Here is a 109,829-nt window from a genome sequence, read left to right on the forward strand (position 1 = left end):
GACTGCCGGTGCGACTCGTGTCATCGCGCTTGATCTGCATGCACCGCAAATTCAAGGATTCTTTGATATACCGATTGACCACTTAATGGGTGTTCCGATTTTAGGAGAATATTTTGAAGGCAAAAACCTTGAAGATATCGTCATTGTTTCACCAGACCACGGCGGTGTGACACGCGCCCGCAAGCTGGCTGACAGACTAAAAGCGCCGATTGCGATCATTGATAAGCGCCGTCCGAGACCGAATGTGGCAGAAGTCATGAATATTGTCGGTAATATCGAAGGGAAGATCGCTATTCTTATCGATGATATCATTGATACAGCCGGCACCATTACACTTGCAGCTAATGCGCTTGTTGAAAATGGAGCAAAAGAAGTATATGCATGCTGTACACATCCGGTACTATCAGGACCTGCTGTAGAACGAATTAATAACTCAACAATTAAAGAGCTTGTTGTGACAAACAGCATCAAGCTCCCTGAAGAAAAGAAAATTGAACGGTTTAAGCAGCTTTCAGTCGGACCGCTTCTGGCTGAAGCGATTATTCGCGTTCATGAGCAGCAATCTGTCAGCTACCTGTTCAGCTAAACCGATGTTTTAAAAGGTTTAAACCTTTATCGTTTTGGGTATTGTTTCTAATAAGACAATAAAACGATAATAGGATGGTGCTGAATATGGCAACGTTAACGGCAAAAGAAAGAACAGGTTTCACCCGTTCGTCTCTTCGGGATATCCGTACTTCAGGACATGTTCCAGGTATCATATATGGAAAAGACACGGAAAACAAACCGGTATCCTTAGACAGTGTGGAACTTATTAAAACACTGAGGGACGAAGGCAAGAATACAGTCCTTACTCTTGACGTCAACGGAAAGAAGCACGCTGTCATGGTAACAGAGCTGCAAACGGACCCGCTGAAAAATGAGGTCACTCATGCTGACTTCCAAGTCGTTAATATGAGTGAGGAAATTGAAGTGGAAGTGCCGATTCATCTGACTGGAGAAGCAATTGGAGTGAAAAATGGAGGCGTATTGCAGCAGCCGCTTTACGCTCTTACTGTGAAGGCTAAGCCAAAAGCAATTCCGCAATCAATCGAGGCAGACATTTCTGGTCTTGATGTAAATGATGTACTCACGATTGAGGACTTGCCTGCTGGCGGTGACTACTCCTTTAATCACGAATCAGATGAGGTTGTGGCTTCCATTCTTCCTCCGCAGCAGCAGGATGCTGCAGAAACAGACGCTGAGGGAACTGCCGATGCTCAGCCTGAAGGTGAAAACAAAGATCAATAATAGCTTAAGGCGTAACCCTCCCGCGGTTACGTCTTTTGTGCTAGAATGAGAAGAATTATAGCCCGTATTAGAGCGGGAGCTTATGTGACTAAGGGAGGATTTTCCATGCTTGTAATTGCCGGCCTCGGAAACCCGGGAAAGAACTATGAAAATACACGGCATAATGTCGGATTTATGGCAATAGACCAGCTTTCGAAGGAATGGAATATTGAGCTGAACCAGAGCAAATTTAACGGATTATATGGAACCGGATTTGTTTCCGGCAAAAAGGTTCTACTTGTTAAACCGCTTACATATATGAATTTATCAGGAGAATGTTTGCGGCCTTTAATGGATTATTATGATGTAGACAACGAAGATTTAAAAGTTATTTACGATGACCTTGATCTGCCGACTGGCAAGATCCGTCTAAGAACGAAAGGCAGTGCGGGTGGGCATAATGGCATCAAATCACTGATCCAGCATCTCGGAACGCCTGAGTTTGATCGCATCCGTATCGGAATCGGGCGGCCTGTGAACGGGATGAAGGTGGTTGATTATGTTTTAGGCACTTTTTCAAAGGATGAAACACCAGCAATTGAAGAAGCGATTGAAAGGTCCGTTAAGGCTTGTGAGGCTTCTCTCAGCAAACCGTTTTTAGAGGTTATGAACGAATTCAACGCGAAGGTATAAAATACATAATCAGAGTCCATACTACACCAAAATGACTTATTCATCAGGAGGGTCCCTTGTATGGCTTTGCATTATTATTGTCGTCATTGCGGAGTAAAAGTTGGAAGTCTGGAATCTTCCATGGTATCGACAAATTCACTTGGGTTTCACCACTTAACAAACGAGGAAAGAAACGATATGATTTCATATAAAGACAATGGAGATGTCCATGTTCATACAATATGTGAAGATTGCCAAGAGGCACTTGAACGAAATCCGCATTACCACGAACATCACACATTTATTCAATAAAAAGCTTTGGTGTAGACACTAGACCAAAGCGTTTTTCTGTTCTTACAGAAAACAGAGAGGAGGGGCCATATGGACAACATTCAAACCTTTATTAAAGAAAGCGATGACTTCAAATCCATCGTCAACGGTTTAAACGAGGGGCTGAAGGAGCAGCTGCTCGCGGGTCTTTCAGGTTCCGCGCGTTCTGTTTTTACTTCTGCTCTGGCTAATGAAACGAATAAGCCTATCTTTCTAATCACCCATAATTTATACCAAGCTCAAAAAGTAACGGATGATCTGACTTCACTTCTTGAGGATCGGTCTGTCCTTCTGTACCCCGTCAATGAACTCATATCATCAGAAATCGCGGTGGCTAGCCCTGAACTGCGGGCGCAGCGCTTAGATGTCATTAATAGATTAACAAACGGAGAAACGCCTATAGTTGTTGCTCCGGTGGCGGCTGTCAGAAGAATGCTGCCGCCGGTAGAGGTGTGGAAAAACAGCCAAATGCTCATTCAGGTGGGTCATGATATCGAACCGGATCAGCTGGCATCCCGACTGGTAGAGGTGGGATACGAGCGGTCTGATATGGTTTCTGCACCCGGTGAATTCAGTATTCGCGGCGGAATTATCGACATTTATCCGCTGACCTCTGAGCATCCGGTCAGAATCGAATTATTCGACACCGAGGTTGATTCCATCCGCAGCTTTAACTCCGATGATCAGCGGTCAATTGAGACCTTGACCTCTATCCGTATCGGTCCGGCAAAGGAACTGATTATCAGAGCTGAAGAAAAAGCACGTGCAATAGAGAAGATGGATAAAGGTCTTGCCGATAGCTTGAAAAAATTAAAGCTCGACAAGCAAAAAGAAATCCTGCATATGAATATTTCTCATGATAAAGAGCGTTTATCTGAAGGCCAGACAGATCAAGAACTGGTGAAGTATCTCTCATATTTCTATGAAAAGCCCGCTAGTTTACTAGATTATACACCTGATAACACACTTCTGATTTTGGATGAGGTCAGCCGGATTCATGAGATGGAAGATCAGTTGCAGAAAGAAGAAGCGGAGTTCATAACAAACCTTCTCGAGGAAGGGAAGATTTTGCATGACCTCAGTTTGTCATTTAGCTTCCAAAAAATAGTGGCTGAGCAAAAACGGCCTCTGCTGTACTATTCTTTGTTTTTGCGGCATGTACAGCATACGAGTCCGCAAAATATCGTCAATGTGTCAAGCAGACAAATGCAGAGTTTTCATGGCCAAATGAACGTACTCTCGGGTGAAATGGAGCGCTTTAAAAAATCAAATTTCACCGTTGTATTCTTAGGAGCAAACAAGGAACGTACACAAAAATTATCATCTGTTCTGGCTGATTATGAAATCGAAGCTGCCGTGACGGACAGCAAAAAAGCGCTTGTTCAGGGACAGGTTTATATCATGGAGGGCGAGCTTCAATCAGGATTTGAGCTGCCGTTAATGAAGCTTGCTGTCATTACTGAAGAGGAATTATTTAAAAACCGCGTGAAAAAGAAGCCTCGAAAACAGAAGCTTACGAATGCAGAGCGCATCAAAAGCTATTCTGAGCTTCAAATCGGTGATTATGTCGTTCATATTAATCACGGGATCGGAAAGTATTTAGGGATTGAAACCCTTGAGATCAATGGAATTCACAAAGACTATTTAAACATTCACTATCAGGGAAGCGACAAGCTTTATGTGCCGGTTGAACAAATTGACCAGGTACAGAAGTATGTCGGCTCTGAAGGAAAAGAACCGAAGCTGTATAAATTGGGCGGCAGCGAATGGAAGCGGGTTAAGAAAAAAGTAGAAACATCGGTTCAAGACATCGCTGATGATTTAATTAAATTGTATGCCGAAAGGGAAGCGAGCAAGGGCTACGCGTTTTCTCCTGATCATGAAATGCAGCGTGAATTTGAATCGGCGTTTCCTTATCAAGAGACGGAAGATCAGCTCCGCTCTATTCACGAAATCAAAAAAGACATGGAAAGAGAGCGGCCGATGGATCGCCTGCTTTGCGGAGACGTAGGTTACGGTAAAACAGAGGTTGCCATCCGTGCGGCGTTTAAGGCGATTGCTGATGGAAAACAGGTCGCACTGCTTGTCCCGACAACCATTTTGGCTCAGCAGCACTATGAGACCATTACAGAGCGCTTTCAGGACTACCCGATGAATATCGGCCTGCTTAGCCGATTCAGAACAAGAAAAGAAGCAAATGAAACGATTAAAGGATTGAAAAACGGAACAGTTGATATCGTCATTGGGACGCACCGATTGTTATCAAAAGATGTTGTTTATAAAGACTTAGGGCTGCTCATCATTGATGAGGAGCAGCGTTTTGGGGTCACCCATAAAGAAAAGATCAAACAGATTAAAGCCAATGTGGATGTATTAACATTAACAGCGACGCCGATTCCCCGTACGCTGCATATGTCTATGCTTGGCGTAAGGGATCTCTCGGTGATCGAGACTCCGCCGGAAAACCGCTTCCCTGTACAGACGTATGTTGTGGAATACAATGGTGCCCTTGTCAGAGAGGCAATTGAGCGCGAGCTTGCGCGCGGAGGCCAAGTCTATTTCTTATACAACAGGGTAGAGGATATCGAACGGAAAGCCGATGAGATTTCAATGCTTGTCCCTGACGCAAAGGTTGCGTATGCACACGGAAAAATGACAGAAAATGAATTAGAAGCTGTCATGCTGAGTTTCCTGGAAGGGGAATCAGACGTTCTCGTCAGCACAACAATTATTGAAACGGGTGTAGATATTCCAAACGTGAATACGCTGATCGTGTTTGACGCCGACAAGATGGGTCTTTCTCAGCTTTATCAGCTGCGGGGACGTGTCGGCCGTTCTAACCGTGTAGCGTATGCGTATTTCACGTATCGCAGGGATAAAGTGCTTACTGAAGTAGCTGAAAAAAGGCTGCAGGCGATTAAAGAATTTACGGAACTGGGATCTGGTTTTAAAATCGCCATGCGCGACTTAACGATTCGCGGAGCCGGAAACCTTCTTGGCGCTCAGCAGCACGGCTTTATCGATTCGGTCGGATTTGACCTCTACTCGCAAATGCTGAAGGAGGCCATTGAAGAGCGGAAAGGCGATACAGCGAAAACGGAGCAATTTGAAACAGAAATTGATCTTGAGCTTGATGCGTACATTCCGGAAACCTACATTCAAGACGGCAAACAGAAAATTGATATGTATAAACGCTTCAGATCTGTGGCTGCAATTGACGAAAAAAATGAACTCCAAGATGAGATGATTGACAGATTTGGGAATTATCCAAAAGAAGTTGAATACTTGTTTACCGTAGCAGAAATGAAGGTCTATGCGAGAAATGAACGGGTCGAATTGATTAAGCAAGATAAAGATGCAGTCAGGATGACCATTTCTGAAGAGGCTAGTGCTGATATTGACGGCCAGAAACTGTTTGAGCTTGGCAACAAATACGGCAGACAAATCGGACTGGGAATGGAAGGGAAAAAGCTCAAAATTTCCGTTCAAACGAAAGGCAAGAGTACGGATGAGTGGCTCGAAACCGTGCTGGGCATGCTGAAGGGCCTTAAAGATGTGAAAAAACAAACCATTTCATCAACGTAAATTTTGTTACTCTCTGGTGTATATTACATTTGATGTGACGGATACTAATTTCAAGCGAGGCGGAAGGTACATAAAGTAACTGCTTTAGGTCTTTCCCACATTGTATATACCATCAAATGAAAGAGAGGCACCAGAGATGAAAGCAACCGGTATCGTACGTCGTATTGATGACTTAGGACGGGTCGTGATTCCTAAAGAAATTCGCAGAACGCTGAGGATCAGGGAAGGGGATCCGCTTGAGATTTTTGTAGATCGTGACGGAGAAGTCATTTTGAAAAAATACTCTCCGATAAGTGAGCTTGGAGACTTTGCAAAGGAGTATGCAGACGCGCTTTATGACAGTCTTGGCCATTCAGTGCTTATCTGTGACCGAGATGTCTACATTGCCGTCTCCGGAAGTTCCAAAAAAGACTACTTAAACAAGCCGATCAGCGAAATGCTGGAAAGAACAATGGATCAGAGAAGTTCTGTGCTTGAGAGTGATACAAAATCCGTGCAGCTTGTAAATGGCATAGATGAAGATATGAGTTCGTATACTGTCGGCCCGATTGTCGCGAATGGCGACCCGATAGGTGCTGTCGTGATTTTTTCAAAGGATCAGACGATGGGCGAAGTTGAGCATAAAGCCGTTGAAACAGCAGCTGGGTTTTTGGCTCGTCAAATGGAACAGTAGGTCTTATTACAATTATCAAAATAGGTATAGGAAGAACAGCTCTCCTTGGGATGCTGTTCTTTTTTGTGCAGGCCGAAAAAGGATTCCAAGGGTTGGGATATGGTATAATAACCACGTTTTTATGTGTACCAAGGCCATTGCAAACTTTGCATTGCCCCTGACGTTGGGAAGGAGCTTTTGGATGGATGATTCAATACGCGTCAAACGGCATTGGATGTGGCAGGGGGCTTTTGTTTTAATTCTGGCAGGCGTTATTTCAAAAATATTGAGCGCCGTTTACAGAGTCCCTTTTCAAAACATTGTCGGCGATGTTGGATTTTATATATATCAGCAGGTATACCCTTTTCTTGGTATTGCCGTCATGCTTTCAACATCAGGATTTCCGGTGATTATTTCTAAACTGATGAATGATTATAGTGAAAAAAGCCATAACACCATAATGAAAATCTCATCGCTGGTTTTATCGGTAATAGGCGGTCTTTTATTTCTGTGTTTATATATGGGGGCTGTTCCGATTGCCCTGTTTATGGGTGATTCTCATCTCGCCCAGTTAATTCAAGTAACTGCATATGCGTTTCTTCTGTTTCCATTTGTCGCGTTGCTCAGAGGCGTTTTTCAAGGGAGGCACGACATGCTCCCATCCGCTTTATCGCAAATTATGGAACAGTTTCTGCGGGTGGCGGTGCTCTTAGGGTTATCTTTTTGGCTCATTAAAAAAGGTGCCTCGCTTTATACTGCGGGAGCGGCAGCTGCTTCTGGTTCTCTTGCCGGGAGTTTGATTGCACTTATCATCCTCGTCTTTTTTTGGTTCAAAACGAAAAAGCCTGAAAAAGCGGAAATAGAAAAAGAAAATTACATTACAACAAATCAATTAATGAAGAAACTGCTTTTATATTCAGTAACGATCTGTGTAAGCAGCCTGCTGCTTTTGTTTATCCAGCTTGTCGATGCACTGAATTTATATTCTTTGCTGTCTGGCGGTGAGGTGAGTGAAGAGGCAAAGCGGCTGAAAGGAATTTATGACCGGGGGCAGCCTCTGTTGCAGCTCGGTTCTGTTTTCGCAATGAGCATCGGGACCTCACTCGTACCGTTGATTTCAAAGGCGGTAAAGGAGAATCAGGTGCAGGTGATGAAACAAAAAGTGACGTCTTCCTTAAAGCTGTGTCTTGCGATTGGCGTTGCGGCGTCTGCTGGCCTCATCTGCATCCTCAAGCCGGTCAACATTATGCTGTTTCAAAATGGCGAAGGAACAGCTGCGTTGCAGATATTTAGCTGCTCCATTTTGTTTGCGTCTTTGGCGGTCACGGCTGCAGCTGTCTTACAGGGAGCGGGAAACACGGTGTTCCCTGCAATAGCAGTAGGCGCAGGTGTGGCTGTGAAATGGGTGTTAAATACCTTTTTGGTTCCGCACTATGGAATTGAAGGGGCGGCATTTGCAACAGCGGCTTCTTTTGCAACTGTCGCAGGCCTCAATCTCTATCGCTTGCGGCAAAAAGAATGGATGGACAAGCTAAAGAGCACTATGCTTCCAATTATTGGATCCGCTATATTAATGTCGGCTGTCTTGCTTGCTTATTTACGCCTTTGGTCTTTTCTGTTTGATGCAGAAGGAAGAGGATATGCGGCAGTTGAAAGTGTTTCGGCTGTTGCCATTGGAGGCGCGGTGTTTATTTATTGTATGATAAAGTTGGGAATATTTACGAATGAAGAGCTTAACAGTGTGCCTTTTGGCAGCAAGTTAAGCAAACTCACCAGAAGGAGAGAACAAAATGGCAGGTAATATTACAGTCGTCGGGCTTGGCGCCGGAGACATGGACCAGTTGACAATTGGCATACATAAGCTGCTGACAAAGGCGGACACTCTGTTTGTCAGAACCAAAGACCATCCTTTAATTCAAGAGCTAGAAAGCGAAACGCAGAACATTCGTTATTTTGATGATATATATGAGAAACACGACCAGTTTGATGCGGTATACGAGGAAATTACTGATATTCTCTTTGAAGAAGCGAAGCATCAGGACGTTGTTTATGCTGTTCCGGGGCATCCATTTGTAGCAGAAAAAACAGTACAGCTGCTGACGGAGCGGCAGGAAGAAAAAAACATTCAGGTGAAAGTCGCGGGAGGACAAAGCTTTCTTGATGCCACTTTTAATGCCTTGCAAATTGATCCCATTGAAGGCTTTCAATTTGTGGATGCCGGGACATTAAGCGCGGATGAGCTTGAGCTCAGACACCACCTGATCATTTGTCAGGTATACGACCAAATGACTGCATCCGAAGTGAAGCTGACATTAATGGAGAAGCTGCCGGATGATTATGAAGTTGTGATTGTAACAGCAGCCGGAAGCCGTGATGAGGATATTCGGAGAGTGCCCTTATTTGAACTGGACCGCAATGTCGCCATGAATAACTTAACAAGTGTGTATATTCCGCCGATTAAAGAAGAGAAGCTGCTGTACCAGGAGTTCTCCGCGTTTCGGCGCATTATTAGAGAGCTTCGCGGGCCCAACGGCTGTCCGTGGGATAAAAAGCAGACTCATCAGTCATTAAAACAATACATGATTGAAGAGTGTTATGAACTTCTCGAAGCAATTGACGAAGAAGACACAGACCATATGATCGAAGAGCTTGGCGATGTTTTGCTTCAGGTCCTGCTTCACGCGCAAATTGGTGAAGATGATGGTTATTTCACAATAGATGATGTAATTAAAGGGATTAGTGAAAAAATGGTCCGAAGACATCCCCATGTGTTTAAAGATGTTAAGGTTCAGGATGAAAACGATGTTTTAGCAAATTGGGAAGATATTAAAAAAGCCGAAAAACATACATCTGATGCATCCTTGTTAGACACCGTCCCGAAAACCCTTCCTGCGCTTTCTAAAGCCGCTAAATTGCAGAAAAAAGCGGCAAAAGTCGGTTTTGACTGGGAAGATGTGAGTGATATGTGGGAAAAGGTGAATGAGGAGATAAAGGAATTTTCTTCAGAGGCTACTGAAGACCCTCATGAACACAATCTCAAGGCTGAATTTGGCGATGTTCTCTTCGCCTTGGTGAATGTAGCCCGCTTCTACAAGATAGAACCGGAGGAAGCATTGGCGATGACGAACGATAAATTCAGGAGACGTTTCTCTTATATTGAGCAAACAGCGAAGGAAAAGGGAATCGAGTTGGCTAATATGTCTCTTGAGGACATGGACAACCTGTGGAATGAAGCAAAAGAAACTGAGAGGGGATCATAAAATGAGATTAGATAAATTTTTAAAAGTATCACGGCTGATTAAACGACGTACACTAGCGAAGGAAGTAGCTGATCAAGGCAGAATCTCCATTAACGGAAATCAGGCTAAAGCAAGTTCAGACGTAAAACCTGGAGATGAATTAACGGTCCGCTTCGGCCAAAAGCTTGTAACGGTTCAAATAAATGAGCTTAAAGACACAACGAAAAAAGAAGAAGCCGCAAACATGTATACAGTGCTAAAGGAAGAAAAACTCGGCGAATAGGCTTGTTCTAAAAGAATCCCCCGCCTCATACAATGCAGTAATAATGCTAAAAGTATCGAGGATATGGGGGCTGAATAGATGAATTCATATTATGAGCAAAAAGGTTCTTCGTCTGTTCCGGAACAGCATGATGTGACAATGAAAGGCCGGAAACATTTAGATATATCTGGGGTTAAGCATGTTGAAAGCTTTGATAACGAAGAATTCCTGCTGGAAACAGTGATGGGAATGCTCTCAGTCAGAGGCGAAAACCTTCAAATGAAAAATCTAGATGTGGAAAAAGGGATTGTTTCGATCAAAGGCAGGGTATTTGATTTAGTGTATTTAGACGAGCAACAAGGGGATAAAGCTAAAGGGTTTTTTAGCAAGTTGTTTAAATGACGCTGACGACACAATTCTATACAATGCTGGCGATGTCCGGTATGGGCCTCTGGCTTGGCGCGTCGCTTGATACGTACAGGCTCTTTGTCATTCGTGCCAGAACAGCCAGATGGCTTTTATTTATTCATGATATTCTTTTCTGGATTGTGCAAGGGCTGCTCTTCTTTTATGTCTTGCTTCATGTAAATGAGGGAGAATTCAGGCTGTACATTTTTTTGGCGGTTCTGCTGGGCGTTGCGACGTATCAAAGCCTTTGCAAACGAATCTATATAAAAATACTGAAATTCGTCATTTATCTTGTTGTTTCTGTTTATCAATTCTTTAAAAAGCTCATTCAGCACGTGTTATTTCGTCCTATTGTGTGGACATGCGGAGTCATCATCTGGCTGGTCACGTTTCTCTTTCAGAGAACATACCGCCTGATCGTGTTTCTCTTGTTATGTCTTTATAAAATAGTCATGGTTCTGTGTTTTCCGATCCGCTTTATCGTTAAACAATGTATGAAACTTCTTCCTGAAAAACTGCGTCTAACTTTCAGACGATATTTTCAAAAAGGTGCAGGATTTCTAAAAAAGAAGAAGAAACTATTGGTAACCATAAGAACGACCATTACACGTTTTTTGAAGAGATGAAAGGAGGACCGTCTGATTTGAATTTTTCCAGGGAACGAACGATAACTGAAATACAAAACGACTATAAAGAAAAAGTAGAGCGGCAAAATCAGCTGAAGAAAAGAAGAAGAAAAGGGCTGTACAGACGGTTGACTGTATTCGGCGCCCTCGTATTTCTGACGGCAATTGTACTGGCAAGCTCAGTATGGAGCCAAACATCTTCCCTTAGCGCAAAAGAAGAAAAGAAAGAACAGCTTGAAAAAGAACTGAAGAATTTAAAGACAAAGCAAACAGATTTAAAAGAAGAAATATCCAAATTAAAAGATGAAGATTACGTCACAGAGCTTGCCAGAAGGGACTTATTCATGTCTGGAGACGGTGAAATAATCTTTAATGTGGAGAAGAAGAACAAGTAGCCTTGTTGACACTTAAATTTTTATTTAGGTATAATTAAGCAAACGATCTTTTTATAAGCCTAAGGAGGAGCACTTTTTTTATGTCGATTGAAGTGGGCAGCAAGTTGCAAGGGAAAATTACAGGTATTACAAATTTTGGAGCATTTGTTGAATTGCCTGGAGGCTCAACCGGTCTCGTTCATATCAGTGAGGTAGCCGATAATTATGTTAAAGACATTAATGATCACTTAAAAGTCGGCGACCAAGTTGAAGTGAAAGTCATCAACGTTGAAAAAGACGGGAAAATTGGTTTATCTATTAAAAAAGCTAAAGACCGTCCGCAAGCCAGACCTAGAAATGATTTCCGTCCGAAAGAATCTTTTGAACAGAAAATGAACAAGTTTTTAAAAGATAGCGAAGATCGCTTGTCATCTTTAAAACGCAATACGGAATCAAAACGTGGAGGGCGCGGAGCAAGAAGAGGATAACTTGCTGCTTTCTATAAATAAATGAAGCATCCGTTCTTCCCAACGGGTGCTTTTTTTATATGCTCTTTCAAGGTAAGAGTCAGAAAATTATAACATTAAAGTTTCTGTTGACGAAAAGGACAAACCTTTGTATTATATAACTTGTGCTTAGAAGCACCAAACATTATGGCGGTGTAGCTCAGCTGGCTAGAGCGTACGGTTCATACCCGTGAGGTCGGGGGTTCGATCCCCTCCGCCGCTACCATATTTGTTAGGCCCGTTGGTCAAGCGGTTAAGACACCGCCCTTTCACGGCGGTAACACGGGTTCGAATCCCGTACGGGTCATACTGAAAATCGGTTTCTGTTACAGAAGCCGATTTTTTTCATTTTTAGACATCTTTCTGGAAATTCTCCGCATAAACGAATTTCAGGGCAGAAACCGTCGAAGACTTCTTTGGTATACTTACCTTCTTTTGACAAAATCCTATCTGTGCTTTCGCTATAATGACAGGCAACGAATATAACAGGTGGGAGATGAGAGAAATGGAAAAAGCAGAAAGAAGAGTGAACGGGCCAATGGCGGGACAAGCTTTTGAAAAACTCCAATCGTTTTTTAACAGGGGAGCGAAGCTGGTGACTCATCATTTGCATTCACTGTTTTTCTATAAAGGATTCATTTATGTCGTCATCGGATTTTTGCTTGGACGAGCTTTCATATTATCCGAGGTCCTTCCTTTCGCCCTTCCTTTCTTTGGGGCAATGCTTCTAATCAGAAGAGACAAGGCGCTGTATGCAGTGCTGGCTGTGCTTGCAGGTGCAATGACAATTTCTCCGAAGCACTCATTACTGATATTAGCGGCGTTGCTTGCATTCTTCGTGTTTTCTAAAGTAGCATCCTTTATCACAGATGATCGTGTGAAAGCACTTCCGATTGTCGTGTTCTTCTCCATGGCGGCGACAAGATTCGGGTTTGTTTACGCCCAGAATGGCGCGTTTACAACCTATGATTATGTGATGGCTGTTGTAGAAGCGGGGCTTTCCTTTATTTTAACGCTGATTTTCCTCCAGAGCCTTCCGATTTTTACAGTGAAGAAAGTAAAACAATCCTTAAAAATAGAAGAAATCATTTGCTTTATGATTTTGATTGCTTCGGTGCTGACTGGACTAGCAGGCTTGTCCTATCAAGGAATGCAGGCAGAACATATACTGGCCCGTTATGTTGTATTAAGCTTTTCCTTCATCGGCGGTGCAAGCATCGGCTGTACAGTGGGTGTCGTGACGGGCCTGATTCTCGGCTTGGCCAATATCGGAAATCTCTATCAAATGAGTCTGCTCGCTTTTTCGGGCTTATTAGGCGGTTTGCTGAAAGAAGGAAAAAAAGCAGGTGCGGCAATCGGGCTGATTATCGGATCGCTTCTTATTTCTCTATATGGAGAAGGCTCTGCCGGTCTGATGACAACGCTCTATGAGTCATTAATAGCGGTCGGCCTGTTCCTGCTTACGCCTCAGTCCATTACAAGAAAAGTGGCGAGATATATTCCGGGCACTGTGGAACATCTTCAGGAGCAGCAGCAATACGCGAGAAAAATCAGAGATGTCACTGCTCAAAAGGTGGACCAGTTCTCCAATGTATTTCATGCATTGTCAGAAAGCTTTGCAACCTTTTATCAAGCGTCTGACGAACAAACAGATGACAGCGAGGTCGATCTGTTTTTAAGCAAAATTACAGAGCATTCCTGTCAAACGTGCTACAAGAAAAACAGGTGCTGGGTTCAGAACTTTGATAAAACATATGATTTAATGAAACAAGTTATGCTTGAAACAGAGGAAAAACAGTATGCTTCAAACCGAAGGCTGAAAAAAGAGTTTCACCAGTATTGTTCTAAATCGCGTCAGGTTGAAGAGCTGATAGAGGATGAACTTGCCTATCATCATGCGCATTTAACCCTTAAGAAGAAAGTGCAGGACAGCAGGCGGCTTGTGGCTGAACAGCTTTTAGGTGTTTCAGAGGTCATGGCAGACTTTTCTCGGGAAATAAAAAGGGAGAGGGAGCAGCACTTTATCCAAGAAGAACAAATTATTGATGCGCTTCAGCATTTTGGAATAGAGATTCAGCAGGTGGAGATTTACAGCCTTGAACAGGGGAACATTGATATCGAAATGACAATCCCATTCAGCGGACATGGAGAAAGTGAAAAAATCATAGCGCCTATGCTTTCTGACATTTTGGAAGAGCAGGTTCTCGTGAAAGCCGAGCAGCATTCTCCTCATCCAAATGGATACAGCCATGTCGCGTTTGGCTCAACCAAATCGTACAGAGTGTCTACCGGTGCGGCTCATGCAGCGAAGGGCGGCGGCCTTGTCTCCGGCGACAGCTACAGCATGATGGAGCTGGGCGCAAGAAAATATGCAGCTGCTATCAGTGACGGGATGGGCAATGGCGCGAGGGCTCACTTTGAAAGCAATGAAACGATTAAACTTCTTGAAAAGATCCTTGAATCAGGAATAGATGAAAAAATAGCAATCAAAACAATCAACAGCATACTGTCTCTGCGGACAACGGATGAGATATATTCCACGCTCGATCTTTCTATTATCGATCTGCAGGATGCGAGCTGTAAGTTTTTAAAGGTTGGATCAACACCGAGCTTTATCAAACGGGGTGAGCAGGTGATGAAAGTCCAAGCGAGCAATCTGCCAATCGGCATTATTAACGAGTTCGATGTTGAGGTTGTGAGTGAACAGCTGAAGGCGGGAGACCTCCTGATCATGATGAGTGACGGTATTTTCGAAGGCCCTAAACATGTGGAAAATCATGATTTATGGATGAAGCGCAAAATGAAAGGGTTAAAAACGGATGATCCGCAGGAAATTGCTGACTTACTTATGGAGGAAGTGATTCGCACAAGGTCAGGCCAAATTGATGATGATATGACAGTTGTTGTCGTCCGAATTGATCATAATACACCAAAGTGGGCTTCTATTCCAGTTCCGGCCATCTTTCAAAGCAAACAAGAAATTTCATAACGCTTCCGTATAAATCAATTTTCTTCTGGCGATGATGGAACTATATGAATCTGAGAATCATCGTATTCTCCAGGAGGAATGAATGTGAACAACGGACGTTTGAATCAAATTCTGCTGATAACGGATGGCTGCTCAAATCACGGTGAAGACCCGCTTGCTATGGCTGCTTTTGCTAAAGAGCAAGGGATTACAGTAAATGTCATAGGTATAATGGAAGAAAACAAAATTGACCAAGAGGCTATGAAAGAAGTCGAAGGGATTGCGCTTGCTGGAGGCGGCGTGCATCAGGTCGTCTACGCATCACAGCTTTCGCAAACGGTTCAGATGGTAACAAAAAAAGCAATGACGCAAACCCTGCAAGGGGTGGTGAATCAAGAACTGAAGCAAATCCTAGGAAAGAATGTGGAAATGGAGGAGCTTTCTCCGGAAAAACGCGGCGAAGTCATGGAAGTGGTAGATGAACTGGGAGAAACGGTGCATCTTCAGGTTTTGGTTCTCGTTGATACAAGCGCTAGTATGGCGCCAAAGCTCCCTACAGTGAAAGAAGCACTGATTGACTTGTCCGTGAGTCTTAACTCCCGAATAGGGAATAACGAATTTGCGATGTGTATATTTCCCGGGAAAAAACAAGAGGTCGAGCTTGTGCTAAATTGGACACCGAAGCTGCAATCTCTTTCCACACTCTTTGCGAAGCTATCGACAGGCGGCATCACGCCGACAGGTCCAGCGATTCGTGAAGCAACACAGCAATTCGAAAAAATCCGCTCAAGAAGGAGCATGCTGGCAGATGATGAACGACACTTTGACGAGTTTGGCATGTAGCCTCAAGCCGGGAACGAGAGTGAAAGGCAAGTGGAATGGAAATACTTACACATTGCGTAAACAGCTTGGAAAAGGGGCCAATGGAATTGTGTATTTGGCAGAAGCATCAGATGGACATGTTGCCTTAAAGGTAAGTGATGACAGCCTGTCTATTACTTCTGAAGTGAATGTCTTAAAATCTTTTTCAAAGGCCCAGTCCGTAACGATGGGGCCTTCTTTTTTTGACACTGATGATGCCTTTATTCCCAGCGCTAATACAAAGGTATCGTTTTATGCAATGGAATACATAAAAGGCCCATTGCTTTTACAATTTGTCAGTGACAAAGGAGCAGAATGGATTCCGGTTTTGATGATTCAGCTGTTAACCAGCTTATCCGTGCTTCATCAGCAAGGATGGATATTCGGCGACCTTAAGCCGGATAATCTGATTGTCACTGGCCCGCCGGCAAGAATCCGCTGCATAGATGTAGGCGGAACAACCAAGGAGGGCCGGGCAATAAAAGAGTATACCGAGTTTTACGACAGAGGATATTGGGGGTATGGGACAAGAAAAGCAGAGCCTTCTTACGACTTGTTTGCGGTTGCTATGATTATGATCAACTGCGTACATAAAAAGGAATTCAAAAAAACAAGCCAGCCAAAGGAACAGCTGCAAACTTTAATCGAAGGCAGTCCGGTGCTGCGAAAGTATAAAAAAGTGCTTGTTGCTGCTCTGAATGGCAATTATGATTCCGCTGACGAGATGAAAAGAGAGATGCTCGCAGCAGGGCAAAAGGCAGTGCAAAGAAAACAAGCTGGAAAAAACCCAACTCCGACGCAATCTATCTCAAGACAAAGACAGCAAAATATGCGCCAGGGAAAAGTTACACAGACGAGATATGCACCTAAAAAGAAAGGCTCGAAGTCCGGAGGGTTATTCGAAACGGCTCTTATCGTAATCAGTGTTTTGGCGCTTTATTTCGCTTACATTATCTTTTTCCTTATTTGATAGCCGCAATCTGCAATACCCATGCTTCTTCTTTGCTTGGAAGGATTGAAAGTGATAGGATATGAATATCTTTAAAATACCTGCTCATTGTGAGGAGGACATTGTGAACAGTGTCAAAGATTTTTTTATCAAACACAATCTTACGTTAAAAGGGGCGACAATTATTGTAGGCGTTTCCGGCGGTCCGGATTCGATGGCTCTCCTTCACGTGCTTCATACGTTATACGGCCGTTCAGCCAATGTGATTGCAGCTCACGTTGACCACCGGTTCAGAGGGGCGCAATCTGAGGAAGACATGCGTTTTGTCCAAGCGTATTGTGAGGCTGAACAGATCAAATGTGAAACGGCTCAAATCAATGTAACTGCGTATGCTGAGAAAAACGGTCTCAATAAGCAGGCAGCTGCCCGTGATTGCCGATATCAGTTTTTAAAGGAAGTGATGTCCAAGCATCAAGCGGATTATCTTGCACTTGCTCATCATGGAGATGATCAGGTTGAAACAATGCTTATGAGACTGGCCAAAGGCACACTCGGAGCTGGACTAGCCGGCATGCAGCCGGTAAGGCGGTTTGAAACGGGACGGATTATCAGACCATTTCTAGCTATTACAAAAGAAGAGATCCTTCATTATTGCCATGAAAACGCTTTGAGCTACCGGACGGACGAAAGCAACGCCAAAGATGATTACACTAGAAACAGATTCAGAAAAGCAGTGCTCCCTTTTTTGAAACAAGAATCACCGGATGTGCATAAAAGGTTTCAGAAAGTAAGCGAAGCACTGACTGAAGATGAGCAATTCTTACAGTCATTAACGAAAGAAGAAATGAATAAAGTAATCACAAGCCAGTCTAAAATATCAGTTGAAATCAATTCCTCTCAATTGCTTGCCCTCCCGATGCCTTTACAAAGAAGAGGAGTTCAACTAATATTAAACTATCTTTATGAAAACGTTCCATCATCCTTTTCAGCTCATCATATTCAGCAGTTCTTGAATTGGGCGGATAAGGGCGGTCCTTCAGGAGTACTGGACTTTCCGAAAGGACTGAAGGTGGTCAAATCATATCAGACATGTTTGTTTACATTTGAACAATGGCAGTGCAAAAATGTTCCCTTTGAATATCAAATAAGCGGAGCTGCCGATGAGACGGCATTGCTTCCAAACGGATTTCTGATAGAGGCAAAGCGTAACGCGGAATCTCTTGAAGGACAAGGGAATTCAGTTTTTATTACAAGTCAAGATAAGGTGAGATTTCCCTTAACGATCCGGACAAGAAAAGCCGGCGATCGGATAAAACTAAAAGGGATGAACGGCTCGAAAAAGGTAAAGGATATATTTATTGATAAAAAATTGCCTCTGCAAGAAAGAGACAACTGGCCGGTTGTGACGGATGCAAGCGGTGAAATTATCTGGATACCGGGCTTGAAAAAATCCATTTTTGAAGATCTTGTGATTCCAAACAGTGACCGCATTGTATTACAATATAGACAGCATGAAAAGTGTAGGGGGCAAGCATAATCATGATGAAACATGATATTGAAACAGTTCTGATCTCAGAGGAAGAGATACAAGAGAAAGTAAAAGAGTTAGGTGCAGACTTAACAAGCGAGTATCAAGATAAATTTCCGTTGGCAATTGGTGTATTAAAAGGAGCTCTTCCTTTTATGGCGGATCTTCTGAAACACATTGATACATATTTGGAAATGGATTTCATGGATGTATCAAGCTACGGAAATTCCACGGTTTCATCTGGAGAAGTAAAAATCATTAAAGATTTGGATACATCTGTAGAGGGCCGGGACATCTTAATTATTGAAGATATTATCGACAGTGGGTTAACCTTAAGTTATCTAGTAGAGCTCTTCCGATACCGTAAAGCAAAATCAATTAAGATTGTTACCCTTTTGGATAAACCAAGCGGAAGAAAAGCGGACATTAAAGCAGACTTCGTCGGCTTTAAAGTTCCAGACGCGTTTGTAGTGGGTTACGGACTTGATTATGCTGAGCGCTATCGCAATCTGCCTTATATCGGAGTGTTAAAACCGGCAGTTTATGAAAGCTGATCGGCAGCCTGCTTCCGAGATGGTTATTGGTTGTATTGGAATGATTTTCTATGGTACTATTGAACATAGTTGTGCTTACTGTGGGAGGAGGTAAGGAATGAATCGGGTCTTCCGTAATACCATTTTTTATTTACTTATTTTATTAGTAGTAATCGGGGTTGTGAGCTACTTCCAGACCTCAAATCCGAAAACAGAAAATATGTCGTACAGCACGTTCATCAAAAACCTGGATGACGGGAAAGTTGATAGCGTGTCGGTTCAGCCTGTCAGAGGTGTTTATGAGGTAAAAGGACAGCTGAAAAATTACGACAAGGATCAATACTTTTTGACTCATGTTCCTGAAGGAAAGGGAGCAGACCAGATCTTTAATGCTTTAAAAAAGACAGATGTAAAGGTTGATCCCGCTCAAGAAACAAGCGGATGGGTAACGTTCCTGACGACCATCATTCCATTTGTCATTATCTTTATTCTGTTCTTCTTCCTGCTCAATCAAGCTCAAGGCGGCGGTAGCCGTGTCATGAACTTTGGTAAGAGTAAGGCGAAGCTATATACAGAGGAAAAGAAACGCGTCAAATTTAAAGACGTTGCAGGGGCAGACGAGGAGAAACAAGAACTCGTGGAAGTTGTTGAATTTCTGAAAGATCCCCGCAAGTTTGCCGAGCTTGGCGCAAGAATTCCTAAAGGTGTGCTTTTAGTCGGACCTCCGGGTACCGGTAAAACACTTCTTGCAAGAGCATCAGCCGGTGAAGCCGGTGTGCCATTCTTCAGCATCAGCGGATCTGATTTCGTTGAAATGTTTGTAGGTGTCGGTGCTTCCCGTGTGCGTGACTTGTTCGAAAACGCGAAAAAGAATGCGCCTTGTTTGATCTTCATTGATGAGATTGACGCAGTCGGACGCCAGCGTGGAGCGGGTCTCGGCGGCGGACACGATGAACGTGAACAGACGCTCAACCAATTGCTTGTTGAAATGGACGGATTCAGTGCCAATGAAGGAATTATCATCATTGCCGCAACGAACCGTGCGGACATCTTGGACCCAGCCTTACTCCGTCCGGGACGTTTTGACCGTCAAATCACAGTGGACCGCCCAGATGTAATCGGACGTGAAGCTGTATTGAAAGTCCATGCGCGAAACAAACCGCTGGATGAAACGGTAAACCTGAAATCGATTGCCATGAGAACACCTGGTTTCTCAGGCGCTGACTTAGAAAACCTATTGAATGAAGCTGCTCTTGTGGCGGCTCGTCAAAATAAGAAAAAAATCGATGCTCGCGACATTGATGAAGCTACGGACCGAGTTATTGCCGGACCAGCTAAGAAAAGCCGCGTCATTTCGAAGAAAGAACGCAATATCGTGGCATATCATGAAGGCGGACACACCGTTATCGGACTCGTTTTAGATGAGGCTGATATGGTTCATAAAGTAACGATTGTTCCTCGGGGTCAGGCTGGCGGTTATGCCGTTATGCTTCCAAGAGAAGACCGTTACTTCCAGACAAAGCCGGAGCTGCTTGATAAAATTGTCGGTCTCTTGGGCGGACGTGTTGCTGAAGAAATTATCTTTGGTGAAGTCAGCACAGGAGCACACAATGACTTCCAGCGTGCGACGAATATTGCAAGACGAATGGTTACAGAATTCGGTATGTCAGAGAAACTGGGGCCGCTGCAATTTGGACAGTCTCAGGGTGGCCAGGTATTCCTAGGCCGTGATTTCAACAACGAACAAAACTACAGTGATCAAATTGCCTACGAAATTGATCAGGAAATTCAGCGCATTATCAAAGAGTGTTACGAGCGTGCGAAAACAATCCTGACAGAAAATCGTGACAAGCTTGAATTGATTGCTCAGACGCTTCTGGAAGTTGAAACACTGGATGCCGAACAAATCAAACACCTTGTCGATCACGGAACATTGCCTGAGCGTAAGTTCTCAGATGATGAGAAGAACGATGATGTGAAAGTAAACATTCTGTCAAAAACAGAAGAAAAGAAAGACGATACAAAAGAGTAACGCTTTCTGATAAAAACTGCCGGCTGACGCTGGCAGTTTTTTTATGTGAATCAGCCTCTGCTGCCGTCTTTTCAATCAGCCAATCATGGTATCGATTTGTTTACAAATGAGCCGCCGATCGTGTATGGTATTGTAGAATGTTTGTAAAAGTACTGATAGAGAAACTATTCAAAAGTGGTGATAGAGGTTGTTACTTGTTATTGATGTGGGGAACACCAATACTGTACTTGGTGTATATCATGATGGTGAATTAGAATATCACTGGCGTATAGAAACAAGCAGGCATAAAACAGAAGATGAGTTTGGGATGGTTCTGCGCTCTTTATTTGATCACTCCGGTCTCATGTTTGAACAAATAGAAGGCATTATCATTTCTTCAGTTGTGCCGCCAATCATGTTTTCGTTAGAGAGAATGTGCACAAAATACTTTCATATCGAACCGCAAATTGTCGGTCCTGGTATGAAAACCGGTTTAAATATAAAGTACGACAATCCGAAAGAAGTCGGAGCTGACAGAATCGTTAATGCTGTTGCGGCAATCCACTTATACGGCAATCCTTTGATTGTTGTTGATTTTGGTACAGCCACAACGTACTGTTATATCGATGAAAACAAACAATATATGGGCGGAGCGATTGCGCCAGGAATTACAATTTCGACAGAGGCGCTGTACTCGCGTGCGGCAAAGCTTCCGCGTATTGAAATCGCCCGTCCTGACAATATTATCGGAAAAAGCACTGTAAGCGCGATGCAATCAGGAATTTTATTTGGCTATGTCGGTCAAGTGGAAGGAATCGTAAAACGAATGAAATGGCAGGCAAAACAAGAACCGAAAGTCATTGCGACAGGCGGCCTTGCGCCATTAATCGCAAACGAATCAGATTGTATAGACATCGTTGACCCATTCTTAACCCTAAAAGGGCTGGAATTGATTTATGAACGAAACCGCGTGGGAAGTGTATAGGAGGTTTTGTAATGGATTATTTAGTAAAAGCACTGGCATATGACGGAAAAGTTCGCGCATATGCTGCAAGGACAACTGATATGGTGAATGAAGGGCAGAGACGGCATGACACATGGCCGACAGCATCCGCTGCACTGGGCCGTACAATGACAGCTTCACTCATGCTTGGTTCTATGCTGAAAGGTGATGATAAGCTGACAGTGAAAGTGGAAGGCGGCGGGCCAATCGGCGCGATTGTTGCTGATGCGAATGCTAAAGGGGAAGTCAGGGCATATGTCTCAAACCCGCATGTTCATTTTGACTTGAATGAACACGGCAAGCTGGATGTCAGACGCGCTGTCGGAACAGAAGGAACATTAAGTGTTGTAAAAGATTTAGGCCTGCGCGAATTCTTCACAGGACAAGTAGAAATTGTTTCCGGAGAACTGGGAGAAGATTTCACGTACTATCTTGTATCATCGGAGCAGGTTCCTTCATCTGTAGGTGTCGGCGTGCTTGTTAACCCAGACAATACCATTTTGGCGGCAGGAGGTTTTATTCTTCAGCTTCTTCCGGGAACAGATGATGAAACCATCACAAAAATTGAACAGCGTCTATCTGTAGTAGAACCTATTTCTAAACTGATTCAAAAAGGGCTTACACCGGAAGAGATTCTGGAAGAAGTCTTAGGAGAAAAGCCTGAGATTCTGGAGAACATGCCTGTTAAATTCCATTGCCCTTGTTCAAAAGAGCGTTTTGAAACAGCCGTTTTAGGACTAGGCAAAAAAGAAATTCAAGATATGATAGAAGAAGATGGACAAGCCGAAGCAGTATGCCATTTTTGTAATGAAAAGTACTTATTTACAAAAGAAGAGCTGGAAGAGCTTCGAGACCAAACGACCCGCTAAGCTCTTTAGCGGGTTTTTTGAATTTAAGAAAAGGGGCTGACAGTAAATTTGAAATCAAGAACAATCTGGACAATCATTTGGGGCGCGCTGCTGGTATGCTGTATCGCGGTAGCATATACACTGACGAAATCTCAAGCCAGCGCTTCCCCGTCCAACGAGTCCATTGCTACGATTGGAGGCAAAAGCGTCACAAGAGAAGAATGGCTGAAGGAAATGGAAGATGAATACGGAAAATCAACACTCGAAGATATGATCAATGTCCGCGTGGTTGAGCAGCTTGCCAAAAAGAACGATCTCAAAGTATCTAAGAACGAAATTGATCGGGAATTTCTGCTGATTAAGGCGGTAAACAATTCATTTTACGAAGACGAGCATACAACTGAAAAAGAGTGGAAAGACCAAATTCGCTATAATATTCTTCTTGAAGAATTATTAACAAGGGATATTGATATTTCAAAGACAGAAATGAAATCATTTTATAATCAAAATAAAGAACTGTATCAGTTTAATGATTCGTATCGTATTCGGCATATTGTTGTAAAGGATGAAGAAGAAGCCAGACAAGTTTTAAAAGAGCTTGAAGGCGGCTCAAGCTTTGAAGCTGTTGCGGCGGAACGATCCACGGACAGATATACGTCACCATACGGCGGAGATTTAGGGTTTGTCACTGAAGCATCAGACAACATTCCGTCATCATACATTGAAGAAGCAAAGACACTAAAACAAGATGAATGGTCAGACGAACCGATCAAGGTAAACAACGGCTATGCGATTATTCAACTGAAAGAAAAGTTAAATGCGAGAACGTTCTCATACGAAGAAGTGAAGAATCAGATTAAACGGCAGATCGCCATGGATCAGTTAGGTGATAAAGCCACTGTAAAATCGCTTTGGAAAGAAGCTGACGTGTCTTGGTTCTATGGGGAAAAAAGAACTAAATGATTGACAAAAAATTTTGAAATTGATAGATTATATACATAATACCAATACAAATAGTCGGAAATTGAGGTGTCAAGAATGGTACGTGTAGCAAACTCCATTACTGAATTAATTGGGAATACGCCAATCGTTAAATTAAATCGCCTTGTTGATGAAAACAGTGCGGATGTATATTTGAAGCTTGAATACATGAACCCTGGAAGCAGTGTAAAAGACCGTATCGGTTTAGCGATGATTGAAGCCGCTGAAAAAGAAGGGAAATTAAAAGCTGGCGATACAATCATTGAACCGACAAGCGGAAATACAGGAATCGGGCTGGCAATGGTTGCTGCAGCTAAAGGTTTAAAAGCGATTTTGGTTATGCCTGACACAATGAGCATGGAGCGCCGCAACCTTCTTCGCGCGTATGGTGCTGAGCTTGTGCTGACGCCGGGTGCGGAAGGCATGAAAGGTGCCATTAAGAAAGCGGAAGAGCTTGCAGAAAAACACGGATACTTCGTGCCGCAGCAGTTTAACAATCCATCGAACCCTGAAATCCATCGCCAAACAACAGGTAAAGAAATTGTTGAGCAATTCGGTGATGACCAGCTTGATGCATTTGTAGCCGGAATCGGAACAGGCGGAACGATTACTGGAGCGGGTGAAGTCCTGAAGGAAGCATATCCTTCCGTCAAAATCTACGCTGTTGAACCGTCAGATTCCCCAGTGCTTTCAGGAGGAAAACCAGGCCCCCACAAAATTCAGGGAATCGGAGCTGGCTTTGTGCCTGACATCTTAAACACTGAAGTATACGATGAAATCTTCCCTGTGAAGAATGAAGAAGCATTTGAATATGCGCGCAGAGCTGCACGTGAAGAAGGAATTCTCGGAGGCATCTCATCAGGTGCGGCCATCTATGCAGCTATTCAAGTAGCGAAAAAACTCGGAAAGGGCAAAAAAGTATTAGCTATCATTCCGAGTAACGGCGAACGTTATTTGAGTACGCCGCTGTATCAATTCGATTAAAAAATCCGAAAAACTCCCGGTGCCCGGGAGTTTTTTTATTTGTGCATCAAATATGCCGTGTCCGCGACGAATCTTATTCTTGGAAGAGAAATTCACTTTTTTCACTCATGATATTGCTTTACAATAAAAAAAGCAGAAAAAGAAAACAGAGGAATGATATAAATGGCACAACGCAGACCGGCAGGCAGAAAAGTACCTTTTCAAAAAGATTCATTCTTGCAACAATATGAGAAACTTTCACAATCCAGAAAACAGCACGTGCTTCTTGAAAGTGCAAGAGGCGGCAGATACAGTATAGCCGGTCTCGATCCAATTGCGACTGTAAAAGGAAAAGACGGAATTACAACCATTAAGCATGGGGATGAGATGCTGTTTGAAGAAGGTGATCCACTACGTGCCTTCCACAGCTGGTTTAAAACGCTGGAAACAGAAACAGATCACGAGCTCCCAGATTTTCAAGGCGGGGCAATCGGGTTTCTCAGCTATGATTACGCCCGCTACATTGAAAACTTCAAAATGCTCTCATTAGATGACCTGGAGACACCTGATATCTATTTTCTTGTCTTTGATGATATAGCCGTCTATGACCATGAAGAACAATCTCTTTGGCTGGTCACCCATGTGAATGACGAGAACGAATCAGCGGACGAAAAGCTGTCCCAGCTCGAACATATGTGGCTGACTGAGCTTCCCGGTGAGCCGTTACAAGAGATGACATATACAGCTGACGGTTCCTTTGCAGCGCCATTTACTGAAGAAAGCTTTTCTCAGGCTGTAGAGAAAATCAAGCAATACATTGCAAGCGGAGATGTTTTTCAAGTTAACCTATCGATCAGGCAGTCGCAGTCACTGTCTGCTCACCCGTATGAAATCTACAAAAAGCTGAGAGAAGTGAATCCTTCTCCGTATATGGCATATTTAGAAACACCGGATTTCCAAATTATTTGCGGATCTCCTGAACTTCTTGTCAGTAAAAAGGGCAAACTGTTAGAGACAAGACCGATCGCAGGCACTCGTTCCAGAGGGAAAACGGATGAGGAAGATGAAGCACTCGCAAACGAATTAATCCATAATGAAAAGGAACGCGCTGAGCACGTCATGCTGGTTGATCTAGAACGAAATGATGTGGGCAGAGTTTCCCGTTACGGATCAGTGCGGGTCAATGAATTCATGGCAATTGAAAAATACTCCCACGTCATGCACATTGTGTCTAATGTCCAAGGTGAACTTCAGGGTGGATACGACGCTGTCGATATTATTCATGCTGTATTTCCTGGAGGGACGATTACGGGTGCTCCTAAAGTAAGGACAATGGAAATTATAGAAGAACTTGAGCCGACACGCCGTGGGCTTTATACTGGTTCTATAGGGTGGTTTGGGTATAATCAGGATCTTCAGTTTAATATCGTGATCCGAACCATTTATGCAACCGGAGGGCAAGCGTTTATGCAATCCGGAGCAGGAGTTGTGATTGATTCTGTCCCTAAGCATGAATACAGAGAATCATTCAAAAAAGCTTTTGCGATGCAAAAGGCGTTAGAGCTGAGCGAAGTAGAGACAAAAATTAGATGAGGTGAGCAGAGAAATGATTTTAATGATTGATAACTATGATTCTTTCACGTACAACTTAGTGCAGTACTTGGGCGAGCTTGGAGAAGAACTGATTGTAAAACGCAATGACGATATCACAATAGAGCAAATTGAAGAGCTGTCACCGGATTTCTTAATGATTTCACCCGGACCGTGCAGTCCTGATGAAGCTGGGATCAGCCTTGAAGCAATTAAACACTTCGCAGGCAAAATCCCCGTTTTTGGGGTATGTCTCGGACATCAGTCTATCGCACAGGTGTTTGGCGGAGACGTGGTCAGAGCAGAGCGGCTGATGCACGGGAAAACCTCAGAAATCGAGCATGATGGCAAGACGATCTTTAAAGGTTTGCAAAACCCGCTTGTGGCGACACGATACCACTCACTGATCGTAAAGTCTGAAACGCTGCCAAGCTGTTTCACAGTAACGGCACAAACGAAAGAGGGAGAAATCATGGCTATACGGCACAATGATCTTCCGATAGAAGGCGTTCAATTTCATCCAGAGTCTATTATGACTTCCTTTGGAAAAGAAATGCTCAGAAATTTTATTGAAACGTACCGCAAGGAAGTCATTGCGTGATGATATATGTAAACGGCCGATTCATAGAGGAGAAAGATGCAGTTCTTTCTCCTTTTGACCATGGTTTTTTATATGGGATTGGTGTTTTTGAGACTTTCAGGCTTTATGAAGGGCGACCGTTCCTGCTTGATTGGCATTTAGAACGGCTTGAACGTGCACTTAAGGATCTGCAGATCGAGTACACTTTGACAAAACAAGAGGTTATTGAGATGCTGGACAAGCTGCTCGGGCTGAATGATATCAAAGACGGCAATGCCCGCGTCAGGCTGAACATATCAGCCGGCATCAGTGATAAAGGCTTCGCTGCTCAAACTTACGATAAGCCGACTGTCTTATGTTTTGTTAACCAGCTAAAACCAGAAAGTCTTCCTTTGCAAAAAGAAGGGAAGGTTTTGTCGATACGGAGAAACACACCGGAGGGGCCGTTCCGGTTAAAATCTCATCACTATCTAAATAATATGTATGCGAAACGGGAGATCGGAAATGATCCGCGGTTTGAAGGGATCTTTTTAACGGAGGATTGCGCTGTAGCAGAGGGCATCATTTCGAATGTCTTCTGGAGAAAAGGCAGCTGTATCTATACACCATCACTTGATACCGGAATTCTTGACGGCGTCACGAGACGTTTTGTCATGGAGAACGCTAAGAGAATAGGAATGGATGTCAAAACCGGCCGCTACCAGCTTGAAGCCCTTTTGACGGCAGATGAAGCATGGATGACCAACTCGGTTCTTGAGATCATTCCGTTTTCTCAAATAGAAGAAGTGACCTATCCGGGCAGAAACGGAGAAATAACTTCCGCTTTACAAACGCTATACCATCAAGAAATAAGAACATGAATTCATGACAGGGAGGAAGAGAATGGCGCAGCAAACGATAAACCAAACACAAGTAATTCATACCAAACCCAGCGCATTATCATATCAAGAAAAGACGCTGGTGATGGGTATTTTAAACGTAACGCCTGACTCTTTCTCGGATGGCGGAAAATATGACAGCCTGGACAAGGCCCTGTTGCACGCGAAAGTGATGATAGATAACGGTGCACATATTATTGATATCGGCGGCGAATCGACAAGACCCGGCGCCGAATATGTGTCCGAGGACGAAGAGATGGCCAGAGTAATTCCTGTGATTGAGCGGATTACAAAAGAGCTGGCGGTGCCGATCTCTGTAGATACGTACAAGGCTTCTGTCGCCGATGAAGCTGTTAAAGCCGGCGCTTCGATTATCAATGATATTTGGGGAGCAAAGTATGATCCGAAAATGGCGTCTGTCGCAGCTGAACACAATGTTCCAATCGTTCTCATGCATAACCGCAAAGAAAGAAACTACAACGACTTAATACCGGATATGCTGTCAGATTTAATGGAAAGTGTAAAGATTGCTGTTGAAGCAGGTGTAGAGGAGAAGAACATTATCCTCGATCCCGGTATTGGTTTTGCGAAGGACTATCACGATAATCTGGCAGTCATGAACAAGCTAGAGGTTTTCAGCGGACTTGGCTATCCGGTTCTCCTTGCAACCTCCCGAAAAAGATTTATCGGCCGTGTGCTGGATCTTCCTCCTGAGGAGCGGGCTGAGGGCACAGGTGCAACTGTGTGTCTAGGCATTCAAAAGGGCTGTGACATTGTGAGAGTCCATGATGTAAAACAAATAGCAAGAATGGCAAAAATGATGGATGCAATGCTGAACAAGGGAGGGATGCATCATGGATAAAGTCTACGTAGAAGGCATGGAGTTTTACGGCTATCACGGTGTGTTCAAAGAGGAGAACAAGCTCGGACAGCGTTTTAAAGTCGATTTAACTGCAGAATTGGATTTAAGCAAGGCGGGACAAACAGACGACCTTGAGCAAACCATTAACTATGCCGAGCTTTACCATGTATGTAAAGATATCGTCGAAGGTGAGCCTGTGAAACTGGTGGAAACACTGGCAGAACGTATTGCGGACACTGTCCTGAAGAAATTTCATCGGGTACAGCAATGTACTGTAAAAGTGATTAAGCCAGATCCGCCCATTCCCGGCCACTATAAATCAGTAGCAATAGAAATCACGAGAAAAAAATCATGAACAATATCGCTTATATTGCACTTGGATCTAATATTGGAGATAGAGAAACGTATTTACGGCGAGCGGTGGAGATGCTCCATCACCATGAGGCGGTAACAGTCACAAAAGTGTCTTCTATTTACGAAACAGACCCAGTCGGATACGAAGCCCAAGATGAATTTTTAAATATGGCAGTTGAAATCGAGACGTCGCTGAATCCGTTTCAGCTCCTTGAGCTAACTCAGCATATAGAAAATGAATTGGGCAGGACGAGAGAAGTCAGATGGGGTCCGCGGACGGCAGACCTTGACATTTTACTGTTTAATCGTGAAAATATTGAAACAGAGCAACTCATTGTTCCGCATCCGAGAATGTATGAGCGTTTATTTGTCCTTGCGCCGCTTGCGGAAATATGCAAGCGGGTTGAAAAAGAGGCAAAAAGCGCGGAAACCGACCAAGAAGGTGTAAGAGTATGGAAGCAGAAATCTGGGGTAGACGAATTCGTGCATTCAGAAAGCTGAAAGGTTATACTCAAGAAGGATTTGCAAAAGCATTAGGTATATCAGTTTCCATTCTCGGCGAAATTGAACGCGGAAACCGATTGCCGTCAGCTGCCATTATTCACAGCGCAGCAGATGTTTTAAATATAAGCGCGGACGAATTAGCGCCGCCAGAAAATAATAACAAATGAAAGGAGGGGAAAAATGTTTAAAATCGGTGATATTCAATTGAAAAATCCGGTTGTGCTGGCCCCTATGGCTGGTGTCTGCAACTCAGCATTCAGATTGACTGTAAAGGAATTCGGAGCCGGATTGGTATGCGCTGAAATGGTCAGCGACAAAGCGATCCTTTACAACAATGCCAAAACAATGGGGATGCTTTATATTGATGAACGTGAAAAACCGCTCAGCCTTCAAATCTTCGGAGGAAAAAAGGAAACCCTTGTGGAAGCGGCGAAGTTTGTAGACCAGAACACAACTGCTGATATCATTGATATTAACATGGGATGCCCGGTACCCAAGATTACAAAATGTGATGCGGGAGCGAAATGGCTTCTGGATCCTGATAAGATTTACGAAATGGTTGCTGCAGTAGTAGATGCCGTTGATAAACCAGTTACAGTGAAAATGAGGATGGGCTGGGATGAAGACCACATTTTTGCCGTGAAAAACGCACAGGCTGTTGAGCGTGCGGGCGGAAAAGCAGTTGCGCTTCATGGCCGTACAAGAGTGCAGATGTACGAAGGAACTGCAAACTGGGATATTATCAAAGAAGTAAAACAGTCTGTATCGATTCCGGTCATTGGAAACGGTGATGTCAAGACGCCGCAGGATGCTAAGCGTATGCTTGATGAAACAGGAGTGGACGGTGTCATGATCGGTCGCGCCGCACTGGGCAATCCGTGGATGATTTACCGTACAGTTCAATACCTTGAAACAGGTGAATTAAAAGAAGAGCCGCAAGTACGTGAAAAAATGGCGGTATGCAAACTGCATCTTGACCGCTTGATTAACTTAAAAGGTGAAAATGTAGCGGTAAGAGAAATGAGAAAACATGCTGCGTGGTATCTGAAAGGCGTAAGAGGCAATGCGGAGGTTCGGAATGGAATCAATCATTGCGAGACAAGAGAAGAGCTTGTACAGCTTTTAGATGCATTTACTGCTGAAGTTGAGGCAAAAGGGCTTCAAGACGCAAAAGTAGGATAATACTCACCTCTATTTGCTGCTCACTGCCAGTTTTATGCTGGCAGTTTTTCTGCTTTTTTCATGAGACAATATCTGTAATGGAGTGATAACAATGAGTCAAGAAGAGCATAATCATGAAGAATTAAACGACCAGCTGCAAGTCAGACGCGACAAAATGAACCAGATGAGAGAAAACGGTATAGATCCATTCGGCGCACGTTTTGAAAGAACTCATCAATCTGAGCAAATTATTGCGGCGTATCAAAATCTAACGAAAGAAGAGTTAGAAGAAAAAGCGATTGAAGTCACAATCGCAGGCCGTATGATGACAAAGCGCGGTAAAGGAAAAGCCGGCTTCGCGCACCTTCAGGATTTAGAAGGTCAAATTCAAATCTACGTAAGAAAAGACAGTGTCGGTGACGACCAATATGAAATCTTTAAATCTTCCGACCTTGGTGACCTTATCGGCGTAACCGGAAAAGTGTTCAAAACAAATGTAGGCGAACTGTCTGTAAAAGCAACATCATTTGATTTGCTGACAAAAGCGCTTCGTCCGCTGCCGGATAAATATCATGGTTTAAAAGACGTTGAGCAGCGCTACCGTCAACGCTACCTGGATCTTATCGTAAATCCGGACAGCAAACATACGTTCATCACACGAAGCAAGATCATTCAAGCGATGAGAAGATACCTTGATGATCACGGATACTTAGAAGTAGAAACACCAACTATGCACAGCATTCCAGGGGGAGCCTCCGCGCGTCCGTTCATTACCCATCATAATGCTTTAGATATTCCGCTCTACATGCGTATTGCGATTGAACTGCATCTGAAACGCTTGATTGTCGGCGGTTTAGAAAAAGTATATGAAATCGGCCGTGTTTTCCGTAATGAAGGCGTCTCTACACGCCATAACCCAGAATTCACAATGATTGAATTATATGAAGCGTATGCTGACTATAAAGATATCATGAGCTTAACTGAAAACCTTGTCGCACATATCGCACAAGAAGTGCTTGGCACGACGACAATCCAATACGGCGAAGAACAAATTGAACTGAAACCTGAGTGGAAAAGAATCCATATGGTTGACGCAGTCAAAGAAGCGACAGGCGTTGACTTCTGGGAAGAGGTAACTGTTGAGCAGGCCCGTGAATATGCAAAAGAGCATGGTGTAGAGATTAAAGACTCTATGACAGTGGGCCATATTATAAACGAATTCTTCGAACAAAAAATCGAGGAAACGCTTATCCAGCCGACGTTTATTTATGGACATCCAGTAGAAATCTCTCCTCTTGCTAAGAAAAATCCAGAGGACCCGCGCTTCACAGACCGTTTTGAACTGTTTATCGTAGGCCGTGAGCATGCAAATGCATTCACAGAGCTAAATGACCCTATTGATCAAAGAGAGCGTTTTGAAGCTCAATTAAAAGAACGAGAAGAGGGTAATGATGAAGCTCATTTAATGGATGAAGACTTCGTTGAAGCACTGGAGTATGGCATGCCGCCAACAGGAGGCTTAGGCATCGGGATCGATCGCCTCGTCATGCTGCTTACGAATGCTCCTTCGATCCGAGATGTACTGTTATTCCCGCAAATGAGACAGCGCTAATGTTAAAGAGCGTCAACCTTTCTAATAGAAGGATGACGCTCTTTTATAATTCCTTTGGTTTTTCTTCAAAAAAACTATTGCACTATTATTTACAAGGTGGTATATTATTATTCGTTGCCGCTAAACAAGGCGATGACAAAAAAATAACTTCAAAAAAGTTATTGACTTCAACAAGACAAAGAGTTATAATAATAAAGTCGCTTAAACGAAGTGACAAAATGATCTTTGAAAACTAAACAAGACAAAACGTACCTGTTAATTCAAGTTTTATTATAAAATCGCACAGCGATGTGCGTAGTCAGTCAAACTACTTTATCGGAGAGTTTGATCCTGGCTCAGGACGAACGCTGGCGGCGTGCCTAATACATGCAAGTCGAGCGGACAGATGGGAGCTTGCTCCCTGATGTTAGCGGCGGACGGGTGAGTAACACGTGGGTAACCTGCCTGTAAGACTGGGATAACTCCGGGAAACCGGGGCTAATACCGGATGCTTGTTTGAACCGCATGGTTCAAACATAAAAGGTGGCTTCGGCTACCACTTACAGATGGACCCGCGGCGCATTAGCTAGTTGGTGAGGTAACGGCTCACCAAGGCAACGATGCGTAGCCGACCTGAGAGGGTGATCGGCCACACTGGGACTGAGACACGGCCCAGACTCCTACGGGAGGCAGCAGTAGGGAATCTTCCGCAATGGACGAAAGTCTGACGGAGCAACGCCGCGTGAGTGATGAAGGTTTTCGGATCGTAAAGCTCTGTTGTTAGGGAAGAACAAGTACCGTTCGAATAGGGCGGTACCTTGACGGTACCTAACCAGAAAGCCACGGCTAACTACGTGCCAGCAGCCGCGGTAATACGTAGGTGGCAAGCGTTGTCCGGAATTATTGGGCGTAAAGGGCTCGCAGGCGGTTCCTTAAGTCTGATGTGAAAGCCCCCGGCTCAACCGGGGAGGGTCATTGGAAACTGGGGAACTTGAGTGCAGAAGAGGAGAGTGGAATTCCACGTGTAGCGGTGAAATGCGTAGAGATGTGGAGGAACACCAGTGGCGAAGGCGACTCTCTGGTCTGTAACTGACGCTGAGGAGCGAAAGCGTGGGGAGCGAACAGGATTAGATACCCTGGTAGTCCACGCCGTAAACGATGAGTGCTAAGTGTTAGGGGGTTTCCGCCCCTTAGTGCTGCAGCTAACGCATTAAGCACTCCGCCTGGGGAGTACGGTCGCAAGACTGAAACTCAAAGGAATTGACGGGGGCCCGCACAAGCGGTGGAGCATGTGGTTTAATTCGAAGCAACGCGAAGAACCTTACCAGGTCTTGACATCCTCTGACAATCCTAGAGATAGGACGTCCCCTTCGGGGGCAGAGTGACAGGTGGTGCATGGTTGTCGTCAGCTCGTGTCGTGAGATGTTGGGTTAAGTCCCGCAACGAGCGCAACCCTTGATCTTAGTTGCCAGCATTCAGTTGGGCACTCTAAGGTGACTGCCGGTGACAAACCGGAGGAAGGTGGGGATGACGTCAAATCATCATGCCCCTTATGACCTGGGCTACACACGTGCTACAATGGACAGAACAAAGGGCAGCAAAACCGCGAGGTTAAGCCAATCCCACAAATCTGTTCTCAGTTCGGATCGCAGTCTGCAACTCGACTGCGTGAAGCTGGAATCGCTAGTAATCGCGGATCAGCATGCCGCGGTGAATACGTTCCCGGGCCTTGTACACACCGCCCGTCACACCACGAGAGTTTGTAACACCCGAAGTCGGTGAGGTAACCTTTATGGAGCCAGCCGCCGAAGGTGGGACAGATGATTGGGGTGAAGTCGTAACAAGGTAGCCGTATCGGAAGGTGCGGCTGGATCACCTCCTTTCTAAGGATATTTACGGAATATAAGACCTTGGGTCTTATAAACAGAACGTTCCCTGTCTTGTTTAGTTTTGAAGGATCATTCCTTCGAAACGTGTTCTTTGAAAACTAGATAACAGTAGACATCACATTCAATTAGTAACACAAGATATCACATAGTGATTCTTTTTAACGGTTAAGTTAGAAAGGGCGCACGGTGGATGCCTTGGCACTAGGAGCCGATGAAGGACGGGACGAACACCGATATGCTTCGGGGAGCTGTAAGCAAGCTTTGATCCGGAGATTTCCGAATGGGGAAACCCACCACTCGTAATGGAGTGGTATCCATATCTGAATTCATAGGATATGAGAAGGCAGACCCGGGGAACTGAAACATCTAAGTACCCGGAGGAAGAGAAAGCAAATGCGATTCCCTGAGTAGCGGCGAGCGAAACGGGATTAGCCCAAACCAAGAGGCTTGCCTCTTGGGGTTGTAGGACACTCTATACGGAGTTACAAAGGAACGAGGTAGATGAAGAGGTCTGGAAAGGCCCGCCATAGAAGGTAACAGCCCTGTAGTCAAAACTTCGTTCTCTCCAGAGTGGATCCTGAGTACGGCGGAACACGTGAAATTCCGTCGGAATCCGGGAGGACCATCTCCCAAGGCTAAATACTCCCTAGTGACCGATAGTGAACCAGTACCGTGAGGGAAAGGTGAAAAGCACCCCGGAAGGGGAGTGAAAGAGATCCTGAAACCGTGTGCCTACAAGTAGTCAGAGCCCGTTAACGGGTGATGGCGTGCCTTTTGTAGAATGAACCGGCGAGTTACGATCCCGTGCAAGGTTAAGCAGAAGATGCGGAGCCGCAGCGAAAGCGAGTCTGAATAGGGCGCATGAGTACGTGGTCGTAGACCCGAAACCAGGTGATCTACCCATGTCCAGGGTGAAGTTCAGGTAACACTGAATGGAGGCCCGAACCCACGCACGTTGAAAAGTGCGGGGATGAGGTGTGGGTAGGGGTGAAATGCCAATCGAACCTGGAGATAGCTGGTTCTCTCCGAAATAGCTTTAGGGCTAGCCTCAAGGTAAGAGTCTTGGAGGTAGAGCACTGATTGGACTAGGGGCCCCTACCGGGTTACCGAATTCAGTCAAACTCCGAATGCCAATGACTTATCCTTGGGAGTCAGACTGCGAGTGATAAGATCCGTAGTCGAAAGGGAAACAGCCCAGACCGCCAGCTAAGGTCCCAAAGTATACGTTAAGTGGAAAAGGATGTGGAGTTGCTTAGACAACCAGGATGTTGGCTTAGAAGCAGCCACCATTTAAAGAGTGCGTAATAGCTCACTGGTCGAGTGACTCTGCGCCGAAAATGTACCGGGGCTAAACGTATCACCGAAGCTGCGGACTGTTCTTCGAACAGTGGTAGGAGAGCGTTCTAAGGGCTGTGAAGCCAGACCGGAAGGACTGGTGGAGCGCTTAGAAGTGAGAATGCCGGTATGAGTAGCGAAAGAGGGGTGAGAATCCCCTCCACCGAATGCCTAAGGTTTCCTGAGGAAGGCTCGTCCGCTCAGGGTTAGTCGGGACCTAAGCCGAGGCCGAAAGGCGTAGGCGATGGACAACAGGTTGATATTCCTGTACCACCTCCTCACCATTTGAGCAATGGGGGGACGCAGGAGGATAGGGTAAGCGCGGTATTGGATATCCGCGTCCAAGCAGTTAGGCTGGGAAATAGGCAAATCCGTTTCCCATAAGGCTGAGCTGTGATGGCGAGCGAAATTTAGTAGCGAAGTTCCTGATTCCACACTGCCAAGAAAAGCCTCTAGCGAGGTGAGAGGTGCCCGTACCGCAAACCGACACAGGTAGGCGAGGAGAGAATCCTAAGGTGATCGAGAGAACTCTCGTTAAGGAACTCGGCAAAATGACCCCGTAACTTCGGGAGAAGGGGTGCTCTGTTAGGGTGCAAGCCCGAGAGAGCCGCAGTGAATAGGCCCAGGCGACTGTTTAGCAAAAACACAGGTCTCTGCGAAGCCGTAAGGCGAAGTATAGGGGCTGACGCCTGCCCGGTGCTGGAAGGTTAAGAGGAGCGCTTAGCGTAAGCGAAGGTGCGAATTGAAGCCCCAGTAAACGGCGGCCGTAACTATAACGGTCCTAAGGTAGCGAAATTCCTTGTCGGGTAAGTTCCGACCCGCACGAAAGGCGCAACGATCTGGGCACTGTCTCAACGAGAGACTCGGTGAAATTATAGTACCTGTGAAGATGCAGGTTACCCGCGACAGGACGGAAAGACCCCGTGGAGCTTTACTGCAGCCTGATATTGAATGTTGGTACAGCTTGTACAGGATAGGTAGGAGCCTTGGAAACCGGAGCGCCAGCTTCGGTGGAGGCATCGGTGGGATACTACCCTGGCTGTATTGACCTTCTAACCCGCCGCCCTTATCGGGCGGGGAGACAGTGTCAGGTGGGCAGTTTGACTGGGGCGGTCGCCTCCTAAAAGGTAACGGAGGCGCCCAAAGGTTCCCTCAGAATGGTTGGAAATCATTCGCAGAGTGTAAAGGCACAAGGGAGCTTGACTGCGAGACCTACAAGTCGAGCAGGGACGAAAGTCGGGCTTAGTGATCCGGTGGTTCCGCATGGAAGGGCCATCGCTCAACGGATAAAAGCTACCCCGGGGATAACAGGCTTATCTCCCCCAAGAGTCCACATCGACGGGGAGGTTTGGCACCTCGATGTCGGCTCATCGCATCCTGGGGCTGTAGTCGGTCCCAAGGGTTGGGCTGTTCGCCCATTAAAGCGGTACGCGAGCTGGGTTCAGAACGTCGTGAGACAGTTCGGTCCCTATCCGTCGCGGGCGCAGGAAATTTGAGAGGAGCTGTCCTTAGTACGAGAGGACCGGGATGGACGCACCGCTGGTGTACCAGTTGTTCTGCCAAGGGCATCGCTGGGTAGCTATGTGCGGACGGGATAAGTGCTGAAAGCATCTAAGCATGAAGCCCCCCTCAAGATGAGATTTCCCATTCCGCAAGGAAGTAAGATCCCTGAAAGATGATCAGGTTGATAGGTCTGAGGTGGAAGTGTGGCGACACATGGAGCTGACAGATACTAATCGATCGAGGACTTAACCTAATTTCTAATGATGTCACACCTGTTATCTAGTTTTGAGAGAACACTCTCAATTGTTTGGTGGCGATAGCGAAGAGGTCACACCCGTTCCCATGCCGAACACGGAAGTTAAGCTCTTCAGCGCCGATGGTAGTCGGGGGTTTCCCCCTGTGAGAGTAGGACGCCGCCAAGCAATTGCACGTTAGTGCAATTATGGAGGATTAGCTCAGCTGGGAGAGCATCTGCCTTACAAGCAGAGGGTCGGCGGTTCGAGCCCGTCATCCTCCACCATTTGCCGGTGTAGCTCAATTGGTAGAGCAACTGACTTGTAATCAGTAGGTTGGGGGTTCAAGTCCTCTTGCCGGCACCACTTTTATATGATATAATATTCAAGTCTCTTGTAAGAAGAGCCATTAGCTCAGTTGGTAGAGCATCTGACTTTTAATCAGAGGGTCGAAGGTTCGAGTCCTTCATGGCTCACCATTTTTAAGCGGGTGTGGCGGAATTGGCAGACGCGCTAGACTTAGGATCTAGTGTCTTTATGACGTGGGGGTTCAAGTCCCTTCACCCGCATTATAAAGGATGACAGTTATAAAAACTGGACATCCTGTCTGCGGAAGTAGTTCAGTGGTAGAACACCACCTTGCCAAGGTGGGGGTCGCGGGTTCGAATCCCGTCTTCCGCTCCAACTATACCATCCACGCCGGGGTGGTGGAATTGGCAGACACACAGGACTTAAAATCCTGCGGTAGGTGACTACCGTGCCGGTTCAAGTCCGGCCCTCGGCATTATCATTTGCGCCCGTAGCTCAATTGGATAGAGCGTTTGACTACGGATCAAAAGGTTAGGGGTTCGACTCCTCTCGGGCGCGCCATATATTATTTTAATATGAGGAATCGGGAAGTAGCTCAGCTTGGTAGAGCACATGGTTTGGGACCATGGGGTCGCAGGTTCGAATCCTGTCTTCCCGACCATTTTTATGGGGCCTTAGCTCAGCTGGGAGAGCGCCTGCTTTGCACGCAGGAGGTCAGCGGTTCGATCCCGCTAGGCTCCACCAAAAAAGATTCAAAAAAGTTATTGACTTTGAGAAAGCGACATTGTATACTAATAAAGTTGCTTTAACAAAGCGATGAACAAAATGATCTTTGAAAACTAAACAAGACAAAACGTACCTGTTAATTCAAGTTTTATTATAAAATCGCACAGCGATGTGCGTAGTCAGTCAAACTACTTTATCGGAGAGTTTGATCCTGGCTCAGGACGAACGCTGGCGGCGTGCCTAATACATGCAAGTCGAGCGGACAGATGGGAGCTTGCTCCCTGATGTTAGCGGCGGACGGGTGAGTAACACGTGGGTAACCTGCCTGTAAGACTGGGATAACTCCGGGAAACCGGGGCTAATACCGGATGCTTGTTTGAACCGCATGGTTCAAACATAAAAGGTGGCTTCGGCTACCACTTACAGATGGACCCGCGGCGCATTAGCTAGTTGGTGAGGTAACGGCTCACCAAGGCAACGATGCGTAGCCGACCTGAGAGGGTGATCGGCCACACTGGGACTGAGACACGGCCCAGACTCCTACGGGAGGCAGCAGTAGGGAATCTTCCGCAATGGACGAAAGTCTGACGGAGCAACGCCGCGTGAGTGATGAAGGTTTTCGGATCGTAAAGCTCTGTTGTTAGGGAAGAACAAGTACCGTTCGAATAGGGCGGTACCTTGACGGTACCTAACCAGAAAGCCACGGCTAACTACGTGCCAGCAGCCGCGGTAATACGTAGGTGGCAAGCGTTGTCCGGAATTATTGGGCGTAAAGGGCTCGCAGGCGGTTCCTTAAGTCTGATGTGAAAGCCCCCGGCTCAACCGGGGAGGGTCATTGGAAACTGGGGAACTTGAGTGCAGAAGAGGAGAGTGGAATTCCACGTGTAGCGGTGAAATGCGTAGAGATGTGGAGGAACACCAGTGGCGAAGGCGACTCTCTGGTCTGTAACTGACGCTGAGGAGCGAAAGCGTGGGGAGCGAACAGGATTAGATACCCTGGTAGTCCACGCCGTAAACGATGAGTGCTAAGTGTTAGGGGGTTTCCGCCCCTTAGTGCTGCAGCTAACGCATTAAGCACTCCGCCTGGGGAGTACGGTCGCAAGACTGAAACTCAAAGGAATTGACGGGGGCCCGCACAAGCGGTGGAGCATGTGGTTTAATTCGAAGCAACGCGAAGAACCTTACCAGGTCTTGACATCCTCTGACAATCCTAGAGATAGGACGTCCCCTTCGGGGGCAGAGTGACAGGTGGTGCATGGTTGTCGTCAGCTCGTGTCGTGAGATGTTGGGTTAAGTCCCGCAACGAGCGCAACCCTTGATCTTAGTTGCCAGCATTCAGTTGGGCACTCTAAGGTGACTGCCGGTGACAAACCGGAGGAAGGTGGGGATGACGTCAAATCATCATGCCCCTTATGACCTGGGCTACACACGTGCTACAATGGACAGAACAAAGGGCAGCAAAACCGCGAGGTTAAGCCAATCCCACAAATCTGTTCTCAGTTCGGATCGCAGTCTGCAACTCGACTGCGTGAAGCTGGAATCGCTAGTAATCGCGGATCAGCATGCCGCGGTGAATACGTTCCCGGGCCTTGTACACACCGCCCGTCACACCACGAGAGTTTGTAACACCCGAAGTCGGTGAGGTAACCTTTATGGAGCCAGCCGCCGAAGGTGGGACAGATGATTGGGGTGAAGTCGTAACAAGGTAGCCGTATCGGAAGGTGCGGCTGGATCACCTCCTTTCTAAGGATATTTACGGAATATAAGACCTTGGGTCTTATAAACAGAACGTTCCCTGTCTTGTTTAGTTTTGAAGGATCATTCCTTCGAAACGTGTTCTTTGAAAACTAGATAACAGTAGACATCACATTCAATTAGTAACACAAGATATCACATAGTGATTCTTTTTAACGGTTAAGTTAGAAAGGGCGCACGGTGGATGCCTTGGCACTAGGAGCCGATGAAGGACGGGACGAACACCGATATGCTTCGGGGAGCTGTAAGCAAGCTTTGATCCGGAGATTTCCGAATGGGGAAACCCACCACTCGTAATGGAGTGGTATCCATATCTGAATTCATAGGATATGAGAAGGCAGACCCGGGGAACTGAAACATCTAAGTACCCGGAGGAAGAGAAAGCAAATGCGATTCCCTGAGTAGCGGCGAGCGAAACGGGATTAGCCCAAACCAAGAGGCTTGCCTCTTGGGGTTGTAGGACACTCTATACGGAGTTACAAAGGAACGAGGTAGATGAAGAGGTCTGGAAAGGCCCGCCATAGAAGGTAACAGCCCTGTAGTCAAAACTTCGTTCTCTCCAGAGTGGATCCTGAGTACGGCGGAACACGTGAAATTCCGTCGGAATCCGGGAGGACCATCTCCCAAGGCTAAATACTCCCTAGTGACCGATAGTGAACCAGTACCGTGAGGGAAAGGTGAAAAGCACCCCGGAAGGGGAGTGAAAGAGATCCTGAAACCGTGTGCCTACAAGTAGTCAGAGCCCGTTAACGGGTGATGGCGTGCCTTTTGTAGAATGAACCGGCGAGTTACGATCCCGTGCAAGGTTAAGCAGAAGATGCGGAGCCGCAGCGAAAGCGAGTCTGAATAGGGCGCATGAGTACGTGGTCGTAGACCCGAAACCAGGTGATCTACCCATGTCCAGGGTGAAGTTCAGGTAACACTGAATGGAGGCCCGAACCCACGCACGTTGAAAAGTGCGGGGATGAGGTGTGGGTAGGGGTGAAATGCCAATCGAACCTGGAGATAGCTGGTTCTCTCCGAAATAGCTTTAGGGCTAGCCTCAAGGTAAGAGTCTTGGAGGTAGAGCACTGATTGGACTAGGGGCCCCTACCGGGTTACCGAATTCAGTCAAACTCCGAATGCCAATGACTTATCCTTGGGAGTCAGACTGCGAGTGATAAGATCCGTAGTCGAAAGGGAAACAGCCCAGACCGCCAGCTAAGGTCCCAAAGTATACGTTAAGTGGAAAAGGATGTGGAGTTGCTTAGACAACCAGGATGTTGGCTTAGAAGCAGCCACCATTTAAAGAGTGCGTAATAGCTCACTGGTCGAGTGACTCTGCGCCGAAAATGTACCGGGGCTAAACGTATCACCGAAGCTGCGGACTGTTCTTCGAACAGTGGTAGGAGAGCGTTCTAAGGGCTGTGAAGCCAGACCGGAAGGACTGGTGGAGCGCTTAGAAGTGAGAATGCCGGTATGAGTAGCGAAAGAGGGGTGAGAATCCCCTCCACCGAATGCCTAAGGTTTCCTGAGGAAGGCTCGTCCGCTCAGGGTTAGTCGGGACCTAAGCCGAGGCCGAAAGGCGTAGGCGATGGACAACAGGTTGATATTCCTGTACCACCTCCTCACCATTTGAGCAATGGGGGGACGCAGGAGGATAGGGTAAGCGCGGTATTGGATATCCGCGTCCAAGCAGTTAGGCTGGGAAATAGGCAAATCCGTTTCCCATAAGGCTGAGCTGTGATGGCGAGCGAAATTTAGTAGCGAAGTTCCTGATTCCACACTGCCAAGAAAAGCCTCTAGCGAGGTGAGAGGTGCCCGTACCGCAAACCGACACAGGTAGGCGAGGAGAGAATCCTAAGGTGATCGAGAGAACTCTCGTTAAGGAACTCGGCAAAATGACCCCGTAACTTCGGGAGAAGGGGTGCTCTGTTAGGGTGCAAGCCCGAGAGAGCCGCAGTGAATAGGCCCAGGCGACTGTTTAGCAAAAACACAGGTCTCTGCGAAGCCGTAAGGCGAAGTATAGGGGCTGACGCCTGCCCGGTGCTGGAAGGTTAAGAGGAGCGCTTAGCGTAAGCGAAGGTGCGAATTGAAGCCCCAGTAAACGGCGGCCGTAACTATAACGGTCCTAAGGTAGCGAAATTCCTTGTCGGGTAAGTTCCGACCCGCACGAAAGGCGCAACGATCTGGGCACTGTCTCAACGAGAGACTCGGTGAAATTATAGTACCTGTGAAGATGCAGGTTACCCGCGACAGGACGGAAAGACCCCGTGGAGCTTTACTGCAGCCTGATATTGAATGTTGGTACAGCTTGTACAGGATAGGTAGGAGCCTTGGAAACCGGAGCGCCAGCTTCGGTGGAGGCATCGGTGGGATACTACCCTGGCTGTATTGACCTTCTAACCCGCCGCCCTTATCGGGCGGGGAGACAGTGTCAGGTGGGCAGTTTGACTGGGGCGGTCGCCTCCTAAAAGGTAACGGAGGCGCCCAAAGGTTCCCTCAGAATGGTTGGAAATCATTCGCAGAGTGTAAAGGCACAAGGGAGCTTGACTGCGAGACCTACAAGTCGAGCAGGGACGAAAGTCGGGCTTAGTGATCCGGTGGTTCCGCATGGAAGGGCCATCGCTCAACGGATAAAAGCTACCCCGGGGATAACAGGCTTATCTCCCCCAAGAGTCCACATCGACGGGGAGGTTTGGCACCTCGATGTCGGCTCATCGCATCCTGGGGCTGTAGTCGGTCCCAAGGGTTGGGCTGTTCGCCCATTAAAGCGGTACGCGAGCTGGGTTCAGAACGTCGTGAGACAGTTCGGTCCCTATCCGTCGCGGGCGCAGGAAATTTGAGAGGAGCTGTCCTTAGTACGAGAGGACCGGGATGGACGCACCGCTGGTGTACCAGTTGTTCTGCCAAGGGCATCGCTGGGTAGCTATGTGCGGACGGGATAAGTGCTGAAAGCATCTAAGCATGAAGCCCCCCTCAAGATGAGATTTCCCATTCCGCAAGGAAGTAAGATCCCTGAAAGATGATCAGGTTGATAGGTCTGAGGTGGAAGTGTGGCGACACATGGAGCTGACAGATACTAATCGATCGAGGACTTAACCTAATTTCTAATGATGTCACATCTGTTATCTAGTTTTGAGAGAACACTCTCAATTGTTTGGTGGCGATAGCGAAGAGGTCACACCCGTTCCCATGCCGAACACGGAAGTTAAGCTCTTCAGCGCCGATGGTAGTCGGGGGTTTCCCCCTGTGAGAGTAGGACGCCGCCAAGCAATTAATAAAAGGACAGCTCATATGAGCTGTCCTTTTTGCGTTCTCCTTTATTGGTATCATAAAATTTCATTTAGTTATATAATATAATAACTTCACAGAGAAATTTTAAGTGAATAATCAGGTTTTATGGATTTAGAAAATGGAAATACTTAAGATAGAGCGATAAAGTTGAAAATTCTCGAAAAACACCTTATAGTAAGATTAAAGTCAAATATAGTCAAAGTCAATAAAGGAGGGGGTTGAGTGGGACATAATATTTCTGACATCATTGAACAGTACTTGAAACAAGTGTTAGATCAAAATGGCAAGGAAATTTTAGAAATTAAACGGAGTGAAATTGCAGATAAATTTCAATGTGTTCCTTCCCAAATAAATTATGTCATCAACACCAGATTTACAAGCGAGAGAGGATATATTGTTGAGAGCAAACGCGGGGGCGGCGGTTACATCAGAATCATTAAAATTAAAATGAATAATGAAGTTGTCCTAATCAATAATATTATTTCTCAAATTAATACCCATTTGTCTCAAGCAGCCTCTGATGACATTATTTTAAGGCTATTAGAAGACAAGGTGATCTCTGAGAGAGAAGCAAAAATGATGGTCAGCGTGATGGATCGCTCAGTACTGTACATTGATTTGCCTGAACGTGATGAATTGAGAGCGAGAATGATGAAAGCTATGCTGACCGCTTTAAAATTAAAATAAGCGGGTGAAAAGATTGATTTGTCAAGAGTGTAATGAGAGACCAGCCACTTTTCACTTTACAAAGGTTGTTAACGGAGAGAAAAAAGAGGTTCACATCTGCGAACAATGTGCAAAAGAACACAGCGATTCATATGGTATAAGTGCAAGTCATGGTTTCTCTATTCATAATTTACTATCAGGCTTACTGAACATGGATTCTTCATTTCAGAATGCTGGGACTCAAATGTTCAGCCATTCCGAGCAAATATCTGCTTGTCCGAAGTGCGGAATGACATTTCAGCAATTTAGAAAAACTGGCCGATTTGGCTGTGCCGAATGTTATAAAACATTTCATAGCAACATTACACCGATCTTACGCAAAGTTCACAGCGGAAACACTGTGCATGGCGGGAAAATACCGAAACGTATAGGCGGCAACCTGCACGTCAGACGACAGATCGAAATGCTGAAAAAAGAATTAGAAGCTTTAATACAACAAGAAGAATTTGAAAATGCAGCCCATGTGAGAGATCAAATTCGTTCATTAGAACAGTCACTCAAAAGTACAGATAGTGAGGAGGAACAGGGGTAATGTCGCTAAAGCATTTTATTCAGGACGCATTAAGCAGTTGGATGAAGCAGAAAGGCCCTGAAAGTGACATTGTACTCAGCAGCCGCATACGTTTAGCTAGAAACTTTGAGAATATTCGGTTCCCTACGCGATATTCCAATGAAGAAGCCTCATCCATCTTGCAACAGTTTGAAGAACAGTTTTCAGAACATGAAATTCCCGGTGTCGGCAAATTCCTTTTAATCAGAATGAACGACGCACAGCCTTTAGAAAAACGGGTGCTTGTTGAAAAGCATCTCATCAGCCCTAATTTGACAGAGTCTCCTTTTGGCGGCTGTTTGCTTTCTGAAAATGAGGAAGTGAGCGTCATGTTGAATGAGGAGGACCACATTAGAATTCAGTGTCTTTTCCCAGGATTTCAGCTTCCACAAGCAATGAAAGCCGCAAACCAAGTTGATGACTGGATTGAGGAAAAGGTTGATTATGCATTTAGTGAGCAAAGAGGTTACTTAACCAGCTGTCCTACAAATGTAGGTACGGGCCTAAGGGCTTCAGTCATGATGCATCTTCCGGCACTGGTTTTAACTAGGCAAATAAATCGAATTATACCGGCTATTAATCAATTAGGCTTAGTTGTTAGAGGAATTTATGGGGAAGGCAGCGAAGCAGTAGGAAATATCTTTCAAATTTCAAATCAAATCACGCTTGGAAAGTCGGAGCAGGATATTGTCGATGACCTTAACAGCGTAGCTGCCCAGCTGATTGAACAGGAACGATCTGCTCGAGAAGCGCTTTACCAAACCTCTAAGATTGAGCTTGAGGATCGTGTGTATCGATCCTATGGAGTCTTGTCCAATTGCCGGATGATTGAATCGAAAGAAACTGCAAAGTGCCTTTCAGATGTTCGGTTAGGTATAGACTTAGGCATTATAAAAGGACTTTCAAGCAATATACTTAATGAACTGATGATTTTAACACAGCCGGGATTTTTACAGCAGTACTCGGGAGGCGCTTTGCGTCCGAACGAAAGAGATATACGAAGAGCGGCTCTTATCAGAGAACGGCTTCACTTAGAAATGAATGGGAATAGACAGGAGGATGAATCGATATGATGTTTGGAAGATTTACAGAACGAGCTCAAAAGGTACTGGCGCTTGCACAGGAAGAAGCACTGCGTTTAGGTCATAACAATATCGGCACTGAACATATTTTATTAGGACTGGTGCGAGAAGGAGAGGGCATCGCTGCTAAAGCACTTCAAGCGCTTGGTCTTGGTTCAGATAAAATTCAAAAAGAAGTTGAGAGCTTAATCGGGCGCGGACAGGAAATGTCTCAAACGATTCATTATACTCCGAGAGCTAAAAAAGTCATTGAGTTATCAATGGATGAGGCCAGAAAACTCGGCCATTCTTATGTGGGTACAGAGCATATTCTTCTTGGTCTTATTCGCGAAGGTGAAGGTGTGGCTGCGAGAGTGCTTAACAATCTCGGAGTCAGCTTAAATAAAGCAAGACAGCAAGTGCTTCAGCTTCTTGGAAGTAATGAAACAGGTTCTTCAGCGGCTGGAACAAACAGCAATGCGAATACGCCAACATTAGATAGCCTGGCAAGAGATTTAACAGCGATTGCGAAGGAAGACAGCCTTGATCCGGTTATCGGCAGAAGCAAAGAAATTCAGCGTGTTATTGAAGTGCTGAGCCGCAGAACGAAAAACAATCCTGTTCTGATTGGGGAACCGGGCGTAGGTAAAACAGCTATCGCAGAAGGTCTCGCACAGCAGATTATTAATAATGAAGTTCCCGAAATTTTACGGGATAAACGCGTTATGACATTAGACATGGGAACAGTTGTTGCCGGTACAAAATACCGCGGTGAATTTGAGGATCGTTTGAAAAAAGTGATGGATGAAATCCGTCAGGCAGGAAACATCATTCTATTCATTGATGAGCTCCATACATTAATCGGAGCGGGCGGAGCAGAAGGTGCCATTGACGCATCCAACATCTTGAAACCTTCACTTGCTCGCGGAGAACTTCAGTGTATCGGTGCGACAACTCTTGATGAGTACCGTAAATATATTGAAAAAGATGCAGCTCTGGAACGCCGTTTTCAGCCAATCCAGGTTGATCAGCCGTCGGTAGATGAGAGCATTCAAATCTTAAAAGGCTTGCGTGACCGATATGAAGCTCACCACCGCGTTTCTATCACTGATGAAGCAATTGAAGCTGCGGTTAAGCTTTCTGACAGATATATTTCTGACCGTTTCCTTCCCGATAAAGCTATTGACTTGATCGATGAAGCGGGCTCAAAGGTCAGATTGCGTTCATTTACAACGCCTCCTAATTTAAAAGAGCTTGAACAGAAACTTGATGAAGTTCGTAAAGAGAAGGATGCTGCGGTGCAAAGCCAAGAATTTGAAAAAGCCGCTTCCTTGCGTGATACGGAACAGCGTTTGCGTGAACAGGTGGAGGATACGAAAAAATCATGGAAAGAGAAGCAGGGGCAGGAAAACTCAGAGGTTTCTGTGGATGATATTGCGATGGTTGTATCCAGCTGGACTGGGGTGCCTGTTTCAAAAATCGCTCAAACTGAAACAGATAAGCTTCTTAATATGGAGAGCATTCTTCATTCCCGTGTCATCGGCCAAGATGAAGCTGTTGTAGCCGTTGCTAAAGCGGTCAGACGTGCGAGAGCAGGGCTAAAAGATCCTAAACGTCCAATCGGCTCATTCATTTTCTTAGGCCCTACAGGCGTAGGTAAAACGGAGCTTGCACGGGCGCTTGCTGAGTCTATCTTCGGTGATGAAGAAGCCATGATCAGAATTGATATGTCTGAATACATGGAAAAACACTCGACTTCTAGACTTGTAGGTTCACCTCCAGGGTATGTGGGTTACGATGAGGGCGGCCAATTAACAGAGAAGGTAAGAAGAAAACCATACTCTGTTGTGCTTCTTGATGAAATTGAGAAAGCGCACCCTGACGTCTTCAATATCCTCCTTCAAGTTCTTGAAGACGGACGATTAACTGATTCTAAAGGCCGTACAGTCGATTTCCGCAACACGATTCTGATCATGACATCAAACGTCGGAGCAAGTGAGCTGAAACGCAACAAATATGTCGGCTTCAACGTTCAGGATGAGACGCAAAATCATAAAGACATGAAGGATAAAGTGATGGGTGAGCTGAAACGTGCGTTCAGACCGGAATTCATCAACCGTATTGATGAAATTATCGTCTTCCATTCACTCGAGAAAAAACATCTGGCTGAAATCGTGTCATTGATGTCTGATCAATTAACGAAACGTCTTAAAGAACAGGATCTTTCTATAGAATTGACGGAAGCTGCGAAAGCAAAAGTCGCGGAAGAGGGCGTAGACCTTGAATACGGTGCCCGCCCGCTCAGAAGAGCCATTCAAAAACATGTGGAGGACCGTTTATCTGAAGAACTGCTCAGAGGTAACATTCATAAAGGGCACCATATCGTTCTTGATGTAGAAGATGGCGAATTTGTCGTAAAAACGACTGCTAAAACGAATTAATATAGAAGACGAAAATGAGGCATACAGCATGTAAGTGTATGCCTCAATTTCGTATCAAGAAATAGAACAAGGGAGAGGTCTTACACTATTTATGGCTAAAACAAAATCCAAATTCATCTGCCAATCCTGCGGCTACGAGTCTCCAAAATGGATGGGGAAATGTCCGGGCTGCGGTGCTTGGAATACAATGGTGGAAGAAATGATTAAAAAAGCACCGGCCAATCGGAGAGCGGCTTTTTCTCATTCTGTTCAAACCGTACAGAAACCTTCCCCCATAACATCAATCGAAACATCAGAAGAACCTCGGGTTAAAACACAGCTCGGCGAGTTTAACAGAGTGCTCGGAGGCGGAGTGGTAAAGGGATCACTTGTTTTAATTGGCGGGGACCCCGGTATCGGGAAATCGACCTTACTACTGCAAGTATCCGCTCAGCTATCTGGTTCAACGCGTCATGTTCTATACATTTCAGGAGAAGAATCGGTAAAACAAACGAAATTAAGAGCAGACCGTCTGGGCATAAATAATCCCTCACTGCATGTTTTATCCGAAACCGATATGGAGTATATTTCGTCTGCTATAGAAGAGATGAATCCAGCGTTTGTCGTTGTCGACTCTATTCAAACGGTTTATCAAAGTGATATCACATCGGCTCCCGGCAGTGTATCACAAGTAAGAGAATGTACAGCCGCGCTGATGAAAATTGCAAAAACAAAAGGTATTCCGATATTTATTGTGGGTCATGTAACGAAAGAAGGGTCCATCGCGGGGCCGAGACTGCTGGAGCATATGGTTGACACTGTTTTATACTTTGAAGGAGAACGTCACCATACTTTCCGAATCTTACGGGCTGTAAAAAACCGCTTTGGTTCTACAAACGAAATGGGTATTTTTGAAATGCGGGAAGAAGGGCTCACTGAGGTACTGAATCCCTCAGAGATCTTCTTAGAAGAGCGTTCGGCGGGATCTTCGGGGTCGAGCATAACGGCTTCTATGGAAGGTACAAGGCCTATTCTTGTTGAAATTCAGGCACTCATCTCGCCAACGAGCTTTGGCAATCCGCGGCGCATGGCGACAGGGATAGATCATAACAGGGTGTCACTGTTAATGGCTGTATTAGAAAAAAGAGTAGGGCTGCTGCTGCAAAATCAGGATGCATATTTGAAGGTAGCGGGCGGCGTCAAACTAGATGAACCTGCGATTGATCTTGCTATAGCGGTAAGTATCGCATCGAGCTTTAGAGATACACCTCCAAATCCTGCAGATTGCTTTATAGGAGAAGTGGGATTAACCGGAGAAGTCCGCCGGGTATCAAGAATTGAACAGCGTGTAAAAGAAGCGGCAAAGCTTGGCTTTAAACGCATGATCATACCTGCGGCAAATCTGGATGGATGGACGAAACCAAAAGGGATTGAGGTCATCGGAGTAGCAAATGTTTCAGAGGCACTTCGTACTTCATTAGGAGGATAATAGATGGAAAAAGAGAAAAAAGGGGCGAAACATGAGTTAGATCTGTCTTCTATTTTGCAGTTTGTTGCTCCTGGAACACCGCTCAGAGCGGGGATAGAAAATGTGCTGAGAGCAAATACAGGCGGTCTGATTGTTGTTGGATATAATGATAAAGTAAAAGAAGTGGTGGATGGCGGTTTCCACATTAACACTGCTTTTTCTCCGGCGCATTTATATGAACTGGCTAAAATGGATGGTGCGATTATTTTAAGTGATTCTGGTCAAAAAATCCTATATGCCAATACACAATTGATGCCTGAAGCCACAATTTCTTCGTCAGAAACAGGAATGCGGCACCGTACCGCCGAAAGAGTAGCTAAGCAAACCGGCTGTCTCGTTATCGCAATTTCTGAGAGAAGAAATGTCATAACGTTATATCAGGAAAGTATGAAGTATACACTAAAAGACATAGGATTCATTTTAACAAAAGCGAACCAAGCCATTCAAACTCTAGAAAAATATAAAACAATTCTGGACAAAACGATTAATGCACTAAACGCATTAGAGTTTGAGGAACTCGTTACTTTCAGCGATGTTCTGTCTGTGATGCACCGTTATGAAATGGTGCTGCGAATTAAAAATGAAATCAACATGTATATCAGGGAGCTGGGAACAGAAGGTCATTTGATTAAGTTGCAGGTCATCGAACTGATTACTGATATGGAAGAAGAGGCTGCTTTATTTATTAAGGATTACGTGAAGGAAAAAATTAAAGATCCGTTTGTCCTTTTAAAAGAGCTGCAGGATATGTCCAGCTACGATTTGCTTGACGATTCCATTGTTTATAAGCTTCTTGGTTACCCGGCTTCTACAAATCTTGATGACTATGTTCTGCCTAGAGGATACAGGCTGCTAAATAAGATACCGCGCCTTCCGATGCCAATTGTGGAAAATGTGGTGGAAGCATTTGGCGTCCTGCCGAGAATTATTGAGGCAAGTGCAGAAGAATTAGATGAAGTAGAGGGTATCGGTGAAGTACGAGCCCAAAAAATCAAAAAGGGCTTAAAACGTCTTCAAGAGAAGCATTATTTAGACAGACAGCTATGATTTTCGGTTAAAACCATATCATTACGGGTATATTATTGTTGGTTTTTGTTTATTCTGATATTCGTAGGTTGCATAAAATCTTATGAAATATAACAATTTTCTTTAAAGGAGGTGGGGGTATGTTAAAACGAATAGTTCAGGCGTTCTTCATTATTTTCGGCGGCGTTGTTGGTATATTTTTAATACCTGAATTGTTTGTACTGTTAAGTTTACAGGACATACCTTTAATAACAAACGCATATACGTCTGCGGCAATAGGTGCAATTATCTTTTTTCTCATCAGTATATGGGGTACAGATTACGTTGTGAACTGGGTGAAGTGGATAGAGGATTCATTATTAAAAGCGCCGGTTCCAGATTTGTTATTTGGAAGTCTTGGCTTAGTATTTGGACTTATAATTGCTTATCTTATCGTAAACGTTATTCCTTTAGACAATATACCTTACCGCATACTCAGCACAATCATCCCTGTGTTTTTAGCTTTCTTTCTCGGTTATCTGGGCTTTCAGGTGGGCTTTAAGAAAAAGGATGAACTGATCAGCCTATTCTCCATTTCCGCCAGAATGCAAAAGAAAAAAGGAGCAGCCGATGAAGAGCACGAGGTCCAAGACAAAAAGCTGAAAATCCTGGACACAAGTGTTATTATTGATGGGAGAATTGCAGATATTTGTCAGACTGGTTTTTTAGAGGGAATCATCGTGATTCCGCAGTTTGTCCTTGAGGAATTGCAGCATATCGCTGACTCCTCAGATGTGTTAAAACGCAACAGAGGGCGCCGCGGTCTTGATATCCTGAACCGCATTCAAAAAGAATTAGATATTAAAGTAGAAATTTATGAAGGTGACTTTGAAGATATTCAGGAGGTTGACAGCAAGCTTGTCAAACTCGCTAAACTGACATCCGGAGTCGTTGTGACGAATGATTTTAATTTAAATAAAGTATGCGAGCTTCAGAAGGTAGCAGTATTGAACATTAATGACCTTGCCAACGCGGTCAAGCCCGTTGTGCTTCCGGGTGAGGAAATGAATGTTCAGGTCATTAAAGACGGCAAAGAGCATAATCAGGGAGTCGCTTACTTGGATGACGGCACTATGATTGTCGTTGAAGAAGGACGGAATTATATCGGCAAACACATCGATGTTCTCGTCACAAGTGTGCTGCAGACAGCAGCGGGACGAATGATTTTTGCCAAGCCTAAGCTGTTGGAGAAGGCGCTGTAAAGGGAGAAAGAACAATGAATTATGATGTGGTTATTCCTGCGGCCGGACAGGGGAAACGGATGAAGGCAGGGAGAAATAAACTGTTTATCGAGCTGAAAGGAGATCCGGTTATCATTCACACTTTACGGGTGTTTGACAGCCATCGTCCGTGCGACAGAATCATCTTGGTGATTAACGAGCGCGAACGTGAAGACTTTCAGCAATTGCTGAGCCAATATCCGTTTCAAACCGCTATCGAGCTTGTTGCAGGCGGAGATGAACGCCAGCACAGTGTTTATAAAGGACTCAAAGCCATTAAACAAGAAAAGATTGTGCTCGTTCACGACGGCGCTCGTCCTTTTATAAAGCATGAACAGATTGACGAACTGATCGTTGAAGCGGAGCAGGCAGGAGCGGCCATCCTGGCTGTTCCGGTAAAAGATACGATTAAACGCGTTCAAGGTTTAGAAGTCAGTGAGACGATTGAACGTTCAAGCTTGTGGGCTGTCCAAACGCCACAAGCTTTTCGTCTTTCTTTATTGATGGAGGCTCACGCTGAGGCAGAGCGCAGAGGATTTTTAGGAACGGATGACGCCAGTCTCGTCGAACAGCTTGAGGGCGGTTCGGTCCGTGTTGTAGAAGGGAACTATACAAATATTAAGCTGACGACTCCTGATGATTTAACGTCAGCTGAAGCTATCATGGAAGCAGAAAGTGGGAATAAACATGTTTAGAATCGGACAAGGTTTTGATGTGCACCAATTAGTAGAGGGCCGGCCTCTCATTATCGGCGGAGTTGAAATTCCGTATGAAAAAGGATTGCTCGGACATTCTGACGCGGATGTATTATTGCACACCGTTGCTGACGCATGCCTCGGAGCTGTCGGGGAGGGCGACATCGGCAAGCACTTTCCTGATACAGATCCTGAGTTCAAGGATGCTGATTCATTTCAATTACTTCAGCATGTCTGGGGGATTGTGAAACAGAAAGGATATGTACTCGGAAATATTGATTGCACGATCATTGCACAGAAGCCAAAGATGGCGCCGTACATAGAAGACATGAGAAAAAGAATCGCCGAAGGGCTTGAGGCAGAGGTTTCCCAAGTGAATGTAAAAGCGACCACGACCGAAAAGCTTGGATTTACAGGAAGAGCGGAAGGAATAGCGGCTCAAGCGACAGTGCTGATACAAAAAGGCTAACTTGTTTTGATGCCCGGTCTATTTGGTGGTAGAATAGATGCATACATTTAGCCTGAGGCCATACATGAGATGAAAGGAAGTATTTGAAATGGGAAACGAAGTACGCGTTCGTTATGCACCGAGTCCAACAGGACATTTGCATATTGGAAATGCCAGAACGGCGCTTTTTAATTATTTATTTGCCCGCAACCAAGGCGGTAAGTTTATTATTCGTGTTGAGGACACGGATAAAAAACGCAACATTGAGGGCGGAGAACAAAGCCAGCTTAACTATTTAAAATGGCTTGGCATCGACTGGGATGAGAGTGTGGATGTCGGCGGAGATTACGGCCCATACCGTCAGTCCGAGCGTAACGATATCTATAAGGTTTACTATGAAGAGCTGCTTGAAAAAGGGCTTGCTTATAAATGTTTCTGTACGGAAGAAGAACTTGAAAAAGAACGTGAAGAGCAGATTGCCCGCGGAGAGATGCCGCGTTATTCCGGAAAGCACAGAGATCTGACTCAGGAAGAACAGGAAAAATTCCTTGCAGAGGGCAGAAAGCCGAGTATTCGTTTCCGCGTTCCTGAAGGAAAAATCATTGCGTTCAATGATATTGTAAAAGGTGAAATTTCTTTCGAATCTGATGGCATCGGCGACTTCGTTATTGTGAAAAAAGACGGCACGCCGACTTATAACTTTGCAGTAGCTGTGGATGACTATCTAATGAAAATGACGCACGTGCTGCGCGGTGAGGATCATATCTCGAATACACCAAAACAGATCATGATCTATCAAGCATTTGGATGGGATATTCCTCAGTTCGGCCACATGACGCTGATTGTAAATGAAAGCCGTAAAAAGCTCAGCAAACGTGATGAATCCATTATCCAATTCATTGAGCAATATAAAGAGCTTGGCTACTTGCCGGAAGCGCTGTTTAACTTTATCGGCCTGCTGGGCTGGTCGCCGGTAGGAGAGGAAGAGCTTTTCACAAAAGAAGAGTTTATTGACATTTTTGATGTAAACCGGTTATCTAAATCACCAGCTCTGTTTGATATGCATAAGCTAAAATGGGTCAACAACCAATATGTGAAAAAATTGGATCTTGATCAGGTTGTTGAGCTTACGCTTCCGCATCTTCAAAAAGCCGGCAAAGTTGGCAATGAGCTTTCTCCTGAAGAACAAGAATGGGTTCGCAAACTGATTTCTCTATATCATGAGCAATTGAGCTACGGTGCAGAAATTGTTGAGCTGACTGATTTGTTCTTTACGGATGAGATCGAGTATAATCAAGAAGCAAAAGCTGTTCTAGAAGAAGAGCAGGTGCCTGAAGTGCTTAGCACATTCGCTGCGAAGCTTGAAGAGCTAGAGGAGTTCACTCCGGAACAGATCAAAGCTTCTATCAAAGCAGTGCAGAAAGAAACAGGTCATAAAGGGAAAAAGCTGTTTATGCCGATCCGTGTTGCTGTAACAGGCCAAACTCATGGTCCTGAGCTTCCGCAATCAATTGAACTGATCGGAAAAGAATCTGCAATTCAGCGGTTGAAAAATATCTAAATAGATGATTGTTGACAGGGAAGAGTATAAAGCTTTAGACCAATACAGAAAGGATCTTCATTGGCTGAGAGAGATCCAGGAGTCGGGTTTTAGAAGTGCGCCCTTAAGACCTTTGAAGAACGTTTTTCGAAATCAGTATTCAAAGGCGGCCGCCGCCGTTACAGGCTGAAGTTGGGAGAGCAGGAGTCTGCTTTTCAAACAGAGTGGAACCGCGCGGTTAAAGCGTCTCTGTCATGTTTACATGCAGAGGCGCTTTTTTTATTGGTGTCTAGAGGAAATAGATAGATGATAGCGTGTAGAATGGGGGGAAGCATGTGTTTTTTAAAATGTTCAAAGAAGACATTGATACGGTGTTCGATCAAGATCCTGCAGCACGAAGTTATTTTGAAGTGATTTTAACTTATTCCGGTTTACATGCTATATGGGCGCATCGGATTGCACATGCTTTATATAAACGAAAATTTTATTTCCTTGCACGCCTTATATCTCAGGTAAGCCGATTTTTTACAGGAATTGAAATCCACCCAGGGGCTACGATCGGAAGAAGATTTTTCATAGACCATGGGATGGGGGTTGTCATTGGGGAGACATGTGAAATTGGCAATAACGTAACCGTTTTTCAGGGAGTTACCCTTGGAGGAACGGGGAAAGAAAGAGGAAAAAGGCACCCGACAATTAAAGATGACGCATTGATAGCAACAGGTGCTAAAGTGCTCGGTTCGATTACTGTCGGTGAAGGCTCCAAAATAGGGGCTGGTTCAGTTGTGCTGCACGATGTTCCGGACTACTCCACAGTTGTCGGCATCCCGGGAAGGGTTGTCGTTCAAAACGGCAAGAAAATCAAACGGGATCTAAACCATCAGGATTTACCCGATCCTGTTGCTGATCGGTTTAAGTCTTTGGAACTGCAGATTTTAGAGCTGAAGGCGGAACTTGAAGACAGAAAAGAAAGGATTAATCAAAAATGACAATCACTCTTTATAATACATTGACCAGACAGAAGGAAACATTCGTTCCTCTTGAAGAGGGGAAAGTGAAAATGTACGTGTGCGGACCGACGGTTTACAATTATATTCATATAGGGAATGCCCGTCCGGCCATCGTTTATGACACGATACGAAACTATTTGGAGTATAAAGGCTACGATGTCCAGTATGTCTCTAACTTCACAGATGTAGATGATAAATTAATTAAAGCGGCAAATGAACTCGGTGAAGATGTTCCAACCATTTCTGAGCGTTTTATTAAGGCATACTTTGAAGATGTGGGCGCTCTTGGCTGCAGAAAAGCAGACCTTCATCCGCGCGTCATGGAAAACATGGACGCGATTATTGATTTCATAGATCAGCTGGTGAAAAAGGGCTATGCTTATGAATCTGAAGGAGATGTGTATTTCAAAACAAGAGCATTTGAGGGATACGGAAAGCTTTCGCAGCAATCGATTGATGAATTGAGATCTGGCGCACGCATCCGAGTTGGCGAGAAAAAAGAAGATGCTCTTGATTTCGCTCTGTGGAAAGCGGCTAAAGAAGGAGAAATCTCCTGGGATAGCCCTTGGGGGAAAGGACGTCCGGGCTGGCACATTGAATGCTCTGCGATGGTGAAAAAGTACTTAGGTGATCAGATTGATATCCATGCAGGCGGCCAGGATTTAACCTTCCCTCACCATGAAAATGAAATTGCACAATCTGAAGCGCTGACTGGCAAAACATTTGCGAAATACTGGCTTCATAATGGCTATATCAATATCGATAATGAAAAAATGTCAAAATCACTCGGCAACTTTGTGCTTGTGCATGACATTATTAAACAGCATGATCCGCAGCTGCTCAGATTCTTTATGCTGTCTGTTCACTATCGTCACCCAATCAACTATTCAGAAGAGCTTCTGGAGAACACAAAGAGCGCGTTTAACCGGTTGAAAACAGCGTACAGCAACCTTCAGCACCGTTTAAACAGCAGCACGAATTTAACAGAAGATGATGATAAATGGGTTGCAAAGATTGAAGAACATCGAACAGCATTTGAAGAAGCAATGGATGATGATTTTAATACAGCGAATGCCATTTCTGTTTTGTTCGATTTGGCGAAAAATGCGAACTATTATCTTCAGGAAGATCATACGGCAGATCATGTGATTACAGCGTTTATTGACATGTTTGACCGAATTGTTTCTGTCCTCGGTTTCTCACTGGGTGAGCAGGAGCTTCTGGATCAAGAGATTGAAGATTTGATTGAAAAAAGAAATGAAGCGCGCCGCAATCGTGATTTTGCTCTGTCAGACCAGATCCGCGACCAGCTGAAAAGCATGAATATCATTCTTGAAGATACGGCTCAAGGCACTCGCTGGAAACGGGGAGAATAACGGATGCTTGATTTTGAAACGATAAAAGATTCAAAGCAGCTTAACGGTCTTGCGCTTGCTTATATAGGTGATGCCATTTTTGAAGTTTATGTGAGGCATCACCTGCTTAAGCAGGGATTTACCAAACCAAATGATCTTCACAAAAAATCAAGTCGGATCGTATCGGCAAAGTCACAGGCTGAGATCCTTTTCTTTCTGCGGAATCAATCATTTTTCACGGAAGAAGAGGAAGCGGTGCTGAAAAGAGGCAGAAATGCCAAGTCGGGAACGATACCTAAAAATACAGATGTTCAGACGTACCGCTATAGTACAGCATTTGAAGCACTGCTAGGCTATCTTTTTCTTGAGAAAAAAGAAGAAAGACTGAATCAGCTTGTTGCTGAAGCTATACAATTCGGGACGGTCAGGGAGGAAAACAAATGAGTGAGCAACATGATTACGTCATAGGAAAAAATGCAGTGATCGAGACGTTAAAATCAGATCGTAAGCTGTATAAGCTGTGGATGGCGGAAAACACCGTAAAAGGACAAGCACAGCAGGTGATTGAGCTTGCGAAAAAGCAGGGCATCACCATTCAATACGTCCCCAGAAAAAAACTCGACCAAATGGTCACAGGGCAGCATCAAGGCGTAGTGGCACAGGTCGCAGCATATGAGTACGCGGAACTGGACGACTTATATAAAGCGGCAGAGGAAAGAAATGAACAGCCTTTCTTTCTCATTCTGGACGAGCTTGAGGACCCTCATAATCTCGGTTCAATTATGAGAACAGCCGATGCAGTCGGCGCCCATGGCATTGTGATTCCAAAACGCAGAGCTGTCGGTCTGACAACTACGGTGGCGAAGGCTTCAACAGGCGCAATTGAGCATATTCCAGTGGCAAAGGTCACTAATTTGGCGCGAACACTAGAGGAAATGAAAGAGCGGGGAATCTGGGTTGTCGGAACGGATGCATCCGCGCGGGAGGATTACCGCACAATGGATGGCGGCATGCCTTTGGCTCTCGTCATCGGAAGTGAAGGAAAAGGAATGGGACGCCTGATTAAAGAAAAATGTGATTTTCTTATTAAACTCCCGATGGCCGGTAAAGTTACTTCACTCAATGCATCTGTAGCGGCGGGGCTTTTGATGTATGAAGTCTACCGGAAACGAAATCCTCTGGGAGAATAATGATTAATGGATATCCTGTTAGTAGACGGATACAACATGATTGGAGCCTGGCCGCAGCTGAAGGATTTAAAAGCGAACAGTTTTGAAGAGGCGAGAGACGTACTGATTCAGAAAATGGCTGAATATCAATCGTATACAGGAAACAGGGTTATTGTCGTATTTGACGCACATCTTGTAAAGGGGCTTGAGAAAAAACAGACCAATCACAGAGTTGAAGTGATTTTCACAAAAGAGAATGAGACTGCGGATGAGCGGATAGAAAAGCTGGCACAGGCTCTGAATAACATTTCGACTCAAATTCATGTTGCGACCTCTGACTACACTGAGCAGTGGGCGATTTTCGGACAGGGGGCATTGCGAAAATCAGCCCGTGAGCTCTTGAGAGAGGTAGAAGCAATCGAAAGGCGAATCGAAAGGCGGGTAAGAAAGATCACTTCCGAAAAGCCAGCGGGTAAAATTGCTTTATCGGAAGAGGTTTTGAAAACGTTTGAAAAATGGCGGAGGGGCGACTTAGATTAAGTTGACGCTTTTTTGTCCAATAATGTATAATATTTCTATCTACGTGCGCCGGGGGGATCGGAGTGAATCTACAGAACAACAAGGGAAAATTCAACAAAGAGCAGTTTTGCCAGTTGGAGGACGAGCAGGTCATTGAAAAGGTTCATGTTGGGGACAGTGATGCGTTAGATTACTTGATTACGAAGTACCGAAACTTTGTTCGTGCAAAAGCAAGATCCTATTTTTTAATAGGTGCGGACAGAGAAGATATTGTTCAGGAAGGAATGATAGGCCTCTATAAGTCTATTCGTGACTTCAAAGAGGACAAGCTTACCTCTTTCAAAGCTTTCGCAGAATTATGTATTACCCGCCAAATTATTACCGCAATAAAGACAGCTACTCGCCAGAAACACATTCCTTTGAATTCCTACGTCTCATTAGATAAACCGATTTTTGATGAAGAATCAGACCGAACGCTGCTTGATGTTATTTCGGGAGCGAAAACATTAAACCCAGAAGAAATGATTATCAATCAGGAAGAATTTGATGATATAGAAATGAAAATGGGAGAACTTTTAAGTGATTTAGAGAGAAAAGTACTTGTATTATATCTAGACGGAAGAAGCTATCAAGAGATTTCAGATGAGCTGAACCGCCATGTGAAATCGATCGATAACGCTCTTCAGCGAGTGAAACGCAAGCTGGAGAAGTACCTGGAAATTCGTGAGATCAGTTTGTAATAGGTATTTATGGTATATTGACAGTATTTTTCCGACTATGATATGTTACTTAAGATAAGAACTAATGTCTATTTAGAAAAAGGTGTAATGACATGAGAAAAAAGATTACGTTAGCATGCAAGACATGCGGAAACCGTAATTATACGACAATGAAAAGCTCTGCATCAGCGGCTGAGCGATTAGAAGTAAAGAAATACTGCAGTACTTGCAATTCACATACAGCTCATCTTGAAACAAAATAGTGTTTGCGCTTTTAAATTGTGGAGGTCTTTTACATGCGTATTATGAGATTCTTTAAAGATGTTGGGAAAGAAATGAAAAAGGTAAGCTGGCCTAAAGGAAAAGAGTTAACTCGCTATACCATCACGGTTATTTCAACGGTTATCTTTTTTATTATCTTTTTTGCCCTCCTTGACACAGGAATTTCTCAATTAATTCGTTTAATAGTTGAATAATGATCAGCAATACGTGCTATAATAGATCATAATATCACTTGCCAAAACCCGTTCAGCGGGTTTTTTATTGTGGGTTAAAAATGAAAGTTATCATAGGCTTACCGCCTATTTTTTGCATGAAGCGTTATGGTAGTACACTAAAACCAAATGCGGGGAGGGAAGGACTGGACAGTCCTGAAGAGAATGGAAAAGAATTGGTATGTTGTTCACACGTACTCTGGTTATGAGAACAAAGTAAAAGCCAACTTGGAAAAACGTGTTGAATCAATGGGGATGCAGGATAAGATTTTTCGTGTAGTCGTACCTGAAGAAGAAGAGACGGATATCAAAAACGGCAAGAAAAAAGTCGTCAAAAAGAAAGTATTCCCTGGCTATGTCCTTGTTGAAATCGTCATGACGGATGATTCTTGGTATGTTGTCCGCAACACACCTGGTGTTACTGGATTCGTAGGTTCCGCCGGCTCTGGTTCAAAACCGACGGCGCTTCTTCCTGGCGAGGCAGAAACCATTCTGAAGAGAATGGGTATGGACGAACGCAAAACTGACATTGACTTTGAATTAAAAGAGACAGTGAAAGTGATAGACGGACCTTTTGCCAACTTTACTGGATCAATTGAAGAGATTGACTACGATAAAAGCAAGGTTAAAGTTTTCGTTAATATGTTCGGCCGTGAAACGCCGGTTGAGCTGGAATTTACCCAGATCGACAAATTGTAATGTGAAAAAACTTGAAATTGCTATATATAAATGATAATATAGCAAAGGTACGTCTTGGACTTATCCAAGGCAGCTAGCTTGATATTTCATCATTCATATAAAGAATGAAACCTTGAGTGGGAGGGTTTACCCTATTACCACATCACGGACTTAAGGAGGTGTGTCTCGTGGCTAAAAAAGTAGTAAAAGTTGTAAAATTGCAAATTCCTGCTGGAAAAGCTAACCCAGCGCCGCCAGTTGGACCTGCACTAGGTCAAGCCGGTGTTAATATCATGGGATTCTGTAAGGAGTTTAACGCTCGTACAGCTGACCAAGCTGGTTTAATCATTCCTGTTGAAATTTCGGTTTACGAAGACCGTTCATTTACATTTATTACAAAAACTCCACCTGCTGCAGTATTGCTTAAAAAAGCAGCTGGAATTGAGTCTGGTTCTGGTGAACCAAACCGTAATAAAGTGGCAACCGTTAAGCGCGATAAAGTACGCGAAATCGCTGAAACGAAAATGCCTGACTTAAACGCAGCAGACGTTGAAGCGGCAATGCGCATGGTTGAAGGTACTGCACGCAGTATGGGTATTGTAATCGAGGATTAATTTGTTTCTTGTCGGGTTGCGAGTTTTCACAAGTTCGCAACCCTTATTCGTGGGAGGTTATTCCGCTATAACCACATAAGGAGGAAATTTTAAAATGGCTAAAAAAGGTAAAAAGTACGCAGAAGCTGCTAAGCTTGTAGATCGTGCGAAAGCTTACGATGTTTCTGAAGCAGTAGCTCTCGTTAAAAAAACAAACACAGCTAAATTCGACGCTACAGTTGAAGTTGCATTCCGTCTAGGGGTTGACCCTCGTAAAAACGACCAGCAAATCCGCGGAGCAGTTGTGCTTCCAAACGGAACTGGTAAAACTCAGCGCGTTCTCGTTTTCGCAAAAGGCGAAAAAGCGAAAGAAGCTGAAGCTGCTGGTGCAGATTACGTTGGAGATACTGACTACATCAACAAAATTCAACAAGGCTGGTTCGATTTCGATGTAATCGTAGCTACACCTGACATGATGGGTGAAGTTGGTAAAATCGGTCGTGTGCTTGGACCAAAAGGTTTAATGCCAAACCCTAAAACTGGTACAGTTACTTTCGAAGTTGAAAAAGCAATCGGCGAAATCAAAGCTGGTAAAGTTGAATACCGCGTAGATAAAGCTGGAAACATCCATGTTCCTATCGGTAAAGTTTCTTTCGAGGATGAAAAACTTGTTGAGAACTTCACAACAATGTATGACACAATCCTGAAAGCAAAACCTGCTGCAGCAAAAGGTGTTTACGTGAAAAACGTTGCTGTAACTTCTACTATGGGACCTGGTGTCAAAGTAGACGCTTCAACTTTCAACGTAAAATAATATTTGACATGACATCAACATTCTGATATGATTCAAAATGTTGTAAAATATAATATATCATTTATACCGTAGACAGTAGGGGCTTAACAGCTTAATATCCTACCGAGGTGTATATTATCACAGCTATTACGTTACGTATGCTTGTATATACAGCCTCCATGTCTCATGGAGGCTTTTTATATGGAATCCGTTTCTCAGTCGTGATCACCTGACGGTATAAGTGTTACACAAGAATCTACAGGAGGTGTAACCATGAGCAGCGCAATTGAAACAAAAAAAGTTGTTGTTGAAGAAATTACTTCTAAATTAAAAGAAAGCAAATCAACGATCATCGTTGATTACCGCGGACTTAACGTTTCTGAAGTAACAGAACTTCGTAAACAGCTTCGTGAAGCTAACGTTGAGTTCAAAGTTTACAAAAACACAATGACTCGCCGTGCGGTTGAACAAGCTGAACTTGATGGTTTGAATGATGTCTTAACTGGACCGAATGCAATTGCATTCAGTACTGAGGATGTTGTCGCTCCAGCTAAAGTTATTAACGAGTTTGCTAAACAGCATGAAGCTCTTGAAATCAAAGCTGGCGTTATCGAAGGTAAAGTTTCTACTGTTGAAGAAGTGAAAGCTCTTGCTGAACTTCCATCACGCGAAGGCTTGCTTTCTATGTTGCTTAGCGTACTTCAAGCTCCAGTTCGTAACCTTGCTCTTGCTGCAAAAGCTGTGGCAGATCAAAAGGAAGAACAAGGCGCTTAATCTAATCAGTTTTTAAAAATCAAAACAAAATGGAGGAATTACAAATGGCTTTAAATATCGAAGAAATCATTGCTTCCGTTAAAGAAGCAACTGTACTTGAATTGAACGACCTAGTAAAAGCAATCGAAGAAGAATTTGGCGTAACTGCTGCTGCTCCTGTAGCTGTAGCTGGCGGAGCTGCTGCTGGCGGAGCTGCTGAAGAGCAAAGCGAATTCGACCTTATCCTTGCTGGTGCAGGTTCACAAAAAATCAAAGTTATCAAAGTTGTACGTGAAATCACTGGTCTTGGCTTGAAAGAAGCTAAAGAACTTGTTGACAACACTCCAAAACCTCTTAAAGAAGGTATTGCTAAAGAAGAAGCTGAAGAGCTTAAAGCTAAACTTGAAGAAGTTGGCGCTTCTGTAGAAGTTAAGTAATCTTCAATTGCCTGTAGGGGAAGCTCGCTTTTATGAGGCGGGCTTTTTCTTTGCCATTCTTTAAGTAATGAAAAAAAGGAGGTTCTAATAATGAGTGAGCACTATTATTCAGAAAAACCTTCAGTAAAAAGCAACAAACAAACATGGTCTTTTAGGCTTCGAAACAAGGAGTTTACGTTTACCAGCGACAGCGGTGTTTTTTCTAAAAAGGAAGTCGATTTTGGCTCACGCCTGCTGGTCGAATCTTTTGAAGAGCCTGAAGTTGAGGGCAGCTTTTTAGATGTAGGCTGCGGCTATGGCCCGATTGGATTATCGCTGGCTAGTGACTTTAAAGACCGGACCATCCACATGATTGATGTTAATGAAAGAGCCGTAGAGTTATCAAATGAAAATGCAGAACAAAACGGGATAACAAACGTTGAGATTTACCAAAGCGATTTGTTTTCAAACGTAGACTCTGCTCAAACATTTGCTTCTATTCTTACAAATCCCCCAATCCGAGCCGGAAAAAAAGTTGTCCATGCTATCTTTGAGAAAAGCGCTGAACACTTAAAAGCTTCAGGTGAATTGTGGATCGTCATACAGAAAAAACAAGGTGCGCCTTCTGCCATTGAAAAGCTTGAGGAACTGTTCGAAGAAGTTTCTGTCGTTCAAAAAAAGAAAGGCTATTATATCATAAAAGCAAAAAAAGTTTGACTCGGTATTTTGGCTATGTTAATATTATAAAATGCCAATGTATATATTTAGATTGATATGATGAAATGTCAATATCTATGTATAAATTATACAAGTATGGAAATGCTAATAAAATCGGTATTTGTTTTTGGATGTGGTTTTCTTAATTAGAAACCCTTTTTTCTTTTGTCTTGTAAAAGTGTTTTCTTTCTTTGAAAGAGATGCTTATTACACATATAATACGCATGATTTGAGGGGTGAATCAGTTGACAGGTCAACTAGTTCAGTATGGACGACACCGCCAGCGCAGAAGCTATGCTCGCATTAGCGAAGTGTTAGAATTACCAAATCTCATTGAAATTCAAACCTCTTCTTATCAGTGGTTTCTTGATGAGGGTCTTAGAGAGATGTTTCAAGACATATCGCCAATTGAGGATTTCACTGGTAACCTCTCTCTTGAGTTCATTGATTACAGTTTAGGGGAGCCTAAATATCCAGTAGAGGAATCAAAAGAACGTGATGTGACTTACTCAGCTCCGCTAAGAGTGAAGGTTCGTTTAATTAACAAAGAAACTGGAGAGGTAAAAGACCAAGATGTCTTCATGGGTGATTTCCCTATTATGACAGATACAGGTACTTTTATCATAAACGGTGCGGAACGCGTTATCGTTTCCCAGCTTGTTCGGTCTCCAAGTGTATATTTCAGTGGTAAAGTAGACAAAAACGGTAAAAAAGGTTTTACCGCAACTGTCATTCCAAACCGTGGCGCATGGTTAGAATACGAAACTGATGCGAAAGATGTTGTTTATGTACGCATTGATCGCACACGTAAGTTGCCGGTTACGGTTCTTTTGCGTGCTCTCGGCTTCGGCTCCGATCAAGAGATTCTTGATCTCGTAGGAGAAAACGAATACCTGCGAAATACGCTTGATAAAGATAACACAGAAAACAGCGATAAAGCGCTGCTTGAAATCTACGAGCGCCTCCGTCCTGGAGAGCCGCCTACAGTGGAAAATGCGAAGAGCTTGCTTGATTCTCGTTTCTTTGATCCGAAACGATACGATCTTGCCAATGTAGGACGCTATAAAATTAATAAAAAGCTTCATATTAAAAATCGCCTCTTTAATCAGAGACTTGCTGAAACGCTTGTTGATCCTGAAACAGGAGAAATCCTGGCTGAAAAAGGTCAGATTCTTGATAGAAGAACACTTGATAAAGTACTGCCATACTTAGAAAACGGAATCGGCTTCAGAAAGCTGTATCCGAACGGCGGTGTTGTTGAGGACGAAGTAACGCTTCAATCCATTAAAATCTTTGCTCCTACTGATCAAGAAGGAGAACAGGTTATTAATGTCATCGGCAATGCTTACGTTGAAGAAGAGATTAAAAACATTACACCTGCTGATATTATTTCTTCTATCAGCTACTTCTTCAACTTGCTGCACGGAGTAGGCGACACAGATGATATTGACCATCTTGGAAACCGCCGTTTACGTTCTGTAGGTGAACTTCTCCAGAACCAATTCCGTATCGGTTTAAGCCGTATGGAGCGTGTGGTTCGTGAGAGAATGTCAATTCAAGATACGAATACAATTACACCTCAGCAGCTGATCAATATTCGTCCTGTTATTGCGTCCATTAAAGAGTTCTTTGGAAGCTCTCAGCTTTCTCAATTCATGGACCAGACGAACCCGCTTGCTGAATTAACACATAAGCGCCGTCTGTCGGCTCTTGGACCGGGCGGATTGACACGTGAGCGTGCCGGAATGGAAGTGCGTGACGTTCACTACTCCCACTATGGCCGTATGTGTCCGATTGAAACGCCTGAGGGACCGAACATCGGTTTGATCAACTCACTATCATCATATGCAAAAGTAAACCGTTTTGGCTTTATTGAAACGCCATATCGCCGCGTTGATCCTGAAACAGGAAAAGTGACGCCAAGAATCGATTACTTAACTGCTGATGAAGAAGATAACTACGTTGTCGCTCAGGCAAATGCACGACTCGATGACGAAGGTGCGTTTGTTGACGACAGCATTGTAGCCCGTTTCCGTGGAGAGAACACCGTTGTTCCTAGAAACCGTGTTGATTACATGGATGTATCGCCTAAGCAGGTAGTTTCTGCTGCGACAGCATGTATCCCGTTCCTAGAAAACGATGACTCGAACCGTGCCCTAATGGGAGCGAACATGCAGCGTCAGGCTGTGCCTTTGATGCAGCCGGAAGCGCCATTTGTAGGAACTGGTATGGAATACGTATCAGGTAAAGACTCTGGTGCCGCTGTTATTTGTAAACACCCTGGTATCGTTGAACGTGTAGAAGCGAAAAACGTTTGGGTTCGCCGCTATGAAGATGTAGACGGTCAAAAAGTAAAAGGAAATCTGGATAAATACAGCTTGCTGAAATTTGTCCGCTCTAACCAAGGTACTTGCTACAACCAGCGTCCGATCGTAAGTGTCGGCGATGAAGTGGTAAAAGGAGAAATCCTTGCTGACGGTCCTTCTATGGAGCTTGGTGAACTTGCGCTTGGCCGTAACGTAATGGTCGGCTTTATGACATGGGATGGCTACAACTATGAGGATGCCATCATCATGAGTGAACGTCTTGTGAAAGATGATGTTTATACATCTATTCACATTGAAGAATATGAATCAGAAGCACGTGATACAAAACTTGGGCCTGAAGAAATCACTCGCGATATTCCAAACGTCGGTGAAGATGCGCTTCGCAATCTTGATGACCGTGGAATTATCCGTATCGGGGCAGAAGTAAAAGACGGAGATCTTCTTGTTGGTAAAGTAACGCCTAAGGGTGTAACAGAACTTACTGCAGAAGAGCGCCTTCTTCACGCCATCTTTGGTGAAAAAGCCCGCGAGGTTCGTGATACTTCTCTTCGTGTGCCTCACGGCGGCGGCGGAATTATTCACGATGTTAAAGTCTTCAACCGTGAGGACGGAGACGAACTTCCTCCAGGTGTAAACCAGTTAGTGCGCGTATATATCGTTCAGAAACGTAAAATTTCTGAAGGGGATAAAATGGCCGGTCGTCACGGTAACAAAGGTGTTATCTCTAAGATTCTTCCTGAAGAAGATATGCCTTATCTTCCTGACGGCACACCAATTGATATCATGCTTAACCCGCTGGGCGTACCATCTCGTATGAACATCGGGCAGGTATTAGAGCTTCACATGGGTATGGCCGCTCGTTACCTCGGCATCCACATTGCGTCACCGGTATTTGACGGAGCGCGTGAAGAGGATGTTTGGGAAACACTTGAAGAAGCCGGAATGTCTCGTGACGCTAAAACTGTTCTTTACGACGGACGTACCGGAGAGCCGTTTGATAACCGTGTATCTGTCGGTATCATGTACATGATTAAACTGGCTCACATGGTTGACGATAAACTTCATGCACGCTCTACAGGTCCTTACTCACTTGTTACGCAGCAGCCTCTTGGCGGTAAAGCTCAATTTGGCGGACAGCGTTTTGGTGAGATGGAGGTTTGGGCACTTGAAGCTTACGGTGCAGCGTACACTCTTCAAGAGATTCTGACTGTTAAGTCTGATGACGTGGTTGGACGTGTGAAAACATACGAAGCCATCGTTAAAGGCGACAACGTTCCTGAACCTGGTGTTCCGGAATCATTCAAAGTATTAATTAAAGAACTTCAAAGTTTAGGTATGGATGTGAAAATCCTTTCTAGCGATGAAGAAGAAATAGAAATGAGAGATTTAGAAGACGAAGAAGATGCAAAACAAGCTGACGGCCTGGCGTTATCAGGTGATGAAGAGCCGGAAGAAACAGCATCTGCAGACGTTGAACGCGATGTAGTAACAAAAGAATAATCTCTAGTTATAAAGGCAAGTGACATCGGTTAATCCGAAGATAAAAAGGGAGGTAGGCCCCTTGCTAGATGTGAACAATTTTGAGTATATGAACATCGGTCTTGCTTCACCGGATAAAATCCGTTCATGGTCTTTTGGTGAAGTGAAAAAGCCTGAAACGATAAACTATCGTACGTTAAAACCTGAAAAGGACGGTCTATTCTGCGAACGCATTTTCGGACCGACTAAGGACTGGGAATGTCATTGCGGGAAGTACAAGCGAGTTCGTTATAAAGGCGTAGTTTGTGACCGCTGCGGAGTTGAAGTAACACGGGCTAAAGTCCGTCGTGAGAGAATGGGGCACATTGAACTGGCTGCCCCAGTTTCCCACATTTGGTATTTCAAAGGTATTCCAAGCCGTATGGGTCTTGTGTTGGATATGTCGCCTCGTGCATTGGAAGAAGTTATTTACTTTGCTTCTTATGTTGTAACTGATCCGGCAAATACACCGCTTGAAAAGAAACAGCTTCTATCAGAAAAGGAATACCGTGCGTATCTTGATAAGTACGGCAATAAGTTCCAAGCATCTATGGGTGCTGAAGCGATTCATAAACTTCTTCAAGATATCGATCTTGTAAAAGAAGTTGATATGTTAAAAGAAGAGCTGAAAACATCTCAAGGACAGCGTCGTACTCGTGCGATCAAACGCCTTGAAGTGCTAGAAGCCTTCCGTAACTCAGGAAACAAGCCTTCTTGGATGATCCTAGATGTGCTTCCTGTTATTCCTCCTGAGCTCAGACCGATGGTTCAGCTTGATGGCGGACGTTTTGCGACTTCTGATTTGAACGACCTTTATCGTCGTGTCATCAACCGTAACAATCGTTTGAAACGCCTTTTAGACCTTGGTGCGCCTAGCATTATCGTTCAAAACGAAAAGCGTATGCTTCAAGAGGCTGTCGATGCTTTAATTGACAACGGCCGTCGCGGACGCCCTGTAACAGGTCCTGGTAACAGACCATTAAAATCTCTTTCTCATATGCTGAAAGGGAAGCAAGGACGTTTCCGTCAAAACCTTCTTGGTAAACGTGTCGATTACTCCGGACGTTCTGTAATCGTCGTTGGTCCTCATTTGAAAATGTACCAATGCGGATTACCGAAGGAAATGGCGCTCGAACTTTTCAAACCTTTCGTTATGAAAGAGCTTGTTGAAAAGGGTCTTGCTCACAACATTAAGAGTGCGAAACGTAAAATTGAGCGCGTACAGCCTGAAGTATGGGATGTACTAGAATCAGTTATCAAGGAGCATCCGGTACTTCTGAACCGTGCCCCTACGCTTCACAGATTAGGTATCCAAGCGTTTGAACCAACACTTGTTGAAGGACGCGCAATCCGTCTTCACCCGCTCGTATGTACAGCTTATAACGCTGACTTTGACGGTGACCAAATGGCGGTTCACGTACCATTATCTGCAGAAGCTCAAGCTGAAGCACGCATCTTGATGCTTGCCGCTCAAAACATCTTGAACCCTAAAGATGGTAAACCGGTTGTAACACCGTCTCAGGATATGGTACTGGGTAACTATTACCTGACTCTAGAGCGTGCCGGTGCTGTCGGTGAAGGTATGGTCTTCAAGAATACGGATGAAGCGCTTCTTGCTTATCAAAACGGATATGTTCATCTTCATACGAGAGTGGCTGTTGCAGCGAACTCCCTTAAGAACGTGACATTTACCGAAGAGCAGCGCTCAAAATTGTTAATTACAACTGTCGGTAAACTGGTCTTCAATGAAATTCTTCCAGAATCATTCCCTTACATGAATGAACCAACGAAGAGCAACATTGAAGAGAAAACACCGGACCGTTTCTTCTTAGAAAAAGGTGCCGATGTAAAAGCTGCCATCGCACAGCAGCCAATCAATGCACCGTTTAAAAAAGGTATTCTGGGTAAAATCATCGCGGAAATCTTTAAACGATTCCACATTACGGAAACGTCTAAAATGCTAGACCGCATGAAAAACCTAGGTTTCAGATATTCAACAAAAGCTGGTATTACAGTTGGGGTTTCTGACATCGTCGTTCTCGATGATAAACAAGAAATTCTTGAAGAAGCACAAGGCAAAGTTGATAACGTTATGAAGCAGTTCCGCCGCGGTCTGATCACTGAAGAAGAACGCTATGAGAGAGTCATCTCTATCTGGAGTTCTGCAAAAGATGTTATCCAAGGCAAACTGATGAAATCACTTGATGAGCTCAACCCGATCTACATGATGAGTGACTCTGGTGCCCGTGGTAACGCGTCTAACTTTACTCAGCTTGCCGGAATGCGCGGCCTGATGGCCAACCCGGCTGGACGTATCATTGAGTTACCAATCAAATCTAGTTTCCGTGAAGGTCTGACAGTATTGGAGTACTTTATCTCCACTCACGGTGCGCGTAAAGGTCTTGCCGATACCGCCCTTAAAACTGCTGACTCAGGTTACCTTACACGCCGTCTTGTTGACGTTGCACAGGATGTTATCATCCGTGAAACTGATTGTGGAACTGACCGAGGCATCCTTGCTCAACCGCTTAGAGAAGGCACTGAAATCATTGAGCGCTTAGAAGAACGCTTAATCGGCCGTTTTGCAAGAAAACAAGTGAAACATCCTGAAACAGGTGAAGTGCTTGTAAACGAAAACGAACTGATTGATGAGGATAAAGCGATTGAAATCGTAGAAGCCGGCATTGAAGAAGTGTGGATCCGTTCTGCCTTCACATGTAATACGCCTCATGGTGTATGTAAACGATGCTATGGCCGAAACCTTGCGACTGGTACCGATGTAGAAGTCGGTGAAGCAGTCGGCATCATCGCTGCCCAATCAATCGGTGAGCCTGGTACACAGTTAACAATGCGTACATTCCATACAGGCGGGGTTGCAGGAGACGATATCACACAAGGTCTTCCGCGTATCCAAGAGCTTTTCGAAGCGCGTAATCCAAAAGGTCAGGCAACAATTACCGAAATCGACGGTACAGTCGTTGAAATCAATGAAGTTCGCGACAAACAGCAGGAAATTGTGGTTCAAGGCGCAGTTGAAACACGCTCTTATACGGCACCATATAACTCCCGCTTAAAAGTAGCGGAAGGAGATAAAATTACTCGCGGCCAAGTGCTGACAGAAGGTTCAATCGATCCGAAAGAACTTCTTAAAGTGACTGACCTGACTACTGTTCAAGAGTATCTTCTTCATGAGGTTCAAAAGGTTTACCGTATGCAGGGTGTTGAAATCGGCGATAAACACGTAGAAGTAATGGTTCGCCAAATGCTTCGTAAAGTACGTGTGATTGATGCCGGTGATACTGATGTGCTTCCTGGCTCATTACTTGATATTCACCAATTTACTGAAGCGAACAAAAAGGTATTGCTGGAAGGCAAACGTCCTGCTACAGGCCGTCCTGTCTTACTCGGTATTACCAAAGCTTCTCTTGAAACTGATTCATTCTTATCTGCTGCTTCCTTCCAGGAGACAACACGTGTCCTTACAGACGCAGCGATCAAAGGTAAGCGTGATGAACTTCTCGGCCTGAAAGAGAATGTTATCATCGGTAAGCTTGTTCCGGCTGGTACTGGAATGATGAAATACCGAAAAGCAAAACCTGTTTCAAATGTTCAATCGACTGAGGACATGGTTCCGGTTGAATAACTGATATTATGCTGCTGAAAGACTGTAAAACAGTCTTTCAGCAGTCATATTTAAATAAAAAAATCATTCTATGAGAAGATAGAAACTAAAAAATGTCATACCTTGTTGACATTCGTCTCCTAGAATGATAATATAACCAAGGTGCTCGAAATAAACCTGTTACTTTGGAGGATATGTTTATGTCTTATGATAAAGTATCACAGGCCAAATCAATTATTATTGGTACGAAGCAAACAGTGAAAGCTCTAAAACGAGGTTCAGTAAAGGAAGTAGTCGTTGCAATAGACGCAGATCCTATTCTTACGTCAAGTGTAATTACACTAGCGAAAGATCAAGGGATTGCTGTCTCAATGGTTGAATCCATGAAAAAGCTCGGCAAAGCCTGCGGAATTGAAGTAGGAGCAGCAGCTGTTGCCATTATGTTATAACGTACTTTTTGTTTTTGCGTGAGATTTATTCTTGTGTAAAGACATTGTTTTTTGCCTATTGATGAACCACCTGGGTATGTGGGTTATAAAACGTAATGAAGGGAGGAACAAAACATGCCTACAATTAATCAGCTAATTCGCAAAGGACGCGTGAGTAAAGTAGAAAACTCAAAGTCTCCTGCACTTAACAAAGGATACAACAGCTTTAAAAAAGAGCACACTAATGTATCTTCTCCACAAAAACGCGGGGTATGTACTCGTGTTGGTACAATGACACCGAAAAAACCGAACTCAGCACTTCGTAAATATGCTCGTGTTCGTTTAACTAACGGAATTGAGGTTACTGCCTACATTCCTGGTATCGGTCACAACCTGCAAGAGCACAGTGTTGTACTTATCCGCGGCGGACGTGTAAAAGACTTACCAGGGGTACGTTACCACATCGTTCGTGGTGCGCTTGACACTGCTGGAGTTGAAAACCGTGCGCAAGGCCGTTCTAAATACGGTACGAAACGTCCTAAAGCAAAATAATAAACGAATAAACGTATAATTTGAGAAGGGAGGATATTCAGATGCCACGTAAAGGTCCTGTAGCAAAAAGAGACGTTTTACCTGATCCGATTTACAACTCTAAGCTTGTATCTCGTCTAATCAACAAAATGATGATCGACGGTAAAAAAGGTAAGTCTCAAACAATCCTATACAAGTCATTCGATATCATTAAAGAACGTACTGGCAATGATGCAATGGAGGTTTTCGAACAAGCATTGAAAAACATCATGCCTGTACTTGAAGTAAAAGCACGCCGTGTAGGTGGTGCGAACTACCAAGTTCCTGTAGAAGTTCGTCCTGAACGTCGTACTACTCTTGGACTTCGCTGGTTAGTTAACTACGCTCGTCTTCGCGGAGAAAAAACGATGGAAGAGCGTTTAGCTAACGAAATCCTTGACGCAGCTAACAACACTGGTGCTGCTGTTAAGAAACGTGAAGATACGCATAAGATGGCTGAAGCAAACAAAGCATTTGCTCACTATCGTTGGTAGGATTTATATACTAAAAAACACAATTTCCCAATAAGGAAGGAGAAATTACCCAATGGCAAGAGAGTTCTCCTTAGACAAAACTCGTAATATCGGGATCATGGCTCACATTGATGCCGGTAAAACGACTACTACAGAACGTATCTTGTTCTATACTGGTCGTATCCACAAAATTGGTGAAACTCATGAAGGAGCTTCACAAATGGACTGGATGGAGCAGGAACAAGAGCGTGGTATCACAATCACTTCCGCTGCGACAACTGCACAGTGGAAAGGATACCGCGTAAACATCATCGATACTCCAGGACACGTAGACTTCACAGTTGAAGTTGAACGTTCTCTTCGTGTACTTGATGGTGCTGTTGCTGTACTTGACGCACAGTCTGGCGTTGAGCCTCAAACAGAAACTGTTTGGCGTCAAGCAACAACTTACGGAGTACCGCGTATCGTTTTCGTTAACAAAATGGACAAAATCGGTGCAGACTTCCTTTACTCTGTAGGAACTTTAAGAGATCGTCTTCAAGCTAACGCTCATGCAATTCAATTGCCGATCGGTGCTGAAGACAACTTCGAAGGTATCATTGATCTAGTAGAAAACGTTGCGTATTTCTACGAAGATGACCTTGGAACTCGTTCTGACGCGAAAGAAATCCCTGAAGAGTACAAAGAGCAAGCTGAAGAGCTTCGCAACAGCCTCATTGAAGCTGTATGTGAGCTTGATGAAGAGCTTATGGACAAATACCTTGAGGGTGAAGAAATCACTATCGACGAGTTAAAAGCAGGTATCCGTAAAGGTACATTAAATGTTGAATTCTACCCTGTTCTTGTTGGTTCTGCCTTCAAAAACAAAGGTGTTCAATTAGTACTTGATGCTGTTCTTGACTACCTTCCTGCACCAACAGACGTTGCTGCAATCAAAGGTATACGTCCTGATACAAATGAAGAGATTGAGCGTCATTCTTCTGATGAAGAGCCATTCTCTGCACTAGCATTTAAAGTTATGACTGACCCTTACGTTGGTAAGCTGACGTTCTTCCGTGTGTACTCTGGAACACTTGATTCTGGTTCATACGTGAAAAACTCAACTAAAGGTAAACGTGAGCGTGTTGGACGTATCCTTCAAATGCACGCCAACAGCCGTGAAGAAATCTCTACTGTATATGCAGGAGATATCGCAGCTGCTGTAGGTCTAAAAGATACTTCTACTGGAGATACTCTATGTGACGAAAAGGATCTAGTTATCCTTGAATCAATGGAATTCCCAGAACCAGTTATCGACGTTGCAATTGAGCCTAAATCAAAAGCTGACCAAGATAAAATGGGTATCGCTTTAGCAAAACTTGCTGAAGAGGATCCAACTTTCCGTACTCAAACAAACCCGGAAACTGGTCAGACAATCATCTCTGGTATGGGTGAGCTTCACCTTGATATCATTGTTGATCGTATGAAGCGTGAATTCAAAGTAGAAGCTAACGTTGGTGCTCCTCAAGTTGCGTACCGTGAAACATTCCGTTCCGGTGCAAAAGTTGAAGGTAAATTCGTACGTCAGTCTGGTGGACGCGGTCAGTTCGGTCACGTTTGGATTGAATTCGAACCAAACGAAGAAGGCGCTGGCTTTGAATTCGAAAATGCGATTGTCGGTGGGGTTGTTCCTCGTGAATACATCCCAGCTGTTCAAGCAGGTCTAGAAGATTCACTTGAAAATGGTGTATTAGCTGGATTCCCGCTTATCGACATTAAAGCAAAACTTTTTGATGGATCTTACCATGATGTTGACTCAAACGAAATGGCGTTTAAAGTTGCTGCCTCTATGGCATTGAAAAATGCAGTCAGCAAATGTAACCCAGTTCTTCTTGAACCAATCATGAAAGTAGAAGTGGTTATTCCTGAAGAATACATGGGAGACATCATGGGTGATGTTACTTCTCGTCGCGGACGCGTAGAAGGTATGGAAGCTCGCGGTAACGCGCAAGTTGTTCGTGCGATGGTTCCTCTTGCTGAAATGTTCGGTTACGCTACTGCCCTTCGTTCTAACACGCAAGGTCGCGGTACGTTCACTATGCACATGGATCACTACGAAGAAGTGCCGAAGAGCATTGCTGAAGAAATTATCAAAAAAAATAAAGGCGAATAATTGATTTTGCCTCTTAACTCAAGTATAACTACTATTGTAAGATGAGGAAGTGAAAGCTTTCTTTCACTTCCTATCACTCTATACATTACTAATTAAAAGCTCTTAAGGAGGATTTTAGAATGGCTAAAGAAAAATTCGACCGTTCCAAATCACATGCCAATATCGGTACAATTGGACACGTTGACCATGGTAAAACAACTTTAACTGCTGCTATCACAACAGTACTTCATAAGAAATCTGGTAAAGGTACAGCTATGGCGTACGATCAAATTGATGGTGCACCAGAAGAACGTGAGCGCGGTATCACAATCTCTACTGCACACGTTGAGTATGAAACTGAAACTCGTCACTATGCACACGTTGACTGCCCAGGACACGCTGACTATGTTAAAAACATGATCACTGGTGCTGCGCAAATGGACGGAGCTATCCTAGTAGTATCTGCTGCTGATGGCCCAATGCCACAAACTCGTGAGCACATCCTTCTTTCTAAAAACGTTGGTGTACCATACATCGTTGTATTCTTAAACAAATGCGACATGGTAGACGACGAAGAGCTTCTTGAACTAGTTGAAATGGAAGTTCGCGATCTTCTTAGCGAATATGACTTCCCTGGTGATGATGTACCAGTTATCAAAGGTTCTGCTCTTAAAGCTCTTGAAGGAGATGCTGAGTACGAAGCTAAAATCTTCGAACTTATGGATGCAGTTGATGAGTACATCCCAACTCCAGAACGTGACACTGAAAAACCATTCATGATGCCAGTTGAGGACGTATTCTCAATCACTGGTCGTGGAACAGTTGCTACTGGACGTGTAGAACGCGGACAAGTTAAAGTCGGTGACGAAGTTGAAATCATCGGTCTTCAAGAAGAAAACAGCAAAACAACTGTTACTGGTGTTGAAATGTTCCGTAAGCTTCTTGATTACGCTGAAGCTGGAGACAACATTGGAGCCCTTCTTCGCGGTGTAGCTCGTGAAGATATCCAACGTGGTCAAGTACTTGCTAAACCAGGTACAATCACTCCACACAGCAAATTCAAAGCTGAAGTTTACGTTCTTTCTAAAGAAGAGGGTGGACGTCATACTCCATTCTTCTCTAACTACCGTCCTCAGTTCTACTTCCGTACAACTGACGTAACTGGTATCATCCATCTTCCAGAAGGCGTAGAAATGGTTATGCCTGGAGATAACACTGAAATGAACGTTGAGCTTATCTCTACAATCGCTATCGAAGAAGGAACTCGTTTCTCTATTCGTGAAGGCGGACGTACTGTTGGTTCAGGCGTTGTTTCTACAATCACTGAGTAATAGTATATTGAAAACGAGGCCCTTTGGGTCTCGTTTTTTTTGTTTTATAATAAAGGTTTATCCTATTTGAGGAGCTATGGGTTATGAGTGAAAACACATCAATTTCTTTCATGAAAGAACTGAGAATCGATAATACGAAGCAAATGCTCATGATCAATGGAAATGATATATCGAACCCATTGCTGCTTTTTTTACATGGTGGACCCGGAGCATCCCAAATCGGATTTATCAGGAACTTTCAAAGGGAACTGGAACAGCACTTTACAGTTGTAAATTGGGACCAAAGGGGTTCAGGTCTTTCCTATACTAAACAAATTCCACAAAGTTCAATGACAATCAGTCAAATCATTAAAGACACGATTCAAGTTACTGAATGGCTCTTAGATCATTTTTCAAAAACAAAAGTGTACCTTGCAGGACACTCCTGGGGTTCGCTGCTGGCTCTTCATGTACTGCAAGAGAGGCCGGATCTTTTTCACGCTTACTATGGAATCAGTCAGGTCACTAATACTAAGCTAGAAGAAAAAATGGCCTATCATTCTGTATGCAAGACAAATCGCTTTCTATCATTAACCTTAGGTTTACTTGGCCCGCCACCTTGGAATAAGAAGATTCATCATTTCATCTTTCGAGTCTGCATTGAATTGAGCAGGGGAGGATTCACTCATCATCGCCGACACATTCTTACAGTATTGTGTCAGTTGCTTGCTGGCAATGAGTATGGATTAAAAAACATCTTTCGTTTCATCAGGGGACATCGTTTCAGTGCGAAGAATTTATCTGATGATTTACATCGTTTTGATGCTTTTAAATCAGTTTCTTCTATTAAAGTACCGTGTTTCTTCATTTCAGGCAGTCATGATTTGATCGTTCCTGCTGAAATATCGAAACAGTATTATCGATTTGTTGATGCTCCTGAAAAGCACTGGCATTATTTTAAAAACTCCGCCCACACGCCGCATATCGAGGAGCCTTCATTATTTGCCAATACTCTGAGTAAACACGCAGTGTACCACTTAAAATAGAAGAAAATTCCCTTATTCACTCGCTTCTTGATAAATAAGAAAAACACATGTATAATACTAAAAGTGTGCAAATCATGCATATTCTAAATAAGTCTTGCAACATACGTCTATTTTCTGTATAATGGTGTATGTTGGTCTTTGACTGCGATGAAGTGAGAGGTTGCTGACACACCCGGCCGCTTTGCCATGGCAAGGTGTTCAGGTTTTTCTCACGGAGAACTGTCTAACGTGAAGTAGGCGAAAAGGAGGGAAAATAATGGCAAAACAAAAAATTCGTATTCGTTTGAAAGCATATGATCATAGAATCCTTGATCAATCTGCAGAGAAGATTGTTGAAACGGCAAAACGTTCTGGTGCCAGCGTATCTGGTCCGATTCCGTTGCCAACTGAAAAATCAGTTTACACAATCCTGCGTGCGGTGCACAAATACAAAGATTCTCGTGAGCAATTTGAAATGCGTACACATAAACGTTTAATCGACATTGTGAACCCAACACCACAAACTGTTGATGCACTCATGCGATTAGACTTACCATCTGGTGTCGATATTGAAATTAAACTTTAATTCTAAAATATAGAATGATCTTAATAGGAGGTGTGACGAATGACCAAAGGAATCTTAGGAAGAAAAATTGGTATGACGCAAGTATTCGCTGAAAATGGTGATCTTATTCCGGTAACTGTTATTGAGGCTGCTCCGAACGTTGTTCTTCAAAAGAAATCAGCTGAAAACGATGGCTACGAAGCAATCCAGCTTGGTTTTGACGACAAGCGTGAAAAGCTTTCTAACAAACCTGAAAAAGGACACGTTGCAAAAGCGGAAACTGCTCCTAAGCGCTTCGTAAAAGAATTACGCGGAGTGGAAATGGATGCGTATGAAGTTGGTCAGGAAGTCAAGGTTGAAATTTTCTCTGCTGGAGAAATTGTAGATGTAACAGGAGTATCTAAAGGTAAAGGTTTCCAAGGTGCAATCAAGCGCCACGGACAATCTCGCGGACCTATGTCTCACGGTTCACGCTACCACCGTCGTCCTGGTTCAATGGGACCTGTAGATCCTAACCGTGTATTCAAAGGTAAATTATTACCTGGACGTATGGGCGGAGAGCAAATCACTGTTCAAAACCTTGAAATCGTAAAAGTTGATGCAGAACGCAATCTTCTTTTGATCAAAGGTAACGTACCTGGTCCGAAAAAATCTTTAATCACTGTTAAAAGTGCTGTTAAATCTAAATAACTCTCTTAGGAAAGGAGGAAATTGATCATGCCAAAAGTAGCATTATACAACCAAAACGGTTCTACTGCTGGTGACATCGAATTAAACGCTTCTGTATTTGGAATTGAGCCAAATGAAAGTGTTGTATTCGACGCTATTCTTATGCAAAGAGCTTCCTTACGTCAAGGATCTCATAAAGTAAAAAATCGTTCTGAAGTACGCGGCGGAGGTCGTAAACCATGGCGTCAAAAAGGTACTGGACGTGCCCGTCAAGGTTCTATCCGTTCACCGCAATGGCGCGGAGGTGGTGTCGTATTCGGCCCAACACCACGCAGCTATTCTTATAAATTACCTAAAAAAGTTCGCCGCTTGGCAATCAAATCAGTATTGTCTTCTAAAGTGAACGACAACAATATCATCGTTCTTGAAGATCTTACTCTTGATACGGCTAAAACAAAAGAAATGGCAGCTATCCTTAAAGGGTTATCTGTTGAGAAAAAAGCTTTAATCGTAACTGCGGATGCTAACGAAGCAGTAGCTTTATCTGCTCGCAACATTCCTGGAGTTACTGTAGTTGAAGCGAACGGAATCAACGTTTTAGACGTTGTCAACCACGAGAAGCTTCTGATTACAAAAGCAGCGGTTGAAAAAGTAGAGGAGGTGCTTGCATAATGAAAGATCCTCGTGATGTTCTAAAGCGCCCCGTCATTACTGAACGTTCGGCTGATTTAATGGCTGAAAAGAAATATACTTTTGAAGTTGATGTAAGAGCTAACAAAACAGAAGTGAAAGACGCGGTTGAAAGCATCTTTGGTGTGAAAGTTGACAAAGTCAACATCATGAACTACAAAGGTAAATCAAAACGTGTCGGACGCTACACTGGTATGACTAGCCGTCGCAGAAAAGCGATCGTGAAACTTACTGCAGACAGCAAAGAAATCGAAATTTTTGAAGCTTAATTATCTGTAAAAAGAAGGAGGGAAATTCAAAATGGCGATTAAAAAGTATAAACCGACCTCTAATGGACGTCGTGGCATGACAACTTCAGATTTTGCTGAAATCACGACTGACAAGCCGGAAAAATCCTTGCTTGCTCCCCTTCACAAAAAAGGCGGACGTAACAACCAAGGTAAATTGACTGTACGTCACCAAGGTGGCGGACATAAACGCCAATACCGTGTTATCGATTTTAAACGCGATAAAGATGGTATACCTGGACGCGTTGCTACAGTTGAATACGATCCAAACCGTTCAGCTAACATCGCTCTAGTCAACTATGCAGACGGAGAAAAACGTTACATTCTTGCTCCTAAAGGAATTCAAGTGGGTACTGAAATCATGTCAGGTCCAGAAGCTGACATCAAAGTAGGTAATGCACTACCACTTATCAACATCCCTGTTGGTACAGTTGTGCATAACATTGAATTAAAACCTGGTAAAGGCGGACAGCTTGTACGTTCAGCTGGTACATCTGCTCAGGTTCTTGGTAAAGAAGGCAAATACGTTCTTGTACGTCTTAACTCTGGAGAAGTTCGCATGATTCTTTCTGCTTGCCGTGCTTCTATCGGTCAAGTAGGTAACGAACAGCATGAACTTATCAACATTGGTAAAGCTGGACGTTCTCGCTGGAAAGGCATCCGTCCAACAGTTCGTGGTTCTGTAATGAACCCTAACGATCACCCACACGGTGGTGGTGAAGGACGTGCGCCAATCGGACGTAAATCACCAATGTCTCCATGGGGCAAACCAACTCTTGGATTCAAGACACGTAAGAAAAAGAACAAATCTGATAAATTTATCGTACGTCGTCGTAAAAATAAATAACGGGGTTGTCTACGGTTCATATCGGACCGTAGTGCAATCACGAAGGGAGGTTCCAAAATGGCTCGCAGCTTGAAAAAAGGACCATTTGTCGATGGACACTTGATGACAAAAATCGAGAAATTAAATGAAACTGACAAGAAACAAGTCGTTAAAACTTGGTCTCGTCGTTCTACTATTTTCCCACAGTTTATTGGTCACACAATCGCAGTCTATGACGGACGTAAACACGTGCCTGTATTCATCTCTGAAGATATGGTAGGGCACAAGTTGGGTGAATTCGCTCCAACTCGTACGTACAAAGGTCATGCTAGTGATGACAAAAAAACAAGACGCTAAGAGAGGAGGCTTTTAAATGCAAGCTAAAGCTGTTGCAAGAACAGTCCGTATTGCTCCTCGTAAAGCACGTCTAGTAATGGACCTGATTCGAGGCAAGCAAGTAGGTGAAGCAGTGTCAATCTTGAACCTAACACCGAGAGCTGCTTCTCCAATTATCGAGAAAGTATTAAAATCCGCTATTGCAAATGCTGAGCATAACTACGAAATGGACGCTAATAGCCTGGTTATTACTCAAGCATTCGTTGACGAAGGCCCTACGTTAAAAAGATTCCGCCCACGTGCTATGGGACGTGCGAGCCAAATCAACAAACGTACGAGCCACATTACAATCGTTGTATCAGAAAAGAAGGAGGGATAAGTAGTGGGTCAAAAGGTAAATCCAGTCGGTCTTCGTATCGGAGTCATTCGTGATTGGGAATCTAAGTGGTACGCTGGTAAAGATTACGCTGACTTCCTGCACGAAGATTTAAGAATTCGTGAATACATTAGCAAACGACTTTCTGACGCTTCTGTTTCTAAAGTTGAAATCGAACGCGCAGCAAATCGTGTTAACATTACGATCCACACAGCTAAGCCTGGTATGGTTATCGGTAAAGGCGGTTCTGAAGTTGAAGCACTTCGTAAAGCCCTTAACAGCCTAACTGGCAAGCGTGTACACATTAACATTCTTGAAATCAAAAGAGCAGATCTTGATGCACAACTAGTTGCTGACAACATCGCTCGTCAATTAGAAAACCGTGTTTCTTTCCGCCGTGCGCAGAAGCAACAAATCCAACGCACAATGCGTGCTGGAGCACAAGGTGTGAAAACAATGGTTTCTGGTCGTCTTGGCGGTGCAGATATCGCTCGTTCTGAATACTACAGTGAAGGAACTGTTCCATTGCACACATTACGTGCGGACATTGACTATGCAACATCTGAAGCTGACACTACTTATGGTAAGCTTGGTGTGAAAGTCTGGATCTATCGTGGAGAGGTTCTTCCTACTAAGAAGAAAACTGAGGAAGGAGGAAAATAATATGTTATTACCTAAACGCGTTAAATATCGCAGAGAGCATCGCGGAAAAATGCGTGGTCGTGCGAAAGGCGGTACTGAAGTACATTTCGGTGAGTTCGGTATCCAAGCTCTAGAAGCTTCTTGGATCACTAACCGTCAAATCGAAGCTGCCCGTATTGCGATGACTCGTTACATGAAACGTGGCGGTAAAGTTTGGATCAAAATTTTCCCTTCTAAACCTTACACTGCTAAACCACTAGAGGTACGTATGGGATCCGGTAAAGGGGCTCCAGAAGGTTGGGTAGCTGTTGTAAAACCGGGCAAAGTTTTATTTGAAATTTCTGGTGTGTCTGAAGAGGTTGCTCGTGAAGCGCTTCGTCTTGCATCTCACAAATTGCCAATTAAAACGAAGTTCGTAAAACGTGAAGAAATTGGTGGTGAATCAAATGAAAGCTAATGAAATTCGTGACCTTACCACTGCTGAAATTGAACAAAAAGTAAAGTCTCTTAAAGAAGAACTTTTCAATCTTCGCTTTCAATTAGCGACAGGACAACTTGAAAATACTGCTCGCATTCGTGAAGTGCGCAAAGCTATCGCGCGCATGAAAACTGTGATTCGTGAAAGAGAAATTGCTGCTAATAAATAATCACTGAGGGGAGGTCGTGAGCATGAGCGAACGTAACCAACGCAAAGTTTACCAAGGCCGTGTTGTTTCTGACAAAATGGATAAAACCATCACTGTTGTTGTTGAAACATACAAGAAACATTCACTTTACGGTAAACGCGTAAAATACTCAAAGAAATTCAAAGCACATGATGAAAATAATCAAGCGAAAATCGGTGACATCGTAAAGATCATGGAAACTCGTCCATTGTCTGCAACTAAACGTTTCCGTCTAGTTGAAGTTGTCGAAGAAGCTGTTATTATCTAATAAAGTTCGGAATTCTTCTTTCCGAAGGGAGGTAACAAAAAATGATTCAACAAGAGACTCGTTTAAAAGTAGCTGACAACTCTGGCGCACGTGAAGTACTTACTATTAAAGTTCTTGGTGGTTCTGGTCGTAAAACAGCTAATATTGGTGATGTAATTGTTTGCACGGTTAAACAAGCAACACCAGGAGGCGTTGTCAAAAAAGGTGAAGTCGTAAAAGCTGTTATCGTTCGCACTAAAAGTGGAGCGCGCAGAAGTGACGGTTCATACATCAGCTTCGATGAGAATGCATGTGTTATCATCCGTGACGACAAGAGCCCGCGTGGAACTCGTATCTTCGGACCAGTTGCTCGTGAATTGCGTGAAAACAACTTTATGAAAATTGTTTCTCTAGCTCCAGAAGTTATCTAATGAAATAAATGCCTTACTCAAGGAGGTGCGATCAGGATGCATGTAAAAAAAGGCGATAAAGTTATGGTTATCTCTGGTAAAGATAAAGGTAAACAAGGAACAATCCTTGCTGCTTTCCCTAAAAAGGACCGCGTTTTAGTTGAAGGTGTTAACATGGTAAAGAAACACTCTAAACCAACTCAAGCTAACCCTCAAGGCGGTATTTCTAATCAAGAGGCGCCAATTCATGTATCAAACGTTATGCCGCTCGATCCTAAAACAGGTGAAGTGACTCGCGTAGGATACAAAGTGGAAGATGGCAAAAAAGTTCGTGTGGCAAAAAAATCTGGGCAAGTTCTAGATAAATAGTATTAAAGGAAGGGAGGTCTATCTCATGAACCGCCTTAAAGAAAAGTACAATAAAGAAATTGCACCTGCTTTAATGACTAAGTTCAGCTATGACTCAGTTATGCAAGTGCCTAAAATTGAAAAAATCGTAATCAACATGGGTGTTGGTGATGCTGTTCAAAACGCAAAAGCAATCGACAGTGCTGTTGAAGAATTAACGTTTATCGCAGGTCAAAAACCTGTCGTTACTCGTGCGAAGAAATCAATTGCTGGATTCCGTCTTCGTGAAGGAATGCCTATCGGTGCGAAAGTAACTCTTCGCGGAGAGCGCATGTATGATTTCCTTGATAAACTTATTTCTGTATCTTTACCGCGTGTGCGTGACTTCCGTGGGGTTTCTAAAAAATCTTTCGACGGTCGCGGTAACTACACACTTGGTATTAAAGAACAGTTAATCTTCCCTGAAATTGACTACGATAAAGTAACAAAGGTTCGCGGAATGGACATCGTTATTGTAACGACTGCTAATTCTGATGAAGAGGCTCGTGAGCTATTAACTCAAGTAGGTATGCCGTTCCAGAAATAATCAATGAAAGGGAGGCGAAATCGTGGCTAAGAAGTCAATGATTGCGAAACAACAACGTACACCAAAGTTTAAAGTACAAGAGTACACTCGCTGTGAACGCTGCGGACGTCCGCATTCAGTCATTCGTAAATTTAAACTTTGCCGTATTTGTTTCCGTGAGCTTGCATATAAAGGACAAATTCCTGGCGTGAAAAAAGCCAGCTGGTAATCCCCAAGAAAGGGAAGGAGGTAATTATATAATGGTTATGACAGATCCAATTGCAGATATGCTGACTCGTATTCGTAATGCAAACATGGTACGTCATGAGAAGCTTGAAATTCCTGCTTCTAAATTGAAAAGAGAAATTGCTGAAATTTTAAAGCGTGAAGGTTTCATTCGTGACGTTGAGTTCGTAGAAGACAGCAAACAAGGTATCATCCGCGTTTTCTTGAAATACGGACAAAACAACGAGCGCGTAATCACTGGTCTTAAAAGAATCAGCAAACCTGGTTTGCGTGTTTATGCTAAATCTAATGAAGTACCTCGTGTACTTAACGGTCTTGGAATCGCAATTCTTTCTACATCACATGGCGTTTTAACGGACAAAGAAGCCCGTGCAAAACAAGCTGGTGGAGAAGTATTAGCATACGTTTGGTAAAAAAGTTTAACATGAATGGAGGTGTTTGGTATGTCTCGTGTAGGTAAGAAGCTACTTGAGATTCCTTCTGATGTTACAGTAACGTTAAATGATAACAATACTGTAGCTGTGAAAGGACCAAAAGGAGAATTAACTCGTACGTTTCACCCTGATATGGAGATTAAAATAGAGGACAATGTGCTTACAGTCGCTCGTCCTTCTGATCAAAAAGAGCACCGTGCCCTGCATGGTACAACTCGCAGTCTGCTTGGCAACATGGTGGAGGGCGTATCTAAAGGATTTGAAAGAGGTTTGGAATTAGTCGGTGTCGGTTACCGTGCGTCTAAATCCGGAAATAAACTTGTTTTAAACGTTGGATACTCTCACCCTGTTGAGATCGTCCCTGAGGAAGGCATCGATATCGAAGTTCCTTCTCAAACGAAAGTAGTCGTTAAAGGTACAGACAAAGAACGCGTAGGAGCTATTGCTGCTAACATTCGCGCTGTCCGTTCTCCAGAGCCTTACAAAGGTAAAGGAATCCGCTACGAAGGTGAAGTTGTTCGCCGTAAAGAAGGTAAATCTGCTAAGTAAGATCGCTTAAAGTGAAGAAAGGAGTGACCTAGATGATTACGAAAACTAGCAAAAATGCTGCTCGTCTTAAAAGACACGCTCGTGTTCGCGCTAAACTTTCTGGTACTGCTGAAAGACCGCGTCTGAACGTTTTCCGTTCAAACAAGCACATTTACGCTCAAATCATCGATGATGTAAATGGTGTAACACTTGCTAGTGCATCTACTCTCGATAAAGACTTGAACGTTGAAAGCACTGGAGATACTTCAGCTGCTGCTAAAGTTGGAGAATTAGTTGCAAAACGCGCTGCTGAAAAAGGCATTTCTGACGTAGTATTTGACCGTGGCGGATACTTATACCATGGACGTGTAAAAGCTTTGGCTGATGCCGCTCGTGAAGCTGGACTTAAATTTTAATAAAAGAAGGAGGGACACATGATTATGCGTCGTATTGACCCAAGCAAATTAGAGTTAGAAGAACGCTTAGTTACGGTTAACCGCGTAGCGAAAGTTGTTAAAGGTGGTCGTCGTTTCCGCTTCGCAGCTCTAGTCGTTGTCGGTGACAAAAACGGACACGTAGGATTCGGTACTGGTAAAGCGCAAGAAGTACCAGAAGCAATCCGCAAAGCTGTTGAAGATGCGAAAAAGAATTTAATTGAAGTACCAATGGTTGGAACTACAATTCCACATGAAATCATCGGACGTTTCGGTGCAGGTAACATCTTGTTAAAACCTGCTTCTGAAGGTACTGGAGTTATCGCTGGAGGCCCTGTACGTGCGGTACTTGAGCTTGCTGGCGTAGCTGACATCCTTTCTAAGTCTCTAGGTTCTAACACACCGATCAACATGATTCGTGCAACACTTCAAGGCTTAAGTGAACTTAAGCGCGCTGAAGAGGTTGCGAAGCTTCGTGGAAAATCTGTAGAAGAACTGTTAGGATAAGGAGGGAATATTAATGGCTAAATTAGAAATTACCCTCAAACGAAGTGTAATCGGTCGCCCGGAAGATCAACGCGTTACTGTGAGAACACTTGGTTTAAAGAAAACAAACCAAACTGTTGTTCATGAAGACAACGCTGCGATTCGTGGTATGATTAATAAAGTATCTCATTTAGTTTCTGTTAAAGAACAATAAAAATAATTGATCGGATAAGGAGGTGTCCTAATGAAACTTCATGAATTAAAACCTTCAGAAGGTTCACGCAAAACGCGTAATCGCGTAGGTCGTGGTATTGGTTCTGGCAACGGTAAAACAGCTGGTAAAGGTCACAAAGGTCAAAACGCTCGTTCTGGCGGCGGTGTACGCCCAGGGTTCGAGGGGGGACAAATGCCTTTATTCCAACGTCTTCCTAAACGCGGCTTTACTAACATTAACCGTAAGGAATACGCTGTAGTCAACCTAGACAAATTGAACGGTTTTGCAGAAGGAACGGAAGTCACTCCTGAACTTCTTCTTGAGACTGGTGTTATAAGCAAACTTAATGCAGGAGTAAAGATTCTTGGCAACGGTAAATTAGAGAAAAAATTAACTGTAAAAGCCAATAAATTCTCTGCTTCTGCGAAAGAAGCTGTTGAAGCTGCTGGCGGTACAGCTGAGGTGATCTAACTTGTTTAAAACAATCTCCAACTTTATGCGTGTGAGTGATATCCGGAATAAAATCATATTCACTTTACTCATGCTTATCGTCTTTCGCATAGGTGCGTTTATTCCTGTGCCGTATGTTAACGCAGATGTGTTACAGGCACAGTCTCAAATGGGTGTATTTGATCTTCTTAATACATTTGGCGGCGGTGCGCTTTACCAATTCTCTATTTTCGCAATGGGGATTACTCCTTATATCACAGCTTCAATCATCATCCAGCTGCTTCAGATGGATGTTGTGCCGAAGTTTACAGAGTGGTCTAAGCAAGGTGAAGTTGGCCGCCGTAAATTGGCTCAGTTCACAAGATACTTTACGATTGTCCTTGGATTTATCCAAGCGCTGGGTATGTCATACGGATTTAACAATTTAGCTAACGGATTGCTAATTGAAAAATCCGGCGTATCCACATATCTGATCATCGCTTTAGTACTCACTGGCGGAACTGCCTTTTTAATGTGGCTTGGGGAACAAATCACATCTCATGGAGTAGGCAACGGAATATCGATCATTATCTTCGCGGGGATTGTATCTAGTATTCCGAAAACGGTTGGACAAATATATGAGACTCAATTTGTCGGCAGCGACGATCAGCTGTTTATTCATATTGTGAAAGTCGCTCTTCTTGTGATTGCGATTTTAGCAGTTATTGTTGGAGTTATTTTCATTCAGCAAGCCGTACGGAAAATTGCGATTCAATATGCTAAAGGCACAGGTCGTTCACCTGCTGGCGGAGGTCAGTCTACACACCTTCCATTGAAAGTGAATCCTGCCGGGGTTATTCCTGTAATCTTTGCGGTTGCGTTTTTAATAACGCCGCGTACGATCGCGTCATTCTTTGGAACAAACGATGTAACAAAGTGGATTCAAGCCAACTTTGACAATACACATCCGGTGGGTATGACTATATATGTTGCGTTAATTATTGCCTTTACGTACTTTTATGCTTTTGTCCAGGTTAATCCTGAACAAATGGCTGATAACCTTAAAAAACAGGGTGGCTATATCCCGGGGGTTCGTCCAGGGAAAATGACTCAAGATAGAATTACGAGCATTTTGTATCGACTTACGTTTGTGGGTGCTTTATTCTTAGCCGTGATTTCCATTCTTCCTATCTTTTTCATTCAATTCGCTGGATTGCCTCAAAGTGCACAAATTGGCGGAACATCTTTGTTAATTGTTGTCGGGGTAGCCTTGGAGACAATGAAACAACTAGAAAGCCAGTTGGTGAAACGAAACTACCGTGGATTTATGAAAAACTAGAGGAAATGGATTTATCCATTCCCTCTTAATTAAGAGAGGACGGGGGAAATCCGAATGAACTTAGTCTTAATGGGGCTTCCTGGTGCCGGTAAAGGTACACAGGGCGAACGAATTGTTGAGGATTATGGAATACCTCACATCTCAACAGGAGATATGTTCCGTGCTGCTATGAAAGAGGAAACATCACTCGGACTCGAAGCAAAATCTTATATTGATAAGGGAGAGCTCGTACCTGACGAAGTCACAATTGGAATTGTCAAAGAAAGACTTGGCAAAGATGATTGTGAAAGAGGTTTTCTTCTGGACGGATTTCCGCGAACAGTCGCTCAAGCCCAAGCTCTTGAAGAAATTCTTGAAGAATATGGCAAGCCGATTGATTATGTCATTAACATTAAAGTTGATAAAGATTCTTTAATGGAACGTCTGACTGGACGCAGAATTTGCAGTGTTTGCGGCACAACCTATCATTTAGTATTTAATCCGCCGAAAACGCCGGGTGTTTGTGATAAAGACGGAGGCGAACTCTATCAACGGGCAGATGATAATGAGGAAACAGTCTCTAAACGGCTTGAGGTAAACATGAAGCAGACTCAGCCTTTACTCGATTTCTATTCTGAGAAAGGTTATCTTGTAAACGTGAATGGCCAGCAGGACATTCAAGATGTTTATGCAGATGTGAAGGATCTTCTTGGAGGATTAAAAAAATGATTATCTGTAAAACCCCTCGTGAACTTGGTATCATGCGGGAAGCAGGGCGAATCGTGGCTTTGACTCATGAAGAGTTAAAAAAGCACATTAAACCAGGAATCTCGACAAAAGAATTGGATCAAATTGCCGAACGTTTTATTAAGAAGCAGGGTGCAATCCCATCTTTTAAGGGGTATAATGGGTTTCGCGGGAGCATTTGCGTATCAGTGAATGAAGAACTCGTTCACGGCATTCCTGGCAGCAGGGTGCTGCGTGACGGTGACATCATCAGTATTGATATCGGTGCTAAATTAAATGGTTATCATGGTGACTCTGCATGGACATATCCGGTAGGAACCATCAGCGATGATGATAAAAAACTTCTGGAAGTGACAGAGGAATCTTTATATAAAGGCTTGCAGGAAGCAAAACCAGGTGAACGTTTGTCGAATATTTCCCACGCAATACAAACGTATATCGAAAATGAGCAGTTTTCAGTTGTTAGGGAGTATGTCGGACATGGTGTTGGTCAAGACTTGCATGAGGACCCGCAAATCCCTCATTACGGTCCGCCCAACAAAGGACCACGGCTCAAACCTGGCATGGTTCTCGCTATTGAACCTATGGTGAACGCTGGCAGCCGCTATGTGAAAACTTTGGCTGATAACTGGACGGTTGTAACGGTAGATGGGAAAAAGTGTGCTCATTTTGAACATACAATTGCGATTACGGAAACGGGTTTTGATATACTGACAAAGGTCTAGATGATAACATCATTCCGAAAGCAGATGTTTTTCCGGCTTGATAGGGCAGAAGGTTCGGTTTAACATTGGCAGGAACGAATTCATCTTGCCATTTTCGGTGGAATTGTTGATCATCATGTACTAATAGCAGACGGAGAAAAGCGTACATTTCATTCTCCTAAGAAAAAGAATATCAATCATTTTACCCTTTATGATTGCGTATCTCCGGAAGTTCAGAACAGTATAAACGAAACAGGGCGTGTGACAAACAGAAAACTGAGATTTTCTCTTTTGAAATTTGTCAGAAAGCAAGTTACTGATTTGAAGAAGGGAGAACACTTGAATGGCGAAAGACGATGTAATTGAAGTGGAAGGTACGATAGTTGAAACATTGCCAAACGCGATGTTCAAAGTTGAACTCGAGAATGGACACACTGTTTTGGCTCACGTATCTGGTAAAATCCGCATGCACTTCATTCGCATTTTACCTGGAGACAAAGTTACGGTAGAATTATCTCCATATGACTTAACTCGTGGCAGGATTACGTACCGTTACAAATAAGCACTCCGGAAACTGAAGGAGGTTGGAAACACATGAAAGTGAGACCATCAGTTAAACCAATCTGCGAAAAATGTAAAGTTATTCGCAGAAAAGGAAAAGTAATGGTGATCTGTGAAAATCCAAAGCATAAACAAAAACAAGGATAATTTATAAGGAGGTGCCCAGAGAATGGCTCGTATTGCTGGTGTAGATATCCCACGTGACAAACGTGTTGTTATTTCTTTAACATATGTCTTCGGAATTGGCCGCACAACGGCTCAGCAAGTCTTGAAAGAGGCTGGTGTTTCAGAAGATACTCGTGTGCGTGATCTTACTGAAGAAGAACTTGGTAAAATCCGTGATGTTATTGACAAACTGAAAGTAGAAGGTGACCTTCGCCGTGAAGTTTCTCTTAACATTAAGCGTCTGATCGAAATCGGAAGCTACCGCGGAATCCGCCATCGCAGAGGTTTGCCTGTTCGCGGACAAAACTCTAAAAACAATGCGCGTACTCGTAAAGGTCCGCGTCGTACTGTAGCTAACAAGAAAAAATAAGTAAGGGAGGTACCTAAACAATGGCTGCTGCTCGTAAATCTAACACGCGTAAACGTCGCGTGAAAAAGAATATTGAGTCTGGAATTGCTCATATTCGTTCAACTTTCAATAACACGATCGTTACGATCACTGACACTCATGGTAATGCTCTTTCTTGGTCTAGTGCCGGAGCTCTAGGATTCAGAGGTTCTCGTAAATCTACTCCTTTTGCTGCGCAAATGGCTGCAGAAACAGCTGCTAAAGGTTCAATCGAACATGGACTTAAAACTCTTGAGGTTACTGTTAAAGGCCCTGGTTCAGGTCGTGAAGCTGCTATCCGTGCGCTTCAAGCTGCTGGATTAGAAGTCACTGCTATCAGAGACGTAACTCCTGTTCCTCATAACGGATGCCGTCCACCAAAACGTCGCCGCGTGTAATTTGTTTGTATAGATTTTGTGTCCCTGTCAATAATGGGTTATGATACAGTTATTTATTAAACGAATGCACCGACTCGTTGCCTGAGCACATACGGGACTAAACAATGGGGAATTTCGGATGGAATCTCATATGATTCTATTCGAGGTTTCGACGTTTTGAAGGAGGGTTTTAAGTAATGATCGAGATTGAAAAACCAAAAATCGAAACGGTTGAAATCAGCGACGATGCCAAATTTGGTAAGTTTGTCGTAGAGCCACTTGAGCGTGGATATGGTACAACTCTGGGTAACTCCTTACGTCGTATCCTCTTATCCTCACTCCCTGGTGCCGCTGTAACATCAATCCAGATAGATGGTGTACTGCACGAATTCTCGACAATTGAAGGCGTTGTGGAAGATGTTACAACGATTATCTTAAACATTAAAAAGCTTGCATTGAAAATCTACTCTGATGAAGAGAAGACGCTAGAAATTGATGTACAGGGTGATGGAACTGTAACAGCAGCTGATATTACACACGATAGTGATGTAGAGATCTTAAATCCTGATCTTCATATCGCGACTCTGGGTGAGAATGCGAGTTTCCGAGTTCGCCTTACTGCTCAAAGAGGACGTGGGTATACGCCTGCCGACGCAAACAAAAGAGACGATCAGCCTATCGGCGTGATTCCGATCGATTCAATCTATACGCCAGTTTCTCGTGTATCTTATCAAGTAGAGAACACTCGTGTAGGCCAGGTTGCAAACTATGACAAACTTACACTTGATGTTTGGACTGATGGAAGCACTGGACCAAAAGAAGCAATTGCGCTTGGTTCAAAGATTTTAACTGAACACCTTAATATATTCGTTGGTTTAACTGACGAAGCTCAGCATGCTGAAATCATGGTTGAAAAAGAAGAAGATCAAAAAGAGAAAGTTCTTGAAATGACGATTGAAGAACTAGATCTTTCTGTTCGTTCTTACAACTGCTTAAAGCGTGCGGGTATCAACACGGTTCAAGAGCTTGCGAACAAGACGGAAGAAGATATGATGAAAGTTCGTAATCTAGGACGCAAATCACTTGAAGAAGTGAAAGCGAAACTAGAAGAACTTGGACTCGGACTTCGCAAAGACGATTGACTAGTTTCCCTTGTGAACTAGGATTTTCGTGTGTTTATAATTCAGAAAAAGCATTCCAATAAAGGAGGGGACATCACATGTCATACAGAAAACTAGGACGTACGAGTGCACAGCGTAAGGCTATGCTTCGTGATCTTACAACTGATTTGATCATCAATGAAAGAATCGAAACAACTGAAACACGTGCGAAAGAACTTCGCTCTGTAGTTGAAAAAATGATCACGCTTGGCAAACGCGGTGATCTTCACGCTCGCCGTCAAGCTGCTGCATACATCCGCAACGAGGTTGCTAACGAAGAAAATAACCAAGATGCACTTCAAAAATTATTCTCTGACATTGCAACTCGTTACGAGGAGCGCCAAGGTGGATACACACGTATTATGAAGCTTGGTCCTCGCCGTGGTGACGGAGCACCAATGGCAATTATCGAATTGGTTTAATCACATATTTTTGTGTATCTAAAGAAGGGCGGGACAGTTTCTAACTGGATCTATGCCCTTTTTTTAGATACTTCAACTTTTTCAATAGAGAGACAAGCAGAGTATGAGCTGAGAGGAGGCCGGTTGTCCGTGAATCAAAATCAGTTGATATCGGTAGAGGATATCGTTTTTCGATATCGGAAAGACGCAGAAAGACGAGCACTAGATAGCGTCTCCCTGCAGGTGTATGAGGGTGAATGGCTTGCAATTGTAGGTCATAACGGTTCAGGGAAATCAACACTGGCCCGGGCATTGAATGGTTTAATCCTTCCTGAATCAGGCGACATAAAGGTTGCTGGGATTCAACTGACAGAGGAGTCAGTGTGGGAAGTGCGTAAGAAGATTGGAATGGTCTTTCAAAATCCGGATAACCAATTTGTCGGAACGACAGTTCGCGATGATGTGGCTTTTGGTTTAGAAAACAATGGTGTACCGCGGGAAGAAATGATTGAGAGAGTAGATTGGGCTGTCAAACAGGTCAACATGCAGGATTTTCTTGATCAAGAGCCGCACCATCTCTCCGGAGGCCAAAAGCAGAGAGTTGCGATAGCAGGGATTATTGCCGCACGTCCTGATATTATTATCTTAGATGAAGCAACATCCATGCTTGACCCGATCGGGCGAGAAGAAGTGCTTGAAACAGTAAGACACTTAAAAGAGCAAGGTATGGCAACTGTCATATCGATTACACATGATCTGAATGAGGCTGCAAAAGCTGACAGAATCATTGTCATGAATGGCGGTAAGAAATATGCCGAGGGTACGCCTGAAGAAATTTTCAAATTGAATAAGGAACTTGTTCGAATCGGGCTTGATTTACCCTTCTCATTCCAGCTCAGCCAGCTCTTAAGAGAAAATGGACTGGCTTTGGAAGAAAATCATTTGACTCAGGAAGGGCTGGTGAACGAGCTATGGATATTACAATCAAAGATGTAGAGCATCGCTATCAGATAAAGACGCCGTTTGAGCGCCTTGCCCTGTATGATATCAATGCATCGATTAAGGAAGGCAGCTATGTGGCCGTAATAGGGCATACAGGCTCCGGTAAATCCACTCTTCTTCAGCACCTGAATGGTCTCCTGAAGCCTACAAAGGGGCATATTTCATTAGGCAGTACTGTTATACAGGCAGGAAAAAAGAATAAAGACCTTAAAGCCCTTCGAAAAAAAGTCGGAATCGTTTTCCAATTCCCCGAACATCAATTATTCGAAGAAACAGTTCTCAAAGATATTTCATTTGGACCGATGAACTTTGGTGTAAAAAAGGAAGACGCTGAACAAAAAGCGAGAGAGATGCTGAAGCTTGTAGGTTTATCTGAAGAGCTCCTGGATAGATCACCTTTTGAATTAAGCGGAGGGCAAATGCGCAGGGTTGCAATTGCCGGGGTGCTTGCAATGGATCCTGAAGTGCTTGTTCTTGATGAACCGACAGCAGGACTGGATCCAAGAGGGCGAAAAGAGATCATGGACATGTTTTATGAGCTCCACCAACGGGGAAATCTGACGACAATTCTTGTCACCCACAGCATGGAGGATGCGGCTGCCTATGCTGATGAAATGATCGTGATGCATAAAGGAACTATCCAGGCATCAGGCAGTCCGCGAGACTTGTTCTCAAAAGGGGAAGAGATGGCCGGCTGGGGGCTGGATCTTCCGGAAACGATTAAATTCCAAAGGCAGCTGGAAGCCGCACTTGGTGTCAGATTTAAAGAGCCTCTGCTCACAATAGAAGATGCCGCTGCTGAAATCCGTGCTCTTTTTCAGGGGGAAAAGACCTTATGATGGACAGCATGATTATCGGCAAGTATGTGCCGGGTTCTTCACTTGTGCACCGGCTTGATCCACGAACAAAACTGGTTACGATCTTTTTGTTTGTCTGTATCGTTTTCCTAGCCAATAATGTGCAGACATATGCGCTGCTTGGTTTATTTACAGCAGGCGTTGTTTCCTTAACAAGGGTTCCTTTTTCCTTTTTGATGAAAGGGCTAAGGCCTATCATCTGGATTATTCTTTTTACGTTCCTGCTCCATATTTTCATGACACATGAAGGGCCGGTTATTTTTGAACTTGGCTTTTTCAAGATCTATGAGGGCGGTTTGGTACAAGGGATTTTCATTTCCCTTAGGTTCGTCTACCTGATTTTAATGACCACTCTATTAACGCTGACAACAACACCTATTGAGATTACCGATGGTATGGAACGGCTGCTCAACCCATTTAAAAAATTAAAGCTTCCTGTTCACGAGCTGGCCCTTATGATGTCGATCTCTTTGCGGTTTATCCCAACCTTGATGGAGGAGACAGATAAGATTATGAAGGCTCAGATGGCGCGAGGCGTTGATTTTACAAGTGGACCGCTTAAAGACAGAGTGAAGGCAATTGTGCCGCTGCTAGTCCCTCTCTTTGTCAGTGCGTTTAAGCGTGCTGAAGAGCTTGCGGTTGCAATGGAGGCAAGAGGCTATCAAGGCGGAGAGGGACGCACAAAATACAGAAAGCTTGTATGGACGGCAAAGGATACTTCTGTCATTGTCAGCTTGTTCATATTGGCTGCTCTGTTATTTTTCTTAAGGGCTTAGAGGTGCTTTATGAGACTGAAATGCACGATTTCTTATGACGGACATTTGTTTAATGGATACCAAGTACAGCCGGGTAAAAGGACGGTTCAGGATGAGCTTGAGAAGGCGCTGGCTGTGCTGCATAAGTCAAAAGACAGAATCCCTGTCGTTTCCTCTGGACGGACGGACAGCGGGGTTCACGCGGCTGGACAGGTGATTCATTTTGATACACCGCTCTCTATTCCGGCTGAGAGATGGCCGTATGCTTTAAATGCACTGCTTCCGGATGATATTGCAGTCAAAACGGCAGAAATTGCGGATGATGGGTTCCATGCACGATTTAGCGCAGTTAAAAAGGAATATCGCTACTTTGTATACACGGAGAAACACCCGGACGTATTTAAACGGCATTACGCTTACCATTTTTCATATCGCCTCAATGTGCAGAACATGAGAGAAGCGGCAAAGCATCTTTTAGGAACACATGATTTTACAAGCTTTTGTGCAGCTAAAACGGAAGTGCAGGACAAAGTGAGAACGATTTATGAACTCGATTGGACTGAGACTGATGACGGCCTGCAAATGCGGATCACAGGCAGCGGTTTCCTATATAATATGGTCAGAATTATTGCAGGTACTTTGCTGGATGCAGGTATTGGAAAAATTTCTCCCGATGATGTGAAATCCATGCTGGAAGCGAAGGATCGCGAAGCAGCAGGGCGTACAGCACCGGGGCATGGGCTATATTTATGGAACGTTTACTATGACAACTAAACCAGGTGTATAATATTTTCTTGACAGAGTCTGCATAAAGTTATAAGATATCATATGGTATGTATTTCAACCCCACGATAAGCCCCGGAACTTATTGTGTTGTGAAATAGAACGTAATCGAAGTTTATTGAAAATGACAGATCATTTAGGAGGGAAATTCAATGCGTACAACACCTATGGCTAACGCAAGTACTATTGAACGCAAGTGGTTAGTTGTTGATGCTGCTGGCAAGACTTTAGGCCGTCTTTCTTCAGAAGTTGCAGCTATCCTTCGCGGAAAACACAAACCAACTTACACACCACACGTTGATACTGGAGATCATGTGATCATCATCAACGCTGAAAAAATCGAGTTAACTGGTAAAAAGTTAACTGACAAAATCTACTACCGTCACACTCAACATCCAGGCGGATTAAAATCAAGAACTGCTCTTGAAATGCGTACAAACTACCCTGAGAAAATGCTTGAGCTTGCTATCAAAGGCATGCTTCCAAAAGGTTCTCTAGGTCGTCAAATGTTCAAAAAATTGAACGTATACCGTGGTTCTGAGCATCCACATGAAGCACAAAAACCTGAAGTTTACGAACTTCGCGGTTAATTAAAAAGGAGGTTACCAATTTGGCACAGGTTCAATATTACGGTACTGGCCGTCGTAAAAGTTCTGTAGCGCGTGTGCGCTTAGTTCCAGGAGAAGGTCGTATCGTCGTTAATAATCGTGAAATCAGCGAGCACATCCCATCTCCAGCTCTAATCGAAGATATCAAACAACCATTAACTTTGACTGAAACAGCTGGCACTTATGATGTTTTAGTAAACGTACATGGAGGCGGCTTATCTGGTCAAGCTGGAGCAATCCGTCATGGTATCGCTCGTGCTTTGCTTGAAGCAGATCCAGAATACCGTGCAACACTTAAACGTGCAGGTCTTCTGACTCGTGACGCTCGTATGAAAGAACGTAAAAAATACGGTCTTAAAGGCGCTCGTCGTGCACCTCAGTTCTCAAAACGTTAATTTTACGTTTCAAAGCTCTCAACTATGGGTTGGGGGCTTTTTTTTATTTTCTTTTCAGAATAAAAGCAGAAGTGATGAAACAGGCATCTGTTTTTGGCTATTAAAATGACCCTTTTTTCATTGCTGGTCTTTCTCACAAGGTTACGCAATCGTGTATGCTTTTAACAGTTCCCAGCACAAAATGTATCACTTTTTCAATTCAATGCTTAATGATCTATCTTGAGCGCCTGTAAACGAACGATGAGTTCTATATATCCAAAAGTCCTTTGCAAATGGTATACGCATTTATCGCTTGTAATCAAAACTAAAAAATTTTCCTTCGTTGTTGGAAATACAAAACCTTGTTTAACAAAGGGCCTATTACATCAAATGCATTCTTACAAAAGTGTCAAATGCCATAGGGCAATGCAAAGTGTAATGCCGGCATCAAGTGCTCTACCATTAATTTGATTTGAAAAAGTGATATTATATTCACTAGCCATAAAATCACACATCTCCTTTGTGAATTTATTGCGGTTTTATGAATTTTTTTCTGGATATGCAAAGGGAAAGCGGTATCAATATAGAAATATTTGTTATACTCTAAACATTAAAGTAAGGAGAACGATTCATGAATGCGTTAGTAGATCATAATAGCAAAGCCTGGGATCAAAAAGTAGAAACAGGCAATGAATGGACTGTTGCTGTAGAGCGGCATGTCATTGAACAAGCAAAAAGAGGGAATTGGGATATCAGGTTAACCCCTATTAAAAATGTGCCAAAGGATTGGTTTCCTCCTGTAAAAGGCTTGAAGGTGCTTTGTTTGGCCTCAGGAGGCGGACAGCAGGCCCCGGTTTTGGCGGCAGCCGGAGCGGATGTCACAGTCTTAGATAACTCAGAACAGCAGCTGGAGCAGGACAGAATGGTTGCTGATCGCGACGGCTTGACCATACGTACTGTTAAAGGAAGTATGGATGATCTCAGTCAATTTGAAAATGAATCATTTGATTTCATCGTACACCCAGTTGCCAATGTTTTTGTTGAAAATATCCTGCCGGTCTGGAAAGAAGCGCACCGCGTGCTGAAAAGAAATGGCACTTTAATCTCGGGGTTTGTTAATCCAGTTGTTTTTCTGTTTGACATTGAATTAGAAGAGCAGGGCGTTTTAAAAGTAAAGCACTCCATTCCATACGCCGACTCAGAAGATCTTCCAAAACATAAGGTGAAAAAGCTGATTGAAAATAATGAAGCGCTGGAATTCGGGCATTCCTTAGAAGACCAAATTAAGGGACAGCTCGACGCCGGTTTTATCGTCACAGGTTTTTATGAAGATAAAGGCGGTTTTGTGCTGGATCAATACATTAATACATATTCTGCAACAAGAAGCATTAAAGTATGAAGGCAGCGACCTATTAGAGGGAGCTGCTTTTTATTATTGTGATGCCTCTGCACTTACAAGCGAACACACGTTCCTTCCTCCGCAGAAAGCTGCTTTTTTTAGATGTGCAAGTTATCAACACCTTCATTTGGGCGAATTTCCAACCGTATTCGGGCATGGTTTCACCTCCCAAACCTCAAAATAACCGGTAAAAGGAGAGTGAATTTGTATGGCAGAGGTACTGTCTTTTATGGATGTGAAACGGCAAAAGGATTTTGAATTAGAAAAAAACTTGCTTAAAGAACTCTCACTTAGACAAATCATTCAGTCTGTAAAGGCCTGTCTTACTCCGTTATTTCCATTTTTGCAGGATGAAAGGGACGTTATGACTGAAGGCTGTATTGATTTTGCGATAGAAGCCTATTTGTTAGGAGGGCGTTTTGGGGTTTTCGGGTATTATGGAGAATCTATGCAAAGTGTTAGTGCCCGCTCTGCAAGGGAAGAAGAAGAGCTTCGTATGGAGTTTTTTGAATATCTTTATCATTGGACACATGAGCAATACACAACATTTGATAAAAACACAGTATATGAAGCAGCGCGAAAATTCATCAAAGATTGGTGGACAGAAGGGTTTGTCCAAAGAGAAAAACAATGTAAGCTTCGTATGCGTTAATCATATTTCCCACCCCTGTCCCATACTTATGTAATAACGGACAAGCGGGAGGGGAAGGGATGAGGAAAAAGCTTAAATGGCTCAGTTTTATGCTTGGCTTTATCGTATTACTGTTTCTATTCAAGTATCAATTCAACAATAGCGATTCTTGGAATCCATGGAGTCTGCCTTTGAGCGGGAAAATTATTTACCTTGATCCAGGTCATGGCGGGCCGGACGGAGGAGCAGTAGGCGGCAAGCTGTTAGAGAAGGATATAACTCTGGAGGTGGCCTTCAGAGTCAGGGATTATCTTCAGGAACAAGGGGCCCTAGTGGTGATGACTAGAGAAAGTGACACCGATCTAGCTCCTGAAGGGACAAGAGGCTATAGTAAGCGAAAAGGGGAAGACTTAAGACAGCGAGTGAAATTAATTAACAACTCAGAGGCTGAGCTCTACCTTAGCATTCATCTTAATGCAATCCCGTCACAAAAATGGAGCGGAGCCCAAAGCTTTTATTACGGAAAATACGAGGAAAACGAGAAAATTGCAAAATACATCCAGGATGAGTTGAGAACAAACCTAGAGAATACAACCCGAAAAGCAAAGCGAATTCATGGAATTTACTTAATGCAAAACGTCACAAAACCAGGTGCGCTTGTAGAAGTCGGTTTTTTATCCAATCCTGGCGAAGCTAAGATGCTGGGAAAACCGAAATATCAGGACAAAGTGGCATCTTCCATATATAAAGGAATATTGAGATACTTTACAGAAAAAGGCGACCCTCCGGAGTAAAGGAGGGTTTTCTCATGGTTCTAAGCATAAGACACCCGCTGTTTATGTATGATATAATACTGTTTGTAAACGAATACACAAAAGGGTGAGGTTCGATGATAAGAGAAGATGAAGTAAGAAAACTAGTCGGTGAAATGCGCGAACCTTTTCTTCAAAGACCTCTGGGAGAATTGGATGCCGTTAAGGAAGTAAAAATAAAGCCTGAAAAACGGCATGTCAGTGTGAAAGTGGCTCTTGCAAAAACCGGGACAGCAGAACAAATGCAGGTTCAGCAAGAAATCGTAAACGTCTTAAAAGGGGCAGGCGCTGAGACGGTAGGCCTTCGATTTGAAGAGCTGCCTGAAGAAACAGTTGCGAAATTTCGGGCGCCGTCAACTGAGAAAAAAACATTGTTAACTATGGATAACCCGCCGGTCTTCCTTGCTGTAGCAAGCGGAAAAGGTGGAGTAGGCAAATCAACTGTGTCAGTGAACCTTGCTATTTCTCTGGCTCGGCTTGGGAAAAAGGTCGGTTTAATTGACGCGGATATCTATGGCTTTAGTGTGCCGGATATGATGGGCATTACAGTGCGTCCAACAATTGAAGGAGACAAACTGCTCCCTGTTGAACGCTTCGGGGTAAAGGTCATGTCGATGGGCTTCTTCGTTGAAGAAAATGCTCCTGTCGTCTGGAGAGGCCCGATGCTGGGCAAGATGCTCAACAACTTTTTCCACGAAGTAGAATGGGGAGAAGTAGACTATATCGTTCTTGATCTTCCACCTGGAACAGGGGACGTTGCACTTGATGTACATACAATGCTTCCGAGCAGTAAAGAAATTATCGTGTCAACGCCGCATCCGACTGCAGCCTTTGTTGCGGCCAGAGCGGGATCTATGGCTATTAAAACAGATCATGAGGTCGTTGGCGTCATAGAGAACATGGCTTATTATGAAAGTGCAAAGACTGGGGAAAGAGAATATGTCTTTGGCAAAGGCGGCGGAGATAAACTTGCTGAGGAGCTTAAAGTGCCTTTGCTCGGCAGAATACCGTTAAAGCAGCCTGATTGGGATAAAGACCAATTTGCTCCGTCTGTTTATGACGCAAGCCATCCAATCGGTGAAATATATCATGACATTGCAAGTAAAGTTGTTGAAAAAATGGAAGTGCAAATATAAAAAAGGCTAACCGGGATTTTTTGATCCCGGCTCCCCTTTACTCACCTTCTTTAGCTGTTTCAGCTGCTGCTTTTTTCAGTTCATCTTCGAACTGTTTTTTGTAAAGCGGACTAGAAAGTGTTTCGGTAATTACTTGTTCTAAATAACTGCGGAATTCTTGGCTTTTTGCCAGTTCGCTGTATTTTTTATTCATTCCAGGGTCCTGCATAACACTCATCAGCATTTTCTGATAATCCGGATCCTTCATCAGCTTTTTAATTACTTTTTCATGCTCTGTTTGAAGGGTTTTAGCAAAGCTTTCCGCAAATTCAGTGTCTTCAAAGATGTTTTTCCAAAAATCCGCACCTTTTTTAGAGGTGAGTGTTTTTTCTATTGTTCCTTTAATGGCATCCTGATCAATCACCAGTGCTTCATTCATCGCATCATCGTTTAATAATTCCTTAATTGCTTTCTTTCCATCATCTGTTTTTAATATATCAACAACCATTTTTTTGGTCTGATCATAATCCATATCCGCTGCTTGGTCTTTTGGAGCGCAAGCTGTTACAGATAATATCAAAAAACAGCCCATCAATAGCGTTTTGGCTTTTGACATGCTTAAGCTCCTTTCACATACTTATCTTACTTTTAATATGATTCATCCGGTTGGAATTATACATAACAAAATATCGCGATGTGCGATTTTTGAGGGGTTGAATAAAGAAATGAAAAGCCGTGGCTTAGTTCGTTTTTTCTTTTCTATTTTAGCTGTTGGAGCGGTTGTCACGAGTATTGTGGGTTTTGCTTTAAAATGGGGGGAGTATAAGGAGCTGTTTCTGAATTTTGAAGCGGGCCAGATTTTCTCTGTTTTATTTTGGTTTATCGGTGTCGGCATGATTTTTAGTGTCATCAGTCAAATGGGCTTTTTCGTATTTTTAACAGTCCACCGGTTTGCTCTCGAAATATTAAGATCTTCATCTTTATGGAATTTACTGCAGCTGTTTTTGATCCTGTTTGTCGCTTTTGATTTAATGTACGTGCGGTTTTTATTTTTTGGAGATAGCGGAGAATCAATGGCTGGCTATGCTTGGCTGCCGTTATTTTTAATGATTTTCGGTTTGCTTACCGCGTATATAAAACAAAAGCAGTCCTCAAAGAAAACGTTTGTGTCATCTTTATTTTTAATGGTTGTGATTACTGCATTGGAATGGTTTCCTGCGCTCAGAGTAAATGATGAGGACTGGCTTTACTTAATGCTCTTTCCGTTAATGGCGTGTAATGCTTTTCAATTACTGATGCTGCCGAAGTTTGCAGCGAAATGATTTATTTTACCTCGGCGGATTTAGCATCTGTGTTTGCTATGAGATCTCCCACGTTGACATTTTTTAAGCCTTTTTCTCTTATATGATGGATAATCTCAGGCAGGGCTTCTTCTGTTTGTTTAGCGGAGTCTGAGGCGTGTAAAAGAATAATGTCTCCTCCTGAAACTTGACGGTTTACATTATCGACGATTTTTTCAACACCTGGATTCGTCCAGTCATGGGAATTCACACTATAGTGAACGACTGTATAGTTGTACTGCTTTGCGATTGATAGGACATTTTTATTGAACTGACCGGTAGGAGGTCTTAATAGCCGTATGTCTTTAATTCCTAGTTTTTCAAAGGCTGTCTGCGCTCGATTAATGTCCTTTTTTATTTCACTATCCTCTAGATTTGCATAGTTTTTATAAGCATAACCCATACTCCCTATTTGATGGCCGTCCTTTACAATGCGAGCCACCGTGTCCGGGTGGCGTTCGGCCCAAGAAGCGGAAAGAAAAAAAGTCGCGTTTTTGATGCCGTTGGCTTTCAGGGTATTAAGAATAGGCTCGGCTTTTTTATCACCCCAGCTGATATCAAAGGTAAGAGCAATGTCTTTTGAATCTGTTTCTCCTTTATAAATGGCTTTCGGTCCGCTGTCAGTCGAAAACACAGGGAGCGGCACAGCTCTTTGAATATAAAAAAAGCTGGCTGCAGCAAATGCGGCGATAAGTATAATAATCAATTGTTTAACGCGTTTTATGTGCCATACATAGAAGTGATTCACTGATGATGCCTCCTTATCTTGTCCATCATTCTTGTGTTACATCTTATGTGCCTGGCCAAATGAATATAACTGAATAAAAGTCTCTTTAAAACCAGATTAATTTAGTTATTGACCTTTTAATAGTAACCATGTTATATTATTATTCGTCGCTGATGAACAGCTGACAACAAATAAAAGCTTCATTAACCTTTTAAAAAAGGTGTTGACTTAAAAGAAACTGAATGTTATAGTAATAAAGCTGCTTCGTTAAGAAGCATGATGATCTTTGAAAACTAAACAAGACAAAACGTACCTGTTAATTCAAGTTTTATTATAAAATCGCACAGCGATGTGCGTAGTCAGTCAAACTACTTTATCGGAGAGTTTGATCCTGGCTCAGGACGAACGCTGGCGGCGTGCCTAATACATGCAAGTCGAGCGGACAGATGGGAGCTTGCTCCCTGATGTTAGCGGCGGACGGGTGAGTAACACGTGGGTAACCTGCCTGTAAGACTGGGATAACTCCGGGAAACCGGGGCTAATACCGGATGCTTGTTTGAACCGCATGGTTCAAACATAAAAGGTGGCTTCGGCTACCACTTACAGATGGACCCGCGGCGCATTAGCTAGTTGGTGAGGTAACGGCTCACCAAGGCAACGATGCGTAGCCGACCTGAGAGGGTGATCGGCCACACTGGGACTGAGACACGGCCCAGACTCCTACGGGAGGCAGCAGTAGGGAATCTTCCGCAATGGACGAAAGTCTGACGGAGCAACGCCGCGTGAGTGATGAAGGTTTTCGGATCGTAAAGCTCTGTTGTTAGGGAAGAACAAGTACCGTTCGAATAGGGCGGTACCTTGACGGTACCTAACCAGAAAGCCACGGCTAACTACGTGCCAGCAGCCGCGGTAATACGTAGGTGGCAAGCGTTGTCCGGAATTATTGGGCGTAAAGGGCTCGCAGGCGGTTCCTTAAGTCTGATGTGAAAGCCCCCGGCTCAACCGGGGAGGGTCATTGGAAACTGGGGAACTTGAGTGCAGAAGAGGAGAGTGGAATTCCACGTGTAGCGGTGAAATGCGTAGAGATGTGGAGGAACACCAGTGGCGAAGGCGACTCTCTGGTCTGTAACTGACGCTGAGGAGCGAAAGCGTGGGGAGCGAACAGGATTAGATACCCTGGTAGTCCACGCCGTAAACGATGAGTGCTAAGTGTTAGGGGGTTTCCGCCCCTTAGTGCTGCAGCTAACGCATTAAGCACTCCGCCTGGGGAGTACGGTCGCAAGACTGAAACTCAAAGGAATTGACGGGGGCCCGCACAAGCGGTGGAGCATGTGGTTTAATTCGAAGCAACGCGAAGAACCTTACCAGGTCTTGACATCCTCTGACAATCCTAGAGATAGGACGTCCCCTTCGGGGGCAGAGTGACAGGTGGTGCATGGTTGTCGTCAGCTCGTGTCGTGAGATGTTGGGTTAAGTCCCGCAACGAGCGCAACCCTTGATCTTAGTTGCCAGCATTCAGTTGGGCACTCTAAGGTGACTGCCGGTGACAAACCGGAGGAAGGTGGGGATGACGTCAAATCATCATGCCCCTTATGACCTGGGCTACACACGTGCTACAATGGACAGAACAAAGGGCAGCAAAACCGCGAGGTTAAGCCAATCCCACAAATCTGTTCTCAGTTCGGATCGCAGTCTGCAACTCGACTGCGTGAAGCTGGAATCGCTAGTAATCGCGGATCAGCATGCCGCGGTGAATACGTTCCCGGGCCTTGTACACACCGCCCGTCACACCACGAGAGTTTGTAACACCCGAAGTCGGTGAGGTAACCTTTATGGAGCCAGCCGCCGAAGGTGGGACAGATGATTGGGGTGAAGTCGTAACAAGGTAGCCGTATCGGAAGGTGCGGCTGGATCACCTCCTTTCTAAGGATATTTACGGAATATAAGACCTTGGGTCTTATAAACAGAACGTTCCCTGTCTTGTTTAGTTTTGAAGGATCATTCCTTCGAAACGTGTTCTTTGAAAACTAGATAACAGTAGACATCACATTCAATTAGTAACACAAGATATCACATAGTGATTCTTTTTAACGGTTAAGTTAGAAAGGGCGCACGGTGGATGCCTTGGCACTAGGAGCCGATGAAGGACGGGACGAACACCGATATGCTTCGGGGAGCTGTAAGCAAGCTTTGATCCGGAGATTTCCGAATGGGGAAACCCACCACTCGTAATGGAGTGGTATCCATATCTGAATTCATAGGATATGAGAAGGCAGACCCGGGGAACTGAAACATCTAAGTACCCGGAGGAAGAGAAAGCAAATGCGATTCCCTGAGTAGCGGCGAGCGAAACGGGATTAGCCCAAACCAAGAGGCTTGCCTCTTGGGGTTGTAGGACACTCTATACGGAGTTACAAAGGAACGAGGTAGATGAAGAGGTCTGGAAAGGCCCGCCATAGAAGGTAACAGCCCTGTAGTCAAAACTTCGTTCTCTCCAGAGTGGATCCTGAGTACGGCGGAACACGTGAAATTCCGTCGGAATCCGGGAGGACCATCTCCCAAGGCTAAATACTCCCTAGTGACCGATAGTGAACCAGTACCGTGAGGGAAAGGTGAAAAGCACCCCGGAAGGGGAGTGAAAGAGATCCTGAAACCGTGTGCCTACAAGTAGTCAGAGCCCGTTAACGGGTGATGGCGTGCCTTTTGTAGAATGAACCGGCGAGTTACGATCCCGTGCAAGGTTAAGCAGAAGATGCGGAGCCGCAGCGAAAGCGAGTCTGAATAGGGCGCATGAGTACGTGGTCGTAGACCCGAAACCAGGTGATCTACCCATGTCCAGGGTGAAGTTCAGGTAACACTGAATGGAGGCCCGAACCCACGCACGTTGAAAAGTGCGGGGATGAGGTGTGGGTAGGGGTGAAATGCCAATCGAACCTGGAGATAGCTGGTTCTCTCCGAAATAGCTTTAGGGCTAGCCTCAAGGTAAGAGTCTTGGAGGTAGAGCACTGATTGGACTAGGGGCCCCTACCGGGTTACCGAATTCAGTCAAACTCCGAATGCCAATGACTTATCCTTGGGAGTCAGACTGCGAGTGATAAGATCCGTAGTCGAAAGGGAAACAGCCCAGACCGCCAGCTAAGGTCCCAAAGTATACGTTAAGTGGAAAAGGATGTGGAGTTGCTTAGACAACCAGGATGTTGGCTTAGAAGCAGCCACCATTTAAAGAGTGCGTAATAGCTCACTGGTCGAGTGACTCTGCGCCGAAAATGTACCGGGGCTAAACGTATCACCGAAGCTGCGGACTGTTCTTCGAACAGTGGTAGGAGAGCGTTCTAAGGGCTGTGAAGCCAGACCGGAAGGACTGGTGGAGCGCTTAGAAGTGAGAATGCCGGTATGAGTAGCGAAAGAGGGGTGAGAATCCCCTCCACCGAATGCCTAAGGTTTCCTGAGGAAGGCTCGTCCGCTCAGGGTTAGTCGGGACCTAAGCCGAGGCCGAAAGGCGTAGGCGATGGACAACAGGTTGATATTCCTGTACCACCTCCTCACCATTTGAGCAATGGGGGGACGCAGGAGGATAGGGTAAGCGCGGTATTGGATATCCGCGTCCAAGCAGTTAGGCTGGGAAATAGGCAAATCCGTTTCCCATAAGGCTGAGCTGTGATGGCGAGCGAAATTTAGTAGCGAAGTTCCTGATTCCACACTGCCAAGAAAAGCCTCTAGCGAGGTGAGAGGTGCCCGTACCGCAAACCGACACAGGTAGGCGAGGAGAGAATCCTAAGGTGATCGAGAGAACTCTCGTTAAGGAACTCGGCAAAATGACCCCGTAACTTCGGGAGAAGGGGTGCTCTGTTAGGGTGAAAGCCCGAGAGAGCCGCAGTGAATAGGCCCAGGCGACTGTTTAGCAAAAACACAGGTCTCTGCGAAGCCGTAAGGCGAAGTATAGGGGCTGACGCCTGCCCGGTGCTGGAAGGTTAAGAGGAGCGCTTAGCGTAAGCGAAGGTGCGAATTGAAGCCCCAGTAAACGGCGGCCGTAACTATAACGGTCCTAAGGTAGCGAAATTCCTTGTCGGGTAAGTTCCGACCCGCACGAAAGGCGCAACGATCTGGGCACTGTCTCAACGAGAGACTCGGTGAAATTATAGTACCTGTGAAGATGCAGGTTACCCGCGACAGGACGGAAAGACCCCGTGGAGCTTTACTGCAGCCTGATATTGAATGTTGGTACAGCTTGTACAGGATAGGTAGGAGCCTTGGAAACCGGAGCGCCAGCTTCGGTGGAGGCATCGGTGGGATACTACCCTGGCTGTATTGACCTTCTAACCCGCCGCCCTTATCGGGCGGGGAGACAGTGTCAGGTGGGCAGTTTGACTGGGGCGGTCGCCTCCTAAAAGGTAACGGAGGCGCCCAAAGGTTCCCTCAGAATGGTTGGAAATCATTCGCAGAGTGTAAAGGCACAAGGGAGCTTGACTGCGAGACCTACAAGTCGAGCAGGGACGAAAGTCGGGCTTAGTGATCCGGTGGTTCCGCATGGAAGGGCCATCGCTCAACGGATAAAAGCTACCCCGGGGATAACAGGCTTATCTCCCCCAAGAGTCCACATCGACGGGGAGGTTTGGCACCTCGATGTCGGCTCATCGCATCCTGGGGCTGTAGTCGGTCCCAAGGGTTGGGCTGTTCGCCCATTAAAGCGGTACGCGAGCTGGGTTCAGAACGTCGTGAGACAGTTCGGTCCCTATCCGTCGCGGGCGCAGGAAATTTGAGAGGAGCTGTCCTTAGTACGAGAGGACCGGGATGGACGCACCGCTGGTGTACCAGTTGTTCTGCCAAGGGCATCGCTGGGTAGCTATGTGCGGACGGGATAAGTGCTGAAAGCATCTAAGCATGAAGCCCCCCTCAAGATGAGATTTCCCATTCCGCAAGGAAGTAAGATCCCTGAAAGATGATCAGGTTGATAGGTCTGAGGTGGAAGTGTGGCGACACATGGAGCTGACAGATACTAATCGATCGAGGACTTAACCTAATTTCTAATGATGTCACACCTGTTATCTAGTTTTGAGAGAACACTCTCAATTGTTTGGTGGCGATAGCGAAGAGGTCACACCCGTTCCCATGCCGAACACGGAAGTTAAGCTCTTCAGCGCCGATGGTAGTCGGGGGTTTCCCCCTGTGAGAGTAGGACGCCGCCAAGCAGTTTTATCTATTTCTACCATGTTTGTTTATGAAGCTTATATCATTCCGCAGTAGCTCAGTGGTAGAGCTATCGGCTGTTAACCGATCGGTCGTAGGTTCGAATCCTACCTGCGGAGCCATTGCTTCCATAGCTCAGCAGGTAGAGCACTTCCATGGTAAGGAAGAGGTCAGCGGTTCGAGCCCGCTTGGAAGCTTTATTTAAATGCATTACTCTTACCAAGGTTTCTCAAAAAAGAGAAAGCTTTTTTTATTGCGATATGCGGAAGTAGTTCAGTGGTAGAACACCACCTTGCCAAGGTGGGGGTCGCGGGTTCGAATCCCGTCTTCCGCTCCATTATTTCATCCCAACGGGATTCGATACAAGTGAAAGTGCGCCCGTAGCTCAATTGGATAGAGCGTTTGACTACGGATCAAAAGGTTAGGGGTTCGACTCCTCTCGGGCGCGCCATATATTATTTTAATATGAGGAATCGGGAAGTAGCTCAGCTTGGTAGAGCACATGGTTTGGGACCATGGGGTCGCAGGTTCGAATCCTGTCTTCCCGACCATTTTTATGGGGCCTTAGCTCAGCTGGGAGAGCGCCTGCTTTGCACGCAGGAGGTCAGCGGTTCGATCCCGCTAGGCTCCACCAAAAAAGATTCAAAAAAAGTTGTTGACTTTGAAAAAGTGACGTTGTATACTAATAAAGTTGCTTTAACAAAGCGATAAACAAAATGATCTTTGAAAACTAAACAAGACAAAACGTACCTGTTAATTCAAGTTTTATTATAAAATCGCACAGCGATGTGCGTAGTCAGTCAAACTACTTTATCGGAGAGTTTGATCCTGGCTCAGGACGAACGCTGGCGGCGTGCCTAATACATGCAAGTCGAGCGGACAGATGGGAGCTTGCTCCCTGATGTTAGCGGCGGACGGGTGAGTAACACGTGGGTAACCTGCCTGTAAGACTGGGATAACTCCGGGAAACCGGGGCTAATACCGGATGCTTGTTTGAACCGCATGGTTCAAACATAAAAGGTGGCTTCGGCTACCACTTACAGATGGACCCGCGGCGCATTAGCTAGTTGGTGAGGTAACGGCTCACCAAGGCAACGATGCGTAGCCGACCTGAGAGGGTGATCGGCCACACTGGGACTGAGACACGGCCCAGACTCCTACGGGAGGCAGCAGTAGGGAATCTTCCGCAATGGACGAAAGTCTGACGGAGCAACGCCGCGTGAGTGATGAAGGTTTTCGGATCGTAAAGCTCTGTTGTTAGGGAAGAACAAGTACCGTTCGAATAGGGCGGTACCTTGACGGTACCTAACCAGAAAGCCACGGCTAACTACGTGCCAGCAGCCGCGGTAATACGTAGGTGGCAAGCGTTGTCCGGAATTATTGGGCGTAAAGGGCTCGCAGGCGGTTCCTTAAGTCTGATGTGAAAGCCCCCGGCTCAACCGGGGAGGGTCATTGGAAACTGGGGAACTTGAGTGCAGAAGAGGAGAGTGGAATTCCACGTGTAGCGGTGAAATGCGTAGAGATGTGGAGGAACACCAGTGGCGAAGGCGACTCTCTGGTCTGTAACTGACGCTGAGGAGCGAAAGCGTGGGGAGCGAACAGGATTAGATACCCTGGTAGTCCACGCCGTAAACGATGAGTGCTAAGTGTTAGGGGGTTTCCGCCCCTTAGTGCTGCAGCTAACGCATTAAGCACTCCGCCTGGGGAGTACGGTCGCAAGACTGAAACTCAAAGGAATTGACGGGGGCCCGCACAAGCGGTGGAGCATGTGGTTTAATTCGAAGCAACGCGAAGAACCTTACCAGGTCTTGACATCCTCTGACAATCCTAGAGATAGGACGTCCCCTTCGGGGGCAGAGTGACAGGTGGTGCATGGTTGTCGTCAGCTCGTGTCGTGAGATGTTGGGTTAAGTCCCGCAACGAGCGCAACCCTTGATCTTAGTTGCCAGCATTCAGTTGGGCACTCTAAGGTGACTGCCGGTGACAAACCGGAGGAAGGTGGGGATGACGTCAAATCATCATGCCCCTTATGAC

At 44.3% G+C, this 109,829-nt stretch carries 106 protein-coding genes, 17 tRNA genes, 10 rRNA genes, 2 pseudogenes and 2 other annotated features (2 of these 137 cut by a window edge); of the genes and pseudogenes, 133 read left to right on the plus strand and 2 right to left on the minus strand.

The window, feature by feature from the left end; all coding sequences use genetic code 11:
- From NSU16_RS00315 to salA, 122 genes and pseudogenes are all read left to right on the plus strand, one after another.
- Positions 1-586, plus strand: the 3' portion of a protein-coding gene (locus NSU16_RS00315) for a ribose-phosphate diphosphokinase (protein ID WP_010332701.1). It extends 368 nt beyond the left edge of the window; 586 of the gene's 954 nt are visible here — the last part of the coding sequence; the start codon falls outside the window, past its left edge; it ends in the stop codon at positions 584-586.
- A gap of 86 nt (positions 587-672) precedes the next feature.
- Complete coding sequence (locus NSU16_RS00320) at positions 673-1,290, plus strand: 50S ribosomal protein L25/general stress protein Ctc (RefSeq protein ID WP_339191853.1); 618 nt, start codon at positions 673-675, stop codon at positions 1,288-1,290.
- Between the two features lie 105 nt (positions 1,291-1,395).
- Complete coding sequence (gene pth, locus NSU16_RS00325; RefSeq protein ID WP_095714732.1) at positions 1,396-1,962, plus strand: aminoacyl-tRNA hydrolase; 567 nt, start codon at positions 1,396-1,398, stop codon at positions 1,960-1,962.
- 60 nt (positions 1,963-2,022) lie between these two features.
- Positions 2,023-2,253: an anti-sigma-F factor Fin family protein gene (locus tag NSU16_RS00330; protein ID WP_010332704.1), complete on the plus strand. Its 231-nt coding sequence runs from the start codon at positions 2,023-2,025 to the stop codon at positions 2,251-2,253.
- Between the two features lie 69 nt (positions 2,254-2,322).
- A complete protein-coding gene (gene mfd, locus NSU16_RS00335) occupies positions 2,323-5,856 on the plus strand; it encodes a transcription-repair coupling factor (protein WP_268445197.1) in 3,534 nt (1,177 codons plus the stop codon).
- Positions 5,857-5,992: 136 nt separating this feature from the next.
- Positions 5,993-6,529, plus strand: a complete 537-nt coding sequence (gene spoVT, locus NSU16_RS00340) for a stage V sporulation protein T (RefSeq protein ID WP_010332706.1) — start codon at positions 5,993-5,995, stop codon at positions 6,527-6,529.
- Positions 6,530-6,710: 181 nt separating this feature from the next.
- Entirely contained in the window at positions 6,711-8,309 is a 1,599-nt protein-coding gene (locus tag NSU16_RS00345; protein WP_339192618.1) for a polysaccharide biosynthesis protein, read from the plus strand.
- On the plus strand, positions 8,299-9,768 hold the full coding sequence (gene mazG, locus NSU16_RS00350; protein WP_339191854.1) for a nucleoside triphosphate pyrophosphohydrolase: 1,470 nt from the start codon (positions 8,299-8,301) through the stop codon (positions 9,766-9,768). Before NSU16_RS00345 ends, mazG begins: the two co-directional genes overlap by 11 nt.
- A 1-nt stretch (position 9,769) precedes the next feature.
- Positions 9,770-10,030 carry an RNA-binding S4 domain-containing protein gene (locus NSU16_RS00355; protein ID WP_010332709.1) on the plus strand — a complete coding sequence of 87 codons (261 nt, stop codon included), beginning with the start codon at positions 9,770-9,772 and terminating at the stop codon, positions 10,028-10,030.
- Between the two features lie 78 nt (positions 10,031-10,108).
- On the plus strand, positions 10,109-10,411 hold the full coding sequence (yabP, locus tag NSU16_RS00360) for a sporulation protein YabP (RefSeq protein WP_004264638.1): 303 nt from the start codon (positions 10,109-10,111) through the stop codon (positions 10,409-10,411).
- A complete protein-coding gene (gene yabQ / locus NSU16_RS00365) occupies positions 10,408-11,043 on the plus strand; it encodes a spore cortex biosynthesis protein YabQ (protein ID WP_010332710.1) in 636 nt (211 codons plus the stop codon). The genes yabP and yabQ overlap by 4 nt, the downstream gene beginning before the upstream one ends.
- A 17-nt stretch (positions 11,044-11,060) precedes the next feature.
- Positions 11,061-11,438: a cell division protein DivIC gene (divIC, locus tag NSU16_RS00370; protein ID WP_010332711.1), complete on the plus strand. Its 378-nt coding sequence runs from the start codon at positions 11,061-11,063 to the stop codon at positions 11,436-11,438.
- A gap of 80 nt (positions 11,439-11,518) precedes the next feature.
- A complete protein-coding gene (locus NSU16_RS00375) occupies positions 11,519-11,905 on the plus strand; it encodes a S1 domain-containing RNA-binding protein (protein WP_003218379.1) in 387 nt (128 codons plus the stop codon).
- Between the two features lie 167 nt (positions 11,906-12,072).
- Positions 12,073-12,149, plus strand: a tRNA-Met gene (locus tag NSU16_RS00380).
- 9 nt (positions 12,150-12,158) lie between these two features.
- A tRNA-Glu gene (locus NSU16_RS00385) sits at positions 12,159-12,230 on the plus strand.
- A 198-nt stretch (positions 12,231-12,428) separates the two neighbouring features.
- A complete protein-coding gene (gene spoIIE / locus NSU16_RS00390; RefSeq protein ID WP_339191855.1) occupies positions 12,429-14,912 on the plus strand; it encodes a stage II sporulation protein E in 2,484 nt (827 codons plus the stop codon).
- An 84-nt stretch (positions 14,913-14,996) separates the two neighbouring features.
- Positions 14,997-15,734 (plus strand): VWA domain-containing protein, encoded by a 738-nt coding sequence (locus tag NSU16_RS00395; protein WP_010332713.1) that lies wholly within the window; start codon positions 14,997-14,999, stop codon positions 15,732-15,734.
- On the plus strand, positions 15,700-16,722 hold the full coding sequence (locus NSU16_RS00400; RefSeq protein ID WP_339191856.1) for a protein kinase family protein: 1,023 nt from the start codon (positions 15,700-15,702) through the stop codon (positions 16,720-16,722). The genes NSU16_RS00395 and NSU16_RS00400 overlap by 35 nt, the downstream gene beginning before the upstream one ends.
- A gap of 103 nt (positions 16,723-16,825) precedes the next feature.
- Positions 16,826-18,238, plus strand: coding sequence for a tRNA lysidine(34) synthetase TilS (tilS, locus tag NSU16_RS00405; protein WP_339191857.1), 1,413 nt, complete (start codon positions 16,826-16,828; stop codon positions 18,236-18,238).
- A 2-nt stretch (positions 18,239-18,240) separates the two neighbouring features.
- Positions 18,241-18,783, plus strand: a complete 543-nt coding sequence (gene hpt, locus NSU16_RS00410; RefSeq protein WP_010332716.1) for a hypoxanthine phosphoribosyltransferase — start codon at positions 18,241-18,243, stop codon at positions 18,781-18,783.
- A 97-nt stretch (positions 18,784-18,880) separates the two neighbouring features.
- Entirely contained in the window at positions 18,881-20,794 is a 1,914-nt protein-coding gene (gene ftsH / locus NSU16_RS00415; protein WP_010332717.1) for an ATP-dependent zinc metalloprotease FtsH, read from the plus strand.
- A gap of 187 nt (positions 20,795-20,981) precedes the next feature.
- The gene (locus NSU16_RS00420; RefSeq protein WP_010332718.1) at positions 20,982-21,758 is read left to right on the plus strand and encodes a type III pantothenate kinase; all 777 of its coding nucleotides are present in this window, start codon (positions 20,982-20,984) and stop codon (positions 21,756-21,758) included.
- A gap of 11 nt (positions 21,759-21,769) precedes the next feature.
- Complete coding sequence (gene hslO / locus NSU16_RS00425) at positions 21,770-22,645, plus strand: redox-regulated molecular chaperone HslO (protein ID WP_339191858.1); 876 nt, start codon at positions 21,770-21,772, stop codon at positions 22,643-22,645.
- A 48-nt stretch (positions 22,646-22,693) separates the two neighbouring features.
- Entirely contained in the window at positions 22,694-23,587 is an 894-nt protein-coding gene (locus NSU16_RS00430) for a peptidyl-prolyl cis-trans isomerase (protein WP_326331049.1), read from the plus strand.
- Positions 23,588-23,662: 75 nt separating this feature from the next.
- The gene (gene cysK / locus NSU16_RS00435; protein ID WP_010332721.1) at positions 23,663-24,589 is read left to right on the plus strand and encodes a cysteine synthase A; all 927 of its coding nucleotides are present in this window, start codon (positions 23,663-23,665) and stop codon (positions 24,587-24,589) included.
- A gap of 162 nt (positions 24,590-24,751) precedes the next feature.
- The gene (locus tag NSU16_RS00440) at positions 24,752-26,161 is read left to right on the plus strand and encodes an anthranilate synthase component I family protein (protein ID WP_339191859.1); all 1,410 of its coding nucleotides are present in this window, start codon (positions 24,752-24,754) and stop codon (positions 26,159-26,161) included.
- A 13-nt stretch (positions 26,162-26,174) separates the two neighbouring features.
- Positions 26,175-26,759, plus strand: a complete 585-nt coding sequence (gene pabA / locus NSU16_RS00445; RefSeq protein WP_168746768.1) for an aminodeoxychorismate/anthranilate synthase component II — start codon at positions 26,175-26,177, stop codon at positions 26,757-26,759.
- Positions 26,759-27,598: an aminodeoxychorismate lyase gene (gene pabC / locus NSU16_RS00450; RefSeq protein WP_339192619.1), complete on the plus strand. Its 840-nt coding sequence runs from the start codon at positions 26,759-26,761 to the stop codon at positions 27,596-27,598. Before pabA ends, pabC begins: the two co-directional genes overlap by 1 nt.
- A gap of 22 nt (positions 27,599-27,620) precedes the next feature.
- Complete coding sequence (gene folP, locus NSU16_RS00455; protein ID WP_339191860.1) at positions 27,621-28,478, plus strand: dihydropteroate synthase; 858 nt, start codon at positions 27,621-27,623, stop codon at positions 28,476-28,478.
- Positions 28,471-28,833 carry a dihydroneopterin aldolase gene (gene folB, locus NSU16_RS00460; RefSeq protein WP_010332726.1) on the plus strand — a complete coding sequence of 121 codons (363 nt, stop codon included), beginning with the start codon at positions 28,471-28,473 and terminating at the stop codon, positions 28,831-28,833. Before folP ends, folB begins: the two co-directional genes overlap by 8 nt.
- The gene (gene folK, locus NSU16_RS00465) at positions 28,830-29,333 is read left to right on the plus strand and encodes a 2-amino-4-hydroxy-6-hydroxymethyldihydropteridine diphosphokinase (protein WP_010332727.1); all 504 of its coding nucleotides are present in this window, start codon (positions 28,830-28,832) and stop codon (positions 29,331-29,333) included. Before folB ends, folK begins: the two co-directional genes overlap by 4 nt.
- Positions 29,285-29,503 carry a helix-turn-helix transcriptional regulator gene (locus NSU16_RS00470; protein ID WP_010332728.1) on the plus strand — a complete coding sequence of 73 codons (219 nt, stop codon included), beginning with the start codon at positions 29,285-29,287 and terminating at the stop codon, positions 29,501-29,503. Before folK ends, NSU16_RS00470 begins: the two co-directional genes overlap by 49 nt.
- 13 nt (positions 29,504-29,516) lie before the next feature.
- Positions 29,517-30,518, plus strand: a complete 1,002-nt coding sequence (dusB, locus tag NSU16_RS00475; RefSeq protein WP_010332729.1) for a tRNA dihydrouridine synthase DusB — start codon at positions 29,517-29,519, stop codon at positions 30,516-30,518.
- A 91-nt stretch (positions 30,519-30,609) separates the two neighbouring features.
- A complete protein-coding gene (gene lysS / locus NSU16_RS00480) occupies positions 30,610-32,109 on the plus strand; it encodes a lysine--tRNA ligase (RefSeq protein ID WP_010332730.1) in 1,500 nt (499 codons plus the stop codon).
- 312 nt (positions 32,110-32,421) lie between these two features.
- Positions 32,422-33,971, plus strand: a 16S ribosomal RNA gene (locus NSU16_RS00485).
- A gap of 169 nt (positions 33,972-34,140) precedes the next feature.
- Positions 34,141-37,068 (plus strand): 23S ribosomal RNA (locus tag NSU16_RS00490).
- A gap of 53 nt (positions 37,069-37,121) precedes the next feature.
- Positions 37,122-37,237: ribosomal RNA gene (gene rrf, locus NSU16_RS00495) — 5S ribosomal RNA — on the plus strand.
- A gap of 22 nt (positions 37,238-37,259) precedes the next feature.
- A tRNA-Val gene (locus tag NSU16_RS00500) sits at positions 37,260-37,335 on the plus strand.
- Between the two features lie 3 nt (positions 37,336-37,338).
- A tRNA-Thr gene (locus tag NSU16_RS00505) sits at positions 37,339-37,414 on the plus strand.
- 37 nt (positions 37,415-37,451) lie between these two features.
- A tRNA-Lys gene (locus tag NSU16_RS00510) sits at positions 37,452-37,527 on the plus strand.
- A gap of 7 nt (positions 37,528-37,534) precedes the next feature.
- Positions 37,535-37,617: transfer RNA gene (locus NSU16_RS00515), tRNA-Leu, on the plus strand.
- 40 nt (positions 37,618-37,657) lie between these two features.
- A tRNA-Gly gene (locus NSU16_RS00520) sits at positions 37,658-37,732 on the plus strand.
- A 14-nt stretch (positions 37,733-37,746) separates the two neighbouring features.
- Positions 37,747-37,832, plus strand: a tRNA-Leu gene (locus NSU16_RS00525).
- A gap of 9 nt (positions 37,833-37,841) precedes the next feature.
- A tRNA-Arg gene (locus NSU16_RS00530) sits at positions 37,842-37,918 on the plus strand.
- Between the two features lie 23 nt (positions 37,919-37,941).
- Positions 37,942-38,018: transfer RNA gene (locus tag NSU16_RS00535), tRNA-Pro, on the plus strand.
- 7 nt (positions 38,019-38,025) lie between these two features.
- Positions 38,026-38,101, plus strand: a tRNA-Ala gene (locus NSU16_RS00540).
- A 175-nt stretch (positions 38,102-38,276) separates the two neighbouring features.
- A 16S ribosomal RNA gene (locus NSU16_RS00545) occupies positions 38,277-39,826 on the plus strand.
- A gap of 169 nt (positions 39,827-39,995) precedes the next feature.
- Positions 39,996-42,923, plus strand: a 23S ribosomal RNA gene (locus NSU16_RS00550).
- A gap of 53 nt (positions 42,924-42,976) precedes the next feature.
- Positions 42,977-43,092, plus strand: a 5S ribosomal RNA gene (rrf, locus tag NSU16_RS00555).
- The 16S, 23S and 5S rRNA genes sit together here with 9 tRNA genes alongside, the layout of an rRNA operon.
- Before the next feature lie 244 nt (positions 43,093-43,336).
- Entirely contained in the window at positions 43,337-43,801 is a 465-nt protein-coding gene (gene ctsR, locus NSU16_RS00560; RefSeq protein ID WP_010332747.1) for a transcriptional regulator CtsR, read from the plus strand.
- A gap of 13 nt (positions 43,802-43,814) precedes the next feature.
- On the plus strand, positions 43,815-44,372 hold the full coding sequence (locus tag NSU16_RS00565; protein WP_095714843.1) for a UvrB/UvrC motif-containing protein: 558 nt from the start codon (positions 43,815-43,817) through the stop codon (positions 44,370-44,372).
- On the plus strand, positions 44,372-45,463 hold the full coding sequence (locus NSU16_RS00570; protein ID WP_168746771.1) for a protein arginine kinase: 1,092 nt from the start codon (positions 44,372-44,374) through the stop codon (positions 45,461-45,463). Before NSU16_RS00565 ends, NSU16_RS00570 begins: the two co-directional genes overlap by 1 nt.
- Positions 45,460-47,892 carry an ATP-dependent protease ATP-binding subunit ClpC gene (clpC, locus tag NSU16_RS00575; protein WP_010332750.1) on the plus strand — a complete coding sequence of 811 codons (2,433 nt, stop codon included), beginning with the start codon at positions 45,460-45,462 and terminating at the stop codon, positions 47,890-47,892. Before NSU16_RS00570 ends, clpC begins: the two co-directional genes overlap by 4 nt.
- 91 nt (positions 47,893-47,983) lie before the next feature.
- Positions 47,984-49,360 (plus strand): DNA repair protein RadA, encoded by a 1,377-nt coding sequence (gene radA, locus NSU16_RS00580; RefSeq protein WP_229150208.1) that lies wholly within the window; start codon positions 47,984-47,986, stop codon positions 49,358-49,360.
- 3 nt (positions 49,361-49,363) lie between these two features.
- A complete protein-coding gene (gene disA, locus NSU16_RS00585; RefSeq protein ID WP_003242042.1) occupies positions 49,364-50,446 on the plus strand; it encodes a DNA integrity scanning diadenylate cyclase DisA in 1,083 nt (360 codons plus the stop codon).
- A gap of 119 nt (positions 50,447-50,565) precedes the next feature.
- A complete protein-coding gene (locus tag NSU16_RS00590) occupies positions 50,566-51,666 on the plus strand; it encodes a PIN/TRAM domain-containing protein (RefSeq protein WP_168746772.1) in 1,101 nt (366 codons plus the stop codon).
- Between the two features lie 14 nt (positions 51,667-51,680).
- A complete protein-coding gene (gene ispD, locus NSU16_RS00595; protein WP_010332753.1) occupies positions 51,681-52,379 on the plus strand; it encodes a 2-C-methyl-D-erythritol 4-phosphate cytidylyltransferase in 699 nt (232 codons plus the stop codon).
- Entirely contained in the window at positions 52,372-52,848 is a 477-nt protein-coding gene (ispF, locus tag NSU16_RS00600) for a 2-C-methyl-D-erythritol 2,4-cyclodiphosphate synthase (protein WP_010332754.1), read from the plus strand. Before ispD ends, ispF begins: the two co-directional genes overlap by 8 nt.
- A gap of 88 nt (positions 52,849-52,936) precedes the next feature.
- Complete coding sequence (gene gltX / locus NSU16_RS00605) at positions 52,937-54,388, plus strand: glutamate--tRNA ligase (protein WP_168746773.1); 1,452 nt, start codon at positions 52,937-52,939, stop codon at positions 54,386-54,388.
- Positions 54,389-54,390: 2 nt separating this feature from the next.
- Positions 54,391-54,621 (plus strand) — a binding site (T-box leader).
- 81 nt (positions 54,622-54,702) lie between these two features.
- The gene (gene cysE, locus NSU16_RS00610; RefSeq protein WP_010332756.1) at positions 54,703-55,356 is read left to right on the plus strand and encodes a serine O-acetyltransferase; all 654 of its coding nucleotides are present in this window, start codon (positions 54,703-54,705) and stop codon (positions 55,354-55,356) included.
- A complete protein-coding gene (cysS, locus tag NSU16_RS00615) occupies positions 55,353-56,753 on the plus strand; it encodes a cysteine--tRNA ligase (RefSeq protein WP_010332757.1) in 1,401 nt (466 codons plus the stop codon). The genes cysE and cysS overlap by 4 nt, the downstream gene beginning before the upstream one ends.
- A gap of 3 nt (positions 56,754-56,756) precedes the next feature.
- Positions 56,757-57,180 (plus strand): annotated as a pseudogene (locus NSU16_RS00620) (mini-ribonuclease 3).
- Positions 57,173-57,922, plus strand: coding sequence for a 23S rRNA (guanosine(2251)-2'-O)-methyltransferase RlmB (gene rlmB, locus NSU16_RS00625; protein ID WP_010332759.1), 750 nt, complete (start codon positions 57,173-57,175; stop codon positions 57,920-57,922). The pseudogene NSU16_RS00620 and the gene rlmB overlap by 8 nt, the downstream one beginning before the upstream one ends.
- A gap of 6 nt (positions 57,923-57,928) precedes the next feature.
- Positions 57,929-58,441, plus strand: coding sequence for a ribosome-dependent mRNA decay endonuclease Rae1/YacP (rae1, locus tag NSU16_RS00630; RefSeq protein WP_010332760.1), 513 nt, complete (start codon positions 57,929-57,931; stop codon positions 58,439-58,441).
- Positions 58,442-58,503: 62 nt separating this feature from the next.
- Positions 58,504-59,160: an RNA polymerase sporulation sigma factor SigH gene (gene sigH, locus NSU16_RS00635; protein ID WP_003225758.1), complete on the plus strand. Its 657-nt coding sequence runs from the start codon at positions 58,504-58,506 to the stop codon at positions 59,158-59,160.
- A 92-nt stretch (positions 59,161-59,252) separates the two neighbouring features.
- Positions 59,253-59,402 carry a 50S ribosomal protein L33 gene (rpmG, locus tag NSU16_RS00640; RefSeq protein ID WP_003156421.1) on the plus strand — a complete coding sequence of 50 codons (150 nt, stop codon included), beginning with the start codon at positions 59,253-59,255 and terminating at the stop codon, positions 59,400-59,402.
- A 33-nt stretch (positions 59,403-59,435) separates the two neighbouring features.
- Positions 59,436-59,615 carry a preprotein translocase subunit SecE gene (gene secE, locus NSU16_RS00645; RefSeq protein ID WP_010327716.1) on the plus strand — a complete coding sequence of 60 codons (180 nt, stop codon included), beginning with the start codon at positions 59,436-59,438 and terminating at the stop codon, positions 59,613-59,615.
- A 183-nt stretch (positions 59,616-59,798) separates the two neighbouring features.
- Positions 59,799-60,332: a transcription termination/antitermination protein NusG gene (nusG, locus tag NSU16_RS00650; protein WP_010332761.1), complete on the plus strand. Its 534-nt coding sequence runs from the start codon at positions 59,799-59,801 to the stop codon at positions 60,330-60,332.
- A gap of 167 nt (positions 60,333-60,499) precedes the next feature.
- Positions 60,500-60,925, plus strand: a complete 426-nt coding sequence (gene rplK, locus NSU16_RS00655) for a 50S ribosomal protein L11 (RefSeq protein WP_003156430.1) — start codon at positions 60,500-60,502, stop codon at positions 60,923-60,925.
- 94 nt (positions 60,926-61,019) lie between these two features.
- Positions 61,020-61,718 (plus strand): 50S ribosomal protein L1, encoded by a 699-nt coding sequence (gene rplA / locus NSU16_RS00660; protein WP_003225765.1) that lies wholly within the window; start codon positions 61,020-61,022, stop codon positions 61,716-61,718.
- 48 nt (positions 61,719-61,766) lie between these two features.
- Positions 61,767-61,906, plus strand: a sequence feature (ribosomal protein L10 leader region).
- 64 nt (positions 61,907-61,970) lie between these two features.
- Positions 61,971-62,471: a 50S ribosomal protein L10 gene (gene rplJ, locus NSU16_RS00665; protein ID WP_010332762.1), complete on the plus strand. Its 501-nt coding sequence runs from the start codon at positions 61,971-61,973 to the stop codon at positions 62,469-62,471.
- A gap of 44 nt (positions 62,472-62,515) precedes the next feature.
- Positions 62,516-62,887 (plus strand): 50S ribosomal protein L7/L12, encoded by a 372-nt coding sequence (gene rplL, locus NSU16_RS00670; RefSeq protein ID WP_003156436.1) that lies wholly within the window; start codon positions 62,516-62,518, stop codon positions 62,885-62,887.
- 90 nt (positions 62,888-62,977) lie between these two features.
- A complete protein-coding gene (locus tag NSU16_RS00675; protein WP_010332763.1) occupies positions 62,978-63,583 on the plus strand; it encodes a class I SAM-dependent methyltransferase in 606 nt (201 codons plus the stop codon).
- 245 nt (positions 63,584-63,828) lie between these two features.
- Positions 63,829-67,410: a DNA-directed RNA polymerase subunit beta gene (gene rpoB, locus NSU16_RS00680; RefSeq protein ID WP_010332764.1), complete on the plus strand. Its 3,582-nt coding sequence runs from the start codon at positions 63,829-63,831 to the stop codon at positions 67,408-67,410.
- A 61-nt stretch (positions 67,411-67,471) separates the two neighbouring features.
- Positions 67,472-71,071 (plus strand): DNA-directed RNA polymerase subunit beta', encoded by a 3,600-nt coding sequence (gene rpoC, locus NSU16_RS00685; RefSeq protein ID WP_010332765.1) that lies wholly within the window; start codon positions 67,472-67,474, stop codon positions 71,069-71,071.
- Positions 71,072-71,250: 179 nt separating this feature from the next.
- Positions 71,251-71,499: a 50S ribosomal protein L7ae-like protein gene (locus tag NSU16_RS00690; protein WP_010332766.1), complete on the plus strand. Its 249-nt coding sequence runs from the start codon at positions 71,251-71,253 to the stop codon at positions 71,497-71,499.
- A 114-nt stretch (positions 71,500-71,613) separates the two neighbouring features.
- Positions 71,614-72,030, plus strand: coding sequence for a 30S ribosomal protein S12 (rpsL, locus tag NSU16_RS00695; protein ID WP_003156445.1), 417 nt, complete (start codon positions 71,614-71,616; stop codon positions 72,028-72,030).
- 41 nt (positions 72,031-72,071) lie between these two features.
- On the plus strand, positions 72,072-72,542 hold the full coding sequence (rpsG, locus tag NSU16_RS00700; RefSeq protein WP_003225784.1) for a 30S ribosomal protein S7: 471 nt from the start codon (positions 72,072-72,074) through the stop codon (positions 72,540-72,542).
- Between the two features lie 52 nt (positions 72,543-72,594).
- Complete coding sequence (fusA, locus tag NSU16_RS00705) at positions 72,595-74,673, plus strand: elongation factor G (protein WP_010332767.1); 2,079 nt, start codon at positions 72,595-72,597, stop codon at positions 74,671-74,673.
- A 119-nt stretch (positions 74,674-74,792) separates the two neighbouring features.
- Entirely contained in the window at positions 74,793-75,983 is a 1,191-nt protein-coding gene (gene tuf, locus NSU16_RS00710; protein WP_010332768.1) for an elongation factor Tu, read from the plus strand.
- A gap of 83 nt (positions 75,984-76,066) precedes the next feature.
- A complete protein-coding gene (locus NSU16_RS00715) occupies positions 76,067-77,008 on the plus strand; it encodes an alpha/beta hydrolase (RefSeq protein WP_339191861.1) in 942 nt (313 codons plus the stop codon).
- Positions 77,009-77,264: 256 nt separating this feature from the next.
- Positions 77,265-77,573 (plus strand): 30S ribosomal protein S10, encoded by a 309-nt coding sequence (gene rpsJ / locus NSU16_RS00720; RefSeq protein WP_003156464.1) that lies wholly within the window; start codon positions 77,265-77,267, stop codon positions 77,571-77,573.
- Between the two features lie 39 nt (positions 77,574-77,612).
- Complete coding sequence (rplC, locus tag NSU16_RS00725) at positions 77,613-78,242, plus strand: 50S ribosomal protein L3 (RefSeq protein ID WP_010332770.1); 630 nt, start codon at positions 77,613-77,615, stop codon at positions 78,240-78,242.
- 27 nt (positions 78,243-78,269) lie between these two features.
- Entirely contained in the window at positions 78,270-78,893 is a 624-nt protein-coding gene (rplD, locus tag NSU16_RS00730; RefSeq protein WP_003242004.1) for a 50S ribosomal protein L4, read from the plus strand.
- Positions 78,893-79,180 carry a 50S ribosomal protein L23 gene (rplW, locus tag NSU16_RS00735; protein ID WP_003225793.1) on the plus strand — a complete coding sequence of 96 codons (288 nt, stop codon included), beginning with the start codon at positions 78,893-78,895 and terminating at the stop codon, positions 79,178-79,180. The genes rplD and rplW overlap by 1 nt, the downstream gene beginning before the upstream one ends.
- A gap of 31 nt (positions 79,181-79,211) precedes the next feature.
- The gene (gene rplB, locus NSU16_RS00740) at positions 79,212-80,045 is read left to right on the plus strand and encodes a 50S ribosomal protein L2 (protein WP_010332771.1); all 834 of its coding nucleotides are present in this window, start codon (positions 79,212-79,214) and stop codon (positions 80,043-80,045) included.
- Between the two features lie 57 nt (positions 80,046-80,102).
- On the plus strand, positions 80,103-80,381 hold the full coding sequence (gene rpsS / locus NSU16_RS00745) for a 30S ribosomal protein S19 (protein WP_003156472.1): 279 nt from the start codon (positions 80,103-80,105) through the stop codon (positions 80,379-80,381).
- 16 nt (positions 80,382-80,397) lie between these two features.
- A complete protein-coding gene (gene rplV, locus NSU16_RS00750) occupies positions 80,398-80,739 on the plus strand; it encodes a 50S ribosomal protein L22 (RefSeq protein WP_010332772.1) in 342 nt (113 codons plus the stop codon).
- Between the two features lie 3 nt (positions 80,740-80,742).
- On the plus strand, positions 80,743-81,399 hold the full coding sequence (rpsC, locus tag NSU16_RS00755; RefSeq protein WP_010332773.1) for a 30S ribosomal protein S3: 657 nt from the start codon (positions 80,743-80,745) through the stop codon (positions 81,397-81,399).
- Between the two features lies 1 nt (position 81,400).
- A complete protein-coding gene (rplP, locus tag NSU16_RS00760) occupies positions 81,401-81,835 on the plus strand; it encodes a 50S ribosomal protein L16 (RefSeq protein WP_003225801.1) in 435 nt (144 codons plus the stop codon).
- Entirely contained in the window at positions 81,825-82,025 is a 201-nt protein-coding gene (gene rpmC, locus NSU16_RS00765; protein ID WP_003156482.1) for a 50S ribosomal protein L29, read from the plus strand. The genes rplP and rpmC overlap by 11 nt, the downstream gene beginning before the upstream one ends.
- 22 nt (positions 82,026-82,047) lie before the next feature.
- On the plus strand, positions 82,048-82,311 hold the full coding sequence (rpsQ, locus tag NSU16_RS00770; protein ID WP_003178345.1) for a 30S ribosomal protein S17: 264 nt from the start codon (positions 82,048-82,050) through the stop codon (positions 82,309-82,311).
- 41 nt (positions 82,312-82,352) lie between these two features.
- Positions 82,353-82,721, plus strand: coding sequence for a 50S ribosomal protein L14 (gene rplN / locus NSU16_RS00775; protein WP_003225805.1), 369 nt, complete (start codon positions 82,353-82,355; stop codon positions 82,719-82,721).
- 36 nt (positions 82,722-82,757) lie between these two features.
- Positions 82,758-83,069, plus strand: coding sequence for a 50S ribosomal protein L24 (gene rplX / locus NSU16_RS00780; protein ID WP_003156486.1), 312 nt, complete (start codon positions 82,758-82,760; stop codon positions 83,067-83,069).
- Positions 83,070-83,094: 25 nt separating this feature from the next.
- The gene (rplE, locus tag NSU16_RS00785) at positions 83,095-83,634 is read left to right on the plus strand and encodes a 50S ribosomal protein L5 (RefSeq protein ID WP_010332775.1); all 540 of its coding nucleotides are present in this window, start codon (positions 83,095-83,097) and stop codon (positions 83,632-83,634) included.
- 22 nt (positions 83,635-83,656) lie between these two features.
- Complete coding sequence (gene rpsN, locus NSU16_RS00790; RefSeq protein ID WP_003156488.1) at positions 83,657-83,842, plus strand: 30S ribosomal protein S14; 186 nt, start codon at positions 83,657-83,659, stop codon at positions 83,840-83,842.
- 31 nt (positions 83,843-83,873) lie between these two features.
- Positions 83,874-84,272 carry a 30S ribosomal protein S8 gene (rpsH, locus tag NSU16_RS00795; RefSeq protein WP_010332776.1) on the plus strand — a complete coding sequence of 133 codons (399 nt, stop codon included), beginning with the start codon at positions 83,874-83,876 and terminating at the stop codon, positions 84,270-84,272.
- A 30-nt stretch (positions 84,273-84,302) separates the two neighbouring features.
- Positions 84,303-84,842, plus strand: coding sequence for a 50S ribosomal protein L6 (gene rplF / locus NSU16_RS00800; RefSeq protein WP_010332777.1), 540 nt, complete (start codon positions 84,303-84,305; stop codon positions 84,840-84,842).
- A gap of 32 nt (positions 84,843-84,874) precedes the next feature.
- Positions 84,875-85,237, plus strand: coding sequence for a 50S ribosomal protein L18 (rplR, locus tag NSU16_RS00805; RefSeq protein ID WP_010332778.1), 363 nt, complete (start codon positions 84,875-84,877; stop codon positions 85,235-85,237).
- A 24-nt stretch (positions 85,238-85,261) separates the two neighbouring features.
- Complete coding sequence (rpsE, locus tag NSU16_RS00810) at positions 85,262-85,762, plus strand: 30S ribosomal protein S5 (protein WP_003156493.1); 501 nt, start codon at positions 85,262-85,264, stop codon at positions 85,760-85,762.
- A 13-nt stretch (positions 85,763-85,775) separates the two neighbouring features.
- Positions 85,776-85,955: a 50S ribosomal protein L30 gene (rpmD, locus tag NSU16_RS00815; RefSeq protein ID WP_003156497.1), complete on the plus strand. Its 180-nt coding sequence runs from the start codon at positions 85,776-85,778 to the stop codon at positions 85,953-85,955.
- A gap of 30 nt (positions 85,956-85,985) precedes the next feature.
- Positions 85,986-86,426, plus strand: a complete 441-nt coding sequence (gene rplO / locus NSU16_RS00820; protein WP_003225819.1) for a 50S ribosomal protein L15 — start codon at positions 85,986-85,988, stop codon at positions 86,424-86,426.
- A gap of 1 nt (position 86,427) precedes the next feature.
- The gene (secY, locus tag NSU16_RS00825) at positions 86,428-87,723 is read left to right on the plus strand and encodes a preprotein translocase subunit SecY (RefSeq protein WP_010332779.1); all 1,296 of its coding nucleotides are present in this window, start codon (positions 86,428-86,430) and stop codon (positions 87,721-87,723) included.
- A 54-nt stretch (positions 87,724-87,777) separates the two neighbouring features.
- A complete protein-coding gene (locus tag NSU16_RS00830) occupies positions 87,778-88,431 on the plus strand; it encodes an adenylate kinase (RefSeq protein ID WP_339191862.1) in 654 nt (217 codons plus the stop codon).
- Positions 88,428-89,174 carry a type I methionyl aminopeptidase gene (gene map, locus NSU16_RS00835; RefSeq protein ID WP_339191863.1) on the plus strand — a complete coding sequence of 249 codons (747 nt, stop codon included), beginning with the start codon at positions 88,428-88,430 and terminating at the stop codon, positions 89,172-89,174. The genes NSU16_RS00830 and map overlap by 4 nt, the downstream gene beginning before the upstream one ends.
- Before the next feature lie 102 nt (positions 89,175-89,276).
- Positions 89,277-89,519 (plus strand): annotated as a pseudogene (locus NSU16_RS00840) (KOW domain-containing RNA-binding protein); the annotation flags it as partial.
- Positions 89,497-89,715, plus strand: coding sequence for a translation initiation factor IF-1 (infA, locus tag NSU16_RS00845; RefSeq protein WP_003156508.1), 219 nt, complete (start codon positions 89,497-89,499; stop codon positions 89,713-89,715). The pseudogene NSU16_RS00840 and the gene infA, both read left to right, overlap by 23 nt.
- Positions 89,716-89,747: 32 nt before the next feature.
- Positions 89,748-89,861 (plus strand): 50S ribosomal protein L36, encoded by a 114-nt coding sequence (gene rpmJ, locus NSU16_RS00850; protein WP_003156543.1) that lies wholly within the window; start codon positions 89,748-89,750, stop codon positions 89,859-89,861.
- A gap of 22 nt (positions 89,862-89,883) precedes the next feature.
- Positions 89,884-90,249: a 30S ribosomal protein S13 gene (rpsM, locus tag NSU16_RS00855; protein ID WP_003156545.1), complete on the plus strand. Its 366-nt coding sequence runs from the start codon at positions 89,884-89,886 to the stop codon at positions 90,247-90,249.
- A gap of 20 nt (positions 90,250-90,269) precedes the next feature.
- A complete protein-coding gene (gene rpsK / locus NSU16_RS00860) occupies positions 90,270-90,665 on the plus strand; it encodes a 30S ribosomal protein S11 (RefSeq protein WP_010332782.1) in 396 nt (131 codons plus the stop codon).
- 176 nt (positions 90,666-90,841) lie between these two features.
- The gene (locus NSU16_RS00865) at positions 90,842-91,786 is read left to right on the plus strand and encodes a DNA-directed RNA polymerase subunit alpha (protein ID WP_010332783.1); all 945 of its coding nucleotides are present in this window, start codon (positions 90,842-90,844) and stop codon (positions 91,784-91,786) included.
- A gap of 77 nt (positions 91,787-91,863) precedes the next feature.
- Positions 91,864-92,226, plus strand: a complete 363-nt coding sequence (rplQ, locus tag NSU16_RS00870) for a 50S ribosomal protein L17 (RefSeq protein ID WP_003225836.1) — start codon at positions 91,864-91,866, stop codon at positions 92,224-92,226.
- Positions 92,227-92,355: 129 nt separating this feature from the next.
- Positions 92,356-93,201 carry an energy-coupling factor ABC transporter ATP-binding protein gene (locus tag NSU16_RS00875; protein ID WP_339191864.1) on the plus strand — a complete coding sequence of 282 codons (846 nt, stop codon included), beginning with the start codon at positions 92,356-92,358 and terminating at the stop codon, positions 93,199-93,201.
- On the plus strand, positions 93,177-94,046 hold the full coding sequence (locus NSU16_RS00880; RefSeq protein WP_168746781.1) for an energy-coupling factor ABC transporter ATP-binding protein: 870 nt from the start codon (positions 93,177-93,179) through the stop codon (positions 94,044-94,046). The genes NSU16_RS00875 and NSU16_RS00880 overlap by 25 nt, the downstream gene beginning before the upstream one ends.
- Positions 94,043-94,840, plus strand: a complete 798-nt coding sequence (locus tag NSU16_RS00885; protein ID WP_168746782.1) for an energy-coupling factor transporter transmembrane protein EcfT — start codon at positions 94,043-94,045, stop codon at positions 94,838-94,840. The genes NSU16_RS00880 and NSU16_RS00885 overlap by 4 nt, the downstream gene beginning before the upstream one ends.
- 9 nt (positions 94,841-94,849) lie before the next feature.
- Positions 94,850-95,593, plus strand: coding sequence for a tRNA pseudouridine(38-40) synthase TruA (gene truA / locus NSU16_RS00890; protein ID WP_268447478.1), 744 nt, complete (start codon positions 94,850-94,852; stop codon positions 95,591-95,593).
- Positions 95,594-95,754: 161 nt separating this feature from the next.
- Positions 95,755-96,192 carry a 50S ribosomal protein L13 gene (rplM, locus tag NSU16_RS00895; protein ID WP_003241966.1) on the plus strand — a complete coding sequence of 146 codons (438 nt, stop codon included), beginning with the start codon at positions 95,755-95,757 and terminating at the stop codon, positions 96,190-96,192.
- Between the two features lie 20 nt (positions 96,193-96,212).
- Positions 96,213-96,605 (plus strand): 30S ribosomal protein S9, encoded by a 393-nt coding sequence (gene rpsI / locus NSU16_RS00900; RefSeq protein ID WP_003225846.1) that lies wholly within the window; start codon positions 96,213-96,215, stop codon positions 96,603-96,605.
- A gap of 610 nt (positions 96,606-97,215) precedes the next feature.
- Positions 97,216-97,983 carry a class I SAM-dependent methyltransferase gene (locus NSU16_RS00905; RefSeq protein ID WP_268447477.1) on the plus strand — a complete coding sequence of 256 codons (768 nt, stop codon included), beginning with the start codon at positions 97,216-97,218 and terminating at the stop codon, positions 97,981-97,983.
- 208 nt (positions 97,984-98,191) lie between these two features.
- Positions 98,192-98,635 carry a YbaK family protein gene (locus NSU16_RS00910; RefSeq protein ID WP_168746785.1) on the plus strand — a complete coding sequence of 148 codons (444 nt, stop codon included), beginning with the start codon at positions 98,192-98,194 and terminating at the stop codon, positions 98,633-98,635.
- Between the two features lie 59 nt (positions 98,636-98,694).
- Positions 98,695-99,408 carry an N-acetylmuramoyl-L-alanine amidase CwlD gene (gene cwlD / locus NSU16_RS00915; RefSeq protein WP_168746786.1) on the plus strand — a complete coding sequence of 238 codons (714 nt, stop codon included), beginning with the start codon at positions 98,695-98,697 and terminating at the stop codon, positions 99,406-99,408.
- Between the two features lie 95 nt (positions 99,409-99,503).
- Positions 99,504-100,562, plus strand: a complete 1,059-nt coding sequence (salA, locus tag NSU16_RS00920) for an iron-sulfur carrier protein/transcriptional regulator SalA (RefSeq protein WP_168746787.1) — start codon at positions 99,504-99,506, stop codon at positions 100,560-100,562.
- Positions 100,563-100,599: 37 nt separating this feature from the next.
- On the opposite strand, the gene gerD is transcribed toward salA, so the two are convergent.
- Positions 100,600-101,157, minus strand: a complete 558-nt coding sequence (gene gerD, locus NSU16_RS00925) for a spore germination lipoprotein GerD (RefSeq protein ID WP_010332792.1) — start codon at positions 101,155-101,157, stop codon at positions 100,600-100,602.
- A gap of 109 nt (positions 101,158-101,266) precedes the next feature.
- Here gerD and kbaA point away from each other — a divergent pair, with 109 nt between their 5' ends.
- Positions 101,267-101,863, plus strand: a complete 597-nt coding sequence (gene kbaA / locus NSU16_RS00930; protein ID WP_168746788.1) for a KinB-signaling pathway activation protein — start codon at positions 101,267-101,269, stop codon at positions 101,861-101,863.
- Position 101,864: 1 nt separating this feature from the next.
- Here kbaA and pdaB read toward each other — a convergent pair whose 3' ends face one another.
- Complete coding sequence (gene pdaB / locus NSU16_RS00935; RefSeq protein ID WP_229150196.1) at positions 101,865-102,629, minus strand: polysaccharide deacetylase family sporulation protein PdaB; 765 nt, start codon at positions 102,627-102,629, stop codon at positions 101,865-101,867.
- Between the two features lie 352 nt (positions 102,630-102,981).
- Between pdaB and NSU16_RS00940 the strand changes: the two genes are divergently transcribed.
- The 10 genes from NSU16_RS00940 to NSU16_RS00985 form a co-directional block, all read left to right on the plus strand.
- Positions 102,982-104,531: ribosomal RNA gene (locus NSU16_RS00940) — 16S ribosomal RNA — on the plus strand.
- Between the two features lie 169 nt (positions 104,532-104,700).
- Positions 104,701-107,628 (plus strand): 23S ribosomal RNA (locus tag NSU16_RS00945).
- Between the two features lie 53 nt (positions 107,629-107,681).
- Positions 107,682-107,797: ribosomal RNA gene (rrf, locus tag NSU16_RS00950) — 5S ribosomal RNA — on the plus strand.
- A gap of 45 nt (positions 107,798-107,842) precedes the next feature.
- A tRNA-Asn gene (locus NSU16_RS00955) sits at positions 107,843-107,917 on the plus strand.
- Positions 107,918-107,919: 2 nt separating this feature from the next.
- A tRNA-Thr gene (locus NSU16_RS00960) sits at positions 107,920-107,992 on the plus strand.
- Between the two features lie 65 nt (positions 107,993-108,057).
- A tRNA-Gly gene (locus NSU16_RS00965) sits at positions 108,058-108,132 on the plus strand.
- A gap of 37 nt (positions 108,133-108,169) precedes the next feature.
- A tRNA-Arg gene (locus tag NSU16_RS00970) sits at positions 108,170-108,246 on the plus strand.
- Positions 108,247-108,269: 23 nt separating this feature from the next.
- Positions 108,270-108,346, plus strand: a tRNA-Pro gene (locus tag NSU16_RS00975).
- 7 nt (positions 108,347-108,353) lie between these two features.
- Positions 108,354-108,429: transfer RNA gene (locus NSU16_RS00980), tRNA-Ala, on the plus strand.
- A gap of 176 nt (positions 108,430-108,605) precedes the next feature.
- Positions 108,606-109,829, plus strand: a 16S ribosomal RNA gene (locus NSU16_RS00985); it runs 326 nt beyond the window's last position.

Origin of the sequence: Bacillus sp. FSL K6-1003, from assembly GCF_037964945.1 — a bacterium.
Lineage (GTDB): Bacteria > Bacillota > Bacilli > Bacillales > Bacillaceae > Bacillus > Bacillus mojavensis.

Bases quoted from the DNA above. Each gene is read 5' to 3' on its own strand.
- rplV (WP_010332772.1), top strand. From the start codon at position 80,398: ATGCAAGCTAAAGCTGTTGCAAGAACAGTCCGTATTGCTCCTCGTAAA.
- truA (WP_268447478.1), top strand. From the start codon at position 94,850: ATGAGACTGAAATGCACGATTTCTTATGACGGACATTTGTTTAATGGA.
- rplP (WP_003225801.1), top strand. From the start codon at position 81,401: ATGTTATTACCTAAACGCGTTAAATATCGCAGAGAGCATCGCGGAAAA.
- folB (WP_010332726.1), top strand. From the start codon at position 28,471: ATGGATAAAGTCTACGTAGAAGGCATGGAGTTTTACGGCTATCACGGT.
- rpsS (WP_003156472.1), top strand. From the start codon at position 80,103: ATGGCTCGCAGCTTGAAAAAAGGACCATTTGTCGATGGACACTTGATG.
- NSU16_RS00885 (WP_168746782.1), top strand. From the start codon at position 94,043: ATGATGGACAGCATGATTATCGGCAAGTATGTGCCGGGTTCTTCACTT.
- spoVT (WP_010332706.1), top strand. From the start codon at position 5,993: ATGAAAGCAACCGGTATCGTACGTCGTATTGATGACTTAGGACGGGTC.
- spoIIE (WP_339191855.1), top strand. From the start codon at position 12,429: ATGGAAAAAGCAGAAAGAAGAGTGAACGGGCCAATGGCGGGACAAGCT.
- NSU16_RS00355 (WP_010332709.1), top strand. From the start codon at position 9,770: ATGAGATTAGATAAATTTTTAAAAGTATCACGGCTGATTAAACGACGT.
- pabC (WP_339192619.1), top strand. From the start codon at position 26,759: ATGATATATGTAAACGGCCGATTCATAGAGGAGAAAGATGCAGTTCTT.
- ispD (WP_010332753.1), top strand. From the start codon at position 51,681: ATGAATTATGATGTGGTTATTCCTGCGGCCGGACAGGGGAAACGGATG.
- NSU16_RS00865 (WP_010332783.1), top strand. From the start codon at position 90,842: ATGATCGAGATTGAAAAACCAAAAATCGAAACGGTTGAAATCAGCGAC.
- rpsM (WP_003156545.1), top strand. From the start codon at position 89,884: ATGGCTCGTATTGCTGGTGTAGATATCCCACGTGACAAACGTGTTGTT.
- rpmD (WP_003156497.1), top strand. From the start codon at position 85,776: ATGGCTAAATTAGAAATTACCCTCAAACGAAGTGTAATCGGTCGCCCG.
- rpsQ (WP_003178345.1), top strand. From the start codon at position 82,048: ATGAGCGAACGTAACCAACGCAAAGTTTACCAAGGCCGTGTTGTTTCT.
- rpsH (WP_010332776.1), top strand. From the start codon at position 83,874: ATGGTTATGACAGATCCAATTGCAGATATGCTGACTCGTATTCGTAAT.
- rpmG (WP_003156421.1), top strand. From the start codon at position 59,253: ATGAGAAAAAAGATTACGTTAGCATGCAAGACATGCGGAAACCGTAAT.
- rplE (WP_010332775.1), top strand. From the start codon at position 83,095: ATGAACCGCCTTAAAGAAAAGTACAATAAAGAAATTGCACCTGCTTTA.
- NSU16_RS00880 (WP_168746781.1), top strand. From the start codon at position 93,177: ATGGATATTACAATCAAAGATGTAGAGCATCGCTATCAGATAAAGACG.
- infA (WP_003156508.1), top strand. From the start codon at position 89,497: ATGGCGAAAGACGATGTAATTGAAGTGGAAGGTACGATAGTTGAAACA.
- rplM (WP_003241966.1), top strand. From the start codon at position 95,755: ATGCGTACAACACCTATGGCTAACGCAAGTACTATTGAACGCAAGTGG.
- rplJ (WP_010332762.1), top strand. From the start codon at position 61,971: ATGAGCAGCGCAATTGAAACAAAAAAAGTTGTTGTTGAAGAAATTACT.
- rplF (WP_010332777.1), top strand. From the start codon at position 84,303: ATGTCTCGTGTAGGTAAGAAGCTACTTGAGATTCCTTCTGATGTTACA.
- NSU16_RS00905 (WP_268447477.1), top strand. From the start codon at position 97,216: ATGAATGCGTTAGTAGATCATAATAGCAAAGCCTGGGATCAAAAAGTA.
- gltX (WP_168746773.1), top strand. From the start codon at position 52,937: ATGGGAAACGAAGTACGCGTTCGTTATGCACCGAGTCCAACAGGACAT.
- rpsG (WP_003225784.1), top strand. From the start codon at position 72,072: ATGCCACGTAAAGGTCCTGTAGCAAAAAGAGACGTTTTACCTGATCCG.
- NSU16_RS00570 (WP_168746771.1), top strand. From the start codon at position 44,372: ATGTCGCTAAAGCATTTTATTCAGGACGCATTAAGCAGTTGGATGAAG.
- rpsE (WP_003156493.1), top strand. From the start codon at position 85,262: ATGCGTCGTATTGACCCAAGCAAATTAGAGTTAGAAGAACGCTTAGTT.
- rplC (WP_010332770.1), top strand. From the start codon at position 77,613: ATGACCAAAGGAATCTTAGGAAGAAAAATTGGTATGACGCAAGTATTC.
- rplO (WP_003225819.1), top strand. From the start codon at position 85,986: ATGAAACTTCATGAATTAAAACCTTCAGAAGGTTCACGCAAAACGCGT.
- kbaA (WP_168746788.1), top strand. From the start codon at position 101,267: ATGAAAAGCCGTGGCTTAGTTCGTTTTTTCTTTTCTATTTTAGCTGTT.
- folP (WP_339191860.1), top strand. From the start codon at position 27,621: ATGGCGCAGCAAACGATAAACCAAACACAAGTAATTCATACCAAACCC.
- pth (WP_095714732.1), top strand. From the start codon at position 1,396: ATGCTTGTAATTGCCGGCCTCGGAAACCCGGGAAAGAACTATGAAAAT.
- salA (WP_168746787.1), top strand. From the start codon at position 99,504: ATGATAAGAGAAGATGAAGTAAGAAAACTAGTCGGTGAAATGCGCGAA.
- clpC (WP_010332750.1), top strand. From the start codon at position 45,460: ATGATGTTTGGAAGATTTACAGAACGAGCTCAAAAGGTACTGGCGCTT.
- map (WP_339191863.1), top strand. From the start codon at position 88,428: ATGATTATCTGTAAAACCCCTCGTGAACTTGGTATCATGCGGGAAGCA.
- rpmC (WP_003156482.1), top strand. From the start codon at position 81,825: ATGAAAGCTAATGAAATTCGTGACCTTACCACTGCTGAAATTGAACAA.
- yabQ (WP_010332710.1), top strand. From the start codon at position 10,408: ATGACGCTGACGACACAATTCTATACAATGCTGGCGATGTCCGGTATG.
- rpmJ (WP_003156543.1), top strand. From the start codon at position 89,748: ATGAAAGTGAGACCATCAGTTAAACCAATCTGCGAAAAATGTAAAGTT.
- rplQ (WP_003225836.1), top strand. From the start codon at position 91,864: ATGTCATACAGAAAACTAGGACGTACGAGTGCACAGCGTAAGGCTATG.
- NSU16_RS00690 (WP_010332766.1), top strand. From the start codon at position 71,251: ATGTCTTATGATAAAGTATCACAGGCCAAATCAATTATTATTGGTACG.
- ftsH (WP_010332717.1), top strand. From the start codon at position 18,881: ATGAATCGGGTCTTCCGTAATACCATTTTTTATTTACTTATTTTATTA.
- gerD (WP_010332792.1), bottom strand. From the start codon at position 101,157: ATGTCAAAAGCCAAAACGCTATTGATGGGCTGTTTTTTGATATTATCT.
- folK (WP_010332727.1), top strand. From the start codon at position 28,830: ATGAACAATATCGCTTATATTGCACTTGGATCTAATATTGGAGATAGA.
- rplD (WP_003242004.1), top strand. From the start codon at position 78,270: ATGCCAAAAGTAGCATTATACAACCAAAACGGTTCTACTGCTGGTGAC.
- lysS (WP_010332730.1), top strand. From the start codon at position 30,610: ATGAGTCAAGAAGAGCATAATCATGAAGAATTAAACGACCAGCTGCAA.
- disA (WP_003242042.1), top strand. From the start codon at position 49,364: ATGGAAAAAGAGAAAAAAGGGGCGAAACATGAGTTAGATCTGTCTTCT.
- rpsJ (WP_003156464.1), top strand. From the start codon at position 77,265: ATGGCAAAACAAAAAATTCGTATTCGTTTGAAAGCATATGATCATAGA.
- rplA (WP_003225765.1), top strand. From the start codon at position 61,020: ATGGCTAAAAAAGGTAAAAAGTACGCAGAAGCTGCTAAGCTTGTAGAT.
- NSU16_RS00440 (WP_339191859.1), top strand. From the start codon at position 24,752: ATGGCACAACGCAGACCGGCAGGCAGAAAAGTACCTTTTCAAAAAGAT.
- nusG (WP_010332761.1), top strand. From the start codon at position 59,799: ATGGAAAAGAATTGGTATGTTGTTCACACGTACTCTGGTTATGAGAAC.
- mazG (WP_339191854.1), top strand. From the start codon at position 8,299: ATGGCAGGTAATATTACAGTCGTCGGGCTTGGCGCCGGAGACATGGAC.
- yabP (WP_004264638.1), top strand. From the start codon at position 10,109: ATGAATTCATATTATGAGCAAAAAGGTTCTTCGTCTGTTCCGGAACAG.
- dusB (WP_010332729.1), top strand. From the start codon at position 29,517: ATGTTTAAAATCGGTGATATTCAATTGAAAAATCCGGTTGTGCTGGCC.
- rpsL (WP_003156445.1), top strand. From the start codon at position 71,614: ATGCCTACAATTAATCAGCTAATTCGCAAAGGACGCGTGAGTAAAGTA.
- NSU16_RS00400 (WP_339191856.1), top strand. From the start codon at position 15,700: ATGATGAACGACACTTTGACGAGTTTGGCATGTAGCCTCAAGCCGGGA.
- NSU16_RS00320 (WP_339191853.1), top strand. From the start codon at position 673: ATGGCAACGTTAACGGCAAAAGAAAGAACAGGTTTCACCCGTTCGTCT.
- pabA (WP_168746768.1), top strand. From the start codon at position 26,175: ATGATTTTAATGATTGATAACTATGATTCTTTCACGTACAACTTAGTG.
- NSU16_RS00830 (WP_339191862.1), top strand. From the start codon at position 87,778: ATGAACTTAGTCTTAATGGGGCTTCCTGGTGCCGGTAAAGGTACACAG.
- rpsK (WP_010332782.1), top strand. From the start codon at position 90,270: ATGGCTGCTGCTCGTAAATCTAACACGCGTAAACGTCGCGTGAAAAAG.
- cwlD (WP_168746786.1), top strand. From the start codon at position 98,695: ATGAGGAAAAAGCTTAAATGGCTCAGTTTTATGCTTGGCTTTATCGTA.
- secE (WP_010327716.1), top strand. From the start codon at position 59,436: ATGCGTATTATGAGATTCTTTAAAGATGTTGGGAAAGAAATGAAAAAG.
- NSU16_RS00590 (WP_168746772.1), top strand. From the start codon at position 50,566: ATGTTAAAACGAATAGTTCAGGCGTTCTTCATTATTTTCGGCGGCGTT.
- rlmB (WP_010332759.1), top strand. From the start codon at position 57,173: ATGAGTGAGCAACATGATTACGTCATAGGAAAAAATGCAGTGATCGAG.
- NSU16_RS00330 (WP_010332704.1), top strand. From the start codon at position 2,023: ATGGCTTTGCATTATTATTGTCGTCATTGCGGAGTAAAAGTTGGAAGT.
- rae1 (WP_010332760.1), top strand. From the start codon at position 57,929: ATGGATATCCTGTTAGTAGACGGATACAACATGATTGGAGCCTGGCCG.
- rplN (WP_003225805.1), top strand. From the start codon at position 82,353: ATGATTCAACAAGAGACTCGTTTAAAAGTAGCTGACAACTCTGGCGCA.
- NSU16_RS00375 (WP_003218379.1), top strand. From the start codon at position 11,519: ATGTCGATTGAAGTGGGCAGCAAGTTGCAAGGGAAAATTACAGGTATT.
- rplR (WP_010332778.1), top strand. From the start codon at position 84,875: ATGATTACGAAAACTAGCAAAAATGCTGCTCGTCTTAAAAGACACGCT.
- cysS (WP_010332757.1), top strand. From the start codon at position 55,353: ATGACAATCACTCTTTATAATACATTGACCAGACAGAAGGAAACATTC.
- NSU16_RS00470 (WP_010332728.1), top strand. From the start codon at position 29,285: ATGGAAGCAGAAATCTGGGGTAGACGAATTCGTGCATTCAGAAAGCTG.
- NSU16_RS00675 (WP_010332763.1), top strand. From the start codon at position 62,978: ATGAGTGAGCACTATTATTCAGAAAAACCTTCAGTAAAAAGCAACAAA.
- fusA (WP_010332767.1), top strand. From the start codon at position 72,595: ATGGCAAGAGAGTTCTCCTTAGACAAAACTCGTAATATCGGGATCATG.
- tuf (WP_010332768.1), top strand. From the start codon at position 74,793: ATGGCTAAAGAAAAATTCGACCGTTCCAAATCACATGCCAATATCGGT.
- cysK (WP_010332721.1), top strand. From the start codon at position 23,663: ATGGTACGTGTAGCAAACTCCATTACTGAATTAATTGGGAATACGCCA.
- NSU16_RS00345 (WP_339192618.1), top strand. From the start codon at position 6,711: ATGGATGATTCAATACGCGTCAAACGGCATTGGATGTGGCAGGGGGCT.
- rplW (WP_003225793.1), top strand. From the start codon at position 78,893: ATGAAAGATCCTCGTGATGTTCTAAAGCGCCCCGTCATTACTGAACGT.
- rplB (WP_010332771.1), top strand. From the start codon at position 79,212: ATGGCGATTAAAAAGTATAAACCGACCTCTAATGGACGTCGTGGCATG.
- mfd (WP_268445197.1), top strand. From the start codon at position 2,323: ATGGACAACATTCAAACCTTTATTAAAGAAAGCGATGACTTCAAATCC.
- NSU16_RS00715 (WP_339191861.1), top strand. From the start codon at position 76,067: ATGAGTGAAAACACATCAATTTCTTTCATGAAAGAACTGAGAATCGAT.
- hslO (WP_339191858.1), top strand. From the start codon at position 21,770: ATGGATTATTTAGTAAAAGCACTGGCATATGACGGAAAAGTTCGCGCA.
- NSU16_RS00910 (WP_168746785.1), top strand. From the start codon at position 98,192: ATGGCAGAGGTACTGTCTTTTATGGATGTGAAACGGCAAAAGGATTTT.
- ispF (WP_010332754.1), top strand. From the start codon at position 52,372: ATGTTTAGAATCGGACAAGGTTTTGATGTGCACCAATTAGTAGAGGGC.
- radA (WP_229150208.1), top strand. From the start codon at position 47,984: ATGGCTAAAACAAAATCCAAATTCATCTGCCAATCCTGCGGCTACGAG.
- hpt (WP_010332716.1), top strand. From the start codon at position 18,241: ATGATGAAACATGATATTGAAACAGTTCTGATCTCAGAGGAAGAGATA.
- rplX (WP_003156486.1), top strand. From the start codon at position 82,758: ATGCATGTAAAAAAAGGCGATAAAGTTATGGTTATCTCTGGTAAAGAT.
- rplL (WP_003156436.1), top strand. From the start codon at position 62,516: ATGGCTTTAAATATCGAAGAAATCATTGCTTCCGTTAAAGAAGCAACT.